The 115,343-nt window shown below is 41.8% G+C and carries 103 protein-coding genes, 30 tRNA genes and 3 pseudogenes (1 of these 136 running past the window's edge); 45 read left to right on the top strand and 91 right to left on the bottom strand.

Annotated elements, in window-relative coordinates:
- Nucleotides 1-328, bottom strand: partial view of a DUF3685 domain-containing protein gene (locus V7K53_RS33395; protein WP_335201828.1) — the 5' portion only. 1,400 nt of this gene lie to the left of the window's left edge; only the first 328 of its 1,728 coding nucleotides appear in the window; it begins with the start codon at nt 326-328; the stop codon falls past the left edge of the window.
- 142 nt (nt 329-470) lie between these two features.
- Between V7K53_RS33395 and V7K53_RS33390 the strand changes: the two genes are divergently transcribed.
- Nucleotides 471-3,470 carry a pentapeptide repeat-containing protein gene (locus V7K53_RS33390; protein WP_335201725.1) on the top strand — a complete coding sequence of 1,000 codons (3,000 nt, stop codon included), beginning with the start codon at nt 471-473 and terminating at the stop codon, nt 3,468-3,470.
- Between the two features lie 94 nt (nt 3,471-3,564).
- On the opposite strand, the gene V7K53_RS33385 is transcribed toward V7K53_RS33390, so the two are convergent.
- A complete protein-coding gene (locus tag V7K53_RS33385; RefSeq protein ID WP_335201724.1) occupies nt 3,565-4,011 on the bottom strand; it encodes a Fur family transcriptional regulator in 447 nt (148 codons plus the stop codon).
- A 683-nt stretch (nt 4,012-4,694) separates the two neighbouring features.
- Between V7K53_RS33385 and V7K53_RS33380 the strand changes: the two genes are divergently transcribed.
- On the top strand, nt 4,695-5,165 hold the full coding sequence (locus tag V7K53_RS33380; RefSeq protein ID WP_335201826.1) for a CRR6 family NdhI maturation factor: 471 nt from the start codon (nt 4,695-4,697) through the stop codon (nt 5,163-5,165).
- A gap of 440 nt (nt 5,166-5,605) precedes the next feature.
- Entirely contained in the window at nt 5,606-6,334 is a 729-nt protein-coding gene (locus V7K53_RS33375; RefSeq protein WP_335201723.1) for a class I SAM-dependent methyltransferase, read from the top strand.
- Between the two features lie 397 nt (nt 6,335-6,731).
- Here V7K53_RS33375 and V7K53_RS33370 read toward each other — a convergent pair whose 3' ends face one another.
- The gene (locus V7K53_RS33370) at nt 6,732-7,691 is read right to left on the bottom strand and encodes a glycosyltransferase family 9 protein (RefSeq protein WP_335201722.1); all 960 of its coding nucleotides are present in this window, start codon (nt 7,689-7,691) and stop codon (nt 6,732-6,734) included.
- A gap of 69 nt (nt 7,692-7,760) precedes the next feature.
- Between V7K53_RS33370 and ispD the strand changes: the two genes are divergently transcribed.
- From ispD to V7K53_RS33355, 3 genes are all read left to right on the top strand, one after another.
- On the top strand, nt 7,761-8,444 hold the full coding sequence (ispD, locus tag V7K53_RS33365) for a 2-C-methyl-D-erythritol 4-phosphate cytidylyltransferase (protein WP_335201721.1): 684 nt from the start codon (nt 7,761-7,763) through the stop codon (nt 8,442-8,444).
- Nucleotides 8,445-8,689: 245 nt separating this feature from the next.
- Complete coding sequence (gene scpB / locus V7K53_RS33360) at nt 8,690-9,232, top strand: SMC-Scp complex subunit ScpB (protein ID WP_335201720.1); 543 nt, start codon at nt 8,690-8,692, stop codon at nt 9,230-9,232.
- A 170-nt stretch (nt 9,233-9,402) separates the two neighbouring features.
- Entirely contained in the window at nt 9,403-9,750 is a 348-nt protein-coding gene (locus V7K53_RS33355; protein ID WP_094347414.1) for a DUF760 domain-containing protein, read from the top strand.
- A gap of 97 nt (nt 9,751-9,847) precedes the next feature.
- On the opposite strand, the gene V7K53_RS33350 is transcribed toward V7K53_RS33355, so the two are convergent.
- The gene (locus V7K53_RS33350; protein ID WP_335201719.1) at nt 9,848-11,056 is read right to left on the bottom strand and encodes an HhoA/HhoB/HtrA family serine endopeptidase; all 1,209 of its coding nucleotides are present in this window, start codon (nt 11,054-11,056) and stop codon (nt 9,848-9,850) included.
- Between the two features lie 346 nt (nt 11,057-11,402).
- On the opposite strand from V7K53_RS33350, the gene V7K53_RS33345 reads away from it, so the two are divergent.
- Nucleotides 11,403-12,302, top strand: coding sequence for a LysM peptidoglycan-binding domain-containing M23 family metallopeptidase (locus tag V7K53_RS33345; RefSeq protein ID WP_335201718.1), 900 nt, complete (start codon nt 11,403-11,405; stop codon nt 12,300-12,302).
- A 64-nt stretch (nt 12,303-12,366) separates the two neighbouring features.
- Here the strand turns inward: V7K53_RS33345 and V7K53_RS33340 are convergent, their stop codons facing one another.
- Nucleotides 12,367-13,404, bottom strand: a complete 1,038-nt coding sequence (locus V7K53_RS33340) for an isochorismatase (protein ID WP_335201717.1) — start codon at nt 13,402-13,404, stop codon at nt 12,367-12,369.
- 210 nt (nt 13,405-13,614) lie between these two features.
- Here V7K53_RS33340 and V7K53_RS33335 point away from each other — a divergent pair.
- From V7K53_RS33335 to ctpC, 3 genes and pseudogenes are all read left to right on the top strand, one after another.
- Nucleotides 13,615-14,193 (top strand): annotated as a pseudogene (locus V7K53_RS33335) (SMI1/KNR4 family protein).
- A 246-nt stretch (nt 14,194-14,439) separates the two neighbouring features.
- Nucleotides 14,440-15,666: a (E)-4-hydroxy-3-methylbut-2-enyl-diphosphate synthase gene (ispG, locus tag V7K53_RS33330; protein ID WP_335201716.1), complete on the top strand. Its 1,227-nt coding sequence runs from the start codon at nt 14,440-14,442 to the stop codon at nt 15,664-15,666.
- 246 nt (nt 15,667-15,912) lie between these two features.
- Nucleotides 15,913-17,196 (top strand): carboxyl-terminal processing protease CtpC, encoded by a 1,284-nt coding sequence (ctpC, locus tag V7K53_RS33325; protein ID WP_335201715.1) that lies wholly within the window; start codon nt 15,913-15,915, stop codon nt 17,194-17,196.
- 79 nt (nt 17,197-17,275) lie between these two features.
- On the opposite strand, the gene V7K53_RS33320 is transcribed toward ctpC, so the two are convergent.
- From V7K53_RS33320 to V7K53_RS33310, 3 genes are all read right to left on the bottom strand, one after another.
- Nucleotides 17,276-17,461, bottom strand: coding sequence for a DDE transposase family protein (locus V7K53_RS33320; protein ID WP_335201714.1), 186 nt, complete (start codon nt 17,459-17,461; stop codon nt 17,276-17,278).
- Nucleotides 17,462-17,595: 134 nt separating this feature from the next.
- A complete protein-coding gene (locus V7K53_RS33315) occupies nt 17,596-19,323 on the bottom strand; it encodes a succinate dehydrogenase/fumarate reductase flavoprotein subunit (RefSeq protein WP_335201713.1) in 1,728 nt (575 codons plus the stop codon).
- A gap of 214 nt (nt 19,324-19,537) precedes the next feature.
- Entirely contained in the window at nt 19,538-19,855 is a 318-nt protein-coding gene (locus tag V7K53_RS33310) for a hypothetical protein (protein ID WP_099102821.1), read from the bottom strand.
- A gap of 518 nt (nt 19,856-20,373) precedes the next feature.
- On the opposite strand from V7K53_RS33310, the gene V7K53_RS33305 reads away from it, so the two are divergent.
- Nucleotides 20,374-21,171, top strand: a complete 798-nt coding sequence (locus V7K53_RS33305; RefSeq protein WP_335201712.1) for a hypothetical protein — start codon at nt 20,374-20,376, stop codon at nt 21,169-21,171.
- A 77-nt stretch (nt 21,172-21,248) separates the two neighbouring features.
- Here the strand turns inward: V7K53_RS33305 and V7K53_RS33300 are convergent, their stop codons facing one another.
- From V7K53_RS33300 to pds, 4 genes are all read right to left on the bottom strand, one after another.
- Nucleotides 21,249-22,571, bottom strand: coding sequence for an ABC transporter substrate-binding protein (locus V7K53_RS33300; RefSeq protein ID WP_335201711.1), 1,323 nt, complete (start codon nt 22,569-22,571; stop codon nt 21,249-21,251).
- Nucleotides 22,572-22,763: 192 nt separating this feature from the next.
- Nucleotides 22,764-22,855 (bottom strand) — tRNA-Ser (locus V7K53_RS33295).
- 116 nt (nt 22,856-22,971) lie between these two features.
- Entirely contained in the window at nt 22,972-23,904 is a 933-nt protein-coding gene (gene crtB, locus V7K53_RS33290; protein WP_335201710.1) for a 15-cis-phytoene synthase CrtB, read from the bottom strand.
- Nucleotides 23,888-25,327 (bottom strand): 15-cis-phytoene desaturase, encoded by a 1,440-nt coding sequence (gene pds / locus V7K53_RS33285; RefSeq protein WP_322678627.1) that lies wholly within the window; start codon nt 25,325-25,327, stop codon nt 23,888-23,890. The genes crtB and pds overlap by 17 nt, the downstream gene beginning before the upstream one ends.
- A 437-nt stretch (nt 25,328-25,764) precedes the next feature.
- Here pds and V7K53_RS33280 point away from each other — a divergent pair, with 437 nt between their 5' ends.
- Nucleotides 25,765-26,853 carry a glycoside hydrolase family 3 protein gene (locus tag V7K53_RS33280; RefSeq protein WP_335201709.1) on the top strand — a complete coding sequence of 363 codons (1,089 nt, stop codon included), beginning with the start codon at nt 25,765-25,767 and terminating at the stop codon, nt 26,851-26,853.
- Nucleotides 26,854-26,947: 94 nt separating this feature from the next.
- On the opposite strand, the gene V7K53_RS33275 is transcribed toward V7K53_RS33280, so the two are convergent.
- From V7K53_RS33275 to V7K53_RS33140, 28 genes are all read right to left on the bottom strand, one after another.
- Nucleotides 26,948-27,018, bottom strand: a tRNA-Lys gene (locus V7K53_RS33275).
- Nucleotides 27,019-27,156: 138 nt separating this feature from the next.
- Nucleotides 27,157-27,239 (bottom strand) — tRNA-Ser (locus V7K53_RS33270).
- Nucleotides 27,240-27,246: 7 nt separating this feature from the next.
- Nucleotides 27,247-27,320: transfer RNA gene (locus V7K53_RS33265), tRNA-His, on the bottom strand.
- Nucleotides 27,321-27,326: 6 nt separating this feature from the next.
- A tRNA-Ala gene (locus V7K53_RS33260) sits at nt 27,327-27,400 on the bottom strand.
- Between the two features lie 99 nt (nt 27,401-27,499).
- Nucleotides 27,500-27,573: transfer RNA gene (locus V7K53_RS33255), tRNA-Arg, on the bottom strand.
- Between the two features lie 6 nt (nt 27,574-27,579).
- Nucleotides 27,580-27,655, bottom strand: a tRNA-Val gene (locus V7K53_RS33250).
- Nucleotides 27,656-27,660: 5 nt separating this feature from the next.
- A tRNA-Gly gene (locus V7K53_RS33245) sits at nt 27,661-27,732 on the bottom strand.
- 102 nt (nt 27,733-27,834) lie between these two features.
- Nucleotides 27,835-27,907: transfer RNA gene (locus V7K53_RS33240), tRNA-Thr, on the bottom strand.
- A 12-nt stretch (nt 27,908-27,919) separates the two neighbouring features.
- A tRNA-Met gene (locus V7K53_RS33235) sits at nt 27,920-27,991 on the bottom strand.
- 11 nt (nt 27,992-28,002) lie between these two features.
- Nucleotides 28,003-28,075: transfer RNA gene (locus V7K53_RS33230), tRNA-Leu, on the bottom strand.
- A gap of 4 nt (nt 28,076-28,079) precedes the next feature.
- Nucleotides 28,080-28,152, bottom strand: a tRNA-Pro gene (locus V7K53_RS33225).
- Nucleotides 28,153-28,158: 6 nt separating this feature from the next.
- A tRNA-OTHER gene (locus V7K53_RS33220) sits at nt 28,159-28,236 on the bottom strand.
- Nucleotides 28,237-28,472: 236 nt separating this feature from the next.
- Nucleotides 28,473-28,545: transfer RNA gene (locus V7K53_RS33215), tRNA-Pro, on the bottom strand.
- Nucleotide 28,546: 1 nt separating this feature from the next.
- Nucleotides 28,547-28,624, bottom strand: a tRNA-Leu gene (locus V7K53_RS33210).
- Between the two features lie 6 nt (nt 28,625-28,630).
- Nucleotides 28,631-28,733: transfer RNA gene (locus tag V7K53_RS33205), tRNA-Leu, on the bottom strand.
- Nucleotides 28,734-28,739: 6 nt separating this feature from the next.
- Nucleotides 28,740-28,815, bottom strand: a tRNA-Gln gene (locus V7K53_RS33200).
- 3 nt (nt 28,816-28,818) lie between these two features.
- Nucleotides 28,819-28,891 (bottom strand) — tRNA-Gln (locus V7K53_RS33195).
- Nucleotides 28,892-28,896: 5 nt separating this feature from the next.
- Nucleotides 28,897-28,971, bottom strand: a tRNA-Asn gene (locus tag V7K53_RS33190).
- A 6-nt stretch (nt 28,972-28,977) separates the two neighbouring features.
- Nucleotides 28,978-29,052 (bottom strand) — tRNA-Phe (locus tag V7K53_RS33185).
- Nucleotides 29,053-29,133: 81 nt separating this feature from the next.
- A tRNA-Arg gene (locus V7K53_RS33180) sits at nt 29,134-29,208 on the bottom strand.
- Nucleotides 29,209-29,212: 4 nt separating this feature from the next.
- Nucleotides 29,213-29,302 (bottom strand) — tRNA-Ser (locus V7K53_RS33175).
- Nucleotides 29,303-29,306: 4 nt separating this feature from the next.
- A tRNA-Tyr gene (locus tag V7K53_RS33170) sits at nt 29,307-29,389 on the bottom strand.
- A 7-nt stretch (nt 29,390-29,396) separates the two neighbouring features.
- Nucleotides 29,397-29,468 (bottom strand) — tRNA-Glu (locus V7K53_RS33165).
- A gap of 6 nt (nt 29,469-29,474) precedes the next feature.
- A tRNA-Trp gene (locus tag V7K53_RS33160) sits at nt 29,475-29,549 on the bottom strand.
- Nucleotides 29,550-29,552: 3 nt separating this feature from the next.
- Nucleotides 29,553-29,628, bottom strand: a tRNA-Met gene (locus tag V7K53_RS33155).
- Nucleotides 29,629-29,632: 4 nt separating this feature from the next.
- Nucleotides 29,633-29,705: transfer RNA gene (locus tag V7K53_RS33150), tRNA-Cys, on the bottom strand.
- A 3-nt stretch (nt 29,706-29,708) separates the two neighbouring features.
- Nucleotides 29,709-29,785, bottom strand: a tRNA-Glu gene (locus V7K53_RS33145).
- 4 nt (nt 29,786-29,789) lie between these two features.
- Nucleotides 29,790-29,863: transfer RNA gene (locus V7K53_RS33140), tRNA-Asp, on the bottom strand.
- A gap of 510 nt (nt 29,864-30,373) precedes the next feature.
- Here V7K53_RS33140 and V7K53_RS33135 point away from each other — a divergent pair.
- Nucleotides 30,374-31,219, top strand: coding sequence for a polysaccharide deacetylase family protein (locus V7K53_RS33135; protein WP_335201708.1), 846 nt, complete (start codon nt 30,374-30,376; stop codon nt 31,217-31,219).
- Between the two features lie 33 nt (nt 31,220-31,252).
- Here the strand turns inward: V7K53_RS33135 and V7K53_RS33130 are convergent, their stop codons facing one another.
- Entirely contained in the window at nt 31,253-31,642 is a 390-nt protein-coding gene (locus V7K53_RS33130; RefSeq protein ID WP_335201707.1) for an alr0857 family protein, read from the bottom strand.
- A gap of 15 nt (nt 31,643-31,657) precedes the next feature.
- Nucleotides 31,658-32,164, bottom strand: coding sequence for an HNH endonuclease (locus tag V7K53_RS33125; protein WP_335201825.1), 507 nt, complete (start codon nt 32,162-32,164; stop codon nt 31,658-31,660).
- A 437-nt stretch (nt 32,165-32,601) separates the two neighbouring features.
- Here V7K53_RS33125 and V7K53_RS33115 point away from each other — a divergent pair, with 437 nt between their 5' ends.
- The 3 genes from V7K53_RS33115 to V7K53_RS33105 all read left to right on the top strand — a co-directional run bounded on the left by V7K53_RS33115 (nt 32,602) and on the right by V7K53_RS33105 (nt 36,416).
- Nucleotides 32,602-32,937, top strand: coding sequence for a hypothetical protein (locus tag V7K53_RS33115; RefSeq protein ID WP_094347436.1), 336 nt, complete (start codon nt 32,602-32,604; stop codon nt 32,935-32,937).
- Between the two features lie 861 nt (nt 32,938-33,798).
- Nucleotides 33,799-35,820 carry a sensor histidine kinase gene (locus V7K53_RS33110; RefSeq protein ID WP_335201705.1) on the top strand — a complete coding sequence of 674 codons (2,022 nt, stop codon included), beginning with the start codon at nt 33,799-33,801 and terminating at the stop codon, nt 35,818-35,820.
- Nucleotides 35,821-35,828: 8 nt separating this feature from the next.
- Nucleotides 35,829-36,416, top strand: coding sequence for an SRPBCC family protein (locus tag V7K53_RS33105; protein WP_335201704.1), 588 nt, complete (start codon nt 35,829-35,831; stop codon nt 36,414-36,416).
- Between the two features lie 94 nt (nt 36,417-36,510).
- Here the strand turns inward: V7K53_RS33105 and V7K53_RS33100 are convergent.
- Nucleotides 36,511-36,583, bottom strand: a tRNA-Glu gene (locus tag V7K53_RS33100).
- Between the two features lie 326 nt (nt 36,584-36,909).
- Here V7K53_RS33100 and V7K53_RS33095 point away from each other — a divergent pair.
- Nucleotides 36,910-38,829 (top strand): cation:proton antiporter, encoded by a 1,920-nt coding sequence (locus V7K53_RS33095; protein WP_335201703.1) that lies wholly within the window; start codon nt 36,910-36,912, stop codon nt 38,827-38,829.
- 61 nt (nt 38,830-38,890) lie between these two features.
- Here the strand turns inward: V7K53_RS33095 and V7K53_RS33090 are convergent, their stop codons facing one another.
- Together V7K53_RS33090 and V7K53_RS33085 are read right to left on the bottom strand one after the other, a co-directional pair.
- Nucleotides 38,891-39,523, bottom strand: a complete 633-nt coding sequence (locus tag V7K53_RS33090; RefSeq protein WP_335201702.1) for a cytochrome b N-terminal domain-containing protein — start codon at nt 39,521-39,523, stop codon at nt 38,891-38,893.
- Nucleotides 39,524-39,623: 100 nt separating this feature from the next.
- Nucleotides 39,624-40,319 (bottom strand): esterase/lipase family protein, encoded by a 696-nt coding sequence (locus V7K53_RS33085; RefSeq protein WP_335201701.1) that lies wholly within the window; start codon nt 40,317-40,319, stop codon nt 39,624-39,626.
- Between the two features lie 615 nt (nt 40,320-40,934).
- Between V7K53_RS33085 and V7K53_RS33080 the strand changes: the two genes are divergently transcribed.
- Nucleotides 40,935-42,440, top strand: a complete 1,506-nt coding sequence (locus V7K53_RS33080; RefSeq protein WP_335201700.1) for a hypothetical protein — start codon at nt 40,935-40,937, stop codon at nt 42,438-42,440.
- Nucleotides 42,441-42,891: 451 nt separating this feature from the next.
- Here the strand turns inward: V7K53_RS33080 and petJ are convergent, their stop codons facing one another.
- From petJ to V7K53_RS33050, 6 genes are all read right to left on the bottom strand, one after another.
- The gene (gene petJ, locus V7K53_RS33075; protein WP_334717377.1) at nt 42,892-43,236 is read right to left on the bottom strand and encodes a cytochrome c6 PetJ; all 345 of its coding nucleotides are present in this window, start codon (nt 43,234-43,236) and stop codon (nt 42,892-42,894) included.
- Nucleotides 43,237-43,484: 248 nt separating this feature from the next.
- Nucleotides 43,485-43,901 (bottom strand): plastocyanin, encoded by a 417-nt coding sequence (gene petE / locus V7K53_RS33070; RefSeq protein WP_335201699.1) that lies wholly within the window; start codon nt 43,899-43,901, stop codon nt 43,485-43,487.
- Between the two features lie 243 nt (nt 43,902-44,144).
- A complete protein-coding gene (gene psbV / locus V7K53_RS33065) occupies nt 44,145-44,636 on the bottom strand; it encodes a photosystem II cytochrome c-550 (RefSeq protein WP_094347444.1) in 492 nt (163 codons plus the stop codon).
- A gap of 133 nt (nt 44,637-44,769) precedes the next feature.
- Nucleotides 44,770-44,985, bottom strand: a complete 216-nt coding sequence (locus tag V7K53_RS33060) for a hypothetical protein (protein WP_335201698.1) — start codon at nt 44,983-44,985, stop codon at nt 44,770-44,772.
- 155 nt (nt 44,986-45,140) lie between these two features.
- A complete protein-coding gene (locus V7K53_RS33055) occupies nt 45,141-45,977 on the bottom strand; it encodes a carbohydrate ABC transporter permease (protein WP_335201697.1) in 837 nt (278 codons plus the stop codon).
- Nucleotides 45,974-46,882 carry a carbohydrate ABC transporter permease gene (locus V7K53_RS33050; RefSeq protein WP_335201696.1) on the bottom strand — a complete coding sequence of 303 codons (909 nt, stop codon included), beginning with the start codon at nt 46,880-46,882 and terminating at the stop codon, nt 45,974-45,976. The genes V7K53_RS33055 and V7K53_RS33050 overlap by 4 nt, the downstream gene beginning before the upstream one ends.
- Nucleotides 46,883-47,128: 246 nt before the next feature.
- On the opposite strand from V7K53_RS33050, the gene V7K53_RS33045 reads away from it, so the two are divergent.
- A complete protein-coding gene (locus V7K53_RS33045; protein ID WP_335201695.1) occupies nt 47,129-49,579 on the top strand; it encodes an ATP-binding protein in 2,451 nt (816 codons plus the stop codon).
- 299 nt (nt 49,580-49,878) lie between these two features.
- On the top strand, nt 49,879-50,316 hold the full coding sequence (locus V7K53_RS33040; RefSeq protein ID WP_335201694.1) for a hypothetical protein: 438 nt from the start codon (nt 49,879-49,881) through the stop codon (nt 50,314-50,316).
- Nucleotides 50,317-50,589: 273 nt separating this feature from the next.
- On the opposite strand, the gene V7K53_RS33035 is transcribed toward V7K53_RS33040, so the two are convergent.
- The gene (locus V7K53_RS33035) at nt 50,590-51,810 is read right to left on the bottom strand and encodes an ABC transporter substrate-binding protein (RefSeq protein WP_335201824.1); all 1,221 of its coding nucleotides are present in this window, start codon (nt 51,808-51,810) and stop codon (nt 50,590-50,592) included.
- Between the two features lie 226 nt (nt 51,811-52,036).
- Here V7K53_RS33035 and V7K53_RS33030 point away from each other — a divergent pair, with 226 nt between their 5' ends.
- Entirely contained in the window at nt 52,037-53,458 is a 1,422-nt protein-coding gene (locus V7K53_RS33030; RefSeq protein WP_335201693.1) for an MFS transporter, read from the top strand.
- Between the two features lie 471 nt (nt 53,459-53,929).
- Here V7K53_RS33030 and V7K53_RS33025 read toward each other — a convergent pair whose 3' ends face one another.
- Nucleotides 53,930-54,544 carry a TetR/AcrR family transcriptional regulator gene (locus tag V7K53_RS33025; RefSeq protein WP_335201692.1) on the bottom strand — a complete coding sequence of 205 codons (615 nt, stop codon included), beginning with the start codon at nt 54,542-54,544 and terminating at the stop codon, nt 53,930-53,932.
- Between the two features lie 151 nt (nt 54,545-54,695).
- On the opposite strand from V7K53_RS33025, the gene V7K53_RS33020 reads away from it, so the two are divergent.
- From V7K53_RS33020 to V7K53_RS33000, 5 genes are all read left to right on the top strand, one after another.
- On the top strand, nt 54,696-56,384 hold the full coding sequence (locus V7K53_RS33020) for a M16 family metallopeptidase (RefSeq protein ID WP_335201691.1): 1,689 nt from the start codon (nt 54,696-54,698) through the stop codon (nt 56,382-56,384).
- 29 nt (nt 56,385-56,413) lie between these two features.
- Entirely contained in the window at nt 56,414-57,946 is a 1,533-nt protein-coding gene (locus V7K53_RS33015) for a M16 family metallopeptidase (protein ID WP_335201690.1), read from the top strand.
- Between the two features lie 521 nt (nt 57,947-58,467).
- Nucleotides 58,468-59,100, top strand: a complete 633-nt coding sequence (locus V7K53_RS33010; protein WP_335201823.1) for a Uma2 family endonuclease — start codon at nt 58,468-58,470, stop codon at nt 59,098-59,100.
- Between the two features lie 500 nt (nt 59,101-59,600).
- Nucleotides 59,601-60,548 carry a hypothetical protein gene (locus V7K53_RS33005; protein ID WP_335201689.1) on the top strand — a complete coding sequence of 316 codons (948 nt, stop codon included), beginning with the start codon at nt 59,601-59,603 and terminating at the stop codon, nt 60,546-60,548.
- Nucleotides 60,549-60,594: 46 nt separating this feature from the next.
- A complete protein-coding gene (locus tag V7K53_RS33000; RefSeq protein WP_335201687.1) occupies nt 60,595-61,797 on the top strand; it encodes an alpha/beta hydrolase in 1,203 nt (400 codons plus the stop codon).
- Between the two features lie 45 nt (nt 61,798-61,842).
- Here the strand turns inward: V7K53_RS33000 and V7K53_RS32995 are convergent, their stop codons facing one another.
- Nucleotides 61,843-62,478 carry a hypothetical protein gene (locus V7K53_RS32995; RefSeq protein ID WP_335201686.1) on the bottom strand — a complete coding sequence of 212 codons (636 nt, stop codon included), beginning with the start codon at nt 62,476-62,478 and terminating at the stop codon, nt 61,843-61,845.
- 140 nt (nt 62,479-62,618) lie between these two features.
- Between V7K53_RS32995 and V7K53_RS32990 the strand changes: the two genes are divergently transcribed.
- Nucleotides 62,619-63,050, top strand: coding sequence for a biotin carboxylase (locus V7K53_RS32990; protein WP_335201685.1), 432 nt, complete (start codon nt 62,619-62,621; stop codon nt 63,048-63,050).
- Between the two features lie 170 nt (nt 63,051-63,220).
- Here the strand turns inward: V7K53_RS32990 and V7K53_RS32985 are convergent, their stop codons facing one another.
- The 3 genes from V7K53_RS32985 to upp all read right to left on the bottom strand — a co-directional run bounded on the left by V7K53_RS32985 (nt 63,221) and on the right by upp (nt 64,704).
- A complete protein-coding gene (locus V7K53_RS32985) occupies nt 63,221-63,499 on the bottom strand; it encodes a YggT family protein (RefSeq protein ID WP_335201684.1) in 279 nt (92 codons plus the stop codon).
- A gap of 125 nt (nt 63,500-63,624) precedes the next feature.
- On the bottom strand, nt 63,625-63,978 hold the full coding sequence (locus V7K53_RS32980) for a hypothetical protein (protein ID WP_335201822.1): 354 nt from the start codon (nt 63,976-63,978) through the stop codon (nt 63,625-63,627).
- A gap of 75 nt (nt 63,979-64,053) precedes the next feature.
- A complete protein-coding gene (gene upp / locus V7K53_RS32975; RefSeq protein WP_334893222.1) occupies nt 64,054-64,704 on the bottom strand; it encodes a uracil phosphoribosyltransferase in 651 nt (216 codons plus the stop codon).
- 381 nt (nt 64,705-65,085) lie between these two features.
- Here upp and crtH point away from each other — a divergent pair, with 381 nt between their 5' ends.
- Entirely contained in the window at nt 65,086-66,576 is a 1,491-nt protein-coding gene (gene crtH / locus V7K53_RS32970; RefSeq protein WP_335201683.1) for a carotenoid isomerase, read from the top strand.
- 31 nt (nt 66,577-66,607) lie between these two features.
- Here the strand turns inward: crtH and V7K53_RS32965 are convergent, their stop codons facing one another.
- The 3 genes from V7K53_RS32965 to V7K53_RS32955 all read right to left on the bottom strand — a co-directional run bounded on the left by V7K53_RS32965 (nt 66,608) and on the right by V7K53_RS32955 (nt 68,637).
- Complete coding sequence (locus V7K53_RS32965) at nt 66,608-67,240, bottom strand: DUF1003 domain-containing protein (protein ID WP_335194376.1); 633 nt, start codon at nt 67,238-67,240, stop codon at nt 66,608-66,610.
- 514 nt (nt 67,241-67,754) lie between these two features.
- Nucleotides 67,755-68,219: a hypothetical protein gene (locus V7K53_RS32960; protein ID WP_335201682.1), complete on the bottom strand. Its 465-nt coding sequence runs from the start codon at nt 68,217-68,219 to the stop codon at nt 67,755-67,757.
- Between the two features lie 286 nt (nt 68,220-68,505).
- Nucleotides 68,506-68,637, bottom strand: coding sequence for a hypothetical protein (locus V7K53_RS32955; RefSeq protein WP_334838269.1), 132 nt, complete (start codon nt 68,635-68,637; stop codon nt 68,506-68,508).
- A 48-nt stretch (nt 68,638-68,685) separates the two neighbouring features.
- On the opposite strand from V7K53_RS32955, the gene V7K53_RS32950 reads away from it, so the two are divergent.
- Nucleotides 68,686-70,089 (top strand): serine hydrolase, encoded by a 1,404-nt coding sequence (locus V7K53_RS32950; RefSeq protein WP_335201681.1) that lies wholly within the window; start codon nt 68,686-68,688, stop codon nt 70,087-70,089.
- Between the two features lie 201 nt (nt 70,090-70,290).
- On the opposite strand, the gene purT is transcribed toward V7K53_RS32950, so the two are convergent.
- The 5 genes from purT to V7K53_RS32925 form a co-directional block, all read right to left on the bottom strand.
- A complete protein-coding gene (gene purT / locus V7K53_RS32945; RefSeq protein WP_335201680.1) occupies nt 70,291-71,454 on the bottom strand; it encodes a formate-dependent phosphoribosylglycinamide formyltransferase in 1,164 nt (387 codons plus the stop codon).
- Between the two features lie 65 nt (nt 71,455-71,519).
- Nucleotides 71,520-72,002 (bottom strand): pentapeptide repeat-containing protein, encoded by a 483-nt coding sequence (locus V7K53_RS32940; RefSeq protein WP_335194384.1) that lies wholly within the window; start codon nt 72,000-72,002, stop codon nt 71,520-71,522.
- 147 nt (nt 72,003-72,149) lie between these two features.
- Nucleotides 72,150-73,925, bottom strand: coding sequence for an ABC transporter permease subunit (locus V7K53_RS32935; protein WP_335201678.1), 1,776 nt, complete (start codon nt 73,923-73,925; stop codon nt 72,150-72,152).
- 47 nt (nt 73,926-73,972) lie between these two features.
- The gene (locus V7K53_RS32930) at nt 73,973-74,923 is read right to left on the bottom strand and encodes an ABC transporter ATP-binding protein (protein ID WP_335179896.1); all 951 of its coding nucleotides are present in this window, start codon (nt 74,921-74,923) and stop codon (nt 73,973-73,975) included.
- A 385-nt stretch (nt 74,924-75,308) separates the two neighbouring features.
- Nucleotides 75,309-76,163: a mechanosensitive ion channel family protein gene (locus V7K53_RS32925; RefSeq protein ID WP_322686371.1), complete on the bottom strand. Its 855-nt coding sequence runs from the start codon at nt 76,161-76,163 to the stop codon at nt 75,309-75,311.
- A gap of 523 nt (nt 76,164-76,686) precedes the next feature.
- On the opposite strand from V7K53_RS32925, the gene V7K53_RS32920 reads away from it, so the two are divergent.
- Nucleotides 76,687-77,961, top strand: coding sequence for an APC family permease (locus V7K53_RS32920; RefSeq protein WP_335201677.1), 1,275 nt, complete (start codon nt 76,687-76,689; stop codon nt 77,959-77,961).
- 139 nt (nt 77,962-78,100) lie between these two features.
- Here the strand turns inward: V7K53_RS32920 and V7K53_RS32915 are convergent, their stop codons facing one another.
- Complete coding sequence (locus tag V7K53_RS32915; RefSeq protein ID WP_335201676.1) at nt 78,101-79,381, bottom strand: sensor histidine kinase; 1,281 nt, start codon at nt 79,379-79,381, stop codon at nt 78,101-78,103.
- Between the two features lie 85 nt (nt 79,382-79,466).
- On the bottom strand, nt 79,467-80,147 hold the full coding sequence (gene rppA, locus V7K53_RS32910) for a two-component system response regulator RppA (protein WP_292723872.1): 681 nt from the start codon (nt 80,145-80,147) through the stop codon (nt 79,467-79,469).
- Between the two features lie 140 nt (nt 80,148-80,287).
- Here rppA and V7K53_RS32905 point away from each other — a divergent pair, with 140 nt between their 5' ends.
- Nucleotides 80,288-80,674, top strand: a complete 387-nt coding sequence (locus V7K53_RS32905) for a hypothetical protein (RefSeq protein ID WP_335201675.1) — start codon at nt 80,288-80,290, stop codon at nt 80,672-80,674.
- A 19-nt stretch (nt 80,675-80,693) separates the two neighbouring features.
- Here V7K53_RS32905 and V7K53_RS32900 read toward each other — a convergent pair whose 3' ends face one another.
- Entirely contained in the window at nt 80,694-81,302 is a 609-nt protein-coding gene (locus V7K53_RS32900) for a hypothetical protein (RefSeq protein WP_335201674.1), read from the bottom strand.
- A 42-nt stretch (nt 81,303-81,344) separates the two neighbouring features.
- A pseudogene (locus V7K53_RS34185) lies at nt 81,345-81,494 on the bottom strand (HNH endonuclease); the annotation flags it as partial.
- 720 nt (nt 81,495-82,214) lie between these two features.
- On the opposite strand from V7K53_RS34185, the gene V7K53_RS32895 reads away from it, so the two are divergent.
- The 6 genes from V7K53_RS32895 (at nt 82,215) to accD (ending at nt 89,969) form a co-directional block, all read left to right on the top strand.
- Nucleotides 82,215-82,772, top strand: coding sequence for a hypothetical protein (locus V7K53_RS32895; protein WP_335201673.1), 558 nt, complete (start codon nt 82,215-82,217; stop codon nt 82,770-82,772).
- 95 nt (nt 82,773-82,867) lie between these two features.
- Nucleotides 82,868-85,618 carry a cation-translocating P-type ATPase gene (locus tag V7K53_RS32890; RefSeq protein ID WP_335201672.1) on the top strand — a complete coding sequence of 917 codons (2,751 nt, stop codon included), beginning with the start codon at nt 82,868-82,870 and terminating at the stop codon, nt 85,616-85,618.
- A 335-nt stretch (nt 85,619-85,953) separates the two neighbouring features.
- Entirely contained in the window at nt 85,954-87,042 is a 1,089-nt protein-coding gene (gene leuB / locus V7K53_RS32885) for a 3-isopropylmalate dehydrogenase (protein WP_335201670.1), read from the top strand.
- A 90-nt stretch (nt 87,043-87,132) separates the two neighbouring features.
- Nucleotides 87,133-87,393, top strand: a complete 261-nt coding sequence (locus V7K53_RS32880; protein WP_094347451.1) for a hypothetical protein — start codon at nt 87,133-87,135, stop codon at nt 87,391-87,393.
- Nucleotides 87,394-87,594: 201 nt separating this feature from the next.
- Nucleotides 87,595-88,422 (top strand): prepilin peptidase, encoded by an 828-nt coding sequence (locus V7K53_RS32875; protein WP_335201669.1) that lies wholly within the window; start codon nt 87,595-87,597, stop codon nt 88,420-88,422.
- Between the two features lie 596 nt (nt 88,423-89,018).
- A complete protein-coding gene (gene accD / locus V7K53_RS32870) occupies nt 89,019-89,969 on the top strand; it encodes an acetyl-CoA carboxylase, carboxyltransferase subunit beta (RefSeq protein WP_292873445.1) in 951 nt (316 codons plus the stop codon).
- 66 nt (nt 89,970-90,035) lie between these two features.
- Here accD and V7K53_RS32865 read toward each other — a convergent pair whose 3' ends face one another.
- From V7K53_RS32865 to V7K53_RS32850, 4 genes and pseudogenes are all read right to left on the bottom strand, one after another.
- Entirely contained in the window at nt 90,036-90,476 is a 441-nt protein-coding gene (locus V7K53_RS32865) for a DUF4332 domain-containing protein (protein WP_335201668.1), read from the bottom strand.
- Between the two features lie 212 nt (nt 90,477-90,688).
- Nucleotides 90,689-91,027: a hypothetical protein gene (locus tag V7K53_RS32860; RefSeq protein WP_335201667.1), complete on the bottom strand. Its 339-nt coding sequence runs from the start codon at nt 91,025-91,027 to the stop codon at nt 90,689-90,691.
- Nucleotides 91,028-91,276: 249 nt separating this feature from the next.
- Nucleotides 91,277-91,429: pseudogene (locus V7K53_RS32855) on the bottom strand (IS630 transposase-related protein); the annotation flags it as partial.
- Between the two features lie 195 nt (nt 91,430-91,624).
- Nucleotides 91,625-92,431 (bottom strand): PhzF family phenazine biosynthesis protein, encoded by an 807-nt coding sequence (locus V7K53_RS32850; RefSeq protein WP_335201666.1) that lies wholly within the window; start codon nt 92,429-92,431, stop codon nt 91,625-91,627.
- Between the two features lie 435 nt (nt 92,432-92,866).
- Here V7K53_RS32850 and V7K53_RS32845 point away from each other — a divergent pair, with 435 nt between their 5' ends.
- Complete coding sequence (locus tag V7K53_RS32845) at nt 92,867-94,249, top strand: aminopeptidase P family protein (RefSeq protein ID WP_335201665.1); 1,383 nt, start codon at nt 92,867-92,869, stop codon at nt 94,247-94,249.
- A 35-nt stretch (nt 94,250-94,284) separates the two neighbouring features.
- Here V7K53_RS32845 and V7K53_RS32840 read toward each other — a convergent pair whose 3' ends face one another.
- Nucleotides 94,285-94,683, bottom strand: a complete 399-nt coding sequence (locus V7K53_RS32840; RefSeq protein WP_335201664.1) for a hypothetical protein — start codon at nt 94,681-94,683, stop codon at nt 94,285-94,287.
- A gap of 252 nt (nt 94,684-94,935) precedes the next feature.
- The gene (locus V7K53_RS32835) at nt 94,936-95,883 is read right to left on the bottom strand and encodes a shikimate dehydrogenase (protein ID WP_335201663.1); all 948 of its coding nucleotides are present in this window, start codon (nt 95,881-95,883) and stop codon (nt 94,936-94,938) included.
- Between the two features lie 175 nt (nt 95,884-96,058).
- Between V7K53_RS32835 and V7K53_RS32830 the strand changes: the two genes are divergently transcribed.
- Complete coding sequence (locus tag V7K53_RS32830) at nt 96,059-96,985, top strand: alpha/beta fold hydrolase (RefSeq protein ID WP_335201662.1); 927 nt, start codon at nt 96,059-96,061, stop codon at nt 96,983-96,985.
- A gap of 282 nt (nt 96,986-97,267) precedes the next feature.
- Here V7K53_RS32830 and V7K53_RS32825 read toward each other — a convergent pair whose 3' ends face one another.
- Both V7K53_RS32825 and V7K53_RS32820 read right to left on the bottom strand, forming a co-directional pair.
- The gene (locus tag V7K53_RS32825) at nt 97,268-97,987 is read right to left on the bottom strand and encodes a hypothetical protein (protein WP_335201661.1); all 720 of its coding nucleotides are present in this window, start codon (nt 97,985-97,987) and stop codon (nt 97,268-97,270) included.
- Between the two features lie 678 nt (nt 97,988-98,665).
- A complete protein-coding gene (locus tag V7K53_RS32820; RefSeq protein WP_335201660.1) occupies nt 98,666-99,622 on the bottom strand; it encodes an aldo/keto reductase in 957 nt (318 codons plus the stop codon).
- 79 nt (nt 99,623-99,701) lie between these two features.
- On the opposite strand from V7K53_RS32820, the gene V7K53_RS32815 reads away from it, so the two are divergent.
- Nucleotides 99,702-100,301, top strand: coding sequence for a DUF1802 family protein (locus tag V7K53_RS32815; protein WP_335201659.1), 600 nt, complete (start codon nt 99,702-99,704; stop codon nt 100,299-100,301).
- Nucleotides 100,302-100,816: 515 nt separating this feature from the next.
- On the top strand, nt 100,817-101,080 hold the full coding sequence (locus V7K53_RS32810) for a hypothetical protein (protein WP_292785151.1): 264 nt from the start codon (nt 100,817-100,819) through the stop codon (nt 101,078-101,080).
- A 47-nt stretch (nt 101,081-101,127) separates the two neighbouring features.
- On the opposite strand, the gene ggt is transcribed toward V7K53_RS32810, so the two are convergent.
- Entirely contained in the window at nt 101,128-102,897 is a 1,770-nt protein-coding gene (gene ggt, locus V7K53_RS32805) for a gamma-glutamyltransferase (protein WP_335201820.1), read from the bottom strand.
- Nucleotides 102,898-102,997: 100 nt separating this feature from the next.
- On the opposite strand from ggt, the gene V7K53_RS32800 reads away from it, so the two are divergent.
- On the top strand, nt 102,998-103,729 hold the full coding sequence (locus V7K53_RS32800; protein ID WP_335201658.1) for a phytochelatin synthase family protein: 732 nt from the start codon (nt 102,998-103,000) through the stop codon (nt 103,727-103,729).
- A 65-nt stretch (nt 103,730-103,794) separates the two neighbouring features.
- Complete coding sequence (locus V7K53_RS32795) at nt 103,795-104,424, top strand: Uma2 family endonuclease (protein ID WP_335201657.1); 630 nt, start codon at nt 103,795-103,797, stop codon at nt 104,422-104,424.
- Between the two features lie 75 nt (nt 104,425-104,499).
- Here the strand turns inward: V7K53_RS32795 and V7K53_RS32790 are convergent, their stop codons facing one another.
- From V7K53_RS32790 to V7K53_RS32730, 13 genes are all read right to left on the bottom strand, one after another.
- The gene (locus V7K53_RS32790; protein ID WP_335201656.1) at nt 104,500-105,408 is read right to left on the bottom strand and encodes a glycine betaine ABC transporter substrate-binding protein; all 909 of its coding nucleotides are present in this window, start codon (nt 105,406-105,408) and stop codon (nt 104,500-104,502) included.
- Nucleotides 105,408-106,040: an ABC transporter permease gene (locus V7K53_RS32785; protein WP_335201655.1), complete on the bottom strand. Its 633-nt coding sequence runs from the start codon at nt 106,038-106,040 to the stop codon at nt 105,408-105,410. Before V7K53_RS32785 ends, V7K53_RS32790 begins: the two co-directional genes overlap by 1 nt.
- Nucleotides 106,037-106,795: an ATP-binding cassette domain-containing protein gene (locus tag V7K53_RS32780; protein ID WP_335201819.1), complete on the bottom strand. Its 759-nt coding sequence runs from the start codon at nt 106,793-106,795 to the stop codon at nt 106,037-106,039. Before V7K53_RS32780 ends, V7K53_RS32785 begins: the two co-directional genes overlap by 4 nt.
- A gap of 81 nt (nt 106,796-106,876) precedes the next feature.
- A complete protein-coding gene (locus tag V7K53_RS32775; RefSeq protein ID WP_335201654.1) occupies nt 106,877-107,815 on the bottom strand; it encodes an ABC transporter permease in 939 nt (312 codons plus the stop codon).
- A gap of 75 nt (nt 107,816-107,890) precedes the next feature.
- Entirely contained in the window at nt 107,891-108,949 is a 1,059-nt protein-coding gene (locus V7K53_RS32770) for an ABC transporter permease (protein WP_335201653.1), read from the bottom strand.
- A 24-nt stretch (nt 108,950-108,973) separates the two neighbouring features.
- A complete protein-coding gene (locus tag V7K53_RS32765) occupies nt 108,974-109,639 on the bottom strand; it encodes a DUF1877 family protein (protein ID WP_335201652.1) in 666 nt (221 codons plus the stop codon).
- Complete coding sequence (locus V7K53_RS32760) at nt 109,639-109,818, bottom strand: hypothetical protein (protein WP_335201818.1); 180 nt, start codon at nt 109,816-109,818, stop codon at nt 109,639-109,641. Before V7K53_RS32760 ends, V7K53_RS32765 begins: the two co-directional genes overlap by 1 nt.
- A 198-nt stretch (nt 109,819-110,016) precedes the next feature.
- Complete coding sequence (locus V7K53_RS32755) at nt 110,017-111,510, bottom strand: ABC transporter ATP-binding protein (protein WP_335201650.1); 1,494 nt, start codon at nt 111,508-111,510, stop codon at nt 110,017-110,019.
- 217 nt (nt 111,511-111,727) lie between these two features.
- Nucleotides 111,728-112,783, bottom strand: a complete 1,056-nt coding sequence (locus tag V7K53_RS32750; RefSeq protein ID WP_335201649.1) for a BMP family protein — start codon at nt 112,781-112,783, stop codon at nt 111,728-111,730.
- A gap of 161 nt (nt 112,784-112,944) precedes the next feature.
- Nucleotides 112,945-113,340: a hypothetical protein gene (locus tag V7K53_RS32745; protein WP_335201648.1), complete on the bottom strand. Its 396-nt coding sequence runs from the start codon at nt 113,338-113,340 to the stop codon at nt 112,945-112,947.
- 142 nt (nt 113,341-113,482) lie between these two features.
- A complete protein-coding gene (locus V7K53_RS32740) occupies nt 113,483-113,746 on the bottom strand; it encodes a hypothetical protein (RefSeq protein WP_335201646.1) in 264 nt (87 codons plus the stop codon).
- A 78-nt stretch (nt 113,747-113,824) separates the two neighbouring features.
- Nucleotides 113,825-114,211, bottom strand: a complete 387-nt coding sequence (locus tag V7K53_RS32735) for a type II toxin-antitoxin system VapC family toxin (protein WP_335201645.1) — start codon at nt 114,209-114,211, stop codon at nt 113,825-113,827.
- Between the two features lie 2 nt (nt 114,212-114,213).
- The gene (locus V7K53_RS32730; protein WP_335201644.1) at nt 114,214-114,462 is read right to left on the bottom strand and encodes a type II toxin-antitoxin system Phd/YefM family antitoxin; all 249 of its coding nucleotides are present in this window, start codon (nt 114,460-114,462) and stop codon (nt 114,214-114,216) included.
- A gap of 225 nt (nt 114,463-114,687) precedes the next feature.
- Between V7K53_RS32730 and V7K53_RS32725 the strand changes: the two genes are divergently transcribed.
- Nucleotides 114,688-114,927 (top strand): hypothetical protein, encoded by a 240-nt coding sequence (locus V7K53_RS32725; RefSeq protein ID WP_335201642.1) that lies wholly within the window; start codon nt 114,688-114,690, stop codon nt 114,925-114,927.
- On the top strand, nt 114,899-115,252 hold the full coding sequence (locus tag V7K53_RS32720; protein ID WP_335201640.1) for a DUF433 domain-containing protein: 354 nt from the start codon (nt 114,899-114,901) through the stop codon (nt 115,250-115,252). Before V7K53_RS32725 ends, V7K53_RS32720 begins: the two co-directional genes overlap by 29 nt.
- Nucleotides 115,253-115,343 lie beyond the last annotated feature (91 nt).

Raw genomic sequence — 115,343 nt, 5'->3', positions numbered from 1 at the left:
ATTTTGCCGCCAATAGCATTCCTTGTTCTTGAATAGAACTGAGGAGTAGGATTGGTAGGTTGGGATATAAGCCTCTGAGTTGTCGACAAAATTGTAAGCCTAGCTGTTGACTGGTGGTAGAGCGACCATTACCGAATTCTAAAACTATCAAATTTACCTGGTTAGGGTCTTTTTCGGCAATTTCTGCTAGAATCTGCAAGGCAATGGTATCAGTTTCTACAACTGCGATCGCTTCCAGGTTAGGAATCGCTTCTAAAGCTACCTGTAATCCCAGACGAAAAATCGGGTCTTGGTCGATTAACAATAATTTTAAAGGGCGATCGCTCATAATCCACTCAATTAGATCGGCACTGTTTTTTACCAATCAAAAAACAACTTTGATACAAAACTTTGTCTTCCCCATTGTCACCTGTTTTCGCAAACTGATAAATCGATCATAATTGCCTTGTGCAGCCTCACTGTGTAATTAAATGAACCTGAGTATTCGGCACTGGTTGGCAGAACGCCATATCGCAATCAATCAAATCAGAGGGTTTTCTGGGGGGCAATTGGCAGGTATTGCCTACCGTATTGTTCAGGATATGGAACTCAAAAGCCTCATGCCTTTTGATCTCTGTACCTTGGTAGAGGTTTTAGAACTGCCCTTAAGTATTGTTTGGGAAGAAATCAGTGTCATTTCCCAGTTGACAGAAAAACTTTTGCGTAGCCTCAGCCAAAAAAAACCGTTAAAACGTAACGAAGGAACGTGGCTAGCATTTCAAATTGCCTATCTCCAAGCTTTGCAAGCAATTCTAGAGCAGGAAGCAAGCTTACAAAAACCGTGGTTAGACCGGGCAATTATACCCATGCAACCACACATACTTAAAGAGGACGTGGGTAAACTCATCCTCCAAGATCCGCAACTACAAGGATTGCTGAAAACTCTCAGCCCAGGTAAATTGACTGATACTCAAGCTGAACAAGCATTATCTTCGGTTGCAGATTCATTACTGGTGCAACAAATAAATAACGCTACTATCGCTTGGTTGGTTGCCAATGGTGCAGAGGAAGTGGAAGCGAAACTTCTAACACAGCGTTTAGTCAACTCACTTCCTGGTGAGATATTGGTAGTCGTCACCGAGAATGCTGCACCTTTAGCCCAACTGCAAAAATTTTTCCGTTTGGGGATTTCATTATCTCCCAGTTTCATCACCCCAGAAGTTGGTTCTACAGTCAGTGAAAAAATTGATTTGCACCGAGAACATTACCGTGCGAGTTTGATTCAAAACCTCAGTATCCCTTTGCTGATGGAATCCTTTGCTCTTAAGGATATCTATGTGCCACAAAAAGGCTTACCAATAGAGGAAAATATTTTTGAGCAAGATAAAAAAGCTGTTAAACCAGTTGATTTAAAAACATGGGCACACCAACAGCTAACTGATTTAGAAACGATCGCTGTTATTGAGTCAGAACCTGGTTATGGAAAAACTAGTTTTTGCCAGCTTTGGGCAGCACAGGTAGCACAGGAATTGTACCCTACTTGGATGCCTATAGTAATTAGGTTGCGAGATGTACAATACGGTAAAACTTTAATCGAAACTCTAAATTCTGCTTTTGGCGTTAATCTTTCAATTTGGTTAGAGCAAGAAAATCTCCCTTGTCTGTTGCTGCTGGATGGTTTGGATGAATTGCCCCATTCTGCTCAGGGTATCAGGGCACAAGCAATTTTTATTCAGCAATTACTGAACTTTCAATCTCAGCACCGCCACAAAATTCTGTTGACAAGTCGCTCAACAACATTACCAGAAATCGTCTCAGAACTACCGCTATTGTTGAGGCGAATTATTATTCAGCCATTAGATGGGGACGAACTCAAACAATGGTTTCAGCAGTGGGCAAAAGTGCAATCTTTACCCATTGCTCAAAATTTCTTTACATTGTTAAAACAGTCAGAATTATTTGCCAGCCTATCAAAGTTAAAAGAATTATCTGCCCTTGTCCGTCAACCCCTAATGCTGCATTTGTTGGGCATCTTGCACCGAGAGGGATTGCTAGATGATGAACTATTGCAGTTAGCTGCTAATACCCAAAAGTCTTTTCTGTTATGGGAAATTCATCATCGTCTGAGTCGATGGTTGTTGGGTTATCCGCTAATGGGTGGGATCAAGACGATGCTACTGCGTTCAGGAACGGCTCATATCCATCGGACTCCAGAAGCGATCGCTAATTTACTCGCCGATCGTCATCCCCAAGATTTACTTAAGCAGATGCAAGCGATCGCTCTCAAAATTTTACACTCACAGCGTCATCAAATTAATCTAGATGGTGAATTTAATACTTTACCAGCGTTTTATTTTAAAATTTGGGATGTAGAAAGCTCAGGCGAAAGCGCAGCGAAAAGTAGTTTAATTGAGTTTTCGCATCTCAAGTTAGGAGAATCTCTTTGTGCAGATGCTATTGCTGCCCAACTTAAATTTCTGACTCAGTACCAAGATGAGGTTTATGGCACGCCCACTTTTGTACTCGATCCCAGTAGCGTGGCCCAGAATATTTATAATTTACTAGGTTACGGGATAATTAGCCAAGAAATTGAAGAACTAGCGATCGCCGGATTGCGTCGCCAGCAAAAGCACAAGTTTTCGTTTGAAGTTTTGTTTCAACGTCTTTTATCTTTCTGGCGTGCTTACTGTCAAGGACGTTGGTTAGATGAGGGGATAGCCCACAACGCTTTGACTAATTTTCACGCACTGCAAAACCCTGTAAATGTTGAACAGGTGAATGCTGCGGTGGGACTGAATGTGTTTTTATTGCTTTGTGCTTGCTACCGAGAAACAAAAGTTCCATTTTGGCCTTGTGGAAATCCAGTCAATTTGACAGAATTCAATCCAGAGGTGCTGAGTCTGCTAATTGCTAGGACAACGGTTTTACATAAAAGTGCCTTCGCAACCCGAATTAAGTCTCTGTCTGGACTCAATTTATCGGGAGCCTCCTTATCGCAAGTGATGTTAACTGGGGTAAGTCTTGAGCAAACAAACTTATCTAATGCGGAGTTAATGGGGGCGAATTTGGCTGGAGCCAATTTGCAACAGGCTAACCTCGCAGGCGCAAACTTACAACACGCAAACCTCGCAGGTGCGAATCTACAACAGGCAAATCTCACGGGCGCAAACCTGCAACAGGCAAACCTGATGGGGACAAATCTTAATTCTGCCGATCTCACCAACGCCTGCTTATTTAACGCCATCCTTGCAGCGACTGACAAAAAATTAGCCGCTGATAATGGTGCTTTGTTCTCTAAAGAAATGTTTCAAAAGCTGAAACATTTGCGATCGCAGCAACCCTTCTTAAACACCGTGAAAATCACGCCAAACACAAACGTTAATTGGAACAAAACCCCTGCGATTGGACTAATTGAGAGCTGTGAAGGCGCAATTTTGTCAGCAGATTTAGATGATGATGATGTCGATGATGAGACAGTTTTTGGTAATTAATTCGATTGGGGAATAAGGTATTGGCACAAGAGGCAAAGGTGCTGAGGGGCAGAGGAGAAAAACTTACTGCAATTTCTCCCCTGCTCCCCAACCCCTACCCCTCCTGCGGATTGCGGTAGCCAAAAAAGTTAATACTGTAGTCAGTAATCCGTACTCCTGTTTCTTCTTCAATTTTGCGGATCAAATCTTCTGGTAGTTCCACATGAACATCAAGAATTTGATTTGTATCCACACAGTTTATATGACTGTGAGAGTCACTGATGTTGCCGTACAAACGCCCATCACAGCGTTCAATACATTCAATGATGCCTTGACTGGATAATGCTTCTAAATTTTGATAAACAGAGGTATGACCGATCTCTTTGCCTTGGTGGTTTAAGCGATCGTAAATCTCTCTTGCAGCAAGATGTTCATTTGCTTGCCAAAGTAATTCCAGAATAAAGCGACGTTGACGACTGACGCGCATACCCAGGATTTGACAGCGCTCAAGTGCATCTTCTAAGGAACGAATTGGTCTTGTACTAATTGTTTGTTTTTGCATATTACAGCTTGTTAACTGTTGAGGGAATTTTCCCGTCTAAATGTTTATTGGTTATTTAATATATGCAATGATATTGCACACCGCTGTCTCACCTGTACTTATGTTTTGCCTTTTGATGCTGTGAAAGTGACAGGTGGCGATTATGATTTTTTTTGCTTGTTGACGGCTACTTTGTCAGACCTTAATCTAAAACAAACTCATTACAACTTTAACTTAAAATTGCTGTAAATGTCCACCTTGGGGCAGGCATTGCCTTGCCCAAGTAGGCTAATTCTAATGGCGTACCATATTAATCGTGTAGTAATTCTTTAATTAGATGCGAGTAATTATAGCAATGATAAAAGTAACATTTAATTTTAGTAAACATCAGTGAAGTGAGTCGCGTAGGCGAGCATTTACCGCAGCCATCGCCAGTGGCTCATATCAAGGCTATTAATGGATGTATATTTGTTATAATCACCGAAAATTAAGCAAAAGTATCAAATAAATTTGAGCAAGGTCAGACTTGTGTTTAAACCTTGTATGGGTTGACGAAATTATCAGCAAAAAGTATCAGTAAATACTAATTGATTTATGAAGAAGACTTTGTGCGATCCAAAGTGAATGTAGCGTCAATGCCTGAAAGCTGCTACTGTATATTCTCGATCCTACAGTTGAGCATCAAGAAGGTGGCTGCTAAATCAATGACAATTGCGATCGCACTCAATAATGACTTCATTAACAATCTGGATCTGTCCCCTGCATCAACGGTGATTGAAAAAATGCTGCAAGATGGGGTTGCATCCCACGAACAACAGCTACGCTTTGATGTCAATTACGATCTTCAGCCTGGCGACCCACGGGAACTCTCAGAAATTCCAGAGGTGCGCCTGTGGTTTGTGCGTCTAGATGCCAAATATCCCTGGTTGGCATTTTTACTAGATTGGAAAGCTGGGGAATTTGCCCGTTATGCCGCCATGCTTGTACCACACCAGTTTAATTCACAAGAAGGTATTCAGTACAATCCTGAAGCCTTAGAAATATTTTTGATGCACAAAATCTTTATTTTAGGTGATTGGCTGAAACAGCAGGACATACCCAGCCTCTCGCGCCTAAAGTCTATGGCGCAAATTCTCGGTTATGAATTAGATAATGCTTTTTTTGAAATATTTTAAATAGCTAATAGGTGATGGAAGAATTTTGAAAAATTTTTCTTCGTTTTAGTGGACTGTGTGAAGTTATTCTGATATTGCAATATCGTTCAGTTAAGCCCTAAATCTTCTGTAGAGAAGCGTTAGCGCATTGACCGACACGAAGTATAATTTCGCGCCTCTATTTGCCGAAATCAATACCAAAAACTTAACTGAATCGTATTGACCCATAGTATATTTTGCAATATTTAAAATATTCTCTAAGGATGAAATTTTTATCTATCTAAAAAGATATTTTTTAAATTAACCATAACAAATATGCTAAGAATAGAAACCTGTTTGTTATACAGCAAATAAAACAAGTTGTATTTTATACTGTTTCGTTAAAGCGCTTTCAGTAGTTCACAATATCCTGAAAGAGTAATTTTGTAATCAAACAAGCTTGAGAAAATGAGGGTTTTGGAATGAAAAATTTAGTACCTGAGCGTGCAACATCTGAAGAAGAACGTTTCCAAGATGACTATTATTCGTACTTTGAAGCCCCGGAAAATCTCACCCGATATACACCTACAGGTGGTTTTTTAAGTAATGCTTTTCCAGAAAACTCATTCTCATTATTAGATTTAGGATGCGGTAATGGGGCTTTAAGCAAATATCTTCCGGCTCGATGTGACTATCTAGGAGTCGATCACAGTGAATTAGCTATTGAACAATGTTTAAAACTCTACCCAAATAGAAAGTTTGTTACCAAAGATTTATCGGTTTTCCTGTCTGAACTTGTTGAAGAGAATAAAAAATTTGATGCAGTCGTGCTAGCGGGTTTGTTATTTCACAGCATTAACAAAGAAACCCAAGAAAAAAAAGACGATCAAGAAATTATTCAATTTTGTCTGAATAAAATATTAAACGACAAAGGATATCTTGTACTCATTGTACCTTTTTGCTACGGCGATCATCCATCTCACAGTTTGTTTGTTCGAGCAGAGTGGCTACAAAAGTCAATAGAAAAAATGCTAGAAATTGCTAATGCAAAAATTGTTCACGAGAATATATCTCTACAAATTGGTTTGGAAAAGAGGGTTAGACAGCAGAAAGCCACTCCTGACTGGTTTGTTTCCGATAGTAGTGCTGATTATCCCAGTATATTTGTTGGAACATATATGGCAAGCTGGACATTTATTGCTTGCCTATAATAAATACCATTTTGGATTTTAGATGAGGAATTTAACCTGTAGAGATGCGAAATTGTACTTCATCTTGCTGGCTAACGCATCTCTAAGGATTTTGGGTTTAACTCAACAGTATTAAGCACTAGTAGTCTGTCAAATTCATTTTGGCGGTTAGAAAGACGCGATAAATCACCGTCTCTACAGTCAATTTATCCGTCAATTAGTTCTTGACATACTACTAGAATAAATAGATTATTCTAAATAAAAACTGAAAACTGTTTCCAACTTGTGACAACAGCTGAGTGATAAATTATAGAGCTTTTCATTTGTATGGAATATATATTCACCTCTCTCCTGTAAAGAGAGAGGTTTTGAGGCTTACTGTCTGTTCTAGGTATCTAAGTTTGGGAAAACTACTAGTTTAGCCACCCCAAATTTTCTCTAAAACTGCGTTTGGTGAAATATCCGCCGTTTTTCCCGTAAGGGATTCAATAGCCAGAAATTTATCGTTTTTCGGCAACAACTTAGCTGGATCGCTGGGGCCAAATATGGCAATGGTATAGGTTTGAACTGCAACACTTAGTTGTAGTGGTGCGCTATCAGTCGATAACATCAAATTTGCCCCAGCAATTATGGCAGTTAACTTACCAATATCATCTGGGGCAGTCACCTTGATATCTGGAGAAGACTCCAGAAGCGATCGCACAAACTGCTCATCATCAACTCCCTTAATAACAACCACAGGTAAATCCGGCTGCTTTTGTTGGAAGGCTTGAATAATTTGCTGCCAATTCTCGACAGGGTAGATTTTATCTAGTTCTTTAGCCTGGGATAACTGGCCAGAACCGCCATGAATCAAGATATAGCCTGTTTCATGAACCCCTAAACGTTTTTGTTCCTTTTGTGCCCACTCAATATCTGGTTTTGGCACATTTACTGCTAACTCTGGGACAGGGCTATTTATTTCCAACGGTTGCAGCAAGTCATGGTAAACTGCTGCCGCATACTGGGATGATTTAAACGGCACAGCATGGGTAAGAAAACCCGATCCTTTGCCTTGGTAGCCAATACGTATAGGAATTCCCGTCAACCAGAGTAAAAGACCCACCAACCAATTTTGCTTAACAGCAATGGCAACATCGTATTCGCGATCGCGAATAGCTCCCACTAAATTACCCCAATCTGCCAGACTGTTACGGTCATTAAAATCAAAGTTCAGCACCTCGTGAACTGACTTGCTCACTCGGTAGGCAGCCTTTGACCGGGGTTCAACAAAGACATCTATCTGAGCGTTTGGGTAATGGCGCTTCAGGTCATCTAGAGTCGGAAAGAAGAGAACTTGGTCGCCAATTCCGCCAGGTACAAGGGCTACTACTCGCATAATATTTATTGACGCTTACTCGCTCCCTATTTTAGGGGAAAATATATAGCTTAAAGATTGAGGAATTCTGTGTATTTACTAATTCCAGCTGCGGGAATCGGAAAAAGAATGGGTAGTAACCGCAATAAACTCCTGCTAGTCGTGCGATCGCAACCAATTATTGCTTGGACTTTATTAGCCGCAGAAGCCGCCAGTACAATCAGTTGGATCGGGATTATTTCTCAGTCTAGCGATTGGCCAGAGTTAAATGCAATTCTCGCCGATCTGAAGCTGACTAAACCAGTAGAATTAATTCAAGGCGGTTCCACCCGCCAAGAATCTGTTTACAATGGTTTGCAATCTCTGCCAATAGCCGCAGAACAAGTGTTGATTCACGATGGTGCTAGATGCCTGGCCACACCAGATTTATTTAACTCTTGTGCCGAGGCCATTCGCCACTGTCCCGGTTTAATTGCTGGTGTACCGGTCAAAGACACCATCAAAATTGTTGATGAACAAGGCATAATTCAAGAGACACCCGACAGACGACAACTATGGGCGGCACAAACTCCCCAAGGATTTGATGTCAAGTTGTTGAAACAGTGCCATGCTGAAGGAGTCCGTCAAGGTTGGGAAGTAACAGACGATGCTGCCTTATTTGAAAAGTGCGGCATCGAAGTCCGAATTGTCGAGGGAGAGGAAACAAATTTAAAAGTGACCACTCCACAAGATTTAGCGATCGCAGAATTTATTCTCACAAGTAGAGGCTTTTGAGAAGGGAATAGGGTACAGGTTACAGGGTACAGATATATTTCCTGTAACCTGTCACCTTTCCCCTAATCCCAATGCCAAATTTGAAAGTTTAAAAAAATACTTTGACAATTTACGATATAATGCCACACACTTATTGATTGTTAGTTGTCATGTACTAATGACCAATACTTCTCTACGAGAGGCTACGCCAACGACTACGCTCAGTACAAGTGACTAATAACCAATGACTAACGACTAATGACTAAATGATTACAGCCACAGCGACGAAGATAGAAGCAATTCTCTATTTAAAGGGTAAACCCTTGTCGCTCGGCGAAATCGCCGAGTATGCCGCGTGCGATCGCGCTACTGTCAAAGAAGGCATAATTGAACTCATGGACAACTATGCCCACCGAGATAGTGCCCTAGAGGTAATAGAAACCCCAGATGGTTATAGTTTGCAACTCCGGTCTGACTTTCACGATCTAGTGCAAACGATGATACCTGTAGAATTGGGTGTAGGTGCATTGCGGACTTTAGCTGCGATCGCCCTTAATAGTCCGATACTCCAGAGCGACTTGATTAACCTACGAGGTTCAGGAGTATATCAGCACGTCCCAGAACTTGTTGAACTTGGTTTCATCCGCAAACGCCGAGACAGCGATTCTCGCTCCTACTCACTCCAAGTAACCCCAAAATTCCATCAGTATTTTCAAATTGAACAACTTCCACAAATACTTTCTACAAGTCAGAAGGAAGAACAACTAGAACTAGAACTAGAACTAAAGGGAGTGGCAAGTAGGGAGTAAAGAAGGTAATAGGGTACAGGTTACAGCGTAGAGATCATTCCCTATAACCTGTCATCTGTCATCTCCCCGCTAATCCCACTCCCTTCTCTAGACTTATACCCGTGGTGAATGCGCTACTCTTGTACTATGGTTTAGAGTAGAGTTAGCAATTAAGCTAAATAAAACTGCCAATGGTGTTTAATCCTGACTTTTTGAATGACAACTCCGAGGAACACCCTAATCAACTTCTTTCCGACCACTCTGAGGAATACCCTAATCAGTTGCTCAAATATCTACAGCATCAGTCTCCTGATGTTTTAGCTAGGGTTGCTCAGTCCGCTAGCCCCGAAATTAAACAAATCATTTCGCAAAATGTCCAAGGGCTAGTGGGAATGCTCCCGGCAGAAAATTTCAACGTGCAAATCACAACAGATCGGGAGAATTTAGCTGGACTTCTAGCGTCGGCCATGATGACGGGGTATTTTCTGCGACAGATGGAACAAAGAATGCAGTTAGAGCATTTGTCTAATGGTCAATAATTAATAGTAACTAGTCAAACATTCTAGGACTATTGACCAAATAATCACTAATTCGTAATTCGGAATGACGCTCTCTAGGAATTACGAATTATTTTGACTAATTCTTTTCAGGATAGGCTCCTGATTGGACTTTGAAGGTTTGAACTTTGCCGCTGCGGTTGACTTCGATCGCTATTATGTCTCCAACTTTGCTCGACTCCACCAGCCTCTGAACTTGGGCAGAAGTTTTGACCGGTTTCCCGTTAATTTTTTGAATCACGTCTCCAGGAAGGAGTCCTCCACGCTTGGCTGGGGAATCATCTGTGACTCCTTTAATCACAATTCCAGCATCTTGTTGAATATTTAGCTGATTTTCTTGATTAATCTGCTGTTTTCTGATGGGAGAAAGGTCTGCCATTTCAACACCCAAGAAGGGATGTTCTACACGCCCTTTAGTAAAAAGTTCATCAGCAATGCGGGCAGCGGTTTCAATGGGAATGGCAAAACCAAGTCCTTGAGCATCAGCGCGGATGGCTGTGTTAATACCAATCACTTCGCCTTGGGCGTTTAACAAGGGGCCACCAGAATTACCAGGATTAATTGCGGCATCAGTTTGGATAAAGCTGACTCGCTTATCGGGGACACCAACTTGAGTACTAGTGCGATCGGTAGCACTGATGATGCCAATAGTAACAGTATTATCTAAACCCAGAGGATTGCCAATAGCGATCGCCCATTGCCCTGGGATCAGGTTTTGCGAATTGCCCAGTTTTACCGTCGGCAAATCATTCGCTTTTATTTTCACCACCGCCACATCTGTCACAGAATCAACTCCTACCACCTTCCCCTCCAGACTCCGACCATCTTTAAGGGTAACTTGTACTGTATCTGTATCTGCTACTACATGAGCATTGGTGAGTAATTCTCCATCTTCGCTCAAGATAAATCCCGATCCTGTACCGCGCTCAATGCGTTCTTGAGGAATTGGTTGATCGTCCTCTCCAAAGAATCGCCGCAAGATGGGATTTTTCAAAGCGTCAGAGATAGGATTGGCTACTTTACGAGTTGCATTAATTCGCACTACAGCCGGGCCAACTTTTTGCACTGCCGTCGCAATAAAATTCACGTTATCGCCACCAGTTGCCCCAATAGCTCCATTAGGAGAATTCGGAACTACGGATTCTGGAGGCGAAGCCATTGTTACATTTCTTAACTGTTGGAACGAGCGATTTTGTGGCAGGAAATAGCGACTGCCAAACAAACCTGCACTACCGCCAATTACCAGTAAAAACACATAAACCGCCAGTTGCTTTAAGGATAACTTCATAATTGTTTTGCTCAAGAACAGCAATGCAGTTGCTAATTTCTAAGTGTAGTCAAGCGAACGGCAAGTGGACAGATCAATTTACGAGAAATTAGGGATTGGGGAAAAAGGCAGGGGGCGCAAAGCAGGCTTGCCGTGACTTGTGCCGAGCATCTCGACTTACTTCGACTACGCTCAGTACAAGTCGCTCGATGGAACCGGAGCCGAGGTAGCGTAGTCGAGGTAGCGTAGCCGAACAGGAGCAGAAGCGAAAGGGATAATTTTTATTCTGCCCCTGCTTCCCGGCTTCCTCGCAACTTCCACTCTTCCCATCTAAAATCTAAAGTTAATGCGCTCTTGACCTTTATACATGACTTTACCCTTTCGTCAACTGTTTCTCTGTAGCTTAGTTAGCGCCTTGGGCCTAGTAAGCATACTGCCCTACTCAAACTCAAACAGTGCTAACGCTGCTGTGGGTGGTTGCTCGACTCCAGCCTTATCTCGCTTCCAACGCCATAAAGTTGTTCGTGGCGAAACTTTGGAGAGTATAGCGCAGCGTTACAATCTCATTCCGACAACTATTATTGGCATGAATCCAGCTTTGCAGAACGGTGCACCTGCCGCCGTTGGTAGTGTGCTTCAGATTCCTCCCTACAATGGGATTGTAGTCGAAGTGCCTCGCGGTCAAACTTGGCGACAAGTGGCGGCACAATACAAAGTTCGTGCTGATAGCCTGTTTGAGGTGAATGGCTGCCAACAAAACCCCAGAATCGTGTTTGTTCCGGGGGTAAATTGGTCGCCCAATGGCGTTGTAACTAAGTCCCCTTTACCTAGTGATCCAGATACACCAAACCGTGCATCTTTGTCTGGATATCCCTTAGCACAAGTGGCAACTGTAGGATTAGCTTACGGCTGGCAAATAAATCCTGGGACAGGTGAAGTTTTCTTCCATAGTGGTGTTGACTTATTAGCACCAGTTGGTAGTAATGTGCTAGCGATCGCACCTGGAACTGTAGCCTTTGCCAGCGATCAAGGTTCTTATGGCAAATTGGTCATTATTAACCACAGCGGCGGACTCCAAAGCCGCTACGCCCAGCTTGACAGTATCAAAGTTACTGTCGGTCAACAAGTAAAAAAAGGAGACTTACTAGGAACAGTAGGCACTAGTGGAAAACCAAGTTCCACTCAACCGCATCTCCATTTTGAAGTGCGTTCTAGCTCATCTCTGGGTTGGGTAGCAGAAGATCCAAAGGGCTATTTGAAAAAATGAAGTTCGTTTTGAAACGCAGAGAAAATCTCTGTGTTCCTCTGCGAAACTTTTGCGATCCTTTGCGTTAAAAAAATGATGCTATATTTTCGCTAGATTTTATGATGTGCATTCCTGCCTCTGCAAACCTTGCAAATGCTGAATCTGCCTGTTCTGTGTAGTCCACAACACCAGGGACAACAACGGGGGAAGTGGAATCTTCTAACAGATAGATTTTTTTGGCAAGGGTAGCATCTACCTGTTTAATTTCTGTTAATAAATCGTCAATTGTCCAAGCGACGCAGTGACTTTTAGCTTGACCACCAATAATTACTGCATCATATTCTAAAAGTTGTTTAATCAGGCGCGTGTTCTTTTGAGCGAGTGGACGTTGTTCAAAATCTTCCAACACTTCTGGACGTAAGATGGAATAGTTTTCTGTTAAAGGATTTTCACCTTTGATTTCAAATTGCGTTTGACTCTGACGCGCAATGCCGTGGAAAAATATCGCTTCTTCTACCGATGAAACTAGAGCATGACCAATACCACCCAACATAGAATGATAAGGCCAAACTGTGAGGGGATATTTACCGTCTTGACTTAGTTGCTTAACGTAATGGTAAGTATGTTTTTCTAATAATTCATAATTGCCATTAGTAACAGTGTCAGCAACTGCTGGGTTGACTTTCCAAATACCTTGTTGAATATCTGCTGGTGTAATGCTAGTTGCGGCTGGGGTGGGATGTCCTCCCGCAGCATTTACCCAAAAGATCGGATGGAAGATTTGCGTTGCTGTGTGGGTATCTAGAGTAGGTACAATTTTTGTAATTACTCCCAAGTTGCGATAGATAAACTCACATAATCTGACATTATCATCTACCGCCCCTTTCCCAGATTTTCCACTTACAAATAGTTCAAATCCAGGGATGCAGAAGGTGTTTTGGACATCAATTAATAGTAAGCAAATCCGGCTTTCATCTAAAGATGCAGGTTTGATATCGTGTTGTTTTGCCCAGATTTCAGCTTCGGCGGCACGTTCTTGGTAAGGTACGCGCCAGACTTCGCCGACTTCTTCAGGGTTGAAGTGTGGGGGGATTGGTAGTTGGGGTGTTATTTGGGTGTTCATAAATACAGTCGCTTTTATTCTGTAATAACATCTACAATTTCAATCCCCAAATTTTCTCAAGTCTAAATTAAATAGTATATTTGTATTATAAAAACATAAATTTAGCGATCGCTGTCATCCCAACTTCGCAACATCACCAACCGTCGATCTAACCACTCATCTGTAAACCAACCATAAGGCAAAATATTTATATTCAAGGCAGCTACAAGTATGCAGGAAATTTGGACAAGAATAGAATTCTGGCTCAAAACTAATACTCCACAAGTTCTTGATACATTGAACCCTGGAGCATCAGAGAGTCAGATCGAGGCAGTAGAAGAAGCTCTACTGATACAGTTGCCTGATGATGTCAAGAGTTCTTACCGTATCCATAATGGACAATCAGGCTACAATTATGGGCTGATTAATGGACGAGAATTTCTATCTCTTGAACGTATTCAAGATGAATGGTAAGTTTGGAAGGAACTTCTAGATGGAGGTAATTTCGATGGTTGTGAAAGTCAGCCAGAACCAGGAATAAGAATTTGTACAGATTGGTGGAGTCCGTTATGGATACCACTAACCTATGACGGTGCTGGCAATCACGATTGTCTAGACTTAGCTCCTGCTAAAGGTGGCAAAGTTGGACAAATTATTCAGATGTGGCATGATGACGGCAAGAGAGAACTCGTCGCTTCAAGTTTTCAGAACTGGCTAGAGGAATATGCCACTGGTTTAGAATCTGGTCAATATGTTTTCTCGCATAAATACGGAGGTATATTCAAAGCGAATAGTATCTGGTGTGTGTAAATTTAGGAGCAACGCAACTTAATCAGGTTAAAGCGATCGCACTCCAGCTACTCAATTAAAAGGATTTTAAGCAACATATCTTTACAAAAGAGCAAAACTCCTCAATTGCTCTTTATTTCTTTGCCTTTCTGATTCTCCATTTTTTTCTATATTAATCGTCCAAAAAAGCGCTAGCTGTGGCAATCTGGGAAACAGAGATTTATTAAATCTGATATTTGAGCAACAGCAAATTTACCTAATCAGGTTATGCAAACTCTGCCCACAGTAAACACTTCAAGCATCACATCACCTCAAGCCACCTTTGATACAACCATCAAGCGGCGTAAAACCCGTTCCGTAAAGGTGGGAAATGTCACCATTGGCGGCGGCTACCCCGTTGTAGTGCAGTCAATGATTAACGAAGACACTCTTGATATTGATGGTTCCGTAGCTGGTATTCGTCGTCTGCACGAAATTGGCTGCGAAATTGTCCGTGTCACAGTGCCAAGTATGGCTCATGCTAAAGCTTTAGGGGAAATTAAACAAAAATTAATTAAAACTTACCAAGACGTGCCAATTGTGGCTGATGTCCATCACAACGGGCTAAAAATCGCTGTGGAAGTTGCCAAGCACATAGAGAAAGTACGGATTAATCCGGGTTTGTATGTGTTTGAAAAGCCAAACATCAATCGAACTGAATATACTAAAAGCGAATTTGACGAAATTGGCGATAAAATCCGCGAAACCTTAGAACCTCTGGTAGTTTCTTTGCGCGATCAAGGAAAATCGATGCGAATTGGGGTAAATCATGGTTCCCTTGCGGAGAGAATGCTATTTACTTACGGTGACACCCCCGAAGGAATGGTGGAATCTGCTATAGAATTCATCCGCATCTGTGAATCTTTGGATTTCCGCAACTTGGTAATTTCCATGAAAGCCTCACGAGTCCCGGTGATGGTGGCCGCCTATCGCCTCATCGCCAAGCGCATGGATGAACTGGGTATGGATTACCCGCTACATTTAGGCGTTACAGAAGCCGGTGATGGCGAATACGGGCGAATTAAATCTACAGCAGGTATTGCTACCTTACTTGCTGATGGCATTGGTGATACAATTCGCGTCTCATTGACAGAAGCACCAGAAAAAGAAATTCCCGTCTGCTACAGCATTCTCCAAGCTTTGGGATTGCGAAAAACGATGGTGGAATACGTCGCTTGTCCTTCCTGTGGACGCACTTTGTTTAATCTAGAGGAAGTGCTGCACAAAGTCCGGGAAGCCACTAAACACTTAACTGGGCTAGATATCGCAGTTATGGGTTGTATTGTCAATGGTCCCGGAGAAATGGCAGATGCCGACTATGGATATGTTGGCAAAACACCTGGTTATATTTCTTTGTATCGTGGTCGAGAAGAAATTAAAAAAGTCCCAGAAGATAAAGGTGTAGAGGAATTAATTAACCTGATTAAGGCAGATGAACGCTGGGTAGAACCTTAAAGGGAGCAGGGGAGCAGAGGAGAAGTTGCAGTAAGTTTTTCTCCTCTGCCTCTCTGCCCCTCCGCATCTCTGCCTCTTGTACCCAATGCCCAATCCCCAAAAACTTTGTATCTTTTAGCCATCAAGTTCGCCGGATTGTCAAGTATTTTGTTTAAATTAAGGATACATACTCGGTCTGTACAGTGGTAGCCTGTGTTAGATTGAGCATACTGACTATATTATTTTCCCTCTGACGCAGCTGTCATTATGGTGATTACAAAAAGTAGGCTTGTTTTGGGTGCTACGGCAGTTACACTCTCCACGATCGCTGTTACTAGCCTTGGCATTCATTCGCGAGGTCAGGCTTTATTTAAAGCAAGTCCTAAAGAATTAGTAGATGAAGTTTGGCAAATTGTTCAACGTCAATATGTCGACGGTACTTTTAATCAGGTAGATTGGCAGGCTGTTCGTAAGGAATACTTGAGCAAGTCCTACAGTAATCCACAGGATGCATATAAGTCCATTCGGGAAATGCTGAAAAAGCTAGAAGACCCCTACACCCGGTTTATGGACCCAGAAGAGTTCAAGAACATGCAAGTTGATACCTCTGGAGAATTGACAGGGATTGGGATCACGATTAGTCAGGATGAAAAAACCAAGCAATTGGTTGTAATTGCGCCAATAGAAGATACACCAGCCTTTAAAGCTGGTGTTTTAGCAAAAGATATCATTCTCAAAATTGACGGCAAAGATACTAAGGGGATGGATACTAATCAGGCAGTGTCCTTGATTAGGGGTGAAGCAGGATCTCAAGTGAGCTTGACTATTCAGCGTGACGGTAAGACAAAACAGTTTGACATCAAACGGGCGCGAATTGAAATCCATCCAGTTAAGTTTTCTGAAAAGAAAACCCCAGCCGGAAATCTTGGCTATATCCGGTTGAACCAGTTCAGCGCCAATGCTGGTAAGGAAATGCAAACTGCCATCAAAGATTTAGAAAGTAAAAAGGTCGCTGGATATATTCTGGATTTGCGTGGTAATCCAGGCGGCTTACTCTTCTCCAGTGTGGATATTGCCCGGATGTGGATAGATAAAGGTAAGATTGTCTCCACTGTTGAACGTCAAGGAGAGGCAGAAAAGGAAGAGGCAAACGGAAAAGCCTTAACAGCTAAACCATTGGTGGTGTTGGTAGATAAAGGTTCAGCTAGTGCCAGCGAAATCCTCTCAGGGGCTTTGCAAGATAATAAGCGTGCTACCTTGGTCGGTACTCAAACCTTTGGTAAAGGACTAGTACAATCGGTGCGTCCCCTAGAAGATGGTTCAGGATTAGCGGTGACAATTGCTCATTACTATACCCCCAATGGTACAGATATCAATCACAAAGGCATTTCGCCAGATGTGAAGGTGGATTTGAGCAAAAAGCAGATGGAGGATTTGTGGCTCCATGAACGTGACAAACTCGCGACTCTTGCAGACCCTCAATTTGCTAAAGCGGTGGAAGTGATAGGTAAAAAAATTGCTGCTCAGGGGACATCTACAGCAGAAAAATGAAGAGTTAGGAATGAAAGTTAGGAGTGAATAGTGAGGAGTTAGGAATAAAGTCCGTCACTGTCAACTTCTAACTACTAACTTAAACTGGTTTGCACTTTCCAGCCCTAATAAGTCCGACACGTCGAGCGATCGCTTCTTCTTGCGAACTAAAAGGCCCCCACTGTTCTATAATTTCTAGATTATCGTCGCCAACTTGGTCGCTGGGGATAATTTCGCACTTTCCAGCAGAGCACTTGATAATATGCCAGGTTTGTGCATTATTCATATTTTAAATAAAAATCTTGTTTTTATAGTCAGAATTTTACTGCATATAGAAAATATCTTCGCGCTTACTGTTATTAATCGAGGTGGACAAAATTTTTGTAGTCCCCTCGATTTCTCACATAAATTTACTTTTGGCTAATACTTCCGCTCTTTTGGCTCAAACATAGTAATCGCCACCGATCGATATTGAATATCAATTCCGGCTGGTGAATAGTAAGCCATTGTGTGTTTGAGAAAGTTCGTATCATCTCGCTCGGAATAATCTTCACGGAAATGAGCGCCACGACTTTCTTGGCGATTTAGGGCTGATGCCAAAATAGTCTGCCCTACTACCATCAAACTTCGCAATTCTAAAGCTTCTACGAGTTCCGTATTCCAACAACTACCTTTGTCATCTAAATAAATTTGCGGGTATTTTTGTTGTATTTCTTCTAGTTTCTGCAAACCTTCAGTCATTAATGCCTCAGTGCGGAAAACACCGCAGTACTCAGTCATACAATCCTGAAAAGCTTCACGGACTTGGTTTATCCGGTACTGTCCTGGTTGTTCTAGCAAAGCTTGAATTTGTTGCTGGGCTTCTGTTACATACCGTTGCTCATCTACAGAGGGTAACTTACGTTTTTGCACAAATTTGGCGATCGCAGCCCCAGTTCTCTTACCATAAACTACACACTCCAGTAGAGAATTACTCCCCAAACGATTTGCACCATGTACAGAAACACAAGAAGTCTCACCCGCAGCAAAGAAAGCATCAACTAAACCATCACCACTACTGCGAACTTGACCATCGGTGTTAACTGGTATACCACCCATACAATAGTGAATTGTCGGACGGACTGGCATCGGTTGAGTTACCGCGTCAACACCTACTAGGCGATGGGCTTCTTCCCAACAAAAAGGAACGCGACTCATAATTTTTTCTTTGCCCAGATGGCGCAGATCCAGATAGACAAAGGGGCCACCAGCACTGCCATCAAGATGAATACCACGTCCAGCGCGAATTTCGTAAGCGATCGCGCGTGAGGTAATATCACGAGGAGCCAATTCCATGCGACTGGGTGCATAATTCGCCATAAAGCGATCGCCTTCACTATTAATTAGATACGCGCCTTCTCCCCGTACCGCTTCTGAAATCAGCACCCCTACCGGATATAAACCAGTGGGATGAAACTGGACAAATTCCATATCTTCGAGGGGTAAACCTGCGATCGCAGTCATTGCCAAACCATCACCCGAAGACGCGTAATCATTAGAAGTAGTGTTATAAACGCGACCATAGCCCCCTGTGGCAAACATCACTGCCTTAGCCCGCACCACCTCGATATGTCCATCCAAAAGATGGAACATGACCACACCCTTGGCCTCATTTTCTTCCAAAATGAGACGCATCACGTACCACTCTTCATAAACTTGCACCCCATAACGCCGCAAATTGTTAACCAATTCGTGCAAAATCGCGTGACCGGTTTTGTCAGCGGCGTAGCAAGTGCGGTTGTGAGAATGTCCGCCAAAAGCCCTTTGAGCAATCCGCCCATCGGGTAAGCGGGAGAACAAAACGCCGAGATGTTCCAAGTCAATCACCACATCTGGCGCTTCTTGGGCGAGAATCGCCACAGCATCTTGGTCTGCCAAGTAATCAGAACCCTTGACAGTATCAAAAGCATGTGCTTCCCAACTATCTTCGGAATCAACATTTTTCAGCGATGCAGCCATACCACCTTGAGCTGCAACCGAGTGAGAACGAATTGGGTGGGTTTTGGCAACCACAGCAATATTTAAACTAGGGTCAGTGCGGGCAATTTCTACAGCAGCGCGACATCCCGCCAATCCGCCCCCGACAATAATCACATCGTGTTCCAGCATAATTAGCCCTCTGATTGCAAACCACTGCTGTTCTATTGTAGAGAGGTGATTAATTAGCTAGTGCGTTGTAACGGTAGCATCTCTACAAAAAAATTCCCTGTCTACAGACAGGGACGTTATAACAAATTTTTAAATTAGGAGTGAAAAGTTAAAAACAAAGAGTTATGGCACAAATAGAGTGACTCATAACTCATAACTCATAACTCCTAACTCTTTAGCTAGTTGCTTGTACAGGTTGTTGTTGAGACACATTACCTGGTATAGGTTCCATTTTGGTTCCCGGCCCTACAGGACTGACTTCAATATGATTTAACAAGGTAGTGACAAACGCAAACAACAAGAAAGGTAGCGATAGCAGAACGACGAGACCCGCTGTTGCTAAAGCGTACACGGGCCGCTTGGCACCCATCAGCGCCAAAGCTGATGCCAAACTTAGGGTGATTGTAATCAGCCAAACAATTATTTGACCGTAGATATCACCGAAAGTCAGGGTACAGACAAACCGATACTTTTGAATATTATTTTCGCTCATCACATTTGCCTCCAGTCTCTCCTAATAGGTTCTACGTTAGAACTATGTTTGCCTTCTAGGCAATTTCTAAATATTTTTGCAAGCTTCGTAATATCACTTCACAATTTAGCTGCCTTTGGTGGTAAGACAGCTATGATAAAAAACTTCTTCTCTGCATTAGGAGAGGTCGCGATCGCCTCCTTAACAAACACCATCTTAATTTTAAGCAAAAAGACTATTTGTCATCTATCAAATTCAGGATATTTCAAACAAATATATTAATTCTATTTAGTTTGTGAAAATTGCAACCCACAAATTCCCGACCTTGTAAAAGTTGTTGGGTATCTTGTTTCTCATCAGCGATCCAGGATTGCTATAAAAGTTAATTTTTTGCTAGTAAATATTAACTAGAGAAATCAAGTAAAGTCAGAGTGCAAAAACCGATTTTTTGATGTTAAATTTTGAATATTGCCCAAATTTGTTGACTTAAATCAACAAAAATCTTTATTTTTCGTGGCAACATTGTTTTAGGAGTGAACGTGAATACTATTTTTCTTCGTAAAGGTGTTTTTTGGTTGCCAAGTATAGCTACTCTTGCATTCCTGAGTAGCGGTTTATCTGCAAGCGCCCAGACAGTAAACAAGTTGAGCAATCAGCCATTAACTCAACCTTCCGCAACCGTAGCGTCTCCCAAAGAGTTTAGCCAAAATATCTCTACAGAAACAACTGAAACTTTTACAGTTAGAAATCTAACTCAGGTACAGGAAAACGCTGGTGTAACACCTACACCTGTTCCAGGCACAGTGGCGACCTCATCTGCAACCCTCACCTCTGAACCAGTACAACCGACTTCTCAAACAACTGCTCAACCATCTGCTACAAGAGTGGCACAATCGGATATTGATTTAGGTAGAACTACTAGTGGTGGTAGTAGCTATCTTGGCGTCGCTGCTAACATTGGTTTGAGTGGTGGTGACACATCTTTAGGCGACGGTAACTTTGCAGTAGTCAGCAAAATTGGACTGACAAATTCTATATCAGTGCGACCCTCAGCCATATTTGGGGATAGTACCACAGTTCTACTTCCGATCACCTACGATTTTACCTTCAAATCAGCAGATGCTTTTAGCGAACCATTAGCGATCGCACCTTACGTCGGAGTGGGTGCAGCTTACAAAACTGGTGATGATTCGCAATTTGCCTTTTTGGTGTCTGGTGGCATTGATGTGCCTCTAACTTCTCAATTTACGGCAACAGCTGCTATCAATGCTGGATTCTTCGATGAAACTGATGTGGGCTTGTTATTAGGAGTTGGTTATAACTTCAGTGGGCTTTAAGAATTAGGAGTTAGGAATTAGGAGTTATTAAGATTAAATTCATAACTCATCACTCCTAACTCCTAACTCCTAAGTCTCTACTTAGGGGTAACTTTGTCAATCACCTTGATTGTGCCATCGTCTCCTACTGTCCAAACATCGTATACACCGACGACATCGCCATTAGCATCAACATCCACGTTGCCGCTGGCTCCTTGGTAGTTAATCTTTTTACCATCTTTAAGTAGCTTCAGCCCCTCGCAGACATCACTAACTTCTGTGCCAGGCCCATCAGCAACTTCCCGGATTTTGCTGGCTATGCCAACGCCTGTATTTTCCTTAGCAGCTTGCGCCGCCAATGTTAATAAAGCAGCCGCATCCCAAGCTTGAGGAGCATATTCCCCAGGCGTACCACCCTTTTTATCCTTCCACAGCTTGTTGAAAGCTTCTAATGCTTTACCATCGGAACCCGGTACTGTACCGATCGCTCCAGTTAAAATATATTTACCATCACCGCCTTTGCCAACTTGTTCGGGAAAAGTCGGTGACTTTACCCCATCTGTCAGCAGAATCTGTACTCCCTTCGCCACACCTTGCTGATAGGCGGCTTTCAGGAACAGACTACCAGTTTCCGCATAGAGTACAGCCAAGACTGCATCTGGTTTACCAGCAAAAGCAGCAGCCGCTTCTGTATCAAATGTCTGGGCTTTCGGGTCGTAGCGGACAGGCTTATCTTTATTAACGATTGTTCCACCCAATTTTTCAAAGGTTTGCACGAATGCTTTTTCAAAGCCTACGCCATAATCATTATTAATTACGACTGTAGAAACTCGCTTGAAACCTTTTTTTCTGGCAAGTTGAGCTAAAGCTAGTGCTTGGTAGGTATCGGGAGGAGCTGTACGTGCCCAAAAGCCTTTATAGTCGCCTTTTTGAGCCTTGTCGGTAAATACGGGACTGGTACTACCAGGAGAAACCAGCATAACTTTATTCGGGGTGGCAATGGAGACTGCTGCACTAGAAACGCTACTGGCAAAGGAACCAACTACACCTGCTACTTTATCTAAAGTTGCTAGTTTGGTCATACCAGCAGCTCCAGCTTTCGGGTCAGTTTGGTCGTCTACTTGCACCAAGGTAACTGATTCGCCATTCACCCCACCGCAAGCGTTAACCGTATCGACCAGTAAAGGTACGGAACCTAGCATTTGCTGTCCTACAGAAGCCAAGTCGCCTGTTGTCGGTAGCAGGGAACCAATTTTTAGCCCTTTAGCACTGCTTGTAGTAGTTGAGTTTGCCGCTGGAGTAGCGGTATTTGCGTTATTAGCTGTGCCGTTGGGGGTACTGCTATCACCACAAGCCCCAAGTAGAAACCCAGCCGCGAGGGTAGCTATACTTAAACTTAAGGCGGCACTAATTTTTCTCATAAATTACTCTCACTCCTCAAAATACTTAGGAGCCTAAAAATAAGATCCAAACTAGATTTGTAACTTAGCTGGATCTTATCAGGACTCCAAAGGATAAATCATATCATCCATCTTTGGGAGTAGAAATATTTACGCCGATATTAGTATTTCTTTTTTACACAGAATATACTCTGTGCATCAAAAGCTGAAAAACGGAGAGGGAGGGATTCGAACCCTCGGTACGGAGTTGCCTGCCGTACAACAGATTAGCAATCTGCCGCTTTCGACCACTCAGCCACCTCTCCTGACTCACGAATATCAATGTTACCAGACTTGTCAGTAAGAGTCAATAGTCATTTGTCATTTGTCATTGGTTATTCACAAAATACTAAGGACTAGGGACTAATGACTAATGACTAATTCAAAGGACTTGCGATCGCATCCAAGCTATGGGCAAGGTGCGTAACTTTTTCCACTGGGGAACGTAAGCCCGCTGACTGAATACATCGTAATCGTTGCGTTCAATCGCCTCCAAAATTTGACCGTACAGCATTGATGCTGCCCACACAGGCCAACGGGCATCGGATGCTAAATAAGTAATTCCCTGGTCGGATGTGGTGTAAAATTGGCGGGCGCGGTCAATTTGAAAGCGCATCAATGCTCGCCAACGATCGTCTACCACACCTTTGAAGAAGTCTTGCTCGGTATAGTTAAATTTTGCCAAGTCTTCCAGGGGAATATAAATCCGTCCTCGTTTGGCATCTTCTCCCACATCCCGCAGGATGTTGGTGAGTTGATTGGCAATTCCAAGAGCGATCGCTTCTTCTGTGGGAACATAAGGTTGTTTGTTCTGTTGCCACGGCGCTGCATATATGGTGTTATCCACACCCATAACTGATGTTGACATCAAGCCAACAGTGCCAGCAACGCGGTAACAGTAGAGGTATAAATCCTCAAAGGTTTCATAACGACTGCGATATAAGTCCATACGCTGACCGGCAATCATATCCCGAAATGGTTGAATGTCCATCGGAAAGCGCTGGAGGGTATCAACTAAAGCTACATCGTAATTTTCTAATGGACGCCCCGCAAAAATCGATTCCAGCTGCTGTTCCCATAGGTCTAGGGTTTCTGGCGTGGTAATAGCAGATGCGGGGCCATCCACCAATTCATCTGTACGGCGACACCAAGCGTAAATTGACCAAATAGATTGACGTTTTACCGGACTCATAAGCAAAGTACCCAGGTAAAAAGTCTTGGCATACTTTGCTGTGAGATGCCGACAAAGTTTGTATGACTCGTCTACAGAGACCAGCGTTTTCATGCGCGGCGGGGAATCAGGCAGTTGCAGCATTCGTTGCGGGCGGTCGGGTGAGCGTTTGCAGGTTTGAGGAATTTGCTACCGGGAGGGCCTCAGAAATCGCCTGCGCTGTCAGCTTACCAGAAAGTACGGCACCTTCCATACTGGCTAAGTAGCGTTGCATGGTGTAATCCCCTGAGAGATAGAAGTTACTAATGGGGGTTGTTTGCGAGGGACGGTACTGTTGACGACCAGGGGTCGCTTTGTAAACTGAACGGGGCGTTTTCACCACATGAGATTTCAGCAATGTTGCTGGATTGTCTCCCCCAAAGTGGTCGGGGAAGAGTTTTTCTAACTCGGCAATAGTTGCAGCCACAATCTCCTCATCGGATTTGGCAATCCAATCTTTTGCCGGGGCTAGAACTAATTCCAGCATTGAGCGTTCGGGGTTGGCGTATTCACGGCAGGTATTGCTCATATCAGCATAAACGCTTAGGAGGGGCGATCGCGAGAATAGCAAGTGATCAATTTGCGTAAGTTTACGATCGAACCACAAATGCACGTTAATTACAGGCACACCTTCCAACCCGTCTAGCTTTTGGAAAAACTCCATTTCTTTCCAAGGTGCTGGCAAAATTACCTTCAGAGGGTCAACCGGCATGGCAGAGACATACAAATCCGCCGTGAAAACTTCATCTTCGTCTCCATTCAACCCCCGCATCAAGTAACCTTTGACGCTACCATCGGCGTTTAGCAAAATCTCTTTTAAAGGGGCATTCAAGCGGACTTCTCCACCGCGTTCGGTGATGTAATCTACTAGAGGTTGACACAATCGTTCTGTTGGCGAACCATCCAGAAAGGCCATTTTCGAGCCTTTTTTTTCTTGGAGGAAACGATTGAGGGCAGTTAAAAGAATGGTTGCTGAAATTTCATCTGGCCCGATGAAATTCAGCGACTTGGCCATGGCAATAAAAACTTCTTTATTGACCCGTTCTGGAATTTTGTGTTTACGCAGCCAATCTGTCCAGGAATATTTGTCCATTTCTTCAACGTACTTTTGCCCCTGAATCATGGCCGGCAATAACCCGATGCCAAAGCGGATTTTTTCTGGCCATGTCAGCATGTCGTTGTTTCGCAGAATTGCCACTATACCATTAATTGGTGCCGGCAAATCTGGGAAATCAAAGCGACTGTAAGTACCTGGTGCATCTGGCTGGTTGAAGATCATTGTGTGTTCTTTCCACTGCAATCGATCTTCAATGTCTAGTTCTTTGAATAACTGCAACATATTGGGATATGCGCCAAAAAAGATGTGCAGACCTGTTTCGTACCAGTCTCCATCAGCATCTTTCCATGCGGCCACTTTACCGCCTAGAACGTCTCGACGTTCCAAGACAATGGGTGTGTGACCTGCGTCTGTAAGATATTTCGCGCAGGAAAGTCCTGCTAGTCCCGCTCCCGCGATCGCTACTCGCATGTAACCCTACTGCTCTTCAATATTTCTTAACCGTTTTATCGTTCTCATTATACGTTGCAATCCGTTACATTTGGCAGTTATTGTGCGATCGCTTCCCCAAAAAACTTTTGCCAAAGGGAATTTTACCTACGCGCACTTGCCCAAGCAAATTGCCAATACCTTGTTGGCAATAGCTTTGCGGTGTGCACTTTATCTATATTTACATGCAAGTGATTTAGGGAAACAAAAGTATTTCCTTTGACTGAAAATAGCTAATTTTAAAAGTTGTCTTAAAGTAGTTGATTTCTTTGCGAATTTGTGTATTTGCTCCAAGTAAATATCTGAGGCATTACTTAAAAGAAAACTTTCCTCTCCCTATAAGGGTGTAGGATAAATGTTTATATCCTCTAGGTTGAACAACCAAGTTGTTTACCGCACAACTTAATAGGTAAAAGATTATGGGTGTATCGCAGGAGCTAAAGCGCTTTGGACATCACTTAATTTTAGGTATTTCCGGCACTACATTAAGCGATGACGATAAACGCGCACTCAATGAATTAAAACCGATTGGGGCGATCTTTTTCGCTAAGAACTTTTTGGATGGCACCCCATATCAAGTTTGGCTGGAAAGCTTCAAGAATTTAAACAGGCAGATACGAGAATATACTGAACGTGATTCTATGTTCATGACTCTCGATCATGAAGGAGGTCGTGTAATTCGTACACCACTGCCAATTACCCGCTTTCCTCATGCCTTATTGCTGCGATCGCACGCCTACAAAGTAGCAAAAGCCACAGCACTAGAACTCAAATCACTGGGAATTAATTTATCTTGGGCACCTGTAACAGATATTTTTTCCCATCCCGATAACCCTGTGATTGGGCCTCGCGCCTTTGGTAACACACCCGAAACTGCCACTCAAGGTGCCCGTGATTACTACCTTGGACTTCGAGATTCAGGAATTTTGGGATGCGCCAAACACTTCCCCGGACATGGAGACACCAGTAAAGACTCTCACATTGAGCTACCAATACTGAATTTAACTCTAGAAGACCTGCGACTTCGAGAACTTATACCCTTCAGAGCTTTAATCGAAGTACAGATTCCTTTGATGATGACTGTCCATATCTTATTTCCCAAAATAGATCCTGATGTGCCAGGAACGCTTTCTCAGACTATCCTCAAAACCATACTGAGAGAGGAACTTGGTTTTGAGGGAGTAGTTGTATCTGATGATTTGGATATGAAAGCGATCTCAGATATGTTTATGAAAGCTGGTACTGTGGCGCGGTCATTTAATGCAGGCTGCGATCTATTTATTGTATCGCGTAATATTAATTCATCATCTATTGAAAGAACTTATCGGATTGCTGAAGATTTTGCTGATTCGCTCAGTAACGGTAGCTTAGACGAATCAGTAGTGGAAGCAGCTAGAGAAAGAATTGATAAACTACTGGCAGTAACACCGCAATATCCCATACATACTTTGGATAAAGATGTATTATTGCAACATGCTCAATTAGCGATCGCTAGTTGCTATTCATAACCCAAGGCGCATTCAAATTGCATATTAGCAATTGCCAAAAGCCTAACAAAGATTGCAATTGTTAATTCTTAATTTTTAATTTTTAATTGTTTAGTGGGTGGTATAGGGGTCGAACCTATTTCTGCGGGTTAAAAGCCCGCTGCACAGCCGGTATGCCAACCACCCTAGTTAATTTGAAAAAGAAATGAGCAAGTGCGATTTGTAATACCAACATTTAGATATAAATCCACCAGGGAGGTACTGCCCCTCCTATTTCTGTGTTATCAGCACAGCGCCTCGCTTTTCGGCTTCAGGTGGAAAAAGAGGAAGATGGAGGAATCGAACCCCTACAGTTGCCTGTACTCCAAGGTTCAAGCTTGGTTGCTGACCATTCAGCAGCATCTTCCATTCAAGGGTGCCTGACGGGGCTTGAACCCGCTATGACTGGTTCCACAAACCAGCGCCTCGACCATTTTGGCTTCAGACACCATCAGTGGAATCAATGGGACTTGAACCCATAACCTCCTGCTTGCAAGGCAGGCGCTCTAGCCACTTGAGCTATGACCCCATCAAATAAGTAAAAAGAGCAAAGTAAAAACTAAAAAGAAAGAGAAATAATTCAATTCATTCTTTTGACTTTTGACTTTTAACTTTTGACTTGTTCAGGCGGGAGTGGTAGGACTTGAACCCACAACTTTCGAGGTAGAAGCTCGAAGCTCTATTCCATTGAGCTACACTCCCAATATTTGGTAGTCCTGGCAGGAATTGAACCCGCGACATTCTTCTTGTAAGGAAGACACTCTACCAATTGAGTTACAGGACTACGCAAGCGAGTGGAGGGACTTGAACCCACGCACTGAGTATGGCGTACTCAGATGCTACCGATTACATCACACCCGCAAGTTCAGAGCGGACGGCGAGATTTGTAGCTTGCTTCCCGCAGGGTACTCGCACGAAGACGGTGGAAACGTCTCATGCTGCCGTTACATCACACCCGCATCAAGCTGGTAACAGGAATTGAACCTGCAACCTACTGATTACAAGTCAGTTGCTCTGCCAATTGAGCTACACCAGCACTATTTTTGGTAACGGGGGCAGGAGTTGAACCTGCCGATGTTCAGGTTATGAGCCTGACGAGCCACCGTTGCTCTATCCCCGCATATTCACCAATACCCCTGACTGGATTTGAACCAGCAACCTCTTCGTTCTAAGCGAAGCGCCTCTTCCGTTGGGCTACAAGGGCAAAGTCTGAGTGGCAGGGATCGAACCTACCACCTGGAGTTCCCGAAACTCCCGCGCTCCCATCTGCGCTACACCCAGATATTTTGGTACTCTCGACAGGATTTGAACCTGCAAAAAACTAGATCATCGGTAAGCGTGCGTCTTCCGTTCCGCCACGAGAGCTTAGTGCCCCTGACAGGATTTGTAGACGCGAAGCGGCTTCCCGAAGGGTACCTGCAAAATAGACCTCTCTCTTGCAAAAGTGCTTTTGCACTCTCGTGGGAAAAGGGTAAAGGTTAAAGGGCAAGGGAAAATACAAAACCTTTACCCTTTCCCCCTTTCCCTTTTCCCGACTTCTGCAATAAGTCTAATCTGGACTCTGATTCCAGCACGTATGCCAGTTCCGTCACAGGGGCATATCGGGATGGCAGGATTCGAACCTGCGACTCCATGCCCCCAAAGCATGGCTTCTGGCCACTGAATTACATCCCGTTGGTACTCCTGGTGGGAGTCGAACCCACAACCAAACAGATTTTAAGTCTGTCACCTCTTCCAATTGGGCTACAGGAGCAAATTTTGGTACTCTTGGTGGGAATCGTAGACGCAGAGCGGCTTCCCGCAGGGTACCCACAACATACCGTTTTTGAGACGGCAGCCTCTTCCAGTTGGGCTACAAGAGCAGAGTTTGGCAGCCCCACCAGGACTCGAACCTGGAATCTTCGCCTTCAAAGGGCGCTATGTTGCCAATTACACCACAGGGCTTTATTGCCAGGGCAGGGTTTGAACCTGCAACCTCATCGTTCAGAGCGATGCGACTTACCAATTCGTCCACCCGGCAATGAATGGCTGCCTCAGTAGGACTCGAACCTACAACCGCGCGGTTAACAGCCGCTTGCTCTACCATTGAGCTATAAGGCAACGAAGCCCCCCAGGTCGGAATTGAACCGACGACCTCCTGTTCTTCAAACAGGCGCTAACTACCAACTGAGCTACCGGGGGATAAAAAGGAGAGATAGGTTTTACCCAGTGGACTGGTTTAATTCAACTCGAATCAGCCACTCCATCATCTCTCCCATATAACGAGAGTGGAGGGATTTGAACCCTCACGTCTTCAGTTTCGTAGACTGAGATGTTATCCAGTTACACCACACTCTCAAAACGGAGAGAACAGGATTTGAACCTGCGACGGGTATTAACTACCCGTTTCCTCTTAGCAGGAGGACGCTTTCAGCCACTCAGCCACCTCTCCACAATGGGTCGAGCAGGATTTGAACCTGCGTGCAAAAAAGAACAGTTTTACAGACTGTCGCCTTCAACCAGACTCGGCCACCGACCCATAATGATTCCCCTGACGGGACTTGAACCCGCAATTTCTGCTTTGAAAGAACAGCGACTTAACCATTCGTCCACAGGGGCATGATTGGCGCAGGGACTAGGATTTGAACCCAGAACATCGGATTTGGAGTCACGAGGTGTTGCCGTTACACCATCCCTGCATTTGGTGGCAGCGGCGGGATTTGCACCCGCATATACCAGGGTATGAACCTGGGGCTTTGCTGATTAAGCTACGCTGCGACAAAGGTCAAGGCGGGATTTGAACCCGCGCTAATCGGTTTTGCAGACCAACGCCTTACCAACTTGGCTACCTGACCATTTGGGAGTCCCGACGAGATTCGCACTCGCAATCTTCAGCTTGAGAGGCTGACGGCTTAAACTATTTGCCTACGGGACTTCAACCAGGGTGACGGGATTTGAACCCGCAACATTTCCGCAGACAACGGAACGCTCTAGCCAGTTGAGCTACACCCCGATTTTTGAGACTCTGTGCCTAAAATTTTAGTTTTTTAGGCACAAATTTTGTTGGTGAACTTGCCCATTTCTTATTTAGTTTTCAAGGTTCAGAAAAATAACTTTTTACTGTTAGAAACTGTTAGGAAAACAACCGAAACTCTAGGTAGCAAGCCTATTGTGTATTACGGATGTATTCAGTGGTTTTGATGAGTGCAAACTTAGAACTTTTTTCGTTTCTTGCCTCTACTACCGATGGTTTGCAAGTAGGAGCAGTTTTGTTGACTGGGGACTCTGGTTTATTCCAACACCTGTCCTTTAGTTGTATGTAGAACATAACTTTGACTCTTGAGAAGCTTTGTCTTTCGCCTCACTACAAATATACTACAAAATACTACAAGAGGTGTCAAGGGGTTTTAGAAAGTTTTTTTGAAATTGTCTAGAAAAGCTTCTGCACTTATATTTGAGCTTGCTAAACCCTTTGAAAAGTCAAACTACAGCTTATGATTGGGTGAATCTTTAAAAGCCTGACGTGACAGACAACTACCTCAAGCGACAACAGATAATTAGTATTGTCGCGATCGCCTCTAGTATTACAGCTTGTAGTATTGCTCCAGGTATCTCCCCACAATCGGGATTGAACCAGCCACTAAGCAAAATCCATACTGCACTTCAAGATCCAGCAAAGGGCCAAATTAATGCCCATCTACTGCCATCAGCCAAAGTAGAAAACCCTACCTTTACAGTCCCAGATAAATTTCAGGGAAAAACAGTTTATAAGGTACAACCCAACAACAACGAAAAGGTTATTGCTCTCAGCATTGATGATGGACCCTGGCCAAAAACAACCCCAGAAATGCTGGATATCTTAAAGCAAAATGATGTTAAAGCCACATTCTTTTGGGTAGGACAAGCTTTAGAAGCAAATCCAGACTTAGCCAAGCGTGAAGTAGCCGAGGGACACGCCATTGGCAACCATACTTGGCATCATTGGTATCGGCGAATGGATGAAGCCACTGCCAAGAGTGAAATCGATCGCACAGCGGATCTGATATACAAAACTACAGGAGTAAAAACGTCTTTGTTTCGTCCTCCTGGAGGCTTTTTAAATAACGGATTAGCCGCTTATGCTAAAAGCCAGAAAGATGCTGTTATTATGTGGTCGTTAACTTCTGCTGATACCGATCCTCATGCCAAACCACAGGCATTTGTAAATAATGTCTTGAAAGGCGCAAAACCTGGTTTCATTGTTTTAATGCATGATGGTGGTGGCGATCGCCAAAGAACTGTAGAAGCTTTGCCACAAATCATCAGTGGACTCAAACAGCAAGGCTACCGATTTGTGACAATTCCCGAATTGCTACAAATGGAGCAATAAAGGTGAGAAATTCTCCTCACCCTACTATTTCGTTTATTCACTCATCACGGAAGCACAAGATTGAGCTTCCTGCCAAAGTTTGTGCAAAAAGAACTCAGCGCGATCGCTTATAGTGGTGACAAAAACACCGACAGAATCCTTAGAACTACCTGATAGCCAAGAACCCCGCAGGGTGACTTCCATATATTCGGCATCGCACGCACAGAGGGCAATGATTTCTCTGTCATCTCTTTTTACCTCAGACCTCAGTACTTCTACTCCTGGCAAATCAACAGGAAGCAAAAAGGAAGCGGTACTAGGTTCAATGCACAAACTTTGCCCAACTCGCAGGGCTAAAATCACTCGCTGCGCTACCCATTCTTCTAGCGACAGAGTGATACATTCCAAATCAAAACTGCTTTCAGTGTACGTTAATTTCAGCATTCCTATGCTCTCCTGTTATTCCAGGTTTGCTTGCATATCCATCCAAAACTGTTCAGCAAAAGAAATCGCGGGGTGGATTGGCGCTTTTGGTTTGGTACGCAGTTGCATACCAGCTTCAAACAGGGTGCGATCGCCTTTACGGGAGTTACATCTTTCACAAGCTGCGACTACGTTATCCCAAGCGTGAGAACCGCCTTTAGAACGCGGCATCACATGATCTAGCGTTAGATGTTTGCTGCTGCCGCAATATTGGCAACTGTGATGGTCTCGTCGCAATACTTCTCGCCGATTCACAGGCGGAACTTTCCACATCCGCTCATTAGAAGTGATTGTCAAGCGAATATGTTTTGGCACATCAATTACCAAACTGGGTGAGTGAACTTGCCATCCGCTTTCTGTGGTAAAACCCAGTGGTTGCGCCTTGTTGGTTACTAACAGCACAATCGCTCGCTTGATATTGACCCGACATAGTGGCAAGTAATTTTGAGAAAACACCACCACAGATTGCTCTAACACTTGCATTGCGTTCGCGCCGCGCATGGAAGATATCGTCACAGCTTAACTCCTTATAAAAAAACCCCCGCTTCAAGTTTTCGGTGAAGCGGGGGTTAGAATTGACCGGAAAATTTTCTGGTCTCATATCGGTACAGGATTCCTTCGCCTGTACCCCCCGCTTTTTTGATTTAGTTGTGGTTTTGCAATTAGTGCACTAAAGCCTACATACTTATAATCATCATTACCCTCTGTGATTTGCCCATGATCTCGGCTACCATCGCCCATAAATAAATACTCCACTTCCATAGCAGCTGATTCCCAATTGGTTCGGCAATTGGTAGCGCACAAAATTGAAGTAGAGATGGGGTAAATGGATTTCACAGAAAATTTCACCTATTGAACATTCCTTTAAACATACTACACTTGTATTACTATCCTGTCTATACCTTTAAGGAGAAAAACTGATGCATACGATCGCTCGCACCCCAACCACTGATATGGAAGTTACCAGCATTCGCCTAGAGAGAGAACTCAAAGATAAGCTCAAAGAAATCGCTGGGAATCAGGGATATCAAGCTTTAATCCGAGATATCCTTTGGAATTATGTGCAGCAGAAATCAGGTGAGTGGAAGCCTCGATTTTCGCGATCCGACATTCGAGCTAGCATAGCTGCCACAGCTCAGCAAGAAGAACGCTGTGTGCTTACAGGTCAACTAATTCAACCCCAAGAACCGATGTTGTTAGGACTAACGAGGAATGGCGATATGGTTCCTCTGAGTGTCGAGAGCTTGGCTGGATAAACTTCGTCTATTTTGAAACCTGGTGTAGGGAGGGCATCTAGCCCGCCCTACCAGCAGGGAGTACAAAATGCTCTTACTACTTTAAAAAATATAGTTCTGAAAATAGATGTGGTTTAGTTTTATATTCAGACGAATGCAGCCTAGTTATTTTTACTCATAACTGGGCTGCATTCAAAATTTAGCCAGAACTGCCGCCACCTCTGATGAGCAAGAATTTATTTAAATTTAAGCTCTACTCCAAATTTCTGTTATAGCTTGGGAACAAGACGCTTACAAACTCGCTACCATAGTTACGCTATCAGTGTAGATTAAGTCTGAACACGAGTGCGTCTCGTTGATGCAGCCTCTCTTAAAGAAGAGAAGCCTACATTGCAAGAACAACCTCCTTGTGCCTCCTTTATTTTTGTTGATATTTTACTGAGAGTTACGGAGATCGAGGAGTAGCTTGTTAAACCTACTAGTTTTTTCAAGAAATGTAATAAAACTTTATAAAGAGAGTTGCGTAATTTTACGCCCTCAAAAGGGGAATTTTGCTGTAATTCCAGAGAAATTACGGTTTATGTATACTTACAGACAGGATAAAGTTAGTTAATTATTTCAAGATAGAGCAGTTAAAAATAAGTTAACTTAAGCATTTATAGGATATCTTAAGTATTTTATTACTTATGTACCAATGTAGCAATTTGCTTGATGCAGTGGGAATTTGGCCATCTGAGATAGAAAAGGGCTATAACAGGTGAGAGAAAGTATTCACACAAAATTTGTCAATGATTGGGGTATAGCAACACAACTAACGGTGAAGAATATGCCAAGAGGTTGGGTGCAAGAACAATGGGGTTATTATCCGAGGGCGTGCCAAAAATGAAAAAGCCTTTATCATCACCGCCACATTACGTAGATGACATAGACCGACTAAAACCTTACCAAGTCAAGCTGATGCAGCATCAGGAAGAACCTGCCCGCGAGTTGGTACAAAAGATTAACCAAATCATTGCTAATAGCTCTGCTACGGCTTTGATGCTGCAAGAGATTGCCCAATTGCTAGGAGTTGCGTTTCAAGTAGATTGCTGCTGCTTGGTTTCAGTAACGGATAAGACATCTGAGGAAGCAACTACTACTAATTGGTGTGCTGATGAGTTTCTAGGGTTGCCACACCCAGAAGAAATGTTTTCGATGGAACAGTTGCTTATGCACTCCCCAGTGCTGCAATGTGCTGCTCAACCATTAACTATTGAAGACATTTCCATCATTCAAAATAGTCTGGTCATTGGGTGTCAATATTTACCACTACCGATAAAAGCGGTTTTGGCAATTCCCACTAGATTTGGTGGCAATAATAATGGAGTGATTAATCTGATTAAATTCCAACCTTATGAATGGAGTGAATCAGAAAAACAATTGCTCAAAGAAGTGGAGTCAGCTTGCGCGATCGCTTTTTCTGGAGTGGCACAAGCTAAACAAATTACTCATCAAGAGCAGTCCCTGCAAAAAAGCAAGCACCATCAAAGCTTGATCAAGCAATTAACCATATTGAGTCGTAGCAACTTGGAGCTGAATCAAATGCTCCAGTTAGTTATCGCCTCGACAGCCGAATCTCTACAGGCAGATCGAGGTTTGCTCATCTTACTAAAATATACAGATCCACTATTTAAGACTCAAGCTAAAAAACAAATCCCCAAAGCGAAAGCTAGTGTAATCGCCCAATGGGCTAGAGAAACACAAAATTCTACTAGCACTAGTAAACCAGACACCTTAGCTGAGTCTTTCTTGATTTCAGACTGTGGTTTATGCCAGCGTGCCTTCATAGATTCTGGAAAACCAGTAATCTTCGATGACTATACAGATCAAAACGATACCTTAATAGCTGCTCCATTATTTGCGATAGAGAAATTGCCTGCGGTACTTTTAGTGCCATTGGAAAGTCAAGGTAAAATTTTAGGCTTCTTGGTGCTACAGCAAGCTGTAATTCGCAATTGGCAACCAGAAGAATTAAATCTTGTGGAAATGGTTTGCGCTCAAATGAGTAACGCCATCATTCAGTCACAGACATTGCGTCAAGTGCAAACTTTGGTAGACGATCGGACGGCGAAACTCCAGAGCAGTATAGAACTCCAAGCGAAATTGCATGAAAGAACCCGGCAGTATGTCGAGCAGCTGCGGAAACTTAATGAACTCAAAGATGAATTTTTGAGTAACATGAGCGATCGCCTCCGCTATCCTTTGACAAATATGCTGATGTCAATAAAAAACTTGCGTTTGCCAGGAATAGCACCAGAGCGTCAGGGTAGATATCTAGATATTCTTGAGCAGGAATGTTCAAAAGAAATCAACTTAATTAATGACTTGTTGACACTCCAAAAGCTAGAGTCGCCTCACGAAGCCCCGCAATTAGAATCTATAGATTTAAATACTAGAATTCAGGATATAGCAGCATCTTTCGAGAAAAAACTAGGCGAAAAAGGATTAAAAATTTCTATAGATTTGCCGGAAGAATCGCTCAAACTGCAAACTGAACTGGAGAGCTTTGACCGCATCCTGCAAGAATTATTAACGAATGCCTGTAAATACTCAGAGCCTGATACAATCGTTCACCTTGAAGCGGCTCACCGAGTCGATCAACAAATCGATCAAGTTATCATGAAGGTGACGAATACAGGACGTGCCATCTCTGAAGAAGAAGCGACCTACATATTTGATAAGTTCCGTCGTGGAAAAGGGCGCTGGACTCCAGGGACTGGCTTGGGACTTGCTTTAGTCAAGTCTTTAGTGCAGCATCTGAATGGAGCGATCGCTGTTGAAAGTCTCCCAATTTCGGATTCTGAACAGAGCGAAATTTGCTTCACCTTGACTCTGCCCCAATTTTCTGACGAAAGCAAACCATAATTCTGAAAGTGACTAAAAAACAGAACACAACAGAGAACCCTGATTTGCAATTTTCCACTGATGACACCAAGCTAGAAGAGGATTTGCTTGCTCAGGTAGAAGTTCAAATTGAGAAAATAGCAGAGCGACAGCGGCAAATCAGTGCTAAAGTCCAAATTCCCCATCCAGTGGAGCAAATCTGGAAGGTTCTGACAAATTATGAAGCCTTACCAGATTTCCTCCCCAACCTCGCCAAGAGTTGTCTAATCGAGCATCCTGATGGTGGAATTCGACTGGAGCAAGTAGGCTCCCAACGCTTACTGAATTTCAACTTTTGTGCGCGGGTAGTTCTAGATTTGGAAGAATGCTTTCCTAAAGCAATTAATTTCCGCATGGTAGAGGGAGATTTTAAAGGCTTTTCTGGTAGCTGGTGCTTAGAGCCTTATGCTTTGGGTGAGTCTCTAGGAACAAATCTGTCCTACACAATTCAAGTTTGGCCTAAACTCACTATGCCAGTGGGAATTATTGAAAATCGTCTGAGCAAAGATTTACGGTTAAATCTTTTGGCTATTCACCAACGTGTAGAAGAACTAGCCAGTAAAGAACCGTATGTATAACAACAATTAAACCATCATTCAGGTGTATTCCTGGATGATGGTTTTTATTGCTACATTTCAAATAAAAAAGCTTTTGCTTTTTATTGCTTTTAAGTACCCCCAGGGGAATTCGAATCCCCGTTACCTCCGTGAAAGGGAGGTGTCCTAGGCCTCTAGACGATGGGGGCATCGGACTCAGACCTTTTATAAATTAACTAATTTCCTTGCCTTTGTCAACAGGTTTTGCCAAAAAAAGTTTGTGGCAGCTAAACTGGGTGGAAGCAAAAGCTTGAAGAAGATACAAAGATATGGATACATATAAAAAAGTCCGTAGATGCTTCTGTGGTCAGCCACAGGGTGCGTCAGCATTGGGGGCTGGGAATTTCGGGGTATACACATATCTAACAAACGCTGAAGACAGCAAGGAACAAAGGGTATGATGTTGTACCCTGTAGAGTTAATATCTACGGTTTTTTACAAGAGATTTTGAAATAAATCGCTCAAAATCTACAATATGGAAGCATCTTTTGAAATCACCATACAGATGGCGATCGCTGTCTTTGCAGGCATTAGCGCCCAAGTGCTGGCTGCATACCTTCGTGTACCCAGCATAGTCTTGTTATTGCTGTTGGGCATTTTGTTTGGCTCCGATGGTATAGGGCTATTGCATCCCCATTCGCTAGGCACTGGACTGGAAGTTATAGTCGCCCTCGCAACGGCAATCATTTTGTTTGAAGGCGGACTTAACTTGGATCTGCGTGAGTTAGGTAGAGTTTCAGTCAGCCTACAATTGCTCGTTACTCAAGGAACGCTAATCACCCTGCTTGGCGGGAGTATGGCTGCTCACTGGCTGGGTGAATTTCCCTGGAACATAGCTTTTCTCTATGCTTCCATAGTCGTGGTGACAGGCCCAACCGTCGTTGGCCCATTGCTCAAACAAATCAATGTAGATCGACAAGTGGCAACACTTTTGGAAGGAGAAGGGGTTTTAATTGACCCTGTAGGGGCTATCCTCGCCTTCGTTGTCCTCGATACGATTTTGAACGGCGATGCTGACCCGATCAATGCGATCGTCGGTTTACTTATACGCCTGGGTGTTGGCGCAGCTATTGGTGGTGCTGGCGGTTATCTGATGAGTTTGATTTTCAAACGCGCCAGTTTTCTGTCATTTGAGCTAAAAAACTTAGTGGTGTTGGCGATACTTTGGAGCTTGTTTACCTTATCGCAGATGATCCGCAGTGAATCGGGAGTCATGACAACAGTAGTTGCAGGGGCAGTCTTTGCTAACTCCTCAGTCCCGGAAGAACGTCTGTTACGCAGCTTTAAAGGTCAGCTAACAATTCTCAGCGTTTCGGTGCTATTTATCTTATTAGCTGCTGACCTATCCATTGCGAGTGTGTTTGCTTTGGGTTGGGGTAGTTTATTCACTGTTTTGGTACTAATGTTTGTCGTTCGCCCGATCAATATCCTCTTGTGTACCTGGAACAGTGACCTCAACTGGCGACAAAAACTGTTTTTAAGCTGGGTTGCTCCGAGAGGAATTGTTGCTGCCTCTGTAGCTTCTTTTTTTGCGATTTCGTTGACACAGCGAGGCATTAACGGCGGTGATTCCATCAAAGCTTTAGTTTTCCTGACAATTATCATGACTGTTGTCTGCCAGGGGCTAACAGCTGGCTGGGTTGCCAAATGGCTGCAAATCACCTCTAAGGACGTGACTGGGGCAGTGATTGTGGGTTGTAATCCCTTGAGTCTTGTGATTGCTCGTTTCTTTCAAGAACGGGGAGAAAACGTGGTGATGATTGATACTGACCCCGAATGTCTTGTGCAAGCCGAGGCGCAAAATCTTCGGGTTATTGCCAGCAGTGCGCTAGATGCTGCGGTTTTAGAAGAGGCTGGACTTGCCTCTATAGGTACTTTTTTAGCTATGACAAGTAATGGCGAGGTGAATTTTGTTTTGGCTCAACGAGCAGCTGAGGAGTTTAAACCCCCACGCGTCCTAGCTGTTTTTCCCCGCGATCCGCAAGCGAGTACCTCGGCTAGTAATAAAGTTAATCAAGCTTTTATTCCAGACTTAGCAATTAAAACTTGGAATGAATATTTGAATGATGGACGAGTGAAGTTAGGGACAACTACGCTAGATGAGTTGGAGTTTTCGACTCAATGCGATCGCATCCAAGAAAAGATTCGGACTGGGGCATTGATACCGCTATTGGTAGAACGAGCAGAACGCTTACAAGTAATGCCAGCTAACCAAGATTGGGAAATTGGCGATCGCATTATTTATCTGTTACATGACCCCAGACCTAGCCTTTTAAAACGCTTATCTGGTGCCACCCAATCCACTCCCCTGTCTCTAGAAAAGTTACCAGAGGTTGAAGACCTATCCCTCGCCCAATTATCTCAACTTTCTACTAGTGAGGCTTCTGGGGGATGAGGGGATTGGGGCAGGGGAGCAGGGGAGCAGGGGAGGAATTACCCTAACTCTTGACTCTTTATTAGCTTTGGGAAGGAATAAATTCGCTTTCTGGTTTTGGCGCTTCTTGATACATTTGCCATTCCTGCCAGAGTAAAGCAGACAAATGTACTATGGCGAGAATTAGCGTCGCTACCGAAATCAGATAACTGTGGATTGTGTAAAGGTGTTCGACGGTAATTGTGTTAATAGCTCCACCGCCAGTCAGGATTTCGCGCAGTTGCCCACCAATCAAAGGAATTGCTTCGATGGTTCCTAGCTCAATGCTAAAACGCCAGTACCCTTCCTGAGTCCAATCTAAAATCATCGCTGTCCAATCCAGCCCGATCGCACTTAGGGTTAAGAAAATCACACTAATCCAAGCAGCCAGCCAACTCTTACGAAATTGCCGACCTAAAAACATCACTACAATTTGAATGAGAGCGATCGCAATTACCCCATTACCAGCAATCTCATGCGCTCTCCAAAATAACCAGCCGTATGGCAGTTGTGTATTAATCATCTTCAATGAGTTATAAGCTCCGCCTGCTGTCGGTTCATAATAAAAAGACAGCAAAACTCCGGTAGAGACATAAATTAAACACAGAGTCAAAATCACGACTGATAATATCGTCGCTATTCTTCGCAAAATCTGATCGAACTGGGTGCTTTGCATGGCTCACCCCTCCTGTTCTTAACTAAGTATTTATTCTTGTTACAATTTTAGCTAAGAAATTTTAAAAAGTTTTACTTTTCTTATATAAAAATAAAGTTTTTTAAATCAAATATTGCACCCAAGCTTTTAAGGGTTCTGGTGAGCCATACCAAATTCCAGGACTTCTGGGAGAATGCTTGACACCTTCAATTACCAGATTTTCCGCTCCCTCCAAATGAGCAGCTTCAATGGGCGTAATGCCATCTCCCCATGTGTTACCCTTACCACAAGTTAATTGGTAGCTACTGTAAGCTAACCAACTACCAGGCCGCCTTTTCCCAAAGATAGTTTTGCCAGCCACACAAACGTAACGAACGTTTTTGTAAAACGCTCCTGGGTAGCTATCGTTGACAAAATCTAGATTGGAACGTGTCCAGCGTTCTTGGCTAATATGGGGTGTACCCAAGGTGATGAAAGTAGCAACCAAGGGATGCGCTTGCCAGAGAAATGGTTTGACATCACCGCGTGCTAAATAGGGCTTTTCTCCCATATAAATGCGGGATATCCAACCTCCGGCTGAGTGACCAATTAAGTTAATTTGAGTAGCATTATGTTCACGTAATATATGCTTGATCGTGTAATCGAGTTGTCGCAGAATAAGTGTTACGGGTGTTACTCCCAAAGTGGGGAGCCAGTCACGCCGTCGCAGTGGCACTGTAACTGTGGGAAAATCTAACTGCTGTAGGGATTGTTCTAGTTGGCGATAAGCGAGCGCACTTTCTAGATATCCAGGCAAAATAACTGTCGGTAACGGCATTTGAAATTTTAGATGCAATATTCAGGGTTTGAACTTTTTTAACGAAGAAGTAGTCATATTCAAGAGTTAGAATTGCGATCGCCTGACTTAACTCCTTAGACAAAAAACCAATAGCTTTGGTGGAATTTAAGGCTAGAATGTCAATAAAATTGTACAGTTTGCAACAGTTTGAGGGGCTACCGATGTGGTAGTATTTTCAAATAGGGCCCAGTCTCGGACAAACACGTGTGTCATCTGTTACAGAAGTGTAGTTGACTGAAAAACAGTTGAAAAAACAAGGCCACTTCGGCAGATGTTTTGATGTATTCAAACTTGTGCGTTTACTTAAACTTTATAAAACTCCCAGATATTAATTTTAATTGTGTGCGTCATAAGAATAGAAAATCAAAAGTAGTAATTTTTCAAATATCTCTTTAGCAAGCTCGAATTTTGAAAAGATGATACAGCGTCATTAGATTAATTAAAAACTTGAATAAATGGCAATTTTGGCGTTTTGATTGCCAACGGGGGAAGTTATTATTTCCTTATGAAGAACGCATCTCTTGCAAGATATTGCAATGCCGGAAAGATAAAATCGCTAGTCAACTACAACTGAGTGAGTGAACGATAACAGCCATGTCTTACGTCTCCCTGCTGAAAAATATACCAGAAATCTTAAGCCAGCCAATTGGGATAGCAGCTATAGCCTCCCTTGGTATCCACGGTGCGATCGCCATGATCGTACCATTGATGCCGATGGAGTCTAACAAGCCCAAAGAAACAGCATCATCCAAAACAGTCGGACTTTTGGAATTGAGTCAAGCTGACCAAAACCGTTTGCCGCAAACCACCCCCCAAATTGGTTTACAACAATTACCTCCAGTCGCCCCACTTGCTGCTTCAAACTTTAGCCTCCAACCGGGATTAACCCCATTAGCGCCATCGCCATCCAGCCAGCTGGTATTACCTCCGCTACCCGCATCATCGAATAACTATCGAGTTTCTTCTTTGCCTACAAGGCAGTCTTTGCGGATGATTCCGAGTGATAATTTGCGGTTTGACGCGTCTAAATTTGATAGTTCTAAATTTAATACCAGCGCCAGATTCTCTCGACCAGTTCCTCGTGTAGATGTGAATGAGAGTGTCGCCAAATACGAGCCACCTAAGCCGCTAGCTGTAAATAGGTTGCCAGAATTGCAGTCGCAGCAAATACCTGCCGATCTTCTGCGGAATCCCCAGCCTCCAATTTTATCTGACAGTACACCCGTTGCAACAGCACAGGTAAATACGACTTCGCAGCCAATGACGCAACCAATTACTAATGCGTCGTCTACAATTCCTCAAAACCCACTGATAAATTCTTTAAAACAAGCTCCAAGGAATGGGGATACTTTAATTGGAACTAGGGGAAGCACGCTACAAACAGCGGATTTATCAGCGAAGGGAACTCAACAGGCAATTGCACAGCTAGACTCCTACGCCAACCTCAGAAAGGAAGTTCAGCAAGAATACCCCAACGCTGAACAAAAACCAGTCATTCGCCAAACATTATCCACGAATAAGTCAAATCTTGAAGGTGCTGTTTTGGGAGTATTGGTTGTAGATCCTGATGGTAAGGTCTTAGATATCAAATTTCAAGACAAGTTAATTTCCCCGGAATTGCAATTAAAAGCAAGGCAATACTTCAACAAGCGGTCCCCCAAGGGTGATAAACAGATTAGTTCCTATCCATTTAACCTACGTTTCCAAAACAGCACGAGTAATCTTACTGGAACTACTCAAGAGCAAAACCCCTCGTCATTATCTGCACCGGGAATCAATAATAATCAGATTACCCCCTCACCAGCAGCTACTTTTAAACCATTACCTAATTTACAAATCCGAAATAACCCGCCTACGTCATCACCAGCTGATACTCTCAAACCATTAACTGTACCAACAGTTACTCCCAAACCATTATCTGAACTGCAAATTAAAAATAACCAGCCTACGTCTTCATCGGCAGGTACTACTTCTGAACCTTTATTGTTGCCAAAAATCAATCAGGGTCAGTCCACATCTGCTGCTGAATCAGATAAAAAATTAGTAGAACGGTTGCGCGAAGTTAAGGAAAACAGACAAAAGTCTAATCCAGAAAAATAATCGCCCGTTGATAATTTCGGATTCAGATAGGGGTAATTTATCTAAACGCATTTGCAGCATCTGATAAAGAAGCAGCTACTCTACGATTTATCAACTAGAGTAACCGCAGATATTATCCCTATCTGAAAAATTTTATTGCATAAGTCCTGTTTAAAATACAATACGTTTGGGTTAAAAGTTATTGGTATAGTTTCAAGACAAGATAAATCGCGTTTTTACATCAGAATTGTGGGTTTAAAATATTGTTTTTGGTAGTTGACAAATTAGCGATCGCTAGTTCGTCATATATTAAGACTTAACTTAGAAGTTCGTTAAAAGGTTCCAATAAGGAAATGCACTGAGGGATTTCCAACAAATAAATTCTCCAATGTTTTGGGGTGAGCGTCTAGCTAGGCTATTAACTAAAGATAGGCAAACGCTCACTCCACAAAAACTATATGGTATAGCTACTTTACCAGCCTTGTTCCGCATTTTGAAAAACGTAAGCAGCTACCTCCAGAATTTCCTCAGAACTTAACTTGTCTTTAAAGGCAGGCATAGCATTTTTACCATTTTGCACTTGGTGGATAATCGCCTGGATTGAGTCTTGATTGTAATTTTCTAGGTACTTTGACAATGCTTCCTTTTTCAAGGTTTTCTGGTTGATAAGGATGTTACCGCCACCTATATGGCAAGAAGCGCAGTTAGCCTCGAAAATTTTAGCACCATTGGATGTTTCGGCAGCTAGTGCTGGACTAATGAATGTGAATTTGAATAGGGCGATCGCCGAAAGTAGAATCAATAAAAGTATTCTCAACAGTATTTCCTCGCAACAAGCCTCCAGCAAGAGTATAAACGCGATTAATCTCTGATTAAGTCAAATTTGATCAAAATTGGCGGTAACAAGTTCACTCCTCGATCGCTACAGATTGTTTAGCGTCTTAGGGAAGGATAGAACTCGTTACCGCCATTTCTGCATTTTATGCGTCACTCTAGGAGTGTAGCGTGTGGCGATGAGCTAATTTCACTGAGTAATCATCTCGTGTCAAACGCTGGTGTTTCTAGCTATTGGACAGTGATTGTACCAACCATACCAGCACCACGATGAGGTTCACAGTAGAAGGTGTAGTCACCAGCAGGTGCGTCTGCTGCAAAGGTGGTTGTTTCCTTTTGACCAGGACTCATGAGCAACTTCTTATGAGACAGAGATTTAGCTAAATCGGCGCTCTTAGTGGGGTTTTTGGTAGCATCAAACACAACATTATGGGGAGGAACTTTATTGTTCACCCATTCAATAGTGTCACCTGGTTTGATGGTCAACTTTTTCGGTTCAAATGCTAGCAGTCCTTTATCGCTACCCAATTTTACCTTGTAGGTTTCAGCCGAAGCACTGGGAGTAAAAACAGCAAAGCTGCTAACAACTAAAAGGATTGTCAACACAGCTAAACTAAGGCGTCGCCAGCTTGCCGAAATTAATTTCATAGCTCTCTCCTAACAAACAATTTTTTTCCCTTTCTCATTTTAAATAAAATCAACGTCAAAGTATGACAATCTGTCATATATCTATTTTTTTTTTAAGAATGGAGAGCAATTTATTGCAAAAAGCTGTCCCATAAGTAGTAAATGGGGAATGGGGAATGGAGAATGGGGAATGGGGACTGAATTCTTCCCAATGCCCTATTCCCAATGCCCAATGCCCTATTCCCAATGACTCAACTCCGGGATTTAGTAATAGATTTTTCCGCCTCCCCACTTAGTACCAACGATTTTGGGTTGTAAGAGAATATGACCGGCGATTGCCTCCAAGTCATCATCCGTCAGATTTCGCACTGCTGTGAAAATATCTGCGCTTTTGAGACTGGGGTGTATTTCGGAAATCTCTTCTTCCCCGTCGTAAGTAGTAGGATTTTTTAGGTAATCTACTAAACCTTCAATGTTGTTACGGTTAGGAGTTGCCAGTGCCAAGTCCTCTGGAGTGAGTCCCACGTTTTGATTTGTCTTGGTAACTCCACCAGCATGACATTGGGCGCAAGCGTAATTAAATAAGCGTTTGCCTTCTTTGACTTGTTTAAGGCTGAGTACAACGGTATCACCCTGAGTATTTAATGGCACTGTTCGGGTAGCTTCGTCTAGTTCCACTGCTGTCGCGCTACCGACAATCAACTGAAACGAGAGTAAAACAGTAGCCACAACAACGCCAATTAGTCTTATAAACATGTTTCCCCTTAAAGATTTTGACGCTCAACACAGCTAAGAACGCGATTCTCAATCTCCAAGCTGCTAATTGCTAATGACTCATTGTTTTTTATCATTAGCTATCAGTTATTAGCCAAAGTTCTGAGATAACCCTTCAGGTGACTTCGCGATCGCCCACCAAGTCGTTAGTACCATTGGGGCGTATTTCAGACGATATTTGGGAAATAATTGCCCTTGCATCTTCTAACGCCAAACGGGTCTTTTGGTGTTTGTAGGCGATTCCCAGTTGGTTGCACAGAGAAAACACTTGTTCTACAGGAATGCTGTAGTCGGCTGCTATCTCTGCGATCGATAGGTCTGCAAAACCCATAATGCTTGTTTACTGATAGATAGAGATTGAGTCGCTGTAATACCAATATCACGTTAGGAGTGCAATTTGTTGCCCAAAATACTGTTTGGGGAATAGGGGGATCGGGAAGGTAAGGGGAATAAGCCATGTGTCCAATGCCCTATTCCCAATGCCTATTAACCTTTTCCCCCGGTGAAGGTAACGCTTTGAATAAAGTAACGATTAAAAAAGGCATAAATGCCTAAAGCTGGCAGGGTAAAGACCATAGAAGCTGCCATAATGTAGTTCCAATAGCTGATGTATTGACCTTTAAAGGTGTTCAGCCCCAAGGGGAGGGTAAACATTTCTGGATCAAATAGGATAACTATAGGCAGTAAAAAATTATTCCAACTCCCCATGAACACAAAAACTGCCTGTGCTGCTAGTGCTGGTTTTGCCAAAGGTAAGACAATGTGTCGAAAAATTCCAAAAGTATTTAAGCCATCGAGTTGAGCTGCTTCTTCTAGTTCTTTAGGAAAATTAACGAAAAACTGCCGCATCATGAAGATAAAAGTGGCATTAACCATGCTAGGAACAATCATGCCTTGGTAAGAATTTAGCCAGCCGATCGCTTTCAAAATCAAAAATGTGGGAATCAGGGTGATTTGCGCCGGTACTGCTAGTACTGCCAAAATTAGGAAAAACCAAAAGCGTTTGCCTACAAAGCGCAGTCTTGCCAAAGCATAACCAGCCATTGAATTTAACAACAAGTTTAAAAGCGTGACGCTGACAGCAATCGCTACACTGTTAAACAACCAGCGCCAAAATAGCGCTTCTTGGAGAAAGATTTGCCTATAGTTGTCAAGAGTAAAATTCTTAGGGAGAAAGTTGGGTTCACCGCTGACAATCTCTGTTAGTGGCTTAAATGATGCTGAAAGTGCCCAGAGAAAGGGAATTAGGGTAATGATGGCATAAAGTGTCAGCAAGACGTACAACAGGGCTTTGAGCCAGGAGAAGCCAGAAGTGTTAGTCAAATTCGTTTGCCTCCGAAAAGTCGCCGCTGAATCAAAGTGATGGCAACGATCGCTGCTGTTAACAAAAATGCGATCGCAGCTGCATATCCCATTTGTAAATTCCGAAACACAGCTTGATAAATCAGCAGCACCACAGTTAAGGTAGCGTTGTTTGGCCCGCCAGTACCGCCAGAGAAGATGTAAGACTGGTCAAAAAGTTGAAAAGTGCCAATTACCCCTACTGTCGCCACAAAGAAGGTTACAGGCTTAAGCAAGGGAAGAGTAATGCGGATAAATTGCTGCCATCCATTTGCGCCATCAAGTTCCGCGGCCTCGTAAAGTGTTTGGGGTATATCTTGCAACGCCGCCAGATAAATCACCATGAAAAACGGCGCGGTTGACCAAATGTTCATCATCATAATGCCTTTGAGCGCAACTGCCGGATCGCCCAGCCAGTTATAAGTAGGTAGCCCCACAAAAGCGAGAAAATCGTTTAGTAGCCCATCAGTGTTATAAATCCACATAAAGATCAGTGTCAGCACTGCTGAAGAAGTGACCGTCGGCAAAAAATAGAGGATGCGCCACCAGTTTTTACCGCGAATCCCAGAATTCAGAGTTACTGCCAGAATTAAAGCCAGGATAGTTTGAGTTGGCACAACAATGGCTACATATTCGGCTGTGTTTCTCAAAGCAATCCAAACTCTTTCATCTTCAGCTAATCGCGTGAAGTTGCGAAAACCAATGAATTCGTACTCAATACCGCCAAGAAGTTGGACTTTTTGCAAGGAAAGAAAAACGGCGTAGAGAATAGGTAAGACTACAAAAGTTCCTAAAACTAGAATGGTGGGCATCATGAACATATACCCAGCCAAGTCTTCAGTGATGTTCCATCTGGAGTTTCTGCGCCACCTGTTGATTTCAAACACTACTGAACCTCCGCTTAATCCCGCACTAACCCGACTGTAGCGATGGGTTGTCCATGATTATTTATCGTACTCCTGTACAAAAATATTTAGTCTCATCAAATGAGTCTCTACCTTTGGAAAGCGTAGAGCGAAGCAGCAAGTCAAAAGACATTGCTTGTCTGAGTTAGCTGGATATGCAACTTAGGGAACTATATATTTGGTTTCCTTGGGATGCTAATTAACCCGATTCAAGCAATAGGACACAAAATGTCATATACAGCCTACTTACGTTCGATTAAAAACAAACTTCAGAGAACTGGTAAAACTCAAAAAAGCCTACGGGTCAAAACTATCATAGAACAGTTTGGCTACCAGCGTAGAAGTCAATCATTCATAGATGATTTTAATACTGCTCTTGATGAGTTGGGACTTTGTGCAAATCCTCGGTTGGATTTGCATATTCCGTTAGATACAAAAATAGCTATTTCTCTTAAAGGTGTAGAACCAACAAATGAAGTTGCTGAATCTGAGTCAATTTCAGACAAATTAAAAGAGGCAATTTCAGTCAAGCATGATTTTTTCTACTACTTGTTTGATTTTGGCTCTGAACAAGAATATGAAAGATTCCAAGCGTGTTTAGATTCTCACCAGCCAGTAGGTATTTTTTTGATTCCACAAGTAGAAGATTTCTTCTGCGATATTGTTGTCAAAATCTTTAATTATGAATTAATTAGAAAATCTCAGTATGGAGGATACAATAGTATACCCAAAGCTGCTACTAGGAAAATCCCTACAAGTATTGTCTCAGAAGATAAGGATTGTGAAGATGAACAAGAAAATCCTATCTCTGATGCTAGTATTTTTCAATTTTATCGCTCAACTATGACCAGTATTATACTTGGAAACACTGGTTTAGAATTGCTTGATTCTGAAAAATTCGATCGGCAGTTTGAACAGATATCTCTATATGCCAATAAATATAATTCCGAACAATTTTTTATCTTATTTCATTGTCCATCCGCATTAGAAATCCAAGCTCATCAACAAGAAGATGCTTTAGGATACTTGGTAGATAGAGTTGCTAGTAAAATTCCTTTTACTTTTACTCTTAGATGTAAATATCCAAATGAAGCTTCGATTGAATATAAAGAGGAAGTGTATGCCCATTTACGTTTACTATTAGAACTTCCATATTATGAATTAGAGGAAGATGACGCATCTTTACAAGATTACTTTGTCGAATTACAAAAAGTTCAAATACAGGCTGAATCACAGTTAATATTAAAGATGAAAGCTGAACATTTTTACATTCTGAAGTGGCAGCAAGAAAGTAAAGAATATATCTATCTTAAGTATTTTGCTATTAAAACGTTGGAAAGTTTAGGATATGGATTGTCTAATATCGGCTGTGAAGTTGAGTTAACTTCTAGGGATGAAGAAACAATCGATGAAGATACATCAGATGATGATGAAGAATACCAAAGTGAAATCATAGAAGTCTATGTAAAAAATCAAATAGTGGTTGAGATAGAAACTCTCAAATATCAAGAATTTCAGGATAACAATCTCTTTTTAGATTCAATTAAAAGAGTCTTGAGGAAATCTAAAGTATGGCCAAATAAACTAGAAAGCCTTTGGTTGGTAATTCCCGGTTTTGAGATAGCACGCAACTATTACCAACTGAAAAAAGCTAAGGAAATATTAGAATATAAATTTTCTGGATATTATGGCGATCGCTTCCAAGTTGTAATCATGGCTCCTGATTATGAAAAACACCAATTAGTCCCTGTATCCTTTGACTCTATCGACTATCCATCTTTTAATTATGGAGCTAAAAAACCTAGTTTAGTACAAGCATATCCAATTACTAATCGTGTCAAAGAATTTAAACTTGACTTTAGCCAAGTACAAGGGCTGAATGAAGAAAAAGAGAAACTAACTAGACTCTTGAAGCTGCAATCGAAAGGATATAAGAGTTCTATTGGTGGAATTCTTTTCTATGGCTTACCGGGATGTGGTAAGACTTTACTAGCAAATGCCTTTGCTAATGAGTCTGGAAGATATTTCTTTAAGTTCTCTCCTGCCGATATTGTCAGTGTTTGGATAGGGCAAAGTCAAAAGAATATTCGAGATATCTTTACTCAAGCTAAGAAAAAATCTCCTTCACTTCTATTCATTGATGAGCTAGACAGTATTGGGTTTAATCGTAACGAGGACAATGCACACACAGACCAAAAGGCAACTATTAACCAATTACTCATAGAACTAAATAATCTGCAAAATAGTGATGTAATTGTCATTGCCGCTACTAATTATTTGAGTGGCATTGATAGTGCTTTGAAGCGTTCTGGTAGATTGGATTGGAAGATTCCTGTTTTCCCGCCCGATCGAATGGAAAGAATAGATTTGTTCAAACACTACCTATCAAAAATTGATATGAATCAGCTAGTCAACTTTGAAATTCTGGCAGATAAAAGCGGGAGATTTACTTCATCAGATATTGAGTTGGTTTGCCGGGAAGTCAGAAATGCTATTCTTCTAGAAGAAATCAGTTCGGCTTTAACAACTTCAGATGTGATTACTTATATCAATAATCTGCAAGACGGCGGCTTAAGTCTTAACGAAGGACAAGTCAAAGAATTTTTGGAAGAGTGTAGGAGAATGAGTGTAAAAAATCCTAAGTTAGAAACTTTGAAATTAGAATGGGGATTGTATTAGCAATAGGCTAATAAAAATAGCGATCGCTATTACCACACCCTAATTGCTCGTAAAAAATAACTCGTCTTCCTGTTGTTGCGATCGCTTCTAATAGTTCTAAGTATTCGTGGGGTACTCCTGAGTCTCCGTGAAGACACAGCAGCGTAGCTTACCAGAATATTCTCGATCTGGTTTGACAATCCGATAACATACCTGATGACCACGAAATCAGATAAAACCTTCAAGGGCAGAAGTATTAGACATGGCACAAAAATTATTTGACATTATAATAGTCAAATATACGTAGACAAAAATAGCAAATGGGGATCATCCACCCAAGAATAATTGATTACCACGGCATTTCAGCAACCCAAGCACAGCTAGATTTTGCCATAGCATTTCTAGATGAAGATATTCCCCTTTACGTTGACCCTTTTCTTTTATGCAAGTCTCCCTCGCAACAAGACCAATCACTTCATACCTCTATAATTAATTGCTTTAATAACCTAAACTTTCTTGTTCAGAAAGGCAAAATAGATCGGGCTCGTGACAACCTCATTCTTGCATCTGAATGCCAAGAGATTGGACTTAGATTGTCAAAAAAACGAAAAGGTATAAAAATTAGTCGTAATAAAGCAGATGAAATTCTCTCTCTATTTCAGAAAGTTCCTGAGTATGGAAAATACGGATTTATTCACTTTGAAGAAATTCAGTTTTATGTACATGGAATTGCGAAAGATCGGATAAGTGATATTTAATTAAAATTGTTAACCGACTTCTAGAAAGCTGTCGTAAAATACTTGCATCAGAGGCATCGTTTGACTATCTTGATCTAATCGATGAAGATGATGTTCCTCAGAATAGTGATGTAGTACTGATGCTATCTCAATACGTTGCTGCCATGAGTCAGTTTCACTCGACTTAATTATGGTTCTGATGGTGAAAAGTATCGTTGGTTTATTGATAAATAAATTGCGCTCTCAAAGTTGATCGCTAGTATTTAAGTATAGTTGGCAGTGGATACTCTTAAGTTACTCCATCGCTTTAATTTGCTGATTAGCTTCATTCTGTGCCTTCATCATCGCCTGCTTTAATGGTTGCTGTCCCAACAAGGCGCTGACAAACTGGTTATCAAAATTATTGACGATCGCACCTGGATACTGACCTACTTGCCACGGTGTAGCATAATTAACTCCTGCAACTAATGGCGATCGCAACGGGTCTTGGTCATAACCCAAATTCTTTGCCACTGATTTACGTGTTGGCAAAGCAAACCCTGTTCCTGTCCACTTTTGCATTCCTTCTTTACCTGTGAGATAAGAAATCAACTCCCAGGCTTCGGCTTTGTGTTGTGCTTGCTTGTTCATCACATAGGCAACTGTAAACACCATCGTGCCTTTTTTGTCATTAATAGTAGGCACTGGTGCAGTACCAAACTCTACTTGCGGAAAGGTTTCAGTTAAATAGGGAATTGCCCAGTTACCTTCAATCACCATTGCCACTTTACTCTGACCAAACATTTCACTACCTGAGTTTGTCCCCACATCAGATTTTTGGGCAGAGGAGCGGTCTTTTTGATACTGGTTTATTACCAACTCTAAACCCTGTAAACCTGCTGCACTGGCAAAAGTAGCATAACCATTTCCATCGACAAGTTGTCCACCAAAAGCTTTAATTTTATAAGCTTGACGCGCTAATTCTGGAATTTCCCCAAAGCCATATTTGTTAAGCTTGCCTGTCAATTGTTGCGAGTAATTACGTAATTCATCCCAAGTCGCTGGCGGATTACTCAAGCCTGCAAAGGCGAAGGCTTTTTTGTTATAAAACAAAGCAAGGGTGGAATAGTCTTTGGGAAGACCGTAAATCTGGTTCTGATATTTAAAACTGTTGAGTAGGGTATCCTCGAAGTCTACTAAGTCAAATTTGGGAGTGATATAACTATCTAATGGTTCCAGGACATTTTGACTCATCAAGAAAGGAGCTTCCAGCGCATCTAGATAAAAGACATCAGGCGCAGCTTCCCCAACTAAACGAGTTTTGATTACATCCATGTATTGGTCGGAAATTACCTCATATTTGACCTTAATTGTTGGATGTTGTGCTTCAAAGTCTTGCAGTACTTGTCTCAAGAGTTTTTGCTCAACGGGAGAACCTCCCCAACCACTGAGTTTGATGGTGATTGCGGTAGATGCTAACGGTTTGCTTGGCAATTGTAGGCTTTGACAAGCAATAATAGCGATCGCGATCGCCATTACCAGTCCCAAAAAATTAAATAATCTTTTCTTAACCACAGACAGATAACAGTTTCTCTCTTCTTACTTATAGCCTCTGTTGCTAAGGAGTGAAATTTTACTTATTTGAAATTTTTGTTGAGAATTGCAAGCTAAAATGACGAAAAATTATCAGCAATGCTATAAAGCGTACTGAATTCCTCTGCAACCGGATTTATCCAGGGTACTTTACCCAGAAACATAGATTATGGATTCTGTTCAGATTGAAACAACTGCACCACTAACTCTAGAATTTACCCAGATTGCCTCACCACCAATATCCATCTCTCCAAACTCTCGAATTCCCAAAGATACTATTCGCACTAGTTTAAAAGCTTCCACTGCGGATTCTGTCTTAGCATCGGTTTACTCTCTTGGAACTGGCGGGATTTTACTCAGCAATTTATTGGTGGAATTGGGTGCTAGTCCAGTGGTATTTGGGATGCTATCTTCTATTCCCATGTTGGTCAATCTCATTCAGCCATTGGGTGCTTACTTGTCGGAACGCAGCACCAGCCGCTTTCAATATTCGCTTCGGACACACGGAATTAGCCGACTGCTATGGCTGATTTTAGTAATTGGTATTGCCAGCGCCAGTTGGGGACTGGTTGATACTCACCAGTTAGTCATCTTGACACTCTTGATTGTCCTATTCAGCAATCTTTTGGGAGGACTAGGAACTGCATCGTGGCTAAGTTGGGTGGCAATGATAGTTCCCCGGCGATTACGAGGCAGGTTTTTTGGGACACGCAATAGTGCTGCTAACCTTACCACTTTGGTTTGCGTACCAATGGCCGGTCTAGTTGTATCACATTGGTATGGGGGATCTCTACAAGGTTATGGGATAGTTCTACTGGTAAGCGTTGTGTTTGGGATTATGGGATTAGGATGCCAGTATTTCCAGGTGGATATGAATCCGCGATCGCAAAACACTTATTATGGTAAGTTAACTCAACCAAGTGAGATTCAATCAGAGGTTGTAAAAGAAGAATCTTCTGAAGTCGCTCAATCAATTCATCCACCACAAGACCAGTCAACTAACAGCATCTGGAAAAACTCTAACTTTTTGATTTTTCTGCTGTATTTCAGCTTTTGGACACTTGCTGTTAACCTCAGCAGTCCTTTTTTTAACCTCTATATGCTGGATACGCTGAATTTAGATGTGAGCTATGTGACTATCTACAACAGCTTTCAGGCGGCGGCGACTTTGCTAATGCTTATCTTGTGGGGAAAATTAGCAGACAAGATAGGCAATCGTCCCATCCTCATCTGTATTGGGATTTTGGTTGGAGTCACACCACTCTTGTGGCTGGGGATTAGTGTTAATCGCCTTGACATCTGGCTGTGGTTGCCACTGTTACACATCTTGATTGGAGGGACTTGGGCGGCAATTGACTTGTGCAACAACAATATACAATTGGCAATCGCACCAACTAAAAATCAGTCTATCTATTTCGCGATCGCAGCTGCCGTTGCTGGAGTAAGTGGTGCTTTGGGCACAACTATAGGCAGTTTCATCGCCCAATTTGCCCAGTCTGGAGGTTTACTAAGCTTGTTTGTCCTCTCTGCTATATTCCGATTAGTAGCCCTGGTTCCACTCATATTTCTCCAAGAGCCAAGCAGAAGTTAGAAGTTACGCCTAATGTGAATTAGAAAAAAGGCGGGAGAAGTAAGAAGATAAAAGTTACCAGCTTTTCAACTCAGACTTCTCCCATTTCACGAAATTCAAAACACTGGTCGTAATCCAGATAGCGCAGCGGTAGTCGGTACCCCGGCGTCACGCTTACTCAACAAAACTATTAATGGCTTTTGTGTACACATTACTGCCAAAATTGCATCTCATATCATGTCCGGTTAAATAGTTATGACTCCCACAGTCATTGCACCCCACCCCCAACCCCTCCCCGCAAGCGGGGAGGGGAGACAAAGCATAGCTTTGGCGGGGTGGGGTTCTTCGGGTTTAATAAGTAATCAAGCGGACATGATATCACACACTACGTTTATTGCTCTGTCGCCGTTTTGGTATTCATGTTCTCACTTTCCAGTCCCAACCTATTTAATTCACATTAGACGTAATTCATAACTCATAACTCATAACTCCTCACTCTTTAACCAAGACACCATTAAGGAAGATATCAGCGAGTCCTTCGGCCATTTCCTGCATTTGTTGGGGAGAGGCATCAGGTTCGATCAGGGTGTTGTTAGAAAAACCTGCGATCGCAAACATTCCTAAGAAAACTTTCGCAACTAGCTTCGCGTCTCCTTGACGATAAATACCTTTATCCATCGCTGTTTGAAAGAATGCTTCGCCGACATCTGTCATTTTTGTAATAACTTCTAATTGAATGCGATCGCGCAAATCGGGGTGAAATTGCACCTCCATAAAACAAACACGCATCAAATCGGCATTTTTTTGAAAATTCCACATCCGACGACGCATCACCTGAGCAACGGCTTTATAGCTGCCCATTTCGCTTAATTCTGTGAGCAAATCTGTCAGAATCTCTACCCAGCCACTCGTGGCTACTTCCACCAAAATTGCTTTTTTATTCGGAAAATGACGAAATAGAGTACCTTCAGCTACACCTGCCGCTTGTGCTAAGTCGCGGGTGGTAGTACCGTCAAATCCCTGAGAGGCAAACAACCGTTGCGCTGCCTGTAAAATCCGGGTGCGCGTCTGAGCCTCTGAGGGCGGAGAAGAATTAAAAACTCGCATAAAAGTTATGGTTAGATATCCGTAACAAGACTTGTAGCATTATTGTCTAACGTCAAATGCAAAGAGCCACTGAAAGCTTAATACAAGATTAACGCTCTTTTGCTAAGTATCCTGTTATTTAGGTAATGTAACTTTATCTTACTTCTCGCTTATGAACCAGAGCAGTCGGTCAATTTTAGATTTTAAATTGGGGACTTTCCTGCGGAACGCTACGCGAACGACTTCGCTCAGTCGAACGATTTTGGATTGGTCAGATCGAGTATCTGTCATATTGCGGCGGTTGTTTATCACTTTGTTGGCTTTTAGTATTCTCTGGTGGGGATTGCTGCCAGAAGTTGCTCTAGCTCAAACTCAGACAGCACCTCCTCCTCAAGAAACCAAAACTCAAACCCCGCCAGTTCAAAGTTCAATCCAACCTTATCTCGATCGAGTTATTAAGCAGTTAACGGAGTTTCGCCTCGACAATGGTTTGAAATTCATTGTCTTGGAACGACATCAAGCGCCCGTAGTTTCTTTTCTGACTTATGCGAATGTGGGTGGTGTGGATGAGCCAGATGGCAAAACTGGTGTAGCTCACTTTCTAGAACATTTGGCGTTTAAAGGCACAACGCGTATTGGTACACAAGACTACAAAAAAGAAAAACCGCTACTAGATACCTTAGAGCAGTTGAATGCTCAAATTAAAACAGCGAAAGCCGATGGCAAAAAAGCTGAGGTTGTTCGGTTACAAACTGAGTTTGAGCAAGTGGAATCGCAAGCCGGCAAGCTAGTCAAGCAAAATGAATTGGGACAAATTGTCGAACAAGCGGGAGGCGTGGGTTTAAATGCCAATACTTCAACTGAAGCCACTCGTTATTTTTACAGCTTTCCTGCCAATAAGCTAGAACTTTGGATGTCGTTGGAGTCGGAGCGATTTCTCGATCCGGTAATTCGTCGTGAGTTTTATAAAGAGAAAGATGTAATTTTAGAAGAACGACGGATGCGGATAGAGAATTCACCCATTGGATTGATGGTGGAAAAATTTATCGATACTGCTTACAAAGCCCATCCCTACAGGCGTCCGGTGATTGGTTATGACGAAGATATTCGCAATCTGACACCAGAAGATGTCCAAAAGTTTTTTGATACTCACTACGTACCAAGTAATTTAGCGATCGCTATTGTCGGCGATGTCAATCCCACTCAGGTAAAAAAACTGGCGCAAACTTATTTTGGCCGCTTTCAAGCCAAAACCAAAGCTGTTGAACAAATTCCGGTGGAACCGCCACAACAACAAACACAGGAAGTTACTTTACAGCTACCTTCTCAACCCTGGTATTTAGAAGGTTATCATCGTCCGGCGATTACTCATCCAGATAATGCCGTCTATGAAATCATTGGCAGTTTATTAAGTGATGGGCGCACGTCGCGGTTATATAAATCTTTGGTAGAGAAGCAACGTTTGGCGCTAAATGCTCAAGGTTACAGTGGATTTCCTGGAGATAAGTACCCAAACTTGATATTTTTCTATGCTCTCACAGCTCCTGGTCATACAGTTGATGAGTTGGCGGTGGCTTTGCGTCAAGAAATTGACAAATTAAAAACTGAGCCTGTGGCGGCGGCTGATTTGCAACGAGTGAAAACCCAAGCACGGGCAGGTTTGTTACGTACTCTCGATTCCAATATGGGCATGGCTCAACAATTGTTGGAATATGAGGTGAAAACTGGCTCTTGGCGGAATTTGTTTAAGCAGTTGGATGACATTTCAGCGGTGACGACGGCTGATATTCAACGGGTGGCAAAGGAGACTTTTACGCCGAAAAATCGCACGATTGGGAAGCTGTTGTCGAAACAAGGATGAAAAAAAACAAACCGCAAAGGAAGAGAGATATGCAGAGGTATAAGGTGAAGGATAAAAGGCAGATAGCGTTGAAAATTCAAAATAGGAAGGGGATAATTTATGCTGTGGTTGCTGTTTTTGCGTGTTTACTTTTAACTTGTAATTTTTCTCTTGCGGCGACGGCTGAGGCGAAACATTACACAGAATTGCAGCTACCACCGCTACCTGAGATTAAGTTACCCAAGTATGAGCGGTTTGTGCTGCAAAATGGCTTGGTTGTGTATTTAATGGAAGATCGTGAGTTACCGTTGGTGAATGGTACAGCGTTTGTACGAACAGGGAATCGCTTGGAACCAATGGAGAAAGTTGGGTTGGCTGGTTTTACAGGCGCAGTAATGCGAACTGGAGGAACTAAGAACCATTCGTCTGATGAACTCAACGAAATATTGGAACAACGGGCAGCATCTGTGGAAGTTGGTATCGGTGAAGCTTCTGGTAGTGCTAGCTTTGACGCACTCAGTGAAGATTTAGAAACAGTGTTTGGGCTGTTTGCTGAGGTGCTGCGATCGCCTGTATTTGCTCCAGAAAAGTTAGACTTAGCTAAGACACAAGCCAAAGGTGGCATTGCCCGTCGTAATGACAATCCAGATGGGATTGCTAGTCGGGAATTTCGGAAATTGATCTACGGGAAAGATAGCCCTTATGCTCGCACCACAGAGTATGCAACGGTGGATAAAGTTGAGCGTGAGGATTTGCTCAAGTTTTATCAGCAATATTTCCACCCCAATAATATGATTTTGGGGATTGTGGGCGATTTTGATAGTAAGAAAATGCGATCGCTCATTCAAGCTAAGTTTGGTAATTGGCAGCGTAACCCAGGTATTGCTAAACCCACATTACCAAAGGTTTTGCCAGCTAATACAGGTGGAGTCTTTTTTGTCAATCAGCCACAACTGACGCAAAGTAGTGTACTTATCGGGCATTTAGGCGGACGTTTCGATAGTCCCGATTATGCAGCGCTGGATGTATTGAATGGAGTGTTAAATGGATTTGGTGGACGCTTATTTAATGAATTGCGATCGCGTCAAGGTTTAGCTTACTCTGTATATGGCCAGTGGAGTCCCCGTTTCGATTATCCTGGCATATTTATCGCTGGTGGAGAAACGCGATCGGATGCTACCGTCCAGTTTGTCAAAGCCTTACAAGCTGAAATCAAGCGCACCCAAACCCAAAGAGTGACTGCAAAAGAACTGGCTTATGCCAAAGAGTCTACACTCAACTCCTTTGTATTCAACTTTCAAGACCCCAGCCAAACCTTATCACGGTTGATGCGATACGAATATTTCGGCTATCCTGCTGATTTTCTCTTTCGCTATCAAAAAGCCGTCGCCGCCACTACAGCAGCCGATGTCCAACGGGTAGCACGAGAATATCTCAAGCCAGAAAAGATTGTGACTCTAGTAGTTGGGAATCAAACCGCCATTCAACCGCCATTGACACAGTTAGCGAAACAGGTGACACCAATAGATGTAACGATTCCTGGTTCGCAGCCACAGGCGAAGAATTATCGCGTAGATGGGTAGATACTCAATAGACCTCTTGCAAAAGTGCTTTTTGCAAGAGGGGGAAAAGGGTAAAGGTTAAAGGGGAAGGGGACAATACAGAACCTTTACCCCTTCCCCCCGCCCCTTATCCCCAGAGGGGACCCCACCTTCCCCTTTTCCCGACTTATGCAAGAAGTCTAATATCCAAATAAAATCGCAAGCTTCAGAACCCCGACTTCTTAGACAGTTGGGGATCTTGTTGTTCAAATAATTTTCTCCATTATCGGGAAATGACTAAGGACAAATTGGAGTAACAAGTAGAAACTAAATCAGGAACCAAAACCTCTGGGAACTCCAGAGGTTTTTCTCTACTCTACTCATCTTTATAGGAGCGATCGCTCCAGCATACACTTCTATAAAAGGCTTCTTTAAGCAAGCGATGTCTAACGACAACCTGCGGCATATCAGAAAATCTAGCGATGAAGTAGCAAAAATTGTCGCAGCGAATTAGTTAACTAGAGTAAGCTAAATTTAGGTTTCAACTACTGGGAGTGGAGATGATGTTGTTGGAATTAAAGCGCATCCATGTTCCACCAGGACAAAGAGTGCTACTACGAGATGTAACCTGGCAGGAATTGGAAACAATTCTAGAAGATTTAGGGGAACACCGAGCAGCACGAATTGCTTATGATAGGGGAATACTGGAGATTATGGCACCACTGCCAGAACATGAAGACGATAAAGAAATTATTAGCGATTTAGTCAAAACTCTTTTGGAAGAATTAGACATTGAGTTTAGATGCCTTGGTTCTACCACTTTCAAAAACCAAGCAATGGCTCAAGGTATAGAACCCGATCAGTGTTTCTATATAAAAAATGAATCTAAGATTCGCGGCAAGAAGCGGCTAGATTTAGCAGTAGATCCTCCTCCAGATTTAGCTATAGAAATTGATATTACTTCTCGCACTCATCCTAATATTTATGAAGCTCTAAAAGTGCCTGAACTTTGGCATTTTGATCGAGGAAAACTCAAAATTAATGTTTTGCAAGACGGACATTATGTAGAATCTCAACAAAGCCTAAATTTTCCTCTATTCTCACTAATTGAAGCAATTCCCCAATATCTAGAGCAAAGTACAACAGCAGGTAGAAATGCAACGCTCAAAGCTTTTCGTCTTTGGGTACAAAAATAGATACAACAGCAATAACTTATGCTGTCACCATAATTAACGACAGACAATAGACTTCTTGCAAAAGTCGGGGTAAAGGGGAAAGGGAAAAGGGTAAAAAAACTCAAAATCCTTTCCCTTTAACCTTTTCCCTAAGAGTGCAAAAATATATTTTTGCAAGAGGTCTAATGGATTTCAAGTTAGTGAAGTACACAAGCCAAGTCTCTAATTTAAGTAGAATTAAATACGTTAGTTAAGCCAAAAACCCAGATGTAGAGACGCGATTTATCGCATCTTGCAAGACTCTTATTTCATCAAACTCATTCTCAATTACGCGAACGGTGAGCTATAACTAGATCGAATGAAGGAGTGTGAAGGGTAGAGAGTAGATTAATACTGGCATATTCGATAGCGCTAGGCAAAGAAGAGTAGTTGAGGTTATTCTTTCTTGGTTTATTATCTAATCTAATTGGTAAACGCGTAGTATTTCTATCTGCTAAAGCGGTTCTGGAGCTAAAAATAAAATGACTGTTTTATTATTTGCCATCCTGTTGGCAATTAACTTAGGTGCTGGATGTTATTTGACTCTAGCTAATCCTCTAAAAGTCTCAGAGCAAACATCAACTAAACTTATTTTTATTATTCGACCAAAAGTATTTTTAGGTATGGGAATATTTTTTAGTCAATTATTTGTTCTATTTTTATTTGCGTCTATTGTATTTACACCTCTTACACAACTTGTCTGCAATCGTTATCCAAACAATATATCTACTTCAAATATTGATTTGAGTGCAGGAGAAAATACTCTAACAGGAATGTGTAAGTTAACAGAAAACTATTGGTTTGGTCAAGAAAAAAGTGAAGTGCTAATTTCTGAGTTACTAGAAGCTAAATTGGAAACAGAGATGCAAACCGATAATCAAGTTAAGCCTAGATACTCATATAAAATTTTACTATTAACTAATAAAGATAGCTTTTCTTTTACAGATAGAACATACCCAAAATTTAAACTTGAAGAATTACAATCAATAGAATTAAGAATTAACAAATTTTTGAAAAACCCTACAGAGAACAATTTAGCGGTTATACTTGATGACACTTTTATGGGTTACATTGTTGTCAGGTTTACTGTATTCTGTGGAATATTAGCGTTGCTAGTAGCGTCACCAGGTTTATTTATTACTTGTCACCTTGATAAGGAAACAAATACTGTAAAACTTAGTCGTTACAGGTGGTTTGGAACGTTAGGAAAAACAGTTTTTCAGTATTCTTTGAACGAAATTACTGATATTAAGCTTGAACGGATTGATACTAATATAGACGAATACTTTTTTCGGGTTATTCTAGTATTAGAATCGGGTGATAATCTACCATTAACGCCCAATTATACTGAAAATTATATAAATGGAGATTCTATAGTTAGAGTAACTAAAGATTTTCTGGAACTAAAACATAAAGATAGTGCTAGATAAAAGCGTGAGATTGGTTTATTTGAAGTCATTACTACCGCATTTTTTTATGTTTGTTAAACCCAAAATATTTTTATCATCGCCTGTATTAGTACTCAGTTTTGTAAGTCTATTTCTTAGTGCTTGGATTATTCTTCCTGCTCCAAATATGTTTCTCCTCACCCTCGCAGTGGGAGCGCCAGAAGTCAGCCCTTGGTTATTTTTATTAAATCTGCTCTTTTTATTGCTGTCTTTATACTATATCCGTCGCCGTCAACTACAACGTTTAGTTTGCATTTTTAGTTTAATCGGATTGCTAATTTGTGGATGGGTACTAGTGAATATTCCACAAACTCAAATGCAAATGGCTAAAGCGATGAAACAAGGGTTGAGAGCAAATTATCTAGAGCAAATTCCAGTCCAAGTAAGGGCCAAAATGCAAATCCATCCCTTTGACTTAGTTAATTTCTTTCGCGGTATTCCATTAGGGAAAACGCGTCATCAAAAAGATATTCTCTTTGCATCTCCTGGAGGAGTGCCTTTAAAAATGGAAGTTTACCAACCCCCAGAGGTGGGTAAATATCCAGCAGTGGTAGTAATTTATGGTGGAGCTTGGCAATATGGCAATACTCATGCCAATACCGAGTTTAATCAATATATTGCTAATCATGGATATACAGTATTTGCGATCGACTATCGACACGCACCTCAATATCAGTTTCCCTCTCAGTTAGATGATGTGCGTACAGCCCTAACTTTTATTCGCAAACATGCAGCTGAATATGAAGCCGATTCAGAACGTATGGTACTTTTAGGACGTTCTGCGGGGGCACATTTAGCAATGCTAGCGGCTTATCAACCCGATGCACCACCTATTCGTGCTGTGGTGAACTATTACGGGCCTGTTAACTTAACTGAAGGATACAAAACACCACCAAATCCCGATCCGATAAATTCTCGCGCTGTTTTAAAAGCATTTATTGGTGGTTCTTTAGAAGAATTGCCTAATCAGTATAAAATTGCTTCACCGATAAATTACCTAACGCACCCTTTACCGCCAACTTTATTAATTTACGGCAGTCGCGACCATTTGGTGCAAGCACGATTTGGCAGACAGATGTACGAACGTTTACATGACTCTGGCAACACTGCGGTTTTTCTCGAAATTCCTTGGGCAGAACACGCTTTTGATGCTGTTTTCAACGGTGTGAGCAATCAATTAGCGTTGTATTATACTGAGAGGTTTTTGGCTTGGGCGTTGTTCAGGCAATGATTTGATTCGCAGACTCATTCACAAGTATTAAAAACTCAGCACTCCTTACTCCTTTTGAGGCCAGCGCCAGTTATAGCGATTCCATTCATACATACCTTGAATTTCATACTCAGCGCCGTTGAAGAAGCGGATGACGCAATTAGTAGAGGAATCATCGCGTAGGCGTAGCCCGTCGTAGACATCGCTAATTTCCTCAATCTTAATTACCATACAGGGAAACCATTCCCGCTTACAAGGACCATCCTCCTGTACCCATTCCCATAGTGCATTGGAAACTTCAATGCGATCGCCTACTCTTAATTTCAGTGCATCCTCAAAATAAGAATACTTGTCAAAATGATATGACTCAACCCGATTCAGCCACTGTAAACCATAGCGTTGGCGAATAAATTGTACCGTTCCAGAGTCATTTCCCAGCAACCAGTCGTTGAGTAATTGCACTTTCCAAGTACGGTTGCGTTGTTCTTCCTCCTTAACAAATTGTAAAAATGCTTCTAACTCCTCTGGGGTAAGGTCGTCTAGAGGATTAGCAATATTTGACTTCCCAGAGGTAGAATTTCCCTGAATTTGCTCAACCACTTGCAGTAATATCTGTTTCTGCGTGTCAGTGAGAGGACAGCTTGCTGCATCACAATCATTAAAGGCTGCGAACATAGCTACTTCAATCTCATCTGGAGTCATAAGTTCATAGCAATTGAGGGGTTATTCCCCTAATTATTACAAATGTTAAATTCAAGTCTCCAATCACCCTGTAGTTAAATTCAGGTAAGCTGAGGTTGTAAGTTAAATATTGTTTGCTAAATTAACTCACGGGGTCTTTTATGCGGTTGCGTTCACTCACGGTCGTTTTTATTTCATGTATCATTACCTTTCTATCGTGGGTGATTATTCCCCCAGCTGTAGCCCTGACACAGATTAAACTATTTGATGTCTCCTATAAAGATTGTCCACCAGAACTAGCACAAGGGGCTGTTATCAGTAGTGGTAGCGCTGCTGCCAATTGTTTTCTTGTCATTGGCAAAGCAGAAAATGGCACTAATAAAACAGTCTACGACGCAGATATTTTTGGACGTATCTATGATGCTAATAATGACTCGGTTATGCAAAACCGCACTCGCTTAGGCTCTATTACCGAGGTGCCACCAGGTATTAGCGATTTTGAATTGAGAATTTCTGTACCTGCGAATCAGCCTACTCCGTTGAAACTAAAACAGTTCAAGGCTGCCGGGTTTAGCGGTCAAGTGCGTAAGTAATATGATGTTTGGTAAAAGAGAATTCCACGCCACGAAAGCTGTGCTTTATCTCCCCCTCTTCGCTTGCTATGGGGTGTTAGAATATACAACTGTCTAATTTAGACGCAATAAAAATTGTAGAGACGCTTTTACACTTGACGTCTCTACAAAAGTTTTTATTAGGGTAGTAATCAAAATCCCTGTGCGAATGGCAGACGAGTTAGGGTTCTCAGAAACTCTCCAGCTAAGTTGAGTGCCAAGAAAGCTAAAATTGGCGAAAAATCCATACCACCTAATGGGGGAATAATTGAGCGGAATAGATTCAGATAAGGATCGGTTATCTGGGCTAAAGCGGCAAATGGCTGGTTATACCAGTTGATTGTCGGGAACCAGGTTAACAAAACCCGGATAATTAGCAAATAGCTATAAAAGGTGATAAAGGTAACTAGTGTCGTAATCAGTAAACTCATGGATAGCTTTGTGTCCTACTAAGTGTCAAACGCGGTCTTATTTTAATTTTAATTTAGTCCATGTCATGGTGTTTGCGGATTTCACGTTTACCACACTTGACACTTTCACCACGCCTGAACAAACTTCAGGAGTCTTTAGTGAGGGAGCGGTCATTGGTTGCTTGGGGTGAACCGCCATTAACATTTCCCAGTTGCTTTCGCACTTCATCAATTGTGGCATTTAGCTGGGCAATTTTATCTTCTAGCGATCGCCTGGCCGTTTCTATGCCGATGCTTTCGCTTTCTGAGGCTTTCATCTGACGCCGCTTTGCTGCTATTTTCTTAGCTTCGGCTTGGCTATCTGTCAGTTCTGTCTCTTCTTCTACTAGCAATTCTGGCTCGCGTCGAGAAGCAATCAGTGCCCCGATAACACCGCCAAATACGCCACCAACAAACGCCCCTGCTACAAAACCACTGCCAAAACCATCTCGCTGACTCATATCTTTACCGCCTTCAACAAACCTTGCAACTTTTACAGTAGTTATGCTATTTTCCTGCCCTAGCTGCATACTAGCTTAAGTCCCAAAGATGCGATCGCCTGCATCTCCTAATCCCGGTACAATATATCCCTTGCTGTCCAGTTTTTCGTCAATAGTAGCCGTGTAAATTATTAAACCTGGATAAGCTTCACTTAATTTTTGTAAAGCTGGTGGAGCTGCTACTACACAAACAATCCGTGTCAAAGCTGGGTCAGCACCCCGTTGTGTCAATTCTGCCATTGCCGCCATAATTGACCCTCCGGTTGCCAACATTGGATCGGTAACTAACACTCGTGTTTGGGGGTCAAATTTTTCTGGTAACTTGTTCAGATAACAATGAGGTTGCAGTGTCTCTTCGTCTCGCGCCAAGCCAAGGTGGTAAATCGATGCTAAAGGCAGTAAAGTCTGCGCTCCCTCTAGTAATCCTAGCCCAGCCCGCAGAATCGGCACTACTGCCATAGGCACTTGCGGATCGATCACAGTTGCTGGACAGGTATCTAAGGGACTCTGTACTGCTGTTTCTTGAGTCGGCAACCAGTCTCGTGCAGCTTCATAAGTCAGCCATCTTCCCAACTCAGTCATGGCACTGCGGAACAATACTGAAGGCGTGCCTGCATCACGGGCAACTGCTAGCCAGTGCTTGATCAGGGGATGGGGTGGAACATAAACGCGCAATTGTAGCGTCATAGCCAGAAATAGGCGCCTTTTTATTGTATAAGAACTGAAACACCATAATACTCTTTCCTGCATCCGGCTGACAGCTTAAAATTAACAATCTCAATTTTATTGATAAAGTTTTTCATTAGTAGTTGACATTAATTCTCAATCAAGGCTATATTCTTATACAGTGTTCTCCTCTCTTTTAAGGATCGGCAGACGGGATTAGCCAGCAGTAGCAGGCTCGTCCCTCTTTTTTTTGATTGGTCATTGGTCATTTGTCCTTGGTCATTAGTCATTAGTTAAATTAAATATTGATTGACTCTAGACAAAGGACAAATACTTCTTTACGTTCGTGCAGCTTTCGCTTTAGCGATACGCTCAGTACAAATGACAAAGGACAAATGACAAATGACAATTGACGCGATCGTAATTGGGTCTGGGATTGGCGGGTTAGTAACAGCGACTCAGTTAGCGGCGAAGGGAGCGAAAGTGCTGGTACTGGAACGTTATTTGATTCCAGGTGGTAGCGCTGGTTATTTTGAACGCCAAGGCTATCGATTCGATGTTGGTGCGTCAATGATTTTTGGGCTGGGAAAGAACGGTACTACCAACTTACTCACCCGTGCATTATCAAGTGTAAATGTCAGCCAAGAAGCGATCGCAGATCCTGTACAGATTCACTATCATCTACCCCAAGGTTTAGACCTGAAGGTTGACCGAGTTTATGAAAAATTTTTGCAAAATCTTATTGCTCATTTTCGCCATGAAGAAAAGGGGATTCGTCGCTTTTATGACGAATGCCAAAAAGTCTTCAAGTGCCTCAACAGTATGGATTTGCTGTCGCTGGAAGAACCTCGGTATTTACTGCGGGTATTTTTCCAGCATCCTTTGGCGTGTCTCGGTTTAGCCAAGTATCTACCCCAAAATGCCGGGGATGTGGCGCGGCGTTATATCAAAGACCCGCAATTATTGAAATTTATCGATATGGAATGTTATTGCTGGTCGGTGGTTCCATCAGACATGACACCAATGATTAATGCTGGAATGGTCTTTTCTGACAGACATTATGGCGGAGTTAACTATCCTAAAGGCGGAGTCGGACAAATTGCCCAAAAACTGGTGGAAGGTCTAGAAAAGGCTGGAGGTCAAATTCAGTACCAAGCTAGAGTCACCAAAATTATTACAGAACAAGGAAAAGCGGTAGGTGTGCAACTGGCTAATGGTAAAGTATATCGGGGTAAACGCATAGTTTCTAATGCTACACGCTGGGATACATTTACACAATTACTACCAGTAGAAGCAATGCCACGTAATGAGAAGAAATGGCAACAAAACTACCAAAAATCTCCAAGCTTCTTGAGTTTGCACATCGGAGTAAAGGAGTCAGTTTTACCTGCGGGGACAGAGTGTCACCATATTTTGTTGGAAGACTGGGAAAAGATGACAGCAGCAGAAGGCACAGTGTTTGTTTCAATTCCCACATTGCTTGACCCAGATTTAGCACCAAATGGATATCACATCATTCATGCCTTCACGCCTCACTGGATTGATGATTGGCAAGAACTTTCTGTGAGTGAGTACGAAGCGAAGAAAGCAGAAGCAGCTTGGCGAATTATTGACCGCTTAGAGAAGCTTTTTCCGGGTTTAGATGCCGGATTGGATTATTTAGAAGTGGGGACACCGCGCACCCATCGCCGCTTTTTGGGTCGTGAAGATGGCACTTATGGGCCAATTCCTCGGCGCAAGTTATGGGGGTTATTAAATATGCCCTTTAATCGCACAGCTATTTCAGGACTTTATTGTGTAGGGGATAGTACCTTTCCGGGCCAAGGGTTGAATGCAGTCGCTTTTTCTGGGTTTGCTTGTGCCCATCGTATTGCCGTAGATTTAGGATTTTAACGTGGATCAATCAAAGCAATTAAAGGGATAGTTACTGCTGATCTAGTGTTTTTTTATTCTGAAAATTAGCTAGTTCTGATGCTAAAGTTTCTTCTAACGCATCTAGAATCGCTTGCGGATCAACAGCTTCTTTCATAATTTGGGCTTGCGGATCAGAGCGATTTTTGACATTGGGAATATCTTCCCGTAATTCCTCAACTAAGGCGATAAGCTTCGCGATTTTCTGCTCAGAGAGCAGATTAAGCTGAAGGCTAAGTTGCGCCCGTTGCTCTGCTAATTTTTCCTGACGCTCTTGTTTAATCAACACCCCAGTTGTTACTAACAGGGAACCTGCGGTCAGTGAAAATTGTAGCCAAGAAAATGGCGGGGGATCGAATCTTGATAATCCTAAACGTCGTGGTAAAACATTGGGTGTTACCCACAAAATAATTCCTAATAGGATGCTATACAGAAATGCCGGACGACCAAAAAAGGCTGTTACTGTTTCTACAACCCGTTGATGTTGAGGTACGTCTTTTTCATAACGTCTGTGCAGTTCAATGATAGCCTCTATATTTTGACTAATCGCTTCCGGCAATGGGGCAGTGGGCAAAATGGTTTGGCAAGGTGCTGAAGATGATACTTGCGGGGAATCTTTTGGATTTGGTTTATCTTGGGAAAACATGGACAGGTTTTTTGTAACACTGATTTCTCTAATTTAATAACTCAAGTTTTAACTATTGATCTATACTTGTAGGTAGAAAAATATATGAAAGTATCTGTAGACATATCTTTGCACATTGCTATAGTAGTGCTACATGATGATGAGGCGGTATTTTTTAAAGGAGGGAAACTAGCATAAATTGCTAAATATTTAACTCTTATAATGAAGCAGTTATAGTAAATTTGGAAGCATAGACAATTGACTCAATGATTAAAAAACAACTGAATTTGACATAAATATTACTAGCTTATTATATAAATCAGACATTTACAGATGTTTGAAAAGCATTTGTCTATATTTTTACGCACTTATTGATTCCCCCCTTAAACTCATAAAAAAAGGGGAACCTTTATTCTGGTTCCCCAATTTATCGAGCAGTTTAGAAGTACTTGGAAAGTTTTAATACCCTAGTAGGAATTTTCAAATATCCTCTTACACGGTATTTTAATTGAGATTGCAAGTCAAACGTAGGCAGTTAATTTTTGGAAGTTGAAAAGTTCAATTCCTCTTGGATGCTTTTAGTGTCATCATACAGATTTGTCACTCTCGAATCATTACTTGGACAGCTAATATCTTGAGATTTTTGCCCTTGATACCTGACTTCAGTTGACGTACCGAACGAAACAGGTTTCGCACATGGTTTATATGGTAAATTTGACAATGATTTAGCTGCGGAAATATCATTAAAAAATTTCGTGGCTGTGTTCACTTTTATTTCACCTACACCTTTTCTGTTGCAAACAGTGTAAGTTGCTTTTCCAGATGGTAATACGCGAATTCTATATTTGCAGGTATTTGTAGAGCCACTATTAATAATAACTGCTGGCTGTTTGGGATTTGGAGTTTGGGCAAGTATTCTCAGAGGTAAAACATATAAGGGTGTAGCTAATAATAACAAAGCTAGACTAATTTTATATATCTTAGAAACTTTCACTTTCACCTCACATTAATTTTTTGAGTTACCTAACTAGATCAAAACTGATTTGAGATATCTTATGCAACAAAAAATCTGCGATAGTATTTGCTTGGTTAATACTTGATTAAGGAATATTAAATTTGTTAGCAGTGCAGTTACTAAACAGAAATTATGGTGATTTTTTAAAAGTATAGTTGATTCTATATTTTTTAAATATGTCATTATCATGTCAATGTTATGTCAGGATAATACTCATTTTTTATGTGGTATTCCTGTCGAATATCTACTGTGGATTTCGCAATAAAAGCCTTCAGTAAGACAATTGTGGTATTGCGATCGCGCCTGGAGAAACAGTCATCAGGTGCGATACGCAAACAGATGCGTGGATGCGGTAGGTTACGCCACACTGAAAATCGGTTCGTTCGTTACTGTGCCTTTTCACTGCAATTTACAAAATTTTTCATAATTGTGCTTTAATGGTGGGCGGCTTTTGTTCGTTCAAGAATTTTCCTCACACACAACGCGATCGCTGATGCTACTCACACACAAAGAAAACATTGTAAAATTTAGCTGGCTTCTACCCAGTTTCTTAAGCTTGATCCTGTTTGGCTCTACTGTAAAGGCTAATGCTGCGATGCCTACGGCGGGTGTAGCCATCACCAATTGGCATTTTGATAGCAATCGCAATCATCTAGACTTCACCACAGATGAAAATGTTCAACCTAAAGTACAACTACTTACCAACCCTACTCGTCTGGTAATTGATTTACCTGGAGTTACACTAGGATATCCACAGACTAGTCAAAGAGTGGGATTAGTAATTAAAGACATTCGCATCGAGCAATTTAATGCAGAGACTACCCGCATGGTAGTTACTTTAGCACCAGGTTACACCTTTGATTTAGCACAGATGCAACTGCAAGAAGAATCCCCCAATCATTGGTCTGTGCAGTTACCCAAGCCAATACGATTGACTGCAACCCAGCCGCAATATTTAGAGATAACTCCGAGTATTTCTCCAAGAGTGAATGATAATAGCACTCTCTTTGCTGGCGTGATTCCGATGCATTCACCGATGAAAGCGGTGGAACCTCAAATTAAAGCCTTGATGAGTCGCTACAGCTTTCTGAAAACAGGAATGTTTTTTCTGGATTTGGATACTGGGGATTATTTGGATATTGGAGGCGATCGCGTTTTCCCCGCTGCTAGTACAATCAAACTGCCAATACTCATCGCCTTTTTTCAGGATTTAGATGCTGGTAAAGTCACCCTTCAGGAAAACCTGACTATGCGGCGTGACTTAGTTACCAATGGTTCTGGAAGTATGCAATATGAGCGAGTTGGGAAGAAATACACAGCTTTGGAAACCATCACTAAGATGATTACCATTAGTGATAATACCGCCACCAACATGATTATAGATCGCTTAGGTGGAGCGGCGAAACTAAATCAGCGCTTCCGTAACTGGGGACTGAAAGACACAGTAATTCGCCATCTTTTAGCTGATTTGAGAGGAACCAACACCACAAGTTCTCAAGATATGGCACGGGTGCTGGCTTTAGTTGTGAATAACAAACTAGTTTCGCCACAGAGTCGGGAGCAAGCCTTAGATATTCTGCGTCACACCACAATTCACACACTGCTTCCCGCCGGTTTGGGGAAAGGTGCAGTTATCGCCAACAAAACCGGAGATATCGGCTTTCTCATCGGCGATGCGGGATTTGTAACTATGCCCAATGGTAAGCATTACCTGGCGGCTATCTTTGTCACTCGTCCTTATAAGGACACAAGAGGGAGAGACTTTATCCGTCAAGTTTCCCGATTAGTTTACGATTATCTGAATCAGCCGAATCCAGTTGCTGCGGTTAATTCGCCTAATAGTGCTACGAGATAGCGTAATGGGCGGTTAGAAACCGCATCTACACAAACAAAACCCACACTTCTCTACGAGACGCTGCGCGAACGACAAGCTTAGTGACCGCCTCCGTGGGTTAAAAAACCTTAATTTTCTGTTAGTCCGCCTCCGCGGACTTTGCCTGTATAGCCGCGAATTCCATTCGCCCAATGCACAGCTAGCTGTGCGCCCATACGGTAATTAAATAATTGTGATTTTACTTGCGGCTTTATTAGCTTTTTCCCTAGCTTCTTGGATATTTACACCTTTCGCCAAAGCTACGCCCATTCGCCGATATGGATGAGCATTAGGTTTACCAAATAATTTAATATCTACATCTTTTTCTGACAAAGCATCGGCGACACCACCAAAAGCAATAGAATCAGATTTTTCTGAAGCTAAAATTACTGCACTTGCTGATGCTCCTAGCTGTTCAATATGAGGAATTGGCAAGTCTAAAATAGCTCGTAGATGTAGTTCAAATTCATTAAGATTTTGTGAGATTAATGTCACCATTCCCGTATCGTGAGGTCTGGGAGAAAGCTCTGAAAAAATCACTTCATCTTTGGTAATGAAAAATTCAACGCCAAAAATTCCGGCTCCTCCTAAAGCATCAGTAACTTTTATAGCTATTTCTTGGGATTTTAATATTTTATCTTCAGAAATTTCTGCGGGTTGCCACGATTCTTGATAATCGCCTCTTTCTTGGCGATGACCAATGGGAGAACAAAAAATTGTCGGTGCATTCCACTGTTTAATTGTTAGTAAAGTTATCTCAATTTCAAAGTTAATAAATTCTTCTACAATGACCTTTTGACTGTCTCCTCTAGAATTAGCGATCGCATAATTCCAAGCCTTCTCAACTTCACTCTTATTCTGGACTACAGATTGACCTTTCCCTGATGATGACATCACAGGTTTAACAACATTGGGAAAGCCAATTTTATCCGAAACTGCAATCAATTCTTCTAGAGTTGTTGCATAACCATATTTAGCTGTTCTAATGCCCAATTGTTGATGTGCCAGTTCCCGAATTCTATCGCGGTTCATTGTATAGTTAGTAGCAGCCGCAGTCGGAATAACTGTAATCCCTCGCTGTTCAAATTCGATGAGTTTTTCTGTTCGGATTGCTTCAATTTCTGGTATAATAATATCTGGCTGATGTTTTGTCACTACAGCTTCTAAATCATCAGCACTGAGCATAGAAATCACTTCATAAGCATCAGCAACTTGCATCGCTGGAGCATTAGCGTAACGGTCAACAGCAATCACATAATTACCAAGACGTTGAGCCGCGATCGCAAATTCTTTGCCCAGTTCTCCTGAACCCAGCAACATCAATTTTTGGGGCAACTTAATACTCATTAACTTATCCAGGTCAATATCAATTTAATCATCTTATAATTTTTTGCGTTTTTATTACTAACTTCTCAAGAATTAAATATAGCTTTGCGTAGTTCTAAATCTTGACGTTGGAGATGATTTAAACCAATACCTATGCCAAGCTGACACTTATCTACTAGAGCTTCTAACCAAATAGTCTCATTCAGAGTTGCACCTCGTAAATCTGCATTTATCAAGTTGGCTTTCGTAAAATTTACAAATAAGAGGTCTGCATTTACTAAACTACTACCTTGGAGATTTGCTTCTGACAAATTTCCTCGGATGAAGTTGACCCCATCTAAAATTAAACCAGATAAATCTGCTCCCATAAGATTAGGGAATTTTAGCTGACTGGGATATTTAAAAAATCGCATTATACAGATGATATTGGCTTCATTTAGTTGAATTTTAGTTAAAAAGTCATAACGAGCGATGCCAAGTTGCTTAATAATTTGTAGGCGTTGTGGGGGACTTTGTTCTAAAAACTGAATAGCTGTATAGCGTAGGTCTTGAGTAGAGATATTTAACATGATTTTCAGATTGTTGTGATACTTGTATCAATACAAAAAATAACAAATAATAAATAATATAGCAGTCTTACAGCATTCATAAAAAACAAAAACCTCAATTTCTCAAAGAAATTGAGGTTCTAAGTTTATTGATAACTACTTAGCTAGTTATGCTAATAATGCTTTCGTAGCAGATTCGCCTGCTAATCTCACTTGCCTTGTCAACTGCAAGTTTAACCATCCTAGAAAAGTTAACTCAGCGAGGAATGCCATAAAAATTGTTGTCGTACCAGAGCCTTGGATACCAGCCCAAGGAAAAGTTGAAAACAGCCATACAGTAGACATCACAGTAGACACCTGTGATGTGATACCGATAAATTCTAAAATTATCGGTGGTAGAAACACTGCTGCACCTATAATCCGAATTGCCCAGAAAGAACGTTTGGGAGTTTTCAGCAAAAGTATTAATTGGGCGATGGTAGCGTAAATCATGATTACGCTGATAGACAAAGCTATAGCTAAAAGTACTTTAAACCTGTCAACATCGTTACCCAGCCAAGTTTGGCCATTGTTGGTATCAAAAATAGATGTAAATGAAATCCAGACTAGCCAGGGGATAGTAACAATTGTAAGATTAATTGCGATCGCCACAAGTGCAGGGCTTTTTTCAGCCCAAATTAGATCCTGCCAAATACTCTTGTGGCTAGAAACTCCCTGATGTCGATATCTTGCCCAATCTTGTACATCTTGACGGTGAGGGGAAAGAACTGCAATTAAACTTAAAATCAACACTAAGTTGTACGATGCTAGCAAAATGTAATTTTCCCCAACTTGTCGATCTAATGTGTAACTATTTTCACCAATTTGTAGAGTAAAACCCCAGATCATCAACTGGCAAAACGCTACTAACAAATAACTTTGCTTCTTGCTAATTATTGAGGCTTGAGGATTACGGAAGCAACGTTTAAGAATTTGCAAAATTCCGTAACTGCACAATCCCAAATTGAATAAATGAAAGCCAACAACACTAAGAATATTTCTACCTAATGGGAAATAGAAAAACTGCAATTTTTTAATATCCGAACCATTGGATAGATTAAATAAGTTAGGAAATAAATAATTAGTTGTATCCCAAGGATTAAAAAGTCTAAACCAAGCAGTTGAATTATTTAAACTATTGTTATAAGACGATGCGAGTAACATCGTTATGAACAAAAACATAAAAATTACACCACTAACTAATAAACCTAACAAAGGCTGAGAACCACTAAACGAACGACTAAATAAGCTAAGTAGTAGTGCAGCGCTGTAGAAGAAAATACAACTAGCAGCAAGAATTGCGTAGTAACCCAAAATGTAACTAAAAGCAATTTTGGCAGAAAGCCCAGCCCATAAATGTAAAGGAACTGCTACTAAAATCATGAGATAAATTAAACTTGGAACTCCTAGCAACTTGCCAGTCAATATACTTGTTTCTGATTGGGGACTAAGACGGATAAAGTTGAGTGTGCCGCGAGTTTCTTCTTTAGCGAAATCATTGATTAGCAAATAAGTTCCTGCAACTAGTAGTGTAAATAGAAAAATTACACTAAATGTTAAGAATATATATTCCCAATGATCTCGCCACCACAACTGCCAATCAATTTGGTTTTGGGGACAAAAGTTTTTTGAGAAGAAATAATTTAATTCATCAATTTTAGATTGATTTGATTCCTTGAAAGCCTGTGTTTGTTGCGGCTCATATATTTGACGTAAACGACAGTATGTACCAGTTAAGGAGTATTCATTATTAGGAAGGTTACTTAACTGATATAAGAGAACTACCAGTTGCAATAGTAAAGATGTCACAACAGCGATCGCTACATTAACAAATTTAAATTGTCCTTTGAGTTCGCGGAATAATTGCGGATTCCAATCGCCGATTTTGTCTATTAAGTTGAGCATAGTATGACAAACTTCTCCAAAAATAGTGAGTGAGATTTATTGATGAATCAAGATGCTTGTTTGTGACCTAATTTTAAGAAAATACTTTCTAAGTCTTCTTGCGTGCAGTGAAAATCAGTTAGAGGAATGCCCGCTTTAATTAGCGATCGCAATAACTCGGCACTATCTTCATCTTTGCCGGAAAAATTCACCCGCACACTGTTTTTTCCTGATATAACCTCCCATTCTTCTACTAAAGGATGATGTTTAAGTTCGTTTAAAAGTGTCTCTAAGTTTCCCAAAGTTGATAACACAATTTGCTGATGGGCTAGACGTTGATAAAGTTGCTGTAGGGAAGTACTTTCTACTAAGAAGCCAAGTTCCATAATTCCTACAGAAGTACAAATTTCCGCTAGATCGCTGAGAACGTGGGAGGAAATGATGACAGTCATTCCAGCTTCTTGCAAAGCCTTAATAATTTCACGAAAGTGCATCCTCGCAATAGGGTCAAGCCCAGAAACAGGCTCATCGAGTAATAGTAAAATTGGTTCGTGGATAATGGTTCGCGCTAAACTTAAACGCTGTTTCATTCCCCTCGACAGAGTAGAAATCTGACTATTGCGTTTATTACCAAGTTGAATAAGTTCTAAAACTTCATGTAAGCGTTTAGTGCGGCGCGGTTCTCGCAAACGATATAAACGTGCAAAGTAATCTAAGTAATCCCAGACTGTCAAATCCTCATATAGTGGGTAGTCATCGGGTAAATAGCCAAGATGACGCTTAAGTTTGAGGTTACTGTTGTCACGGATGAGGCGATCGCCATTAATATAAATCTCACCCGTAGTTGCTTCCTCAGCAGTCGCCAACATACGGATGAGAGTTGTTTTACCCGCACCATTCGGCCCAATCAGTCCATATACTTCCCCCGCCTGGATTTCTAAATCAACATCATTGACAGCAACATGCCGATCAAATTGCTTAGTGAGTCCACGGGTACAAATTGTTAATTCTTTTACCATCGCTGCTAAGGTGCGGCTTGTGATTAACCGCTAACCTAACTTTTTTTACAGCTTTTGTCAGGATGGTTTCCAAAATTGAAACTAGCTTTATTTAAAGCTGCTTTGAGTTCTGGGCATTATTTAGCCTATTTTCACTAAAGTTTTAAATAATACCAACTATTAATTTTTGCTAAGGGGAATACTAAAGTTAGAAATCTCTAGTACTAATATTGCAAACCTGATGATATTAGAGTCAACCGCTTGCTCAGTAGGCAATGGTATTTTCACTGGAATAGGTCATAAACTTAGCAAAAGTAGGTAAGACATACGCCCTACCTACTTATTAATTCTGATTCTGCTATTTATGAAATATTTGCAAATTAAGCCTTGACTTTTTTCTTTAGTGTCAAGTTATTTCTGATAGTGGTGGGATGACGTTATTAACCCCATTACCAGATGAGCCGCTAATTGCATAACGGTATTCGGGAACTGGATATCCAGCCTCACCAAAGGTTTCACGGATAGCTTTATTAGTGTCGAAGTAAACTTGCCAATAGTGATCGTTATTGCAATAAGGACGTACTGCTAGTACAGGCCCTGCAAAGTTGAAATTCTGAATTTCCACATCCGGTGCTGGATTTTGGAGAACATTAGGAATTTGGCTAATTTTCGCTTTCAAAAGTGCGATCGCTTCGTTGTGTTTCACATCATGATGGAGTTGAGCCACCAGATCGACCCGACGGTAAGGGTTAGCAGAATAATTCTGGATGTTATCAGCAAAGATTTTATTATTGGCGACAATTGTCAACACGTTATCAGGCGTATTTATATTAGTTGTGAACAGTCCAATTTCTGTAACAGTGCCTGTCACGCCTGCGGTGGTAATGAAATCACCAACTTTGAAAGGTCGAAAAACAATTAAAAATGCTCCGGCTGCAAAGTTGGCTAGTAAACCCCCCCATGCTGCACCAATTGCAATGCCTGCTCCTGCTAGCAATGCAGCAAAGGAAGTTGTTTCAACCCCAAAGAAGCCGAGAATTGCCACAACTAGAATAATTCTCAGTGTGACACCAATGATATTCAGAAGATAGTTAATGAGTGTTGGATCGACGTGTTGACCTCGGAAAGCACGTCGTACTAGCTTCAATCCAAAATCAATCAAGCGTTGAGCAATCAGCCACAGTGCGATCGCACCTAAAATTTTCAACCCAAACTGAGTTAAAAGTTGGCTAGCAACTAAGCTAATTTGTCTAAAATCCATAATTTTTGTCTGTGAATATTAAATACAATAAACATACAAGAAATTAAATCAAAATGATATATCAATACTTTTTTTTAATTTTTGCTGTAATGTGCAGCAGATAGGAAACTGTTCTCGGAGGATGTCTGAACAGTTTTGGGCAAATATAAATAAATGTTTTCTTGCGGGATTATCTACTTTTTGGCTTGTTGCTGTTTTTTTACTCCTTAATTCAAGTAAAGATGTCATAGATACTGGGATTTTCCAAGATTTAATCCTTGTCTGGCGTATCAATCTTTGCTCCCTATCTCAAATTTCTGCATAAATCGCGCTATGCCAGCAGGGCCAAGTTCGTTAGTCAAGGCTTTTATAGCGCTTCCTATGTTGGTGAAGTATAGCTAGACTTCATATATAAACCCTTTTAACTTTGAGGATGTGCCTCATTCGATCGAGAACCGCTATATTCCCAACCGCCTAATCTCAGCTTGATTATGTGCGTGTTGGTCAACGACTATGAGACTATCTATTCCTAAATAGGTTACAGGTGTCAAGTAAAAAAATCGGTTTTTGGTCTGTGTGGGCATTGGGTGTAGGCGGCATTGTTGGTGGACTTTTTCCAGCACTGGGAGTTGTAATTCAAATAGCTGATGTAGGCGCACCACTAGCATTTGCGATCGCCGGGACAATAGCTTTGATAACTACTTATGCTTATGCAAAGCTTTCGGTAGCTCATCCATGTCGAGGCGGGACAGTAACCTTTTTAAATCAGGCTTTTGGTTCAGGGCTGTTTAGTGGGACACTGAATCTTCTACTATGGTTTAGCTATGTAGTGATGCTTTCCTTTTACTTGCAGGCTTTTGGTAGTTATGGAGTTAGCCTGTTTACATCTACTCAACCTATTTGGAAGCATTTACTGATTAGCTTGGCAATTTTAGCGACAACTGGATTAAATCTACTAACTGCCAATCATATTGGTAAATCTCAAATCTGGATTGTCAGCTTCAAACTGGGAATTTTGATCCTGTTCATTACTATGGGAAGTAGTCATATCGACATTTCCCGTCTAGAACCAGTCTCAGTATCGTCGCTACAGTCAATTTTCGCAGGAGCAATGGTAATCTTCTTGTCTTATGAAGGCTTTGAGCTAATCGCCAATGCAGCAGAGGATCTTGTCAATCCCAAGCATACTTTGCCACGAGTTTATTACTCTGTAATCGGGTTCGTTATTTTGCTTTACGTTTTAATAGCACTGGTTACATTAGGAGCAGAACCAATAGAACAGATTTTGGCAGCAAAAGACTATGCTTTGGCTGAAGTTGCCAAACCAATTATGGGGCAATTTGGATCTGTTTTGATCGCTATTGCTGCTCTTTTCTCAACTATCTCGGCTAGTAACGCCACACTCTATGGTTCAGATCGTTTTAGCACTGTTATTGCTAAATCTAGGGGGTTTGGATCTGGCAGCCAAATGAATGGCATAGATCAATCTTCAATTGGCTTATTTATTACTAGTGGTATCACTCTCATCATCGCCAATTTTTTTGATATAAGTCGGATCTCAACGATGGGTAGTGCTGGGTTTCTCCTAATATTTGCTGCGGTTAATTTAGCTAATGCTCGTATGCATCGATATACGCAAAGCAAGCAATGGATTTCAATTCTAGGTACTGGAATATGTTTGGTGGCACTAGGGATGTTAATTTGGTTTGCTTTGCAAACATATCCACAAACTGTCTGGGTTTTAGTGTTGATGGTAGGAGTAGCTATATGCATCGAAGTAATCTACTACCTGTCAAAAAACCGACAGCTACACCTTTGAAGAAGCTTTGCTCAACTTTAGGATGTATTTGTAATAGTCTACCTTTGGATTAATTTAACTTGAATTCGCTAACAGTGCTTTCTCTGTTAGCGGATCGTTTGCTTTAGATTTTCATTATGAATCATTTCTTAAAGGTGATTTAAGAATGGCTCATAAATGGTAACTTTATCTGGAAAGTTGAGCCTTTACCCTCATTGCTCATCACATGAATGTTACCGCCGTGAGCCTGGACAATTTGTTGAGCGATCGCTAATCCTAACCCAAATCCGCCGCTTTCTCTGGCACGTTCTGTATCAACTCGGTAAAAGCGATCGAAAATGTAAGGTAAATCTGCCTCTGGAATTCCAATTCCAGTATCAATAACCTGAATTACTGCCCGATCTGGGTGAGGTTCTAAGCGTAACCAGACAGTTCCACCAGATGGAGTGTAATTACAAGCGTTATTGAGCAAGTTTTCCACAGCTAACCGCAGCAAATCGGGGTCAGCCCACAACTCAATGAGTTGTTCTGGTAAATGGCTAATCAACTCGATCGACGCTTTTGCAGCAACAGTATGGTAATAAATAGCTAAATTCTCTAGCAAGCTATTAAGATTAACCTTTTTGAGAGATTCGGGAGTTAATTTTCCCTGATGCCGAGCCAACAGCAATAGGTTATTGACCAAAGTACTCATCGACTTGGCGCTATCGATGATGTTCTCCACTGAAGGATGGATTTGGGGATGGTCTGCTGCCATTAGTAACCCAACTTGGGCATTGGTTAAAATCGCAGAAAGGGGCGATCGCAACTCATGAGAAGCATCTGAAGTGAAGCGTTGTAGTTGATTATAGGCTTGCTGAACTGGTTGCATAGCTATGCCGCCAAGTACCCAACCTGTAAGTCCAATTAACCCCAGCGCTACAGGTACAGCCAACGTCAACATTAACTGAAATTGTTTGAGATCGTTTTGAGTTTCTGTCAGTGGGATAGCAACTTGCAGATAACCGATGACCGAATTTCCTCCTTGAACAGGTAGCGTGACTTGACGCAGCCAAAGCGTCTCACCTGTAAACTGGTCAACGGACTTAATCGTGAGAAACTCAGATGCTATTTCTAATTTTTCTGGAGGTGGAGTACCAAAAAACCGCTTGAGTTTGCCATACGGGTCATACCAGCGAACATAGACCAGTTCAATATCAGCAGGGTGAGAACCACTACCTAATAGCGGTATATTGCTCAGATCGACTTCTTTTTGTCCTCGATCCAGCCGATACTGCGAACTGGCTGCCATTAGCTCTGCTCTTTTATAAAGCAGTTGATCTAATGCTTTGAGCTTGTCTTTTACCTCAAGATTGTAAATGACTCCAGCAAAGAGAATCAGAATGCACCCCATTGAAAGGGTAAACCAACGAGCTAAATTACGACGACTGCGGTTAAACACAAATAGAAGAATTCAGAAGTCAGAATTCAAGATGTAATTAAATCGGATTAGCATTCTACTTGATTGTAGACTCTGAAATTAAATCTCAAGATGGTTCTGGAGGGTTGAGGCGATAGCCCATACCGTAAACAGTTTCAATCCAATCGGCTGCTGCTAATGTTTGCAAACGTTGACGAAGTTTACGAACTAGAACGGTGATTGCATTGCTTTCTGGTTCACTACCCCACTCCCATACAGCTTGCTCAATCTGGTTGCGAGTCAGGACTTGCTTAGGATGACGCATGAAGTACTCTAGCAACTGAAATTCTTGGCTGGAAAGGGATACGATCGCTCCTTGTCGCTCCAAAATTAGTCTATCAAGATGAAGTTCGAGGTCTGCCAAGCAGAGGGTGTCTCCTTGCCAGAGGGGCGATCGCCTCCTCAATGCCCGCACCCGTGCCATGAACTCCACGATATCAATCGGTTTGACGAGGTAATCATCAGCTCCGGCATCTAATCCTATGACTTTATCGGGTGTGGTATCTTTTGCCGTAATCATTAATACCGGAGCTGTTTTTCCCGCCGCCCGATACTGTTGACACAAACTCACTCCACTAATCCGAGGTAACATCCAATCTAAAATCAGCAGATCGTATTCTTTTTCAGCCAAAAGCCATTGAGCAGTTTCACCATCCTTGACACCATCGACGCTGTGTCCCGCCTGAGAGAGAACCATTTGCAGCGGCATTAATTGCTTTGGATCGTCCTCTACCAGTAAGATTTTCATCACCTTTATACACTTGTGCTTGTTTAGAATAATCTATTGAAGCAATTTCAACGTCTTTCATCAGTAAGATTTCAGAGGATTGTCTACCCCATTACGATATACATGAAGTGTGACCTAGCAAAATCAGAAGCAGGTGTAGTGTGTGGCGTATTAGTAAACGTTGGCTGCAAGGGCTGGGATTAGAGTTTTGGTTGCCTCTACCACTAGTAGCGGTTGTGTTTTGGCTTGGCTGTAATTTCCTAGCTGCTCAAGAGTTAAGCCGACCCTACTCTACAGAGAAAAAACTTCAGTCAGATACTCAACTTGAAGCACGGGTATCAGTCAATGTATTCCTCATTAACGCCGCTGTCAATCAAACTAAAAGAATTACCCAGGTAGAAGTGGAAACAGCAGACCCTATCTTAAAGCGACTGGAATTAGAACTTCCAACTATAGAATTCAGGCAAATAGAAGCGACAATTGCCCAAGAACTAGGTCTACCCCGTGAAGATGTTAGAAAGTTAGTACGCTATGAGGTTGTGGAATAACATCGATCAAACAAGGCAATTATAATTGAGCGTTCCTATTAACATAAAGTGGACTACGAGCATTATGATTTCGCAACCATTCGTGATAACCATCGATTTCTCGCCCACCCAGATTTAGTACATATTCAACTCCAAATAAAGCAACAACAATGTAGAACTCAAAGGACTCAGTAACTAAAATATCGTATTCATGCAACACCTCAAATACTTCACCTTGTTCAGTAAATAGGAAATCTGGCGAATAAAGTGAACGACAGGAATATTGCCAGACTCTTCCGGGTGTACCAATCCGCACGTATGAACGCAAATCGTCTAATTCTGGTTTATCTACAACCTCATCTAGCCCACCTTCAACTTTAATAAGGCGAGATGCTAATACTTCAAGTCCAACCTTTGCTATGAATCGCGAAATAACGTAATCGTTTGGTGGAGAAACAATAGGAATTATAAGCGTTCCATTTTTCTGTTCTGTTAAAGCTTGAATCCACCGAGATTCATCTTCGCCCGGAGCAGCACCTATACTAATTCCATCTTCATCCGATCGCTTCATTAACTCAATCAGTGTGCGGGACTGAAGATGGATACCACCAATCATAGGAATTTTGTTTTCTTTGCTTGGAACAGACATTTTAAAACGCTGTTCCTTGAAATAAGGCGAATCTAGTAAAGGCTTTTCCACTTTGCGTCCAATGTAATTATTACATTTATCACATACAACTCCAGGTGGAAGTGTATGTTCCTTATTGCCAAATGACTCAGGAATGATATGTTCTCTTGAGATAGATGAAGAGGAATTACACTTACAAAAAATACAACGCATAAATATTATTGTCTAATCAAAAACTTAACTTGCGGTGCAGCTTAACCTGATACCGTCCTAACAAATAATCTTGCAATTACATCCTCACCAGTAACTTAAGCGACCTAACTATTATACGGTAATTTTCTGGATATCCACTTTAGTAAGTGAGGATAAATCAAGGTTGTTGGCGTTCGTTTTCATAATAAAATGAATGCGTGCATTACTCATTTTAGTAGGCAATATGCCTATTTACTTGCGGAAAACACTAAGATTAATGCGCGATGTACTCAAATGAGAAAGCAATAAGTCTTTTTGCTTGCTGAATCTACCGAAATTAGAAAGCAATCAAGCATATTGAGAAAGCAATAAGCCTTTTTACTTGCTGAATCTAGTGAAATTAGAAAGCAATCAAGCATATTGAGAAAGCAATAAGCCTTTTTGCTTTTCTTTCTGCCTTCTGGAAACAGTGGGGTTTTGGGGTTTCCCTAAATGGAGCAACTGCTGTCCTCCTGCCTTCTGTAATCACTTTTTGTTCACATTTATCAGCAATCCTAAAACAGAAGAGTATTGAGCTAAATATATACCTTGTGCCAAATGCAATAAATTTTACTGCTGTTGTCTACGGCAACCGTTCTAGCTACACAGTTTATGCTCACACTGCAAACTTATAGTTTTTTCCTATTTGGAGATTAATAAAGCTTCGTTTTAAACTTACTGATTTTTATAGGAGATGTTGTGATGAATTTCAGTGCAGTTAAAAATGCGATTGGCATCATTTCTACCCGTCAGGCTGTAACACAGGTGCTTGATGAACTCAGAGCGATTGACTTTCCCATGCAAAAAATTTCTGTGTTTACTTTAGACTCTGAAGACGAAAAATTGCACAAGGATATTAATGCCGATAAACATCCTATAACTCCTATTGAAGGTGCTAAAGCAGGTGCAATTACAGGAGGAACAGCTGGAGGCTTCCTGGCACTAACAGCCGGACTTGGCGTATTAGTTATTCCCGGTTTTGGGCCGGCATTAGCGGTTGAATCTGTGGTGAGTACACTGCTGGCGGGTGGAGCGAGTGCGATTTTTGGCAGTGTTTATGGCGCATTTCAAGGTTGGTTTGCTCCTGAAAGGCAAGCTAGACTCTGTGAGCCAGCCACCTGCCAAGAAAAATTTTTGGTGAAGGTAGAAGGAACAGCAGATGAAATCTGGCAAGCAGAATCTATTCTCCGTTACTGGGGTGTGCGAGAGTGGCATGTTTATGAACTTAGCAAAAGATTATCGCTAGTAACACAAATTTGAAAAAAAGGTAGAGATTCAAACAGAGAAATCGATATTAAATCTGATGAGTCTTAATTACGAATTAGTTTAAAGGTTACTTTTATTTGGAGACTGAGATGACAGCAAATACGATCGCTACAAATACTTTTTCTGAGACAACAAAAGATTTACTCAACTATGAATGGCATACTCTGGGTGAACAAAAGGTTGTGCAAACGTTAGCCAGCCATTCCGAAGCAGGTTTGACCCATAAAGAAGCTACCAAACGACACCAGCAGATGGGTGCAAATCAACTGACTGGTAAAAGTGGAAAAAGTCCTTGGCTACGATTTTTAGAGCAATTTAATCAACCACTACTATATATTTTGTTGACGGCGGGACTGGTGACGCTGCTGCTCAAAGATTGGATAGATGCGGGAGTAATTTTTGGTGTCACCCTAATTAATGTCATTATTGGCTACATTCAAGAATCGAAAGCAGAAGGTGCGATCGTTGCTTTATCCAAAGCTGTCACTACCGAAGCAACTTTGATTCGCGATGGTCAAAAAACCCGTCTGGCTTCGACTGAACTTGTTCTGGGTGATTTGGTATTGCTGGCATCTGGGGATAAAGTACCCGCCGATCTGCGGTTATTAAGTGTGCGTGGGTTGCAAGTTGACGAGTCTGCCTTAACAGGCGAATCCGTTCCGGTGGAGAAAGCAACAGCATCGCTGGCTGTGGAAACACCATTAGCCGAACGCAGCAATATGGTGTATGCCGGAAGTTTCGTTAGTTTTGGACAGGCAGAAGGGATTGTAGTCGCGATCGCAGATGCCACTGAAACCGGTCGGATCTCCCAGTTAATTGAAAGCAGCACAAATCTGAAAACACCACTGACGCGAAATATTGACAAGTTTAGCAAAAGCTTGTTGTATGTCATTTTAGCTTTGGCTGCCCTGACATTTGCAGTCGGATTAGGACAAGGCGAATCTTGGATTGATGTTTTCAAAGCGAGTGTGGCTCTGATAGTCAGCGCGATTCCCGAAGGATTACCTGCGATTGTTACTGTCACTTTAGCGATCGGAGTTTCCCGGATGGCACGACGTAAGGCGATTATTCGCAAGTTACCTGCTGTGGAAACCTTGGGAAGTACCACTGTTATTTGCTCTGACAAAACTGGGACATTAACTGAGAATCAGATGACGGTTCAAAAGATTTATGCGGGTGGACAACATTACACCGTTAGCGGTATTGGTTATGCTCCAGACGGTGAAATCCTGATCGATCGACAACCTGTTGATTTCAATACAGATGGACATATTGCTCTTTGGGAATCCCTGGAAGCAGGATTGCTCTGCAATGATTCTCATATCGAATGGGGAGATGGACAGTGGGATTTAGTAGGAACCCCAACCGAGGGAGCATTGATTACGGCTGCCAATAAAGTGGGATTGACGCAAGCCAATCTAGAACAAGAATTACCTAGAATAGATACCATTCCCTTTGAGTCTCAATTCCAATACATGGCGACTTTGCATGAATTGGATGCAAAGCGATCGCTCAATATCATTTATCTCAAAGGTTCTGTAGAGGCAATTCTCCAACGATGCGATCGCCTGCTCGATGCTCAAGGAAAACTCGCTCGTCTCAATCCTGCCGCAGTGGAACAGGAAGTTGCTGATATGGCAAACCAAGGGTTACGAGTGCTAGCTTTTGCCAGCAAAGAAGTTGCCACTAAACGCTCTTTAAATCGCCATGATATCGATCGAGGACTGGTGTTTCTGGGACTTCAGGGCATAATCGATCCGCCTCGTGAGGAAGCGATCGCCGCAGTCAAAGCTTGTCAATCTGCGGGGATTCAGGTGAAGATGATCACTGGGGATCATGCGCTCACAGCAGCTGCGATCGCCCGCCAAATGGGAATTTGCTCGACTGAAGAACAGGTGTTCACCGGACAGCAATTAGCTCAGATGGATGAAAAAGAATTCGCCCAAGCGGCTGAACAAGGTATGGTATTTGCGCGAGTTGCTCCAGAACAAAAATTGCATCTGGTGAAAGCGTTGCAGTCTCAGGGTGAAATTGTTGCCATGACTGGAGATGGTGTCAACGATGCTCCCGCTCTCAAACAGGGAGATATTGGTGTAGCGATGGGCATAGCCGGGGCAGAGGTTGCCAAAGAATCGGCGGATATGCTGCTAACTGACGATAATTTCGCTTCAATAGAAGCTGCTGTGGAGGAAGGGCGTGGTGTTTACCGCAACTTGCGAAAAGCGATCGCCTTCTTGCTACCGATTAACGTTGGCGAATCCATGACAATTTTGATTGCCATTCTCCTAGCCACCGTCCTTCCCATCTTACCAATCCAAATTCTCTGGCTCAACATGGTCAGTTCAGTAGGGTTGATTGTTCCCCTCGCCTTTGAGCCAAAATCTGGACAGGTGATGCAGCAACCACCACGCAACCCTAGAGAAAAGCTTTTATCAGGTAGTTTACTTAAGCGCATATTAGCGATTTCTGTTTTCAATTGGGTGGTAATTTTTGGCGTGTTTCAATGGATACTTCAAACTACAAGCAATGAAGCCTTAGCTCGCACAATGGCGATTAATGGATTGGTGGCAGCAGAAGTCTTTTATCTGTTAAGCATTACCCAGTTTTTACCATCTCTAGTTGTGAGAATCCAAGGTAAACGCACACCCGTAGCTTATGCACCTGCGATCGGAATTGTAGTTGTGGTGATTTTACAATGTCTGTTCAGTCAGTGGAGCATGATGAATCAAGTGTTTGACACCACACCTTTAACATTTATCCAAGCTCTCATTTGCATGGGTGTAGGTTTGCCAGTGGTGTTTATAGCTCTCATCTTGCAGCGTTTCGATCCGCTCAACTAGGGATATAGGAGCGTGATAAGACTTCTTGCAAAAGTAGGGAAAAGGGTAAGGGGGAAAGGGGAAAGGAATAATAAAAAACATGAGTCCCTTTAACCTTTTCCCGCCTCTTGCAAAAATTACTTTTGCAAGAGACTTCATGAGCTGCGCTCACAAAGAACAATGAAAATGTCTTTTCCTCCTGCCTCCTGCCTTATTTTCAAGGCAGGTCTATAGTAGTTTCATCCAATGCCAGATGATTACATTAGAGCTACACCCAAATAAATTAAAAACTCCATCAGTACATTTTGCTAGGTATGATATTTGATCTGAAAGCATTTACCTAGTAATAACCAGCTATGACCCAGAACTACCGCATTACTCTACTCCCCGGCGACGGCATTGGCCCTGAAATTATGGCAGTGGCGGTAGATGTGCTGAAAGTCGTAGGGAAGCAATTCGATCTGAAGTTTGAGTTCCAAGAAGCCCTCATCGGTGGTGCAGCAATTGATGCCACAGGGGAACCTCTACCATCTGCCACTCTAGAGGCTTGCCGTAACAGTGATGCTGTATTACTCGCTGCCATTGGTGGTTATAAGTGGGATTCTTTGCCATCCAATTTACGCCCAGAAGCAGGTTTGTTAGGGCTACGTGCAGGTTTAGGATTATTTGCCAATTTGCGCCCAGCGAAAATTTTGCCCCAGCTAATCGACGCCTCAACTTTGAAGCGCGAAATTGTCGAAGGCGTGGATATTATGGTGGTGCGCGAACTCACTGGTGGGATTTACTTTGGTAAACCTAAAGGGATTTTTGCTACAGAAACCGGTGAGAAACGTGGTGTAAATACAATGGTTTACACTGAATCGGAAATTGAACGTATTGGGCGGGTAGCTTTTGAGGCGGCAAAAAAACGCGGTGGAAAACTTTGTTCGGTGGATAAGGCGAACGTATTAGAGGTATCTCAGTTGTGGCGCGATCGCATCACCCAACTTTCTGCCGAATATCCAGATATCGAACTTTCTCATTTATATGTAGATAATGCTGCTATGCAGTTGGTACGCGCTCCCAAGCAGTTCGACACCATCGTGACAGGCAATTTGTTTGGCGATATTCTTTCTGATGCTGCCGCCATGCTCACAGGTAGTATTGGGATGTTACCCTCGGCTAGTTTGGGCGCTTCTGGGCCTGGTGTGTTTGAACCAGTTCATGGTTCTGCCCCAGATATTGCTGGACAGGATAAGGCAAATCCTCTAGCACAGGTTTTGAGTGTGGCGATGATGTTACGTTACGCTTTAGACCAACCAGAAGCGGCAGATCGGATCGAACAAGGTGTATTGCAAGTTTTAGAGCAGGGCGATCGCACAGGGGATATAATTTCTCCAGGAAAAAATCTCCTTGGTTGCCGTGCTATGGGAGACTCACTCATCAAAGCGATCGAACAAAAATAATTTTGTATAGCAACTTGGGCAATTTGGCAACCTTTGCTATAAGTTTCGGGTAGACTAAAGGGAAATCTAGCAATCAAATAACAGTCGATAGTGTACGCATTACGACAAGGACAAGTAAATTTTACCGCCCCAAAGAACCAATCGCCTTTGATTGATCCCTCTGTAATCAGAGCTGCTGGGCAGATATACTATACTCACTGTGAAGTCCATCCCGAAATAGCTGGGCAACCTTCCGGTGTAGCAATTAATCGTGTGACTCATCGAGGTAAGGTTATTTTTACTAACCAACCAGTTCTTTTACCTCAAGAGTGTTTTGTACCCTTAAGTCAAATTGAATCCCACATGTATTAGTCATTGGTCATTGGTCATTGGTCATTAGTCACTTGTACTGAGTTTCGACTTCGCTCAACTACCGCGTAGTCGTTGGCGTGGTCACTGAGCTTAGTCGAAGTGCAGCCTCTCGTAGAGAATGTATTGGTCATTAGTTATTGACAAAGCACAAATGACAAAGCACAAATGACACAGGACAAATGACAAAGGACAAATGACTGTATGGACATTTTGTTCGCCATCCCGGCGAGTGTAATGGTCTTTGCTTTGGGTGCATCTATTGGTAGTTTTCTCAATGTTATTGTTTATCGCCTACCTGCTGGGTTGTCAATTCTTTGGCCGCCTTCTCGTTGTCCTAAATGCTTAAACCAGCTAAAAGCTTACGACAACGTACCAGTATTTGGCTGGATTTCCTTAAGAGGGCGGTGTCGATATTGCAAAAGCAAAATTTCTGTCCGTTATCCCGTGGTAGAAGGGGTAACGGGCATAATTTTTTTACTAATTTTTTTGGTATTTCAAGTTTCAACTTTAACAATAGGCTATTGGGCTTTTTGCAGTTGGTTATTAGCGCTATCACTCATCGACTTAGATACAATGACCCTACCCAATCCACTTACTCAGTCGGGTTTAGTGGTGGGAATTTTGTTTCAAATGGTAGTTGGTTTTCTACCAGAGGGTAGTTTTGTGGCATTGGTAAATCACCTTATGATCGCCATAGTTGGTGCAGTATTAGGCTTATGGTTGTTTGATGCGATCGCCCTCTTGAGTTCAATTGCCTTTGGTAAAACTGCAATGGGTGCAGGTGATGCCAAGTTAGCAGCCATGATGGGAGCCTGGTTAGGTTGGAAATATTTGCTCTTGGCTAGTTTTATTGCCTGTGCGCTAGGAGCATTAATTGGTATCGGTATTTTGATTATGCAGCGATCGCGACAAAAATTAGGACAAAAAATCCCTTTTGGCCCTTTTCTGGCTTTAGGATCTGTGATTACCCTGTTTAGCGGCGAAGCCATTTTGTCTAGCTACCTGCGGTTATTTTTCCCAGCCTCTTGAATTGAAGTATCGACGGGCAGGGGAACAGGAGAGCAGGGGAGAAGTTGCAGTAAGATTTCTCCTCTGCCCCTCTGCTCCCTTGCCCCTCTGCCTCTTGTGCCCAATGCCCTATACCCATAACTAATGCCCTTTCATAAGAAATATTTATAATTCGTGACTGTAACCAACATTACCCCATCTGCCCTTCACATTTTGATAATATTCAGCTTGTGACTTGTATTACCCTCTTAACGACGATTAACCGTTGGCAAATACAACTAGTGCAACAGATGCTGATTGTTCAAAACCCAGCAATACAAATAATTGATTAGGGTGGGAGGGGGAGAGCATCTTATTTGGAGGTTGGTATTCTCATGGTTTTGTCACTACGTCCATATAATTAAGTCTGCTGAAAAAAAGAGCAAGAGACTTGTATTGGTATAAGTATTTTCGTTAAGCTGGCAACCAAAGACGAAAATTAAGGTCTGAATTGCTTAAAAACGTAGTTTAACGATGTAGCCATTAGTCTTAATAAAGAAAAATGACTAATGACTAAGGACAACCCAATACGGTTTGACATGTTTTCGACCTCATACCCACTTAAAATAAAATAAAAAATGGCTAACAACGAAGAATCACGTGGTTTAAAGTCTCTATTTGATTGGTTTGCAAATCGAAGGAAGTCAGGATCTACCAGCCTCGAACGCCAAGAACGTGAAATTGCTGATGGTTTGTGGCATAAATGTTCCAAGTGTGGCGTGTTGGCATATACAAAAGACTTGAAAGCCAATCAGATGGTTTGTGTCGAATGTGGTCATCACAATCGGGTAGATAGTGATGAGCGCATCCGTCAATTGATAGATAACAATACCTGGAAACCGCTAGATGAGCATTTGCGTCCAACTGACCCGCTAGAATTTCGCGATCGCAAACTCTACAGCGATCGCTTGCGGGAAACACAAGATAAAATTGGCTTAATAGATGCAGTTAGAACTGGTTTAGGTCAAATCAATGGTTTGCCCATTGCCCTTGGGGTTATGGACTTCCGTTTTATGGGTGGTAGTATGGGTTCGGTTGTGGGAGAAAGACTCACCCGGATGATTGAGCAAGCCACTCAACGACGCTATCCTGTAGTTATCGTCTGTACCTCTGGTGGCGCCAGGATGCAAGAAGGTATGCTCTCTTTGATGCAGATGGCGAAAATCTCCGCAGCCTTACAGCGCCATAAAGACGCCCGATTATTATATATTCCAGTTTTGACCAATCCGACAACGGGCGGCGTTACCGCTAGTTTTGCCATGTTGGGCGATATCATTTTGGCAGAACCCAAGGCAACTATTGGTTTTGCCGGTCGGCGAGTGATTGAGCAAACCCTGCGGGAAAAACTACCCGAAAATTTCCAGACTGCTGAAGATTTGCTCCAGCATGGTTTTGTTGATGATATCGTACCCCGTACCCAATTAAAGAACACCCTAGCCCAGCTGATTGCTCTACACCAGCCTGTATTAACAACACCTCATATGGTGTTGTGGGAAACAATGTCCTTGACTTCTACCGCCGCAGAATAAACAAAAGTTAAAAGTTATGAGTTATGAGTTAAAAATTTACAACTCCTAACTCCTAACTTCTAACTCCTAACTAATGATTGTTTTTGCTTGCTGACTCCACTGTTGTACTAGCTCAATTGCTGGACACAAATCTCGGCGCTGCATTGTTGCTACCTGCAAGCGCATAATTTGTTGGTGCAATCTGTGAGTAGGAGTTTGAGCTAACTGGACTACAGAACCAATACCTGCATGAAGCAATAAACCACAATATTGTGTCCCGACACTGGGAATACGTGCCAAGTCAGCTAAAGCCATCCATTTATTTACATACTGAAGATGAATCTGTAGTTTATTTGCTAACGCTAGTCTTGACTCTAGAGTTTTCCCTTGTTTGACTAAAGTTACTGTGCTAGTAATCCCACAATTTTGAAGTTGAGATTGTTCCTCATGGCTCAGTCCAGGTAATTCCTCAATTGGCCAATAACGAGATTGGATAGTATTTTTACTATCTTTTTGTTTAGCAGACATTTTTGAAATAAAAATATAGACTTGTTTAAATATTGTGACAGTTGTTTCTTCGCAAAAGTACGCTTTTGCTGTTTAGTGTTTGTATTGACGTGCAATTTTAACTCAATCTTCTGAAATACTATTGTTTTGCCTGACAATGCAATTGTTTAGCCTAACAAACATTAGATATCTTGCAAAACTCCCTAACAGCCTCTAATCAACTGCATTGACAGCTATTTTAGGCAGGTAATACCGATCGTATCGGGATAGTCAATGTAATCCTGCCAGAACTCGGAGCCAAATTTCTGTATGCCTTCGGGAGAGACTAGACCTCTTGCAAAAGTGCTTTTTGCAAGAGAGGGGAAAAGGGTAAAGGTTAAAGGGGAAGGGGACAATACTGAACCTTTTGCCCTTCCCCCTTCCCTTTTTCCCGACTTATGCAAGAAGTCTACTATTGGATGATGCCAGAGGATCTCTTTAAAACCTGCACTAATCAAGGCCCATTCATAAGTCGCTTTGCTGAGGTAGTAGTTATCAATACTGATAGACTCATCCTCATCAGGAATGCTCAATGTTAAGGTTATGGGCGTACCTTCCTTGAGCGACTAGGCACATCTCCTAGCAATGTCATATTTCTTATGTTTATCATAAAACTCTGGAAGCAGTTCTAAATTATTGTTCAAACTGACGAATCGACCATCAGGTTTCAGATGAATTGCTATAGCCTGACACATTTTGAGTAGTTGCTCTTTAGTTGAAGCGCAATTCAGCAAGTAGGAGACTACCGCAAGATCGAAGTTGCCAATAGAACCAATTTCCATGACATCAACTGTTTCAGCTTTGCGCTGGAACCATAAGTTAATTGTGTTGCGACTGATATTGAACAAAAGGCTTGCCTCACACTTTTTGAGACCATCTAATTCAATCGCTTGCATAACTTTTCGTCGGAAATCATCACTATAAGCTTTTGCCATCGGGATGGGGTAGATGCAATGCTAACTCTTATAGTTTACGTCCTAATCTTTATGGCTATGGCTATATCATTGAGGATTGAAAGCTGCTAGTAATGAAACTGAACTACCAATAAATATGTTTCCAGTGGAATGTCCTTATTTCATTGCCCAAGTTCTTTATAGTGAGTTTTTGCCAGATATTATTGATTTGTAATATTAAGTTGATGCGGTAAATAACTCCCCTCGCAGCACAGTTACCGCTTGTCCGGCAAGAAAAACGCGATCGCCTCCGTCATAATCCACCTTCACCACGCCACCGCGACTAGATGCTTGATAAGCCAAAAATTCATTTTTGTGCAAGCGATCGCGCCAGAACCAAGCAAGACAGCAATGAGCCGCTCCTGTAACTGGGTCTTCATTAATACCTAATCCTGGTGCAAAGAAGCGAGAGACGAAATCATATTGAGAATTAGTGTCAGTGAGACTAGTGACAATAACATCACAAATCGGCAAAGTTTTGAGTAGTTGAAAATTAGGCTGTACTTGCCGCACCAATTCTTCAGATTCCAATTCCACTAGATAACCTAGTGAATTCTGCAATACAGATTTGTAGGGTACACCCAAAGCTTGCTTGAGTTCTGGAGGAGGGACTGTTGCTTGTGAGTAATTTACTGGAAAATCTAACTCAATCCACTCACCTTGCAACTTCGCAATCAGCACTCCACTTTTGGTATAAAAACGTGCAACTTCATCGGGTGACAAATGTCCTTCAGACCAAAGTACATGGGCACTAGCTAAAGTTGCGTGACCACAAAGCGGTACTTCTACCGTAGGCGTAAACCAACGCAGATTAAAGCCATCATCCTGTCTGACTAAAAAAGCTGTTTCAGATAAATTCATCTCCTGCGCCACGTTTTGCATCCAGCGCTCATCTTGGGGAGTAGGCAAAACACAGACAGCAGCCGGATTACCTGTGAAAGGTGTATTGGTAAAAGCATCAACCTGAGTAATGATTTGTCCCATTAGATAGACTCACCTTGAAAGTTAGACAGCAATATATTTATCAGTAGCAAGGTGTAAGGGCGTGCCCCTACTTGTTTAATGAGAACCACTATATACAGTACCTTAGAAATTAGGAATACAATCTCCAAAAACTAGAGTCAATGTTAAAGCAAACCGAAAACGTGAGGATAAAAATCTTCAGAAGCATCTTTGCTGCTGTCAACTTAGCGCTAATTTCTGGAGGATTAGTTAGTTGTGTTGTTGAAGCCCCGCAGCCACTTGCACCAATTTAGCAACAAAAACCAGAGTTACAACCTAACCAGAACAACAAAGATGACGACCACAAAGATGACGATCGCAAAGATGATAAAAATGATGGCGATCGCAAAAATGATCAAAAAGATGACGATAAAGACGATAACGACTAAATAAAGGTAAAACTATCACCTTACATTTATGCTTATCCCACAAACTTCTACTTCCCTCATTGAGACTTTACGCTACCGACGGCAACAACTAGCCAAGCTGATTGATTTTCCCGCAATTCTGTGGTCAGGTAGCAATAATCCGCGCAACTTTCCGGCAAATTCCTTTCCATTTCGTGCTAACAGTCATTTCCTTTATTTCGCGGGACTGCCATTACAAAATGCGGCAATTCGTCTAGAAGCGGGCAAACTAGAACTATTCATCGACGAGCCGTCACCCAGTAGCGCCCTTTGGCATGGAGAAATGCCAACGCGCGAAGAAATAGCCGAGAAGATTGGGGCGGATGTGGCAGGGCCAATGGCAGAATTAGAATCTTGGCTAGAAAATGCCGCTACACTTGCCGTTCAAGATGCAGCTACTTGGACACAGCAATCGCAGCTATTAAATAGATGGGTTTTACCACAAAGTCCTCCCCAAGGAATTGACTTGGAGTTAGCGAAGGCGATCGTTTCAATCCGCCTTACCCACGATGATGCGGCATTAAGCGAGTTACGAAAAGCTGCGGCTGTCACTGTCAAAGCTCACAAAGCGGGGATGGCAGCAACACCCCAAGCCAAACTAGAAGCAGAAGTTCGGGCAGCGATGGAAGGGGTAATTATTGCCCACAATATGACCACCTCTTACAACAGTATTGTCACTGTTCGCGGTGAAGTTTTGCATAACGAGCATTATCACCATAGTTTGCAACCAGGTGAATTACTGCTTGCCGATGTTGGCGCTGAGACTGAGACTGGTTGGGCTGGTGATGTGACTCGCACGTGGCCAGTTTCCGGTAAATTTTCATCTACCCAAAGAGATATTTATAATGTCGTGTTGGCAGCCCATGATGCTTGCATTGCCAAAATCCAGCCTGGTGTAGAATATGGGGATATTCACCTGCTAGCGGCTACAGCGATCGCTGAAGGTTTAGTAGAGTTAGGCATTTTACAAGGAAATCCCCAAGATTTAGTAGAAATGGATGCCCACGCGCTGTTTTTTCCTCATGGGATCGGTCATCTACTGGGTTTAGATGTGCATGATATGGAAGATTTGGGCGATTTAGCCGGGTATGAAGAAGGACGTGAAAGGAGCGATCGCTTTGGCTTAAGCTATCTCCGTTTGAATCGTCCCCTGCGTCCAGGAATGTTAGTCACAATTGAGCCTGGTTTTTATCAAGTACCAGCAATTTTAAATGATGCTAATGTCCGTTCAAAATATCAGAATGTGGTGAATTGGCAGCGTTTATCTGAATTTGCCGATGTGCGGGGAATTCGAATTGAAGATGATGTTTTAGTTACTACAGAAGGCAGCGAAGTTTTAACAGCTGCATTACCGAACGATGCCGATACTATAGAAAATCTAATTAATGGCTGAGTTCATACTGACAGGCATCCATAAAGGATGCCTAATTACTGGATTGACCTTTCTTTAATCCAACCAAGCATTTGACTTCGCACATCACGTTCAGATCGTGAATCCAACAAGATCGCTAACATAGAGGCATCACGCTCATCATCGGTGTTAGAGTACTGCGCCGGATCTCGATTTACCTCTACTTGTGCAATCTTTACGTTTTCTGCAACCACCTCAAAACGCACTTTAAAAATGCAAAAACCAGTCCAACTACGATGCAAATATAGCCAAGGAGCTTCATAGAAAATGAACCACTTATCTTCCATCTGCTCTGGAATCACTCCAGCAGCAATTCGGTCGAATTCTTCCTGTGAGTAAACTTTTTCTAGCGTTATATTTTTGGATACAGAAGGCATAAGTTCTGTTTTCCAATCATTACGTTTGGCTATTCGCATAGTTTTGGTTTAATTTTATAGCAGCAAAATGCCCATTTTACAAAACCAGCAAAATCATCTGCACGGGAGCCTATCCTAGCGAATGGAAATCGCCTGGTATATTTGCTACACAAGAGACCTCTTGCAAAAGTGCCTTTTGCAAGAGGTCGGGAAAGGGGAAAAGGTTAAAGGGTAAAGGAAAATTCTATCCCTTTTCCCTTTAACCCTTACCCTTTACCCGACTTATGCAAGAAGTCTAAGATATTGGAACCCTCATTTCCCCAAACCCAGGTGATTTTGTAAAGCTTGGCGCATCACTTCTACAGGCAAAGTTTCTAGATGCAACCAGATTTTTAATGCTGCTACCCCTTGTTGGACTAGCATTTCTAATCCATCGATCGCAATTGCGCCTTGTTTTTGTGCCTGCTGGAGAAATTGCGTCGGTTTAGGAATATATATTAAATCGTAAGCGATCGCACCCGTTGGTAAATTTGCGATTTCTTCTACACTCAAAGGCGATTCATCAACTTTGGGATACATCCCAATCGGAGTTGTATTTACCAGCAGATTTGCTTGGGGAATGAGCTTTGGTAATTCCTCCCATTGATGAACCTGGAATTTATCAGCTAGAGATGAATTGCTCCAACTATTGTGGAATTCTTGTAATCTCTGCATATTGCGCCCAACAACATGAATTTGGGCAAAACCTAGCTGAATACAACCTGCTACAACAGCTCTTGCTGCACCACCATTACCTAAAATTACTGCTACTTTCTGACTCCAATCTTGTTTATATGTTGTCTGCAAAGGGGCGATAAATCCTTCTATATCTGTATTTGTGCCTACCCATTGGTTATTTTGGCGGCTAACAGTATTTACAGCTCCGATAGTTTGAGCAAGGGGTGTAATTTTTGAGAGTAGGGGAATGATTGCCTGTTTGTGAGGTATTGTCACACTAAAGCCGACAACCCCAACAGCAGCAAAACCTGCGATCGCCACCTCTAAATTCTGTGGTTCAATCGGAAAAGGCAGATAAATGTAATCTAATCCTAATTGTGCGATGTCTTCTCTACGAGAGGCTTCTCCTGTCGGAGACGCTTCGCGAACGCCAACGACGAGCTGCGCTAACGCTGCATTATGCATCACTGGCGACAGCGAATGCTCCACCGGATGTCCAATGACTCCTAGTAATTTAGTTTTCCCTGTAATTTTTTTAGTCATTAGTCATTAGTCATTAGTCATTAGTGATTTGTACTGAGCATAGTCGTTGGCGCAGCCCCTCCAAGAGTTGTATTTGTCATTTGTCCCCACTGCTCCCCTGCTCCCCTGCTCCCCTGCTCTCCACTCTCCACCTAGCCTACAATTATTAAAAGACTACTTAACACTTCTTTAAATCATGCAGGCAACTACAGCCCCCTCTACAACTCCAATTCCTGGTAAATATTGGCAGTGGCGCGGGCACAACGTTTACTACGTGCGTGCGGGAGAGAAACAAATGCAACGTCCGCCCTTGCTTTTGGTACATGGATTTGGTGCTTCTACAGACCACTGGCGCAAGAATATCACAGGATTGTGTCAAGATTTTGAAGTATTTGCGATCGACCTTTTGGGATTCGGGCGATCGGCAAAACCAAAATTGCAGTATAGTGGCGACTTATGGCGCGACCAACTCCATGATTTTATCAGCGAAGTGATTGGTCAAAAAGCAGTATTAGCAGGTAATTCCCTTGGTGGTTATGCTTGCTTATGTGTTGCCGCCCAACGTCCCGACAGTGCAGCTGGTTTAGTTTTGCTCAATAGTGCCGGGCCTTTTAGCGAAAGCCAGCCCACATCTGAACCTGAAGCTTTGCAAAGTGAAATTCAGCCATCCAAACAACCCTCTTCTTTAGAGAAACTCCTGGGTGACTCGGTTAAATGGATTTTTCAACAACCTTTAGCTCAGTTTGTGTTATTTCAATACGTGCGACAACGTTGGGTAATTCGCCAAACTTTAGAAAAGGTATATCTTGATAAAAGTGCAGTTACAGATCAATTGGTAGAAGAAATTTATCGTCCTGCTTTTGATCCAGGTGCATTGGATGTATTTGTTTCAGTTTTTAGCAGTCCTCAAGGGGAAAAAGTTGATGTACTATTAAAGCAATTAACTTGTTCTCTATTGATGTTATGGGGAGAAGCCGATCCGTGGATGAATGCTAAAGAACGTTCTCGAAAGTTTCGTCAATATTGCCCTGAATTGACAGAGCATTTTTTAACAGCAGGTCATTGTCCCCACGACGAAGTACCCGATGAAGTAAACCAACTTTTACGCGATTGGGTTTTGTAAAGGTTAATACAGTTCAGAATGCGCAACAAAACCCTCATGTAAAGACGCGATTTATCGCGTCTTGAAAAACCAATTATCCACACCAATAACCCTTAACCCAAGCGTATTGGATTAAAGAGACTTCTTGCATAAGTCGAGAAAAGGTTAAGGGGGAAGGGGAAAAGGTTCTGTATTGTCCCCTTCCCCTTTAACCTTTACCCTTTTCCCACTCTTGCAAAAAGCACTTTTGCAAGAGGTCTAAGGTTTGTATTAAGCGGCTTCACCTGCTTACTACGAATAAGACTATTTAAAAATGTAAGATTTAATTTCTTGCTCTATTTTGTCACTAATAATTTCAGTTCCCATACCGATTTTATTGAGATTAACCCTAACGAAATTTGTTTTATCTTCTTTTGTAAACTTTTTATCATTATCCGAGTCTTTGATAATTTTTAGAAAAATTGCATTTTGACCTGAAACAACAACCCAACTAATGATTCGAGTATTATTTGGGGTAATTTGCTGGAGGTTTTTACCTGATAAATCAGAAAGATAGCCAATAGTAGCATCTTCGCTATTAATTTTTTTATCTGTATTTGTATCTTGGTCAATGATTTTATATAACCAAACTCTTGTAGTTGGCTTGTTTGCCGCTTTTACTTCCAATAAATCGAAGGAGGCGATAATGGCTTTTTTATTTAATAAAAGATGAGCTTCACTACCTTGCTTTTGATAAAAGATGATATTATATAATTGATTATTTCTTCCATTTTCATAAGAACGTGAAAGGTTTAAATCAACTCCTTTATCTTCATTCTGCTCTGCAAGACTAACAGGAATCATTAGATAATCTGATTGTTCTTTAATAATTAAATCGCCATAGATAAGATTTTGTTGTGGCTTCGGTTTCTCAGTTGCTTTTGCCTGTTCTGCATTTCTACTAACAGAAGACTTACAGGAAAAAGAAAGGACAGCCACAATCATAGCTGTAGTAATCTTATTTAAAAAGCGATAATTTTTCATCAAATTCTCCTAGCAGGATATGTTGCTGTCTTATTTTATTCCCTGCTGGAAAATTAGCTAGAGTCCAATACGCTTCAATACAGTTTAGTTAAAACAAAAAATTATATTGATGTAGGTTGGGTTGAGGAACAAAACCCAACATTATCGAGACTTTGTTGAGTTGATCTGTCGCTCAACCCAACAAAGCCTCACTGATATCCCTACGTACCGAGAAAATCATATTACAATAAAATACCAAAAACCTGGTCGAGGTTGACCAGGTTTTATCGAGTTTACAGATTTCAAATTTTAAACTAATTAACTAGCTGAAAGTTAATAACTAGGGTGGACTAAAAAACTAACAAACTCAGCATTCTTGCGTTTTTCCGCTTTAGGATTTGGCTTTGCCTTTTACATTAGGTTTTTTGCCACTTCTATCACATTTGATATGCTGAAACTTGCTTGGGCTGATGACAAGGGGACACTAAGTCATTGACCCTTTTTGTTTGGTTTTATTTTGTTTGGTGTCCTACTTTTTAAGGTATCACTTAATTTGTGAGTTGCAACCCTTGGTTTACGAAAGTTGACGTTTTGTTAGATTTTGCAATCTAGCGCCATAAATTTGATCCCTAGCCTTCTTTTAAAGAAAGTTATAGGGATCTTGGATAGATTAAGCATAGTGACCAAACTGCATTGTCATCAATTCCACATAATCTGATTGTCATCCAGATGGTCGGTGACAATACGCCCAATGGCATCAATTTCTGCTATTTCGGCGGTAGAAAGCTTAATTTGGGCAGCTAATGCGTTATCTAGTGCTTGTTCGGGATAACGCGCTCCGGCAATCGCATTTGTTTGAGGTTGAGCAATTAACCAGGCTAAAGCTAACTGAGCAAGGGTACAATCATGAAGAAGAGCTATAGGACGCAGTTTTTCTAGCGCTTGTTGAGCATGTTCAAAGTTTTCGCCTTGAAACAGTTTATTTTTAGCACGGTTATCTGTCGGGTCAAATTTATGACCGAGAGAAAACCTTCCCGTTAACAACCCCTGTGCTAAAGGCGAATAAGCAAGGATAGAAATATTGTTTTCGATACAATAGGGAAATGCATCTTGTTCTACCTGTCTCCAGAATAAAGAATAGGGTGGTTGTAAACTATCAATACGTCCATAACTTGCTGCTTCTGCTAACTGGGCGTGAGAAAAGTTGGAAACACCGATTGCTCGAATTTTACCTTGCTCTTTGAGTAAGTTAAGAGCGCTCATAGTTTCTTCGATAGGTACTATTTCACTATTGAAAGCGCCGGAGGGCCAATGTATTTGGTAAAGATCGATGTAATCAGTTTTCAGGTTTCTTAGGGAACGATCGCAAGCTTCAATCACTTGTTCATACTTGAGATGGTTAGCAAAAACTTTCGTGGCATATTCCACGCGAGTTCGTACATCAGATAAAGCTTCAGCGACAATTTGCTCCGAGTGTCCTTCACCATATGCTTCAGCAGTGTCAATTGTCGTAATCCCAGCTTCATAAGCGGCTCGAATAGTTTTAATCGAGTCAGCATCCTCAATTCCCACCCACATTCTTTTACCAGCTTGCCAAGTTCCCATGAGGATGGGTGTGATTTTGACTTCACTTGTACCTAGCAATCGCTTTTCCATAACTGCTTCCTAATTCATTACCTTGGACAGGTTCATACTTTATCAGTCTTAGCTTCAAATTAAATCAGAGTTACAGTAGATGCCGATGGAATTGACTACAACTTTTCATGCTCTCAAAGAATGGGCAGTTGCCATAAATGCCTTGGAAAGTGGCAAAACAATTATGTTGCTCCGCAAAGGCGGTATCCACGAACGAAATGGACATTTTCAAGTTGCCCACAAGCAAATTCTGCTTTACCCTACTTATGAACATCAACAAGCTTTTATGCTGAAAGCTGAATACGCCAATAATGTTTATCCAGTAACATCAGGCTGGCATCCTGAAACAGTTCGCATTGGCAGTTGGGCTGAAATTACAGATATTTTGCCAGTAAGTGACGAGTCTATTGTCAACAGCTTACTTCCCTTCCATATTTGGAACGAGCATTTTATTAGCGATCGCCTCAAATGGAAAGCACGTCAACCCCTTTATATCCTGCTTCTGCGGACATATAAACTATCGCAAGAGCTAGAAATTCCCTATTACGCCAAATACGCTGGCTGCAAGTCATGGATTGATTTAGATCGAGAAATTCAGTTGCAAACAGCACAACCAGTTTTATCTAATTTTGCATACAGCCAACTAGTAGAGACAATTCGCCAGATTGTCGGCGATAAGTTGTATGCTCCATCCTTCTAATAATCCAACTTGTCGCCCAAATCCCCGACTTTTTAAAGAAGTCGGGGATTTAAATTTAGCTTATAGATAAATACGAAATTGCTTCTCGTCATCAAACGGACGATTGTATACAACCAACATCAAAATAGATTTTATATTGTTTGCTCAGAGTGTTTAATCAACCAAACTTTATAACTAACTTCTAGAATCTGCGCTTATATATCTCAGCAGAAAAACAAATAGTCTGATTACAAGCCTCAGTCAAAACAGTAGTTATTGTTACACACGATCGCAAAAAACGCGGATAACATGGGAAAAATCTCACCTAATAAACAAGGTGAGGCAAAGCTGTTTATCTTTATGTCCCTTTAGCAGCTGTCTTCCAGGCTATGAGTTGTTAAGCAATTATCCTGTAGTGGATAGAACTTAATTACATTTTGTCTAAAGTATTAGCCAAAAATTATCCCCAAGGGTGATAATTAGCTTGACAAAGATCAGCTATTATGCATCATTAGCTAAAAGCAAAGGAGTTTGCAATGCATCGACAAATGTGCTGGTTATCTAAGTCTGGTGGCGACGGAGAGAAAATTTTGTATTTGCAGACAGAACCCAATCAACCCTGGCGTCCTTACACAGCTTTTGGACATTTTGCAGTCCCAGATTATCAAATACCAGGTGGCTCTAAAGGTTGGGCAACTTATCAAAAACTTTTGAAAGCAGGTTGGACGCTAGTACCTAGCGCACGGGCAAACGAGTTTGGCAGCAGCAGCTACGCAGAGTCAACAATCCAAAATCAATAGTCATTAGTCATTTGTCATTAGTTATTTTTTGCGTCCCTGCCTCTCCCTCACAAACCTCTGGGGGAACCTTCACCGCGAGGATCGGCGGCTCCTTCTAAAGTTCCATCAGATGTAACAGCGATCGCGTTACCATTACCCCAAGGAGTAGTTTCCTTAATTTTGTGCCCCCGACGGCGTAAGTCTTGCAAAGTCAGAGCATCCAAGCCCCAGGATTCGACGCGCAACTCATCTGGCAGCCATTGATGATGTATGCGTGGAACAGAAATAGCCGCACCAACATCCATGTTGTATTCCAGCACATTCAGGATTACTTGCAAAACCTGGGTGATGATGGTGCTACCACCAGGCGCGCCTGCTGCCATCCGAAAATGACCATTTTCTGTGACAATTGTGGGAGTCATGCTGGATAGGGGAGTTTTGCGGGGTGCAATGCTGTTGGCATCATTACCAACCAAACCAAAAGCATTAGGCACTCCTGGCGCAGCGGCAAAATCATCCATCTCATTGTTGAGAACAATTCCAGTTCTCGGTGTCACCACACCAGCACCAAAACTGAGATTAATGGTGAAAGTCAGACTGACAGCGTTGTGTTCTTCATCAACAACATTCAGATGAGTGGTTTGAAGAGATTCATGCGGAAGACAAGGGGATAAGGCAGGGGAAGTAGGGAGAGATGAGGGAAGACGCAGATATTTTGAATTTAAATCTCCTGGCTTGACTTCGGTGGAGGGTCGAGCCATTTGCATATTAATTTCTTGACGGCGTTTTTTGGCGTAAGCTGGACTGAGCAGTTCTTGTACAGGGACTTTGACAAAATCAGGATCGCCTAAATATTTTGAGCGATCGCTGTAAGCAATCTTCATTGCTTCTACCATTAAATGTATCGCGTCTGGATGATGCCATCCTAAAGATTTTAGATCGGTATCACCGATAATGTTTAAAATCTGCAATAGGTGAACCCCTCCTGATGATGGTGGTGGCATTGAGCAAATTTTAGCTTTGCGGAAGTTGCCACAAACAGGAGTGCGCCAGATTGGTTTGTAGGCTTTGAGGTCTTCGAGAGAAATTAAACCACCATTTTTTACCATATCAGAAGCGATCGCCCGAGCAATACTTCCGGTGTAAAAACTTTGGGGATTTTCGGCAATTGCTGTTAAAGTGCGTGCCAAATCACGCTGCACAAGTTTCTCCCTTGGTTGATAAAATTCACCATTGCGAGTGAAAATTTCTCGCGCTGCGGGATTCATGAGAATTGCTTCCTGGCGCTGGTTGAGCCTTTCAGTTAGCACATTGCCAAGAATAAAGCCATCTTTAGCGAGTGCGATCGCAGGTTTCATTACCTCTTGCCAAGAAAGCTTACCATAGCGATGATGCACTTCATAAAGTCCCGCTACCGTTCCTGGTGTCCCGACTGCCAAATAACCATTAATACTTGCATTAGGAGACACCTTTCCTGCTGCATCTAAATACATATTTCTTGTAGCTTTCAGAGGTGCGCGTTCGCGGAAATCTAGCGCTTTCATGTCGCCAGTTTTCTCAGAGTGCATCAGCAAAAATCCGCCGCCACCGATTCCCGCCGAAAAAGGCTCAACTACAGAAAGTGCAAAGGTTGTGGCTACAGCTGCATCGACTGCGTTCCCACCTTTGCGTAACATCAAGATTCCCGCTTCACTTGCTAAGGGATGGGCTGAAACCACCATTCCCTTCTTGCTACGTAAGGGTAAAGTTAAGGCGGCTGATACGACTTGGCTGTAAAGTAAGACGGTGAAAGAAAAGATTGCGATGGCAACTCGCTTGGGTTTAGCAACAGTAAGCATTGTTATACAATTTCTCATAAAATTTTATACTTGTTTAGCATCTGGGTGTGAGATTATTAATATGATCTGATTTGAAAATTTTACATTACTTATAAATCCTATGTTGCGAAAAATAAGTAAAACATTTTTTAAAGCTTTAACTATTGGATTATGTATTTCTAGTGGAAGCGTTCTCTCTCAAACATTACCCCTATCCTCTAATTTAGTTGGTTTTAATACACCTGAAGGTGAAAAATTATTATTTGAAAGTAAGTCCAATGAAGACTTCTTTCCGTTGAGTATGCAATTTACCACTCAAAATACTCAGACATATTGTGGTGTTGCTAGTATGGTTATGGTACTGAATAGTCTAAAAATTCCAGCACCAGAAGTACCACAATACAAGCCATATCGAGTATTTACTCAAGAAAACTTTTTTAGTAATGATAATACAAAAAAAGTGCTAACTCCCGAAGCTGTGTCTCGCGAAGGTATGACTCTAGATCAGTTAGGGCAATTACTAGCTAGTTATGGCGTTAAAGTTAATGTTTACCACGCTGCCGACACTAGTTTAGAAGAGTTCCGCAAACAAGCAGCAGAAAATTTAAAACAACCGCAAAATTTCATTTTAGTAAACTATTTGCGCAAAGAAATTGGTCAAGAGAAAGGCGGACATATTTCTCCTGTAGCGGCATATAATGAGCAAATAGATAGGTTTTTAATTCTTGATGTTTCTCGTTACAAGTATCCACCAGTTTGGGTAAAAACAACAGACTTATGGAAAGCAATGCTGACAAATGATTCCGTATCAAAGAAGAGCCGTGGCTTTGTATTTGTAAGCAAAAAACTTTGATTTAACAATCTGTTCATGGAATTTATGAATCCGGCGATCGCCAATATCTAAAATGTGAGCTAATTATGGATACCGTAATTACACCAGAAAGAATAGAGTTACCACCTGGAGCGGTGTTGAAGCTTTTAGGAGATTGGAAAGACTATCAAGTATTGAGTCAGCAACTAGGCGATCGCTCCTCACCTCGCATTAAATATCGCAGAGGAGAAATTTTACTGATGGCACCGCTCCCAGAGCATGGAAGAGATGCGAGTTTGCTGGCATTGATAGTAATAGCTTTACTTGACCACTTAAACCGCATATACGAGTCATTTACGCCCATTACCATGAGCTTGCCAGAAATTAGTGACATTGAACCAGATTGTTGCTTTTACATTGAAAATTGCAGGGCAGTGGTAGGGAAAAAAAGAATTGATTGGGAGTCAGATCCACCGCCAGATTTAGCAATTGAAATAGATGTGACAAGCTACACGGATATTAATGATTTCTTGCCTTATCGAGTGCCAGAAGTTTGGATATTAAAGAGTAATCGGTTATTAATTTATCGATTGCAAGGAGAAAGTTATGTGCTTACAGAAAGCAACTACTTCCCTAACGTCAGAGAAATTGTGCAGCAATGTCTCCAAATGGCCAATGAGCAAACAACAAGTGAAGTCATTAGGTGGTTAAAAAACTTGTTGTGTAAACAGCAGTAGGGTGTTTACGGAAGCCGTAACGCACCATTTCTGGTTTTTGGTACATTACACTAACTCTTAATTACGAATTACGAATTACGAATTATTTAATCCCTTCGATTTGCGAAACTCCTGGACAACATCTTTAACATTACGTAATTCTCCCTCAACTAAATAGTTTAATTGCCGCATTTCATCTGCCGAAATCTTTCCCGCAAGTGATGCGATCGCTGTTCTTAATTCGGGATATTTTTTTAAAGTTTCTTGCCGAACAATTGGTATAGCTTCATAAGGAGGAAAATATTTTTTATCATCCTTTAGCACCACTACATCCAAGCGGGAAATCTGCCCATCTGTAGAACTACCCGCCACCATATCTACTTGTTTTTGAATCAGAGCACGATATACTAAACCCAAGTCCATAATTTGGGGAGGTTTAGCAAAAAGTAACCCGTAGGTTTTAGCTAATCCTGGAAAACCATCTTCCCTTTCCAAAAATTCATAGCCAAAACCGCCACGCCACTGAGGTGTATATTGAGAAGCTTGGGAGAGAGTTTGAATATTGTTACGCTTGGCATCTTCACCCCGGATAATCATCGCAAAAGTGTTTTCAAAACCCAAGCTTGGCATCACTTCCAAATTAAATTGCTGGGCATAAATTTGTTTTAACTTCTGATAAACTTCTTTAGGGTCATTAATTGCTTTTTGCTTTAAAATCCCAGTAAAAGATGTGCCTGTGTACTCAATATATGCATCAATTTTTCCAGAAGTAATAGCACTATGACAAATGAAAGAACCACCCAAACGGAAACGACGAGCTACTTTTAAATTAGTTGTCGCTTCAATTTGCTGTGCTAATAGTTCACCTAAAATATCTTGTTCGGTAAAATCTTTGGAAGCAACGACTATATTACCACCGCTACTACTATTTAAATTAGGCGTGCAGCCAGTGATTACCAATAACAAGGCAAAACTTAAAAAGCAAAGCGTGACAAATCTCTTCATTAATTTTTAATTTTTAATTTATTCTCTATCCAGCCAATTGCAAAGTCAGCTAGTAATGCAATTGCCGCTGCCGGAACTGCACCAGCTAAAATTAACTGATCGTTCACTACTGATATGCCGCGAAAAATAAATACTCCCAAACCACCAGCCCCAATTGCGGCGGCAATAGTTGCAATACCTATGGCAATTACTGTTGCGACTCGCACACCTGCCAAAATTATTCCCATTGCTAAGGGAATCTCAACTTGCAATAACAATTGTCTATCTGTCATTCCCATACCTCTCCCAGCTTCTCGAATAGCTGGATCTATGCTAGTTATACCTGTGTAAGTGTTACGAATTATCGGCAGTAAGGAATATACAGTCAGGGCAACAATTGCTGGTACTGCACCAATTCCGCCAATTATCGGAACAGGAATAAGTAAACCAAACAGCGCCAAACTAGGTATAGTTTGAAAAATATTTGCTATGCCGAGAATTGGTTGACGGAGATAGGTTTTACGTGTAATTAAAATACCTAAAGGAATGCCTACAAGTATGGCAATTCCAATGGCAATGCCTACCAAAAATAGATGTTCGAGTGTATGCTGAAGAATTTCTGGGGCATACTTAACCAGGAAGAAATTTTTCATAAAGTATCTTGCAGGGAACGCAGACATTGCAGAAAGGCGAGGCTTTCTGGGTGTTGCGATCGCATAAATTCATCTTTCGTCCCTAATACTATCAATTCTCCGCCAGACATTAAACCAATTCTCGATGCCAACACAAAGGCTTCTTGAATATCGTGGGTGACGAAAACAACAGTTTTGCCTAATTCTTGCTGTAAATGCCGAAACTCTTGTTGCAGTTCTAGCCGCGTAATTGGATCGAGTGCGCCAAAGGGTTCATCCATCAATAACACTGGCGGATCTGCTGCTAAAGCCCTGGCTACCCCGACTCTTTGCTTTTGTCCTCCCGAAAGTTCGTGCGGGTAACGCCCGGCAAATTGTCCTGGTTCTAAGCCTACCAATTGCAACAGTTCATAAACCCGCATTTTAATTTGTTTTGGTTGCCACCCTTCCAAAGACGGGACTAAACCAACATTGCGTTCGACAGTGAAATGGGGAAATAAACCAATTTCTTGAATGACATAACCAATTTTTCGCCGCAGTTTAATTTCATCCCATTGAGTTGTGGAAATGCCATCAAATAAAACTTCGCCTTGTGTAGGTGTGAATAGGCGATTAATTAACTTCATTGTGGTAGTTTTGCCGCTACCACTGCGCCCAAGTAATACCAGTGCTTCTCCTTGACGGATGGTGAAGTTGAGATTTGACACCATTGGGCGATGGTTGCGGCTAAAAGTGACATCGCGGAATTCGATGGCGGTTTGGTTATTTTGCGGCATGAGTGGCTTTTGGGGGACGCTAGCTATTGTATTATGTGCTGATTTTGCTAGTGTGCTAACGCTCATTTGCTTTTCCTAAAATTAGTCTGAGTGGCGATTTTCTCCAAAGTAGGGAGTGCCTAAAGCTTTCGGGGGTGTAGATTTCCCCGCTAATCCCACTAATGCCAATAAAGCGATCGCATAAGGTAGCATTACTAAAAATTGGTAAGGGATATTTGCCCCTAATGCCTGAATTCGCAGTTGTAAAGCTTCTGTAGCCCCAAATAGCAAACAAGCTAAAGCACTACCTATAGGATGCCATCTGCCAAAAATTAATGCTGCGATCGCAATAAATCCTTTACCAGCACTCATCCCTTCGGCAAAAAATCTTACTTGTACCAGAGTTAAATAAGCACCTCCTAAACTCGCAAGACAGCCACTAATCACCACAGCGATATAACGGACAAATGGTACTGAAATTCCAGCCGTATCAGCAGCTTTTGGAGATTCACCCACTGCCCGCAATGTCAGCCCAAAGCTAGTTTTAAATAAAAGGTATGTAGTTAAAATAACTAAGATAAATAATAAATATACTAAAAAATCTGATTGAAATAGTAGCGGCCCGATCAGAGGAATATTGGCTAAACCAGGAATAATAATTGCCCCAATTCCAGGTAACTGCTGCGTACTGCTGCCACTAAACACTAGCCGGGCTAAAAACGATGTTAATCCAGCTGCGACAAGATTAATTGCTAGCCCAGATACCAATTGATCGACACGCAAAGTTACACACAAAACAGCATGGAGTAGTCCGACTAATCCTCCCGCAATCAAGGATGCGAGGATACCAAGCCAGGGATTACCTGTGTAGAAAGTAGCCGCAGCGCTAGTAAAAGCACTTGTAAGCAACATTCCTTCTAAGGCGATATTTAACACCCCCGATCGTTCCGAGTACAATCCTCCAAGGGCTGCAAATGCTAGGGGTACGGCTAGACGTAAAGTAGCTATTAAGTAATCGGAGAAGAAGTTGAGATTATTCATGGAGTTATTTTTAAACGCAAAGGTTCGCAGAGGGAAGCGCAAAGTTTCGCAGAGTTTTCTTTGTGTTCCTCTGCGTTAAACCTTCGCGTGCCTCTGCGTTTTTACTCTTATTTCTCTTTCCAGTGCGAAACTGATAGCGATAAATAACACCATAAATCCCTGAATCGCGTAAACCACAGTTACCGGCACACCTGCACTACGCTGCATCACATTTGCACCACTGCGAAGGGCTGCAAAAAATAAAGAAGTTAATACTACACCGATAACACTACCACGACTTAAAAAAGCGATCGCAATGGCATCAAATCCATAACCTGGGGAAACTTGTTCAAATAGCCGATATTTCAACCCCATCACCTCACAACTCCCAGCTAACCCAGCTAAACCACCCGCAGCAGCCATCACCAGCATAATGGTACGTTCAACAGATATGTGGGCATAACGGGCGGCAATCGGGTTAAATCCCACTGCCGTAATTTGATAACCTAGAGGCGATCGCACTAACAATACCCATAAAATACCTGCGGCAATTAAAGCTAATAAAATCCCAGCATGGGCGAGGCTTTGGGGTAATATAATCGGCAAACGGGATGTTTTGGCAATTAATGGCGAATAAGGACTAGGCGCACCTGCTGCCATTAATGGATTTTGGACGAGGTAGCTAACTAAATTCACGGCGATATAGTTGAGCAACAATGTAGTAATTACCTCATTCACTCCGCGCATGGCTTTGAGATAACCAGGAATCCAACCCCAAACTGCACCAAAGAGAAATCCTGCCAAAAGTGCTAGGGGGATATGAATCACCGCAGGTAATCCTTGCACATATAACCCAATTAAAGTACTTCCCAAAGCACCCAGATAAATTTGTCCTTCACCACCAATATTAAATTGCCCAGCCCGCAACGCCACTAATACGCCTAAACTAGCGAACAATAGTGGTGTCATTTTGGTGAGGGTGTTACCAAATCCAAAGTAGGTAGAAAGAGATTCTTGAAATAAGATGCTATATGCGGTGATGGGATTTGCCCCAGCAATTAGCATGAGGATAGCACCGACGATGAGGGCGGAGGCGATCGCAATGAGCGGTGATAGGATTGGTAGCAGTAGTTGAAAGCGTTTATTTGTGATCATGATGCGATGATTGCCAATATTTATCTAACCGAAGTGGAGAAACATTGCATTTCCTTTCTCAGCCGCATCTTGGTAATATCTCACAAGCGGATTATATGCGTATTCATATAAATGATGATATCTATCTTCTTCTAAACCTCTAAATTGTAATCTTTTTCTAATAGTCTCAATAGAAAAACTGGATAAAGCATTGGCTATTTTTTTGACTTCATCATCACTAAAGTATAACAATGGATAGTCACGTTCATCATGTTCGATTCCATTACTGCCCATTACAGCCCTAATTAAAGGAAGATTATCTTCTGGATTTTGACTAACGACTAATTGAGATAAATATAATGCTTGATCATAAAAGTCATATCCCGTCAGTAAAAAAATTATTGACTGCCACATTTTATCTAAGTCTAAATATTCACTTTTACCTTCATTAATAATTAAAGGAATATCGTCCTTGATTTTTTCAAATTCTTCCGTTTTATCTTTTTGGAATTTATCTAGTCTCTCTTGTACAAAATTAATTGCCTCATGGAACCAATCAATCTCATCACGTTCAATTATTGTAAACTCTTGCCAGAATGGTGAATCTTCTAAGTATTTTGCATCTAAAAATAACCCTGCCAAGTCAGGATACTTTTTGATTTTTTCCAATACATAAGGAGATACCTGTTTGAGATTTAATGTAATTCCCATCAGATGTTCTTTGCCTGAATCGCTGTAATTTCATCAGCAGTTAAAGTTACAATTTTCCCATATTGCATAATACTAATCGATTGACCTAGCTTACGATGTCGTTCTATGGCTGCGGCAATTGCGGCTTGAACTCCAGCATCAATTTTACTATGTAACTTTTTCATCTCTTCTTCAGTCATTTTCCACCTCTGTAATTCGATTCCAAGTTTCATTTACATAGATTATAGGCTGCTGATTGGTGATACGTTCACCAACGAAAACAGGTGATGAACTTGAATACGTACTCAAAGCAGTCTAAAAAATTTGGTAATAAACTCATCGATACGGTGGTTTTTCCTGAACCATTTGCACCACCAATGATATAAAGACTCGGCATTTTACTCTCTGGGTGTTCCCCCAGCCATCAACAAACCAATTTCTTCCACCTTCGCCGTGGCTGCATCCAAAATAGCCACAAACTCACCTCTGTAGATTACGGCAATGCGATCGCTCATTGCCATCACTTCTTCCAACTCAGTAGAAATATACAAAATTGCCGCACCGCGATCGCGTTCTGTTAAGATTCGAGACTGAACAGCTACTGTCGCCCCGACATCTAACCCCCTGGTGGGTTGCATGGCAATAATTAAAGCTGGTGTTTGCGCCAGTTCTCGCGCTAACACCACTTTTTGTTGATTTCCTCCCGAAAGCTGACTTACTAAGATATCTTCCCCACTTGCCCGAATGTCAAACTCTTGCATTGCAGCTTGGGCACGATTTGCGATCGCTTCTTGTTGTAACAAAAAACGGCGACAAAATGGCAGATATTTAAAAGCTTTTAAAATCAAATTTTGGGCGATGCTAAATTGCAACACCAATCCCATTGTCTGCCTATCTTCTGGGATGTAGCCCACTAAAGAATTCTTGTGCGTAAACTCAATTTTACCCTGCTTAATAGTCCGCACAAGAGCGATGTCTGCGACGGGCTTTGCCAACGCATCAGCTAATTCTCGCTGTCCATTGCCATCGACACCAGCAATTCCTAAAATTTCTCCCGCCCGCAGTTCAAAAGATACATTATTTACAGCAAGAATATTTCTTTCATCAGCAACTTGTAAATTTTGCACCGACAGGATGATTTCTCCTGGTAAAGTTGGACTTTTATTTAACTGGAAAGCGACTTCCCGTCCTACCATCAATGTTGCTAACTGCTGAGGTGTCGCCGCTTCTGTTGATGTTGTTCCTACTACCTTTCCCTGGCGCAAAACTGTGACTGAATCACAGAGATTCATTACCTCTTCTAATTTATGACTGATAAAAATGATTGTGTTGCCTGCGGCTGCCAATTGGCGCAAAATAGCAATTAATGATTCTACTTCTGGCGGTGTCAAAACTGCTGTAGGTTCATCAAGAATCAACAACTTTGCTCGACGGTAGAGAACTTTGAGAATTTCTACCCGTTGTTGTGCCCCAACAGATAAATTTTCAACTTTTACAGTGGGGTCAATTTCTAATCCATAAGCTTGGGATAATGCGGCGATTTCTTGCTGTTTATCTTCTAGATTTAGCCGCCAAGTTTTCTCCATCCCTAAGATGATATTTTCTGTGACAGTCAATTTCGGTACAAGCATGAAGTGTTGGTGAATCATGCCAATACCCAATTTAATTGCCTCATTTGGTGAAGTAATTTTGATTGGTTTTTCTTGGAGATAAATCTCACCAGCATCAGGTTGATAGAGTCCACTAATAATATTCATTAAAGTACTCTTACCTGCGCCATTTTCGCCTAGTATTGCATGAATGCTTCCAGATGCAACAGAGAGGTTGATATTGTCGTTAGCAATAAAAGACCCAAAGCGCTTGGTAATATTGTTTAAGCGTAAATAGTTCATATTCACAAAACTGATAGCTCGTAGTGAGCACTGTAGTATACCTCTTGCAAAAATCCCTAACCCCTCGCCTTGCTCCCATTATAGAGACGCGATTCATCGCGTCTAAAATACCGGCCTATTAGACAGACGCGGTAAATCGTCGCGCATTAGACAGACGCAATAAATCGCCGTCTCTACAAAGACAATTATTCCTGTTTTTTAATCTAGTCTGCTCAACCTATGTTGTTGTTTTTTTTACGCAGCGCGTATCCTTACCAGCCTCTTTACAGTCTTCAAAAACGATTTTTTTATTAACAATCTCTTGCTTTGCATTCAATACCTTTTGCTTTACTGCTTCCGGTATGATTGCTCCGAATTTCCCTAAAAATAATATGTCTGTTCTTTCTAAACCGATTGTATATATTTGTCCTTTGATTTGTTTTTGTTTAGCTAATTCTGCTATATAAGCAATCGCTAAATCCAAGCGTTTGACAGCGCTGGTTAAAACAGCTTTTGGTGCAACATCTAATTGATCCTTGGTATTACCAAAAGCATATACTCCTTTTTCACCTGTTGTTTGTAAAACTGTGGCTGAAGCATTATCTAACCATTGATAGATGACATCAGCACCAGAAGAAATTAATGCCAGAGTCGCTTCCTTTGCTTTGGCAACATCATTCCAATCACCTGTAAAAGTAGAGGTAATTTGGATATTTGGTTTAACAGACTTTGCCCCTAATTCAAATCCCCGCAGTTCTCCCTCGGTAGCGGGAAACTTTTCTCCAGCAATATAAGCTAATTTATTAGATTTAGTCACAGAAGCACCGATAATGCCACACAAATAACTAGCTTGTAGGTGATCTATTCGTAAAGAAGCAATATTCTCAGCCTTGAGATTCCCATTTACTCCGACAAAAAATGTGTTGGGGAACTGTGAGGCGACTTGTTCAATTGCAGCATCAAATTGTCCCCCATGCGCGAAGATGAGATTGTAACCTTTACGAGCAAAATCTGTTAATACTTCTGTTTGATCTGCTTGTGCTACTTTTTCGACATAAGCGGTTTCTGCACCTAGCTTTTGTTTTGCTAGATTGATTCCTTCATAACCAGATTGATTCCAGCCTTTATCGGTAATCGTGCCAGGGAGAGCGATCGCTATTTTAAACCCTTCAGCATCACCTGTTGTTGTCGCTGTTGGTGTCGTCTGATTACTGCAAGCTTGCAGCAGTAAGCTGGTACCAAACCCTGCTGAACCCAGCAAGATAAATTCACGCCGACTAAAGTTTGTTGTCATACCTCGCCTTCAGATAGCTATTTGAGTTATTTCAACACTCTAAAGTCGGAGGTGGTATTTTGGAAACAATTTCTCTCGGATTTCTTAAAGACGTGATAAATCGCCGTCTCTACAAGAATCAGTCTTTTGTAGAGACGGCGATTCATCGCGTCTATTGCATTTTATGCAGTTTTAGCATTTTCATCAGATACTTGTTCTGCAACATTTTTCAAGCGGCTCGATCTGATTTTGCGCGTGCGATCGCTATAGCGAACACCACCCGCCATCTCATATTCGCGGCTGTCTTTGCCGTACTTGATTGCAACCACCATCAGCATTTTCTCAGAAAGCTGACTCAAGTTTTTTTCCATCTCTTCAATTTCAGTTTTAGAAGAGTCAACTACAGACAGAGCAGTATTATAAACATCAATTTTGTTGCGTAACTGGTCGATTGACTCAACTAATTTTTCTAAACTATAGTTTTCATCAAATTTAACGTTTGGAACAATCGATTTCAGTCCAGCCGATCTTAACTGAGCTTTTTCTAAAACACGAGATGTGCGTTTTTTACGAGACATAAAACTACTCCTTTAAAATTCTTATAGAGCTAGCTTGCCTCAATTAAACTGCATTCTGGTTCAGCAAAACTCGCAGTTTTTGTAATAAATTTTTCAAGTTCTAGCAGTAAATTTTCGGAATTTTATTACTAGATATTGGTATTTATATAGATAATTGTCTAAGCTTCATCAAAACTTTAAGGGACACTGCTCCCGTAAGTTCTGTAGCTGCTCCCATAAGTTCTGTAGCTGCTCCCACAAGTTCTGTAGCTGCTCCCATAAGTTCTGTAGCTACTCCCACAAGTTCTGTAGCTGCTCCCATAAGTTCTGTAGCTGCTCCCATAAGTTCTATAGCTACTCCCATAATTTCTGTAGCTACTCCCATAAGTTCTGTAGCTACTCCCATAAGTTCTGTTGCTGCTCCCATAAGTTGGGGAGTGCGTAGGCAAAAATCTTGTAAGCGATCGCTTTATTCTGTAAGAAAGAGCGATATAAGCAATCGCGATCACCATATCGTTTGAACAAGATATTGTGTAATTTGCCGATCAATTGTCACAATTGGCAAATTATCTACTTGGCTTTGAGCAATCAAAATCCGATCGAATGGATCTCGGTGGATATTTGGTAAACTAGCAACTTGCAAAACATGGCTCATTTGAATAGGTAAACTTTCAAAGCGATTGATTGCCAGACGAGTTGGAATATATTGTTCTACAGGTTCAGGTAAAGTCAGTTTCCCTAATTTATTTTTGATGACAATTTCCCATCCACTTACCACGCTCAAAAATAGGATGTTACCTGAATCAGCAATTACATTACGAGCATTGGCAGATAATTGAAAGTCATTTGTTACCCACCAAATGAATGCATGGGTATCCAGTAAAGCTCTCATTACTAAACGAGGTTAGAATTTTCAAAATCACTCAAGATTTCTTCTGGTAAAAGCTCGTTAAAATCTGGTGCAATAAACACTTTACCTTTATCTAAGCCTGGAATGCGAGGAGAACTGGTATTCGTAAGGGCGACTAGACGTGCAACTGGAATCCCCTGTTCAGCAATCACGACTTCTTCACCGAGCAATACCTGACTCAGAAGTTCGCTAAATTTGGCAGTTGCTTGGGCAACGTTGACAGTAATAGTCATTTGCCTTGGTAATTAATTCCTAATATTCTTTACGATAACACTGGATTAGTGGGCGATGCCTACGGCGGTAAACTACGCAGATCGCAGTTTAGACAAATCCAATTGCTGCGCCGTACCCCACAAGCGTGAAATACAACCCACAGTCTTTGGGCTTGACAAAAATATAACTGTTAAAATCAGCATAATGGTGTCAAGATGCGAAATATTACACCCAATAGGAGAAAAATGCCAGCCATTGTTAAACTACAACTCTCCTTAGAAACTTTAGCAGAAGCAATATCTTCTCTTGATTTAACAGAAAAACGTCAACTTCAAGAAGCTCTTGAGCAACAAATTTTTGAAGCCGAAGAAGCGTTGTACGAAGACGATGCAGATACACTGGCAGAAATTGAAGAAGTTCGTGCTGAGTATAGCGATGGTAAGTCAATGACTCTAAATGAATATCTTGCTAACTGGTCAAATTAGAGATAATGTAAAAAATTTCGGAGAACAAGTTTTGACCACTATTACCGATATTGGCACACTGATTAATCATAATCCTGAAATACACGGCGGTTGTCCGATTGTTGCTAGTACAGGGGTGACAGTAAGGCGCATAGCCATCTGGTACAAACAAGGTTATAGCGCCGAAGAGATTGCAGATCAAATTAGTCATTTGACCTTAGCGCAGGTTTATGCGGCTTTAGCTTATTATCATGCTAACCGCGACCAAATTGACGCTGACATTGCAGCAGAAGAGGCAGAGGGAGACAGATTAGAAAAACTGCATAAAATTCAAAAACTTTCATAATACCAATTTAATATGAAGCTGCATAGAATAAAGCTTCCAGGATAAAGTTGTAAGAAGAGACAGAAATTACCTGCTCAAATGTAAGTTGGTC

The organism is Nostoc sp., from assembly GCF_036917355.1.
GTDB lineage: Bacteria > Cyanobacteriota > Cyanobacteriia > Cyanobacteriales > Nostocaceae > Nostoc.
This window is presented reverse-complemented; position numbering and strand designations above follow the sequence as displayed.

Excerpts from the sequence above, each read along its gene's own strand:
- V7K53_RS33370 (WP_335201722.1), bottom strand. The coding sequence starts at position 7,691 with ATGCGAGTAGTAGCCCTTGTACCTGGCGGAATTGGCGACCAAGTTCTC.
- V7K53_RS33010 (WP_335201823.1), top strand. The coding sequence starts at position 58,468 with ATGTTGTTGGAATTAAAGCGCATCCATGTTCCACCAGGACAAAGAGTG.
- V7K53_RS32825 (WP_335201661.1), bottom strand. The coding sequence starts at position 97,987 with ATGAAAAATTATCGCTTTTTAAATAAGATTACTACAGCTATGATTGTG.
- V7K53_RS32985 (WP_335201684.1), bottom strand. The coding sequence starts at position 63,499 with ATGAGTTTACTGATTACGACACTAGTTACCTTTATCACCTTTTATAGC.
- V7K53_RS33030 (WP_335201693.1), top strand. The coding sequence starts at position 52,037 with ATGGATTCTGTTCAGATTGAAACAACTGCACCACTAACTCTAGAATTT.
- ispG (WP_335201716.1), top strand. The coding sequence starts at position 14,440 with ATGCAAACTCTGCCCACAGTAAACACTTCAAGCATCACATCACCTCAA.
- V7K53_RS32890 (WP_335201672.1), top strand. The coding sequence starts at position 82,868 with ATGACAGCAAATACGATCGCTACAAATACTTTTTCTGAGACAACAAAA.
- V7K53_RS33280 (WP_335201709.1), top strand. The coding sequence starts at position 25,765 with ATGGGTGTATCGCAGGAGCTAAAGCGCTTTGGACATCACTTAATTTTA.
- V7K53_RS33390 (WP_335201725.1), top strand. The coding sequence starts at position 471 with ATGAACCTGAGTATTCGGCACTGGTTGGCAGAACGCCATATCGCAATC.
- V7K53_RS33350 (WP_335201719.1), bottom strand. The coding sequence starts at position 11,056 with ATGAAGTTATCCTTAAAGCAACTGGCGGTTTATGTGTTTTTACTGGTA.
- leuB (WP_335201670.1), top strand. The coding sequence starts at position 85,954 with ATGACCCAGAACTACCGCATTACTCTACTCCCCGGCGACGGCATTGGC.
- V7K53_RS32790 (WP_335201656.1), bottom strand. The coding sequence starts at position 105,408 with ATGAAGAGATTTGTCACGCTTTGCTTTTTAAGTTTTGCCTTGTTATTG.
- V7K53_RS33060 (WP_335201698.1), bottom strand. The coding sequence starts at position 44,985 with ATGGGTTTTGCAGACCTATCGATCGCAGAGATAGCAGCCGACTACAGC.
- V7K53_RS32740 (WP_335201646.1), bottom strand. The coding sequence starts at position 113,746 with ATGGGAGCAGCAACAGAACTTATGGGAGTAGCTACAGAACTTATGGGA.
- V7K53_RS32765 (WP_335201652.1), bottom strand. The coding sequence starts at position 109,639 with ATGGGAATTACATTAAATCTCAAACAGGTATCTCCTTATGTATTGGAA.
- V7K53_RS33045 (WP_335201695.1), top strand. The coding sequence starts at position 47,129 with ATGTCATATACAGCCTACTTACGTTCGATTAAAAACAAACTTCAGAGA.
- V7K53_RS32835 (WP_335201663.1), bottom strand. The coding sequence starts at position 95,883 with ATGACTAAAAAAATTACAGGGAAAACTAAATTACTAGGAGTCATTGGA.
- V7K53_RS32750 (WP_335201649.1), bottom strand. The coding sequence starts at position 112,783 with ATGACAACAAACTTTAGTCGGCGTGAATTTATCTTGCTGGGTTCAGCA.
- upp (WP_334893222.1), bottom strand. The coding sequence starts at position 64,704 with ATGACGCTACAATTGCGCGTTTATGTTCCACCCCATCCCCTGATCAAG.
- V7K53_RS33315 (WP_335201713.1), bottom strand. The coding sequence starts at position 19,323 with ATGCTGGAACACGATGTGATTATTGTCGGGGGCGGATTGGCGGGATGT.
- V7K53_RS33310 (WP_099102821.1), bottom strand. The coding sequence starts at position 19,855 with ATGAGCGAAAATAATATTCAAAAGTATCGGTTTGTCTGTACCCTGACT.
- V7K53_RS32810 (WP_292785151.1), top strand. The coding sequence starts at position 100,817 with ATGCATCGACAAATGTGCTGGTTATCTAAGTCTGGTGGCGACGGAGAG.
- V7K53_RS33000 (WP_335201687.1), top strand. The coding sequence starts at position 60,595 with ATGTTTGTTAAACCCAAAATATTTTTATCATCGCCTGTATTAGTACTC.
- V7K53_RS33085 (WP_335201701.1), bottom strand. The coding sequence starts at position 40,319 with ATGCCGTTACCGACAGTTATTTTGCCTGGATATCTAGAAAGTGCGCTC.
- scpB (WP_335201720.1), top strand. The coding sequence starts at position 8,690 with ATGATTACAGCCACAGCGACGAAGATAGAAGCAATTCTCTATTTAAAG.
- V7K53_RS32875 (WP_335201669.1), top strand. The coding sequence starts at position 87,595 with ATGGACATTTTGTTCGCCATCCCGGCGAGTGTAATGGTCTTTGCTTTG.
- V7K53_RS32830 (WP_335201662.1), top strand. The coding sequence starts at position 96,059 with ATGCAGGCAACTACAGCCCCCTCTACAACTCCAATTCCTGGTAAATAT.
- V7K53_RS32815 (WP_335201659.1), top strand. The coding sequence starts at position 99,702 with ATGCCGATGGAATTGACTACAACTTTTCATGCTCTCAAAGAATGGGCA.
- petE (WP_335201699.1), bottom strand. The coding sequence starts at position 43,901 with ATGAAATTAATTTCGGCAAGCTGGCGACGCCTTAGTTTAGCTGTGTTG.
- V7K53_RS32850 (WP_335201666.1), bottom strand. The coding sequence starts at position 92,431 with ATGGGACAAATCATTACTCAGGTTGATGCTTTTACCAATACACCTTTC.
- V7K53_RS32900 (WP_335201674.1), bottom strand. The coding sequence starts at position 81,302 with ATGTCTGTTCCAAGCAAAGAAAACAAAATTCCTATGATTGGTGGTATC.
- V7K53_RS32940 (WP_335194384.1), bottom strand. The coding sequence starts at position 72,002 with ATGTTAAATATCTCTACTCAAGACCTACGCTATACAGCTATTCAGTTT.
- accD (WP_292873445.1), top strand. The coding sequence starts at position 89,019 with ATGGCTAACAACGAAGAATCACGTGGTTTAAAGTCTCTATTTGATTGG.
- rppA (WP_292723872.1), bottom strand. The coding sequence starts at position 80,147 with ATGAAAATCTTACTGGTAGAGGACGATCCAAAGCAATTAATGCCGCTG.
- crtH (WP_335201683.1), top strand. The coding sequence starts at position 65,086 with ATGACAATTGACGCGATCGTAATTGGGTCTGGGATTGGCGGGTTAGTA.
- V7K53_RS32730 (WP_335201644.1), bottom strand. The coding sequence starts at position 114,462 with ATGACTATTACTGTCAACGTTGCCCAAGCAACTGCCAAATTTAGCGAA.
- V7K53_RS32845 (WP_335201665.1), top strand. The coding sequence starts at position 92,867 with ATGCTTATCCCACAAACTTCTACTTCCCTCATTGAGACTTTACGCTAC.
- V7K53_RS33110 (WP_335201705.1), top strand. The coding sequence starts at position 33,799 with ATGAAAAAGCCTTTATCATCACCGCCACATTACGTAGATGACATAGAC.
- V7K53_RS32795 (WP_335201657.1), top strand. The coding sequence starts at position 103,795 with ATGGATACCGTAATTACACCAGAAAGAATAGAGTTACCACCTGGAGCG.
- V7K53_RS33115 (WP_094347436.1), top strand. The coding sequence starts at position 32,602 with ATGCATACGATCGCTCGCACCCCAACCACTGATATGGAAGTTACCAGC.
- V7K53_RS33095 (WP_335201703.1), top strand. The coding sequence starts at position 36,910 with ATGGAAGCATCTTTTGAAATCACCATACAGATGGCGATCGCTGTCTTT.
- V7K53_RS33015 (WP_335201690.1), top strand. The coding sequence starts at position 56,414 with ATGCAGAGGTATAAGGTGAAGGATAAAAGGCAGATAGCGTTGAAAATT.
- V7K53_RS33130 (WP_335201707.1), bottom strand. The coding sequence starts at position 31,642 with ATGCTGAAATTAACGTACACTGAAAGCAGTTTTGATTTGGAATGTATC.
- V7K53_RS33320 (WP_335201714.1), bottom strand. The coding sequence starts at position 17,461 with ATGAATAATGCACAAACCTGGCATATTATCAAGTGCTCTGCTGGAAAG.
- V7K53_RS32925 (WP_322686371.1), bottom strand. The coding sequence starts at position 76,163 with ATGGATTTTAGACAAATTAGCTTAGTTGCTAGCCAACTTTTAACTCAG.
- V7K53_RS33125 (WP_335201825.1), bottom strand. The coding sequence starts at position 32,164 with ATGCAAGTGTTAGAGCAATCTGTGGTGGTGTTTTCTCAAAATTACTTG.
- V7K53_RS32930 (WP_335179896.1), bottom strand. The coding sequence starts at position 74,923 with ATGGTAAAAGAATTAACAATTTGTACCCGTGGACTCACTAAGCAATTT.
- V7K53_RS32775 (WP_335201654.1), bottom strand. The coding sequence starts at position 107,815 with ATGAATAATCTCAACTTCTTCTCCGATTACTTAATAGCTACTTTACGT.
- V7K53_RS32995 (WP_335201686.1), bottom strand. The coding sequence starts at position 62,478 with ATGACTCCAGATGAGATTGAAGTAGCTATGTTCGCAGCCTTTAATGAT.
- V7K53_RS33380 (WP_335201826.1), top strand. The coding sequence starts at position 4,695 with ATGACAATTGCGATCGCACTCAATAATGACTTCATTAACAATCTGGAT.
- V7K53_RS32935 (WP_335201678.1), bottom strand. The coding sequence starts at position 73,925 with ATGCTCAACTTAATAGACAAAATCGGCGATTGGAATCCGCAATTATTC.
- V7K53_RS32735 (WP_335201645.1), bottom strand. The coding sequence starts at position 114,211 with ATGAGAGCTTTACTGGATACCCATGCATTCATTTGGTGGGTAACAAAT.
- ggt (WP_335201820.1), bottom strand. The coding sequence starts at position 102,897 with ATGCTTACTGTTGCTAAACCCAAGCGAGTTGCCATCGCAATCTTTTCT.
- purT (WP_335201680.1), bottom strand. The coding sequence starts at position 71,454 with ATGAGTATTAAGTTGCCCCAAAAATTGATGTTGCTGGGTTCAGGAGAA.
- V7K53_RS32720 (WP_335201640.1), top strand. The coding sequence starts at position 114,899 with ATGAATATCTTGCTAACTGGTCAAATTAGAGATAATGTAAAAAATTTC.
- V7K53_RS33355 (WP_094347414.1), top strand. The coding sequence starts at position 9,403 with ATGGTGTTTAATCCTGACTTTTTGAATGACAACTCCGAGGAACACCCT.
- V7K53_RS32755 (WP_335201650.1), bottom strand. The coding sequence starts at position 111,510 with ATGAACTATTTACGCTTAAACAATATTACCAAGCGCTTTGGGTCTTTT.
- V7K53_RS33340 (WP_335201717.1), bottom strand. The coding sequence starts at position 13,404 with ATGAACACCCAAATAACACCCCAACTACCAATCCCCCCACACTTCAAC.
- V7K53_RS33040 (WP_335201694.1), top strand. The coding sequence starts at position 49,879 with ATGGGGATCATCCACCCAAGAATAATTGATTACCACGGCATTTCAGCA.
- V7K53_RS33375 (WP_335201723.1), top strand. The coding sequence starts at position 5,606 with ATGAAAAATTTAGTACCTGAGCGTGCAACATCTGAAGAAGAACGTTTC.
- crtB (WP_335201710.1), bottom strand. The coding sequence starts at position 23,904 with ATGCTGCAACTGCCTGATTCCCCGCCGCGCATGAAAACGCTGGTCTCT.
- V7K53_RS32990 (WP_335201685.1), top strand. The coding sequence starts at position 62,619 with ATGCGGTTGCGTTCACTCACGGTCGTTTTTATTTCATGTATCATTACC.
- V7K53_RS32865 (WP_335201668.1), bottom strand. The coding sequence starts at position 90,476 with ATGTCTGCTAAACAAAAAGATAGTAAAAATACTATCCAATCTCGTTAT.
- V7K53_RS32820 (WP_335201660.1), bottom strand. The coding sequence starts at position 99,622 with ATGGAAAAGCGATTGCTAGGTACAAGTGAAGTCAAAATCACACCCATC.
- V7K53_RS33090 (WP_335201702.1), bottom strand. The coding sequence starts at position 39,523 with ATGCAAAGCACCCAGTTCGATCAGATTTTGCGAAGAATAGCGACGATA.
- V7K53_RS33385 (WP_335201724.1), bottom strand. The coding sequence starts at position 4,011 with ATGCAAAAACAAACAATTAGTACAAGACCAATTCGTTCCTTAGAAGAT.
- V7K53_RS32895 (WP_335201673.1), top strand. The coding sequence starts at position 82,215 with ATGAATTTCAGTGCAGTTAAAAATGCGATTGGCATCATTTCTACCCGT.
- V7K53_RS32745 (WP_335201648.1), bottom strand. The coding sequence starts at position 113,340 with ATGTCTCGTAAAAAACGCACATCTCGTGTTTTAGAAAAAGCTCAGTTA.
- V7K53_RS32780 (WP_335201819.1), bottom strand. The coding sequence starts at position 106,795 with ATGCCGCAAAATAACCAAACCGCCATCGAATTCCGCGATGTCACTTTT.
- V7K53_RS32760 (WP_335201818.1), bottom strand. The coding sequence starts at position 109,818 with ATGACTGAAGAAGAGATGAAAAAGTTACATAGTAAAATTGATGCTGGA.
- V7K53_RS33345 (WP_335201718.1), top strand. The coding sequence starts at position 11,403 with ATGACTTTACCCTTTCGTCAACTGTTTCTCTGTAGCTTAGTTAGCGCC.
- V7K53_RS32725 (WP_335201642.1), top strand. The coding sequence starts at position 114,688 with ATGCCAGCCATTGTTAAACTACAACTCTCCTTAGAAACTTTAGCAGAA.
- V7K53_RS32840 (WP_335201664.1), bottom strand. The coding sequence starts at position 94,683 with ATGCGAATAGCCAAACGTAATGATTGGAAAACAGAACTTATGCCTTCT.
- V7K53_RS33035 (WP_335201824.1), bottom strand. The coding sequence starts at position 51,810 with ATGGCGATCGCGATCGCTATTATTGCTTGTCAAAGCCTACAATTGCCA.
- V7K53_RS33005 (WP_335201689.1), top strand. The coding sequence starts at position 59,601 with ATGACTGTTTTATTATTTGCCATCCTGTTGGCAATTAACTTAGGTGCT.
- psbV (WP_094347444.1), bottom strand. The coding sequence starts at position 44,636 with ATGTTTATAAGACTAATTGGCGTTGTTGTGGCTACTGTTTTACTCTCG.
- V7K53_RS33080 (WP_335201700.1), top strand. The coding sequence starts at position 40,935 with ATGTCTTACGTCTCCCTGCTGAAAAATATACCAGAAATCTTAAGCCAG.
- V7K53_RS32770 (WP_335201653.1), bottom strand. The coding sequence starts at position 108,949 with ATGATCACAAATAAACGCTTTCAACTACTGCTACCAATCCTATCACCG.
- V7K53_RS32800 (WP_335201658.1), top strand. The coding sequence starts at position 102,998 with ATGTTGCGAAAAATAAGTAAAACATTTTTTAAAGCTTTAACTATTGGA.
- V7K53_RS33025 (WP_335201692.1), bottom strand. The coding sequence starts at position 54,544 with ATGCGAGTTTTTAATTCTTCTCCGCCCTCAGAGGCTCAGACGCGCACC.
- V7K53_RS33300 (WP_335201711.1), bottom strand. The coding sequence starts at position 22,571 with ATGAGAAAAATTAGTGCCGCCTTAAGTTTAAGTATAGCTACCCTCGCG.
- ctpC (WP_335201715.1), top strand. The coding sequence starts at position 15,913 with ATGGTGATTACAAAAAGTAGGCTTGTTTTGGGTGCTACGGCAGTTACA.
- V7K53_RS32965 (WP_335194376.1), bottom strand. The coding sequence starts at position 67,240 with ATGTTTTCCCAAGATAAACCAAATCCAAAAGATTCCCCGCAAGTATCA.
- V7K53_RS32980 (WP_335201822.1), bottom strand. The coding sequence starts at position 63,978 with ATGAGTCAGCGAGATGGTTTTGGCAGTGGTTTTGTAGCAGGGGCGTTT.
- V7K53_RS33020 (WP_335201691.1), top strand. The coding sequence starts at position 54,696 with ATGAACCAGAGCAGTCGGTCAATTTTAGATTTTAAATTGGGGACTTTC.
- pds (WP_322678627.1), bottom strand. The coding sequence starts at position 25,327 with ATGCGAGTAGCGATCGCGGGAGCGGGACTAGCAGGACTTTCCTGCGCG.
- V7K53_RS32785 (WP_335201655.1), bottom strand. The coding sequence starts at position 106,040 with ATGAAAAATTTCTTCCTGGTTAAGTATGCCCCAGAAATTCTTCAGCAT.